The following is a 115343-nucleotide window of genomic DNA, read 5'->3' on the forward strand; positions in this document are numbered from 1 at the left end:
GGCGGGATGGCCCAGCGCGCGGCAATCGCGCGCGGGCTGTTCGGCGAGCCGGACCTGCTGCTGCTCGACGAACCGTTCAGCGCGGTCGATGCGATGACCCGGATGCGCTTGCAGACGCTGCTGCTCGATGTCGTCGAGCGGCACCGGATGGCCGCGATCGTCGTCACGCACGATCTGGACGAGGCACTGTATCTCGGCGATCGCGTGCTGATGCTGGCGCCCGACCCGGGCCGCGTCGACGACGAGATCCATGTCGAGTTCGCACGACCGCGCGATCGGCGCGACCCGTCGCTGGCCGTGCTGCGCGCACGGCTGCTGGACGCATTCCAGAATTTTCAGGATCGTGCCGACGAAACGAAGCGCCACCCGCGCGACTATCCAGCCGCCGAATCCGGAATCCGCGCCGGCTGATTCATCACCGGCGTCTCCCGGCTCAGGCCCGGCACGCGTTCAGCGCCGGGACGACGCATCGGTCATGTCATACCGGTGCGACAGGAATCACTGTCGTATCGACGCCTCGACAGGGTGCGCGCGGTATCGAGCGCCCGCTCGCGCCGCGGCGACGTAACATGCTGCAACGCGCCGGTGCACCGGTGCACTTCAACCGTGCGTATGCCGCAACTCGCCGTCGATCGTCTGCGGCAGCCTCAACAGGTTGAAGATCGGGCACACGGCCTCGACTGCTTCATGCAGTGCACGAATCGTCTCCGGCGGTTCGGGCGAGACGATATCGAGCGTGTAGCGGAGGTTGTGCGGGAACACCGGCACATGCTCGAACCCCGGTTGCTGCGCGAGCGGGTGCTGGTCGCCGGTCACCTCGACTTCGATCGAGTCGATCTTCAGGCCGCGCTCCGCGGCCTGGATCAGCGTGATGTGCGTCAGGCAGCTGCCCAGCACGCCAAGCTGCAGCTCCGGCGATGCCGGCCCAAGGTTGTAGCCCGCGAAATCAGGCGGGCTGTCGCTGATCACCTGGAAATCGCGAATGCGGATTTCCCGCACGCCGCTGCGGCCCAGTGCGCGCACGGTCGCCTTCAGCGGAGTCGCCTTGAAGTCCGGATTGCTGCGGGCGGCATCTTTTTTCGCGAGCCAGGCGTCGCGCTTCTGTTCGAGATAGTCGTTCAGTGTGGTCATGGTCGGGCCGGTACGGTCGCAATGATTGGCCGCGCATACCGCAGCCGATCGACAGGGGTCTTCATGCTATGCGCTTTCATGACGGTCACGAAACGATCATTCAAGCAAAGCAATTCACGGCGCGTGATGTCACATTTCGACGTGCGTGATCGGGAACCGTCGACGGTCTTTCACCATCGCATGAGTTATCCACAATTTCCGTGCATAACCCTGTGGAGAACCTCGGAGCAATCGGGCTGTCGCCCTGCCGACAAGCATCACTGCATTGCCGTGTTCGCGTAGCGGGCACTGCATGCCGACAACATCACACCGGGTTACGCGATCGTCCGAATCTCGTTCTTCACCGGGCTGGTGCACGGATCGCGCCGACATCGACCGTCAGGATGTCCGCACCAGAACTGTGCCGCTTCGACGGCGGCCGCACCTCGTCGGACACAAGTTCGGCCCGACGATCCGGTTCCGGTCGCAGGCATCGGCGCGTTACGCGACCACCTCGTCACGCAGACGGAACTGCGCAACCGCCGCACTGAGCCGCGCGCCTTGTTCGTCGAGCGACAGCGCCGCGGCCGCGGCCTCCTCGACCAGCGCGGCATTGCGCTGCATCGTCTGCTCCATCTGGATGACCGCGGCGTTCACCTGCTCGATGCCCGACGATTGTTCCTCGAAGGCGATGCTCGTTTCGCTCATGATCGTATTGACGCGCTCGACCGCGGCGACGAGCTCGGCCATCGCCGAGCCGGCCAGCGCGACCAGACCGCTGCCGTCTTCGACACGCTGCGAGGAATGGCCGATCAGCTCGCGGATTTCCTTCGCCGCCGATGCGCAGCGCTGCGCAAGCCCGCGCACCTCGGTTGCGACGACCGCGAAGCCGCGCCCCTGCTCGCCAGCGCGCGCGGCTTCGACGGCAGCGTTCAATGCGAGGATGTTGGTCTGGAACGCGATGCTCTCGATCACGCCGACGATCCCGGAGATCCGCGCGGAACTGTGTGAAATCGCCGACATCGTCTCGACGACGCGCTGCATCGCCTCGCCGCCGCGCGACGCGATGCCGGCCGCGCCCTCGACGTAGGTGCGGGCATCGCGCGCGTTGTCCGCGTTCTGGCGCACGGCCGCGGTCAGTTGCTCGACGCTCGCCGCTGCCTGCTGCAGCGATACGGCCTGCTGCTCGGTGCGCGCCGACAGGTCGACGTTGCCGCTCGCGATCGTGCGGACGTCGCCGACGATCGTTTCCGTACTCGCGCGCACCTGGTTCACGGTGTCGACGAGGCCGTCCTGCATCCGCTTCAGCGCATGCAGCAGATAGGCCATCTCGTTCTCGCCGGGCGCGACGACCGTTCCGGTCAGGTCGCCTTTCGAGATCTTCTCGAACTGGTCGACCGCGAGATTGATCGGCTCGATGATCGCCTTCGCGAGCACGCGCTGCGCAAGGAAGCCGACGACGAGTGCGAAAACCGCGACCGCCACCATCCCCCACACGATCCGGTGGAAATGCACCCCGGCCGCGTCGTAGCGCGCCTTTTCTCGCGCAACCTGGAACGACTCGAGTGCATCGATCGCCTCCTGGTAGGCGGTGAACAGCTCGGGCGGTGCGGTACGTTGCGTGTCGAGGAAGCCGAAACCGTCGTCGCCGTCGAGTTGCGAGAGCGCCTTCAGGAACACGCGGTCAAGCAACGCCCGACGGCGATTCTGCAGCGTGTCGAACAACGCCTGCTCGTCGGCGTTGCGCGCGTGCAGGCCCGCATAGGCATCCAGTTCGTCGTTGCTCTGCTTGAGGAGCGTGCGGAGTTTCGCGATCTCATCCTTGCCCGAGTGGCCGGCGCTGATGATCTGCGCGACGTCGCTCATCCGTTCGCGCAGCACGAGCATGCGTTCGGAGCTGGTCTTCAGGTGCAGCAGCGACGCGGTGTCGTCGCGGTACATCGCCTCGAGCGAGCCGTTGCTCATATAGAGGGCCGCGATGCACGCGCCGACCACCAGCATGAGCAGCACGGTGTAGCCGGCGATGGTCGCGACGAGACCACCACGGATAGTGAGTTGTTTTCGCATGACGTTCCCTTGCGCCGGCCGGGCGCGGCCAGCGGCGGATGTGGATTCCGGATCACGAAAGACGCGCGCCGTGTCGCAACACGTGGCGCATGGGCTGCGAACGGGTTAACGGCGGGGGGAACGGGGAGGTTTTATCTGTACGCGACGTGGATCTTGACGATTGCGACAGGTGCCGGGCACCCCGCGCCTGTTTCAGGCTCTCACTCCGCGACCACCGCCTGCCTGGTCGGGCTCAGGGCGTTCGGCGACGCAACCATCAAGGGCTCAAGCATTCTGGAGCGCGTCTCGATCGGTCATCCGCGAGCAATTTTTATTGCGTTGCGGATATGCTCGATTCGAGACCGGGCAAAACGTAACGAGTCACTACGACCCGGTTTCATCGAAACATTCAACGAATCGCTCAAGAACGATTACCTAAATCTCCAATATATCGAATAGTCGACGAGAATCAGACGGATAATTAACAGGTAATGCCGGAGCAATAGAGACGCTAGACCGTTGACGACGCTCGATAAAGCAATATCGGAAACATTCACGCGTCGCTATTCAATAAATCCGGGCACTTCAGGCCTTATTTTGTCCCCCCGATTTTTTACAGACCGGCTACACCCAACGCAACAAAGACTTTCTCACACCCGTAAACAATCAAGCTTCTTTTCACTTCATTCAACAATCAACGGCATGTGCCTCTGACGTATGCCGCAATCGCGGTTCGACGAGCCTGCCGAAGAAACAGATAACCCGGCACATCGCCCGATGTACCCGCAGCACGGTTGCATCGGAAAACGCATGCATGGCCGCGGTTTCCCCCGTATTTTGCAAATTCACTGCGAATCGCCTGCGTTCGCCCCATTCCCGGTTCAACGTTGCGACAAGCCGCAGCGACCGACCGTCCAGCCGCCGCCTGCCCTCGCTACAACGCCGATTAATTCGGAATCTGCATCAATCCCGGGAAACGCGGCGCGCGCGCCGCTGCTTCAAAAGAAAAGTCTCGGCACAATGCCGTCGCATGCAAGCGGCCAATGCTCGCGAATCCATCGCTGGCCAGCCGCATCGCCGACCGGATCGATTCGTCGATATCGCGCGCGCATCCCGTTACACACGTCCGACTCTAGAACAAGGACGTGCCCCACCCCGGTTCCAACATGGCTCAGACATCCACTCACCATCCGCCCCTGGCTGGCGGCCAACTCGTCGTCGCAACTTTCGTGGTGGCGCTCGCCACTTTCATGACCGTCCTCGATACGTCGATCGCCAACGTCGCGATTCCCAACCTGTCCGGCAACCTCGGCGTATCGGTCGACGAGGGCACATGGGTCATCACGATGTTCGCCGCCGCCAACGCGGTGTCGATTCCGTTGACCGGCTGGCTCACGCAACGCATCGGCCAGATCCGGTTGTTCGTCGGCTCGATCCTGATGTTCGTGTTCGCGTCATGGCTGTGCGGCATCGCACCGACGCTGCCCTTCCTGCTGGCCGCGCGCATTCTCCAGGGCGTGGTGGCGGGCCCGCTGATTCCATTGTCGCAATCGGTCCTGCTCAGCTCGTATCCCCGGGAAAAGTCCGGCACCGCGCTGGCGTTATGGGCGATGACCGCGACCGTCGGCCCGATCGCGGGCCCGCTGCTCGGCGGCTGGATCACCGACAGCTACAGCTGGTCGTGGATCTTCTATGTCAACATCCCGGTCGGCCTCATCGCGGCCAGCGTAATCTGGGCGATCTATCGCAACCGGGAAACGGAGACCCGCAAAATGCCGATCGACGTCGTCGGCCTGCTGCTGCTGATCGCGTGGGTCGCCACGCTGCAGATCATGCTCGACAAGGGGCGCGACCTCGACTGGTTCTCGTCGCCGGTCATCATCGGGCTGACCATCGCCGCGCTGATCAGCTTCGTGTTGTTCCTGATCTGGGAATTGACCGAGGCGAACCCGATCGTCGATTTGCGCTTGTTCACCCAACGCAACTTCCTCGGCGGCACGATTGCGATCTCCGTATCGTACGCACTCTACTTCGGCAACCTGGTGCTGCTGCCGCAGTGGATGCAGGAAGACCTCGGCTATCGCGCCTTCGATGCGGGGCTCGTCACCGCGCCGGTCGGCATTTTCACCGTGCTGCTGTCGCCGTTCATGGGCCGCGTGCTGAAAGCGGTCGACGCGCGCATCATCGCCACGCTGTCGTTCATCGGGTTTGCCGGCGTGTTCTACATGCGCGTGATGTACGTGACCGACATCGACACGTGGCATCTCGTGATCCCGACGCTGCTGCAAGGCATCCCGGCCGTGCTGTGGTTCGTTCCGCTGATCGCGATCATCCTGTCGGGACTGCCGCCGGAACGTATCCCGGCGGCGGCGGGCCTGTCGAATTTCGTGCGCATTTTTTGCGGCGCCGCGGGCACGTCGATTGCCGGCACGGTATGGAACAACAGGACGATCATGCACCACGCGCATCTGACAGAACAGGCAAATGTCGGCAATCCGATCTTCAATCGGCAGATCGACGCGATGCAGTCGTCGCTGCATCTCGATATGTCGTCCGCACATGCGCTGTTCAATTCGCTCGTCGACGGACAGGCCGCCATTCTCGGGCTTGACGATTTCTTCTATGCGTCGACGTTCATCTTTATCTGCATCATTCCGCTGATCTGGATCACCCGGCCGCTGAAGGGCGAATCGTCCGACGCCGCGTCGGGCGCGCACTGACGCTTTCCGCGTAGCGCGAACGCCGTCGGCGCCCCGGTACCGGGTGCGCCGACGGTGATCGCATGGGCGAATCTCCACCCACCTTGGGCGGAAAAAGGGGCATCCTGAATGCCAGACGCACACCGACGGGTACCTAGCCGCCGCTGGCCAACCTGGAACGGATCTCGTCAACCGAGAGGTCGCGCAGATGCGTGGCGATCTGCCAGCGATTCCCCCACGGATCTTTCACCATCGCCCGCCTGTCGCCGTACGGCATGTCGGCCGGGGCTTCGAGCGGGATCGCATGGGCCGCGAGCGCCCGCCGATAGGTCAGATCGGCATCCTCGACATAGACATACAGAAACGCGGGAACCGGATCGCGCAGGCCGTCTTCCCCGCTGATCATCACGACGGAATCGCCGATCCTGATTTCCGCCGGCAACCCAGGGCGGTACTCGCCCTGCGCGAGAAACACCGTCCGGATGAATTCGATCAGGTTTTGCGGATCCGGCACGACGATCCGGGGCGTGACGGTATGCCATCCGTCGGGCTGGAATTTGACCATGTCCGCAGCCTCCGAAGAGATTTCGGCGGATATTGTCCTCCCGGCACCCGAGGTCTGCAAAGGGTCGACTACGACCTGCGCGCAGGAATGCACGCCCGCTTCAATCAACGATGAACAGCTTGGCGCCAGCCCGGGTCGACGATCGATGCGCTTCGGCATGGTCCGCGACCTGGTAGCTCATGCCCGGTCGAAGCGTGAACTGCCGCCCGTCTTCGAGTTCCGTCAGCAATTCGCCTTCGAGGCAGTACAGGATGTGGCCTTTGACGCACCAGTGGTCGGCCAGGTAATCGGCCGAATATTCGACCTGCCTCACGCGGATATCCCCGAACTGCATCGTCCGCCAGCGCGCAACCCCACGTTCCCCGCGGTGTTCGGTCGGTTCGACGGTGTTCCAGTCGGTCGTTCCAAACGGGATGCCGGTCATTTTCATTCTTCATCTCCCTGTCGTGGCCTTGCTCGCGGGGCTTTACACGCGCCTCAGAGTATCTCGACCTCGACGAACACCACTTCGTGGTCGGTCGCGTTGACGACGTTATGCTCGACGCCCTTCAGCCCCGCATAGCTGCGCCCGGCGTGCAGTTGCGACTCCCGGTTGCCTTGCGCGGTTTCGAGGAGAAGCTGCCCGTCCGTCTGAGGCACGACGACATAATCATGCTGATGGAGATGCCAGCCGGTCTCGGCGCCGGGTGCGAATCGCCATTCGGTGACGATCACGCGCTCGTTCGCTACCTGCTGCGTCGGGACGGCCTTCGGGCGGTGTTGCATCGTATGTCTCCTAAAATATCGGGTGGCTTGACGGCACCTCGTCGGATACCGCGTTGTCTTCCAGGGCTCGACATGCTCGCCGCCCATTCTAAAGACGAAGCGCATCGTCCGACACATTCAGATGCCTTGCGTTTTCCCGCGCATCTGCTTTTTTGCCGATGCCGCACACGGGCCGATCGCAAAGACGACGCAACCTGCACGTACGCAAAAACGCGACGCGCGCCGATCGGTGTCGCTACTTCTTCGCGATCCGGTACTGGCAGATGAGGCGCCCCTCGCGCAGGCAATGATCCGTGACCGTGCGCCCCGTCGCTTCGGAAAAATAGGCGGCAATGGCGCGACACACGCATGGCGTTTCGCGCACGGCGCTCGCGACCGGGCAGCTGTAATTGCGGACCATGATCGCATTGCCGTCGGGAACCGCTTCGGTGTGCGCGCCCAGTGCGTCGACGACGGCCATCGCATTGGCCAGGTTCGCGTCGAAGTCGTCCGACGCCGGCAGGCCGTTCTCGCGTGCCAGACGCCGGCCCGTTTCAACGAGCACCTTTTCGAGCTGGCGTTCGTCGAGATGCGCCTGAAGCGTGGCGAGCAACGCCAGCAGAAACGCCGGATACGCGCTCGATGCCGCGTCCTCGCTGCCCGGCGCAGCTTCGTAGAGCACGGCCGGCTTGCCCGGTGTCCCCGTCTGCACCGGCTTGTGCCGACGCACGAGCCCTTCCGCTTCCAGCTGCTTCAACTGCATGTTGATCGCCGTGCGCGTCACATTGAGGGACTCGCAGAGCTGCACGACGGTCAGCGGTTCTCGTTGCAGCGCGCGTAGGACGTCGTTCTTGGTAGTCACGGGAAAAGGGTTCGGATCGGCGGGTGAGCGGTCGATTATAGCCTCGCGACGGAAGGGCCCGACCGGGCCATATTAACAATAACAACACATCTATTTGTCATTATTGTTAATATGCACTAGACTCGTGTTGCCGTCCCCGTCCCCAACCCACCGAAGAGTTCCGATCATGAGACGATCCGCGTCCAACCTTTCCTGGGCGATCCTGCTTGGCCTCGCGGCCGCGCAGGCTGCGTCCGCCCAAACGCCGGCGCCTTCCGTCGGCCAGAAGTCGTCCCCCACGCAATTGGTCGATGCGCTGAACGGCGTGTTTGGCCGGCATCCCGGCGCGCGCGCCGTGCATGCCAAGGGCATCGTGCTCGAAGGGTCGTTTACGCCGAGCGCCGCTGCGCCTACCGTCAGCAAGGCGCCGCACTTCCAGGCCGCCGTCCCGGTGGTCGTGCGCTTCTCCGACTTTGCCGGCATTCCCGATATCGCAGACAACCATCCGCTCGCGTCGCCACGCGGTTTCGCCATCAAGTTCAAGCTGCCGGACGGCAGCGATACCGACATCGTCGCGCATTCGTTCAACGGATTTCCGTCGCCGACGGCCGACGATTTCCGCGATCTGCTGATCGCGATCGGCACGAGTGGCCCGAATGCGGCCAAGCCGACGCCGCTGGATACCTATCTGGACAGCCACCCGGTCGCGAAGGCATTTCTCACCACACCGAAGCCGTTCCCGGCCAGCTATGCGACGCTGCCGTACTTCGGCGTCAATACGTTCCGCTTCATCGATGCGAAAGGCGCCGTGACCTACGGGCGCTATCAGATGCTGCCGGCCGACGGCGAGCACTATGTGCCGGATGCGGAGGCGGCGAAGGTGGCACCCGACTACCTGCAAGCGGAAATCCGCCAGCGCGTCGCGCAGTCGCCGATTCGATTCCGCCTGGTCCTGCAGATCGCCCAGCCCGGCGACAAGCTCGACGACCCGTCCATCGTATGGTCGAACACCCATCGCACCGTGGAACTCGGCACGATCTCGATCACGAAAGCGGTGGCCGACAATGCGGCGGCGCAGCGCCGTCTGCTGTTCCTGCCCAACGCACTGCCGGCCGGTATCGAGGCGGAAGACCCGATGATCAATGCACGTTCGGCCGCCTATCCGGTATCGTTCGCGCGCCGCCAGCAGTAAGTGCGACGATCGCTCTGGCCAATCCCTGCTCTTTCAACTAAGCAGTCCGTATGAACCATGGCATGCCACCTCTGAAAAAAGCGGCATGCCGTGCCGACGCTATCCCAACCCAGGAGAAATTCCCGTGCCAATGCTCAAATTCGACCTCATCGAGGGCCGCACCGACGAACAGGTGCGCACGCTGCTGGACGCTGCACATCGCGCGATGGTGCAGGCGTTCGATGTCCCCGCGACCGATCGCTACCAGTCCGTCACGCAGCATCGCCCCGGCGAACTCGTGCTGGAAGACACCGGCCTCGGATATCCGCGATCCCGGGACGTGGTGCTTTTGACGGCAGTGAGCCGCCAGCGCACCGAATCGCAGAAGATCGCGTTCTATCGTCTGCTCGTCGAGAACCTGCAGACGCAATGCGGCATCTCGCCGGACGACGTCATCGTGTCCATCGTCGAGAACGGTGACGCGGACTGGTCATTCGGTCGAGGGCGTGCGCAATTCATCACCGGCGAACTCACCTGATCGCCGGCGCCGCAACGCTGGTTTCAATGACCGGCCGTCCCGCTCCGGATCGAATGAAGCCGGGGCGGGACGATAATCGATCCGTGCGGCACGCGACCATCGCAGGCCGCAGTCGAGCCGTCATGACACGACTTGCCGCTACGGGCGGCCACGGTCAATCCCCGGACGATCCACGCTCGACGCGCGCGGGTCGCCCTTCACCCGCATCAAGAGACCGCGCCACCCGAAACCCGAGATCGTCGATCGCAAAGGTCGGATGACTGCGGCGGCGGTTCGTCGCGAGGCAGCTCCGTTCGACATCGGCCCAGCCCCCGCCACGAAACACGCGATACGAACCGTAGACTTCCGGGTCGTATTGATCCGCGCACCACTCCCACACATTGCCCAGCATGTCGTGCAGCCCCCAGCCGTTGGGCTGCTTCTGACCGACATCGTGCGCGCGGCCGCCGGAATTTTCCCGGTACCACGCGATGGCGTCGAGCTCGCCATACCGCGGGCCATGCGTTCCCGCGCGACACGCGTACTCCCACTCCGCTTCGGTGGGCAGCCGATAGCCGTTGCCGCCCGGAACCGGGGACGCACCCGTTCCGTCTTCGTTGATTTCGTAAACGCAATGCAGACCGTCCGCCATCGACAGCCGGTTGCAGAACCGAACGGCATCGATCCACGATACGTTCTCCACCGGGCATTGCGTGCCGACATGCGACGACGGAGATTGCCCCGTGACAGCCGCGTATTGCGCCTGGGTCACCGGATAGCGGCCGATCGCAAAGCGCTGCAGATCGACGCACCATGCGCGCCCGATCCGGTCGTCCCTCAATGCGATCGTGCCGGCGAGCACCTGCACCATCGGCAGATCGAGCGTTTCAGACGGATATTCCATGTTCTCCACTCTGCCGCACCGTTACGAAGCCGGCCTGACGGAACCGGCTTCGTCATAAGCCACGATGTTCAACCCTTCCGCCACGGCCGGCGCGACGAAGTACCTCGTGATCCGTTCGAACTCGGCGTCCGACGCCTGGAACGGATGGTCGCCTCGCGCATTGCGCGCGTGCAGCCGTGCCTTGCAAACGGCATCGCTGACGTCGAGGTAATGCAGTCGATGGTCGCAGCCGGCGGCCTGCGAAACGGCGCGCCCCCACGCGCGCGCGGCGACGGTATTGAACGGAACATCCAGCACCACCGACACACCGGCCCGCAGCACCGCGCGGGCATGATCGGCAATCACGTCGCCGACGCGCGTTGCACACCGGACATAGTCGTCGATCGACAGGATCTCGCCCGGATAGAGCCGCGCGAGCCATGCGTCTTCGCTGATCAAAACGACCGGCCCGGCGGCGCTCGCGAGCCGCGCGACGAGCGTTGATTTTCCGGACGCGATCTTGCCGCATACCATGTGGAGCAACACGGCATCGTTCAATGCCGTCGCGTGAAGTGACTTCCCTGTCTGCATTTCCAGGCTCTCCATCGAATGCCCAGAAAGCAAAAACCCGCCTTCCGGGCGGGTTGTGACGATTTCCATTCAGTCGATCGCTATCCCGCCGGCAACGTTGCGGCGCAAATAATCGAACGGATGTGCGAATGGATCATGCGCATCAGAATAACCAACTGTCCGATCGCGAGCAAGCGGGTTGGCAACGGCGCACGTCAACCTGTGCGCCTGAAACCGGTACACCAACCGGAAATGAATATCGGCACTCCCTGGTGTCTGCGCCGCCTCCATTCATTCAGATAGGGGGGAGTTCGACAGGGTCGACTACGCGCGTCCCCTCTTCCTACGACATACATCCACGCAGCCTCATGTTTAACTCATGCCCAACCGGATCGGACGCATTCCGAATCCGCGCGGCGCGCACCTTGAGCTTTCATGAAGCCAATCAATGCTTCCATGACTTCCGATGTGCTTGACGCACTGCCTGTGTACAGCGGTGACGAACCGGCTATCGGAGTGTGAACCAAGGCGCGCGTTGCTGCCGCACCCGTTGCTCTCCGAGTGAAGATTGCCGATGCCTCGCCATGGCAACAACGACTGGAACTTGAATGGTGAAAAACGCCGAACACGTGAATTTCCACAGCGCGATCGCCTGTGCGCCAGCCGCAAGTGAGCCGCTCGGGTACCCGCTCGCATGCGTCTGATCTGTTTTCCCTATGCGGGCGGCTCGGCCGCCGTCTATCGTGCGCTGCAAGCCTTGTTGCCCGGCATCGAAGTGCGCCGTCATGAACTTGCAGGCCGAGGCGGCCGCCTGTCCGAACCTGCCGTACGAGACATGTCGACGCTGGTCGACACGTTGCTGTGCGACCTGGGTGACTGCTTCGATCGTCCCTTCGCCCTGCTCGGACACAGCATGGGCGCAGCTATTGCCGTGGAACTGGCGCTGCGGCTTCCCGCCCACGCGCAACCGAACCTGCGGCACCTGTTCGTGAGCGCGCGCGCCGCACCGGGCAAGGTGCGCCCCGATCGACGCATGCAGGCGCTGGACGACCGCGCCTTCATCGATGCGCTGCGCGAGATGGGCGGCACACCGAAGGCAGTGCTGGACAACAGCGAACTGATGGCGCTGCTGATGCCGGCGCTGCGTGCGGATTTCACGATGATCGAAAACCACCGGCCCGTGCCCGGGCGCGGGCTGGCGGTGGACATCACCGCGTTCGCGGGCCGGGCGGATAAAGAGGTCCCCGTTGATGCCGTTGCAGGCTGGGGCGCCGAGACGACCGGGCGCTTCGATTTTCACGTCATCGAAGGCGATCATTTCTTTTTGAGAAGCGAAATGCGGACGATGGCCGGCATCATCGCGGCCCGCCTGCGGCGCGTGGAACACGTCGCGTTGAGCTCACTGCAGGCATGACGGGCCGATCATCGCGATCGGCGTGCCGGCCGGTGCCGTGATCGTCGAATGAAACGGCCCGCGCGCCTTATCCGCTCCCATGCCGGAGCCGCGGGCCGGTCAAGCATGCCGGGAGGCCGCGTCGCTTCCCCGCGCGCAATACTTGGAGTGCAATTGTGCAACGTAATCGAAAGCGAATCCTCGTAACAGGTGGCGCGGGTTTCCTCGGTTCGCATCTTTGCGAGCGCCTGGTCGAACTCGGTCACGACGTATTGTGCGTCGACAACTATTTCACCGGCACGAAGCAGAACGTGGCTGCGCTGCTCGGCAACCCGAGCTTCGAGGCGCTGCGCCACGACGTGACCTTTCCGTTGTACGTGGAGGTGGACGAGATCTACAACCTCGCCTGCCCGGCTTCGCCGATCCACTATCAATTCGATCCCGTGCAGACCACCAAGACCAGCGTGATGGGCGCGATCAACATGCTGGGGCTCGCCAAGCGCACGCATGCGCGCGTTCTGCAAACCTCGACGAGCGAGGTGTACGGCGACCCCGATGTGCATCCTCAACCGGAGAGTTACAGGGGCAACGTCAACCCGCTCGGGCCGCGCGCCTGCTACGACGAAGGCAAACGTTGCGCGGAGACCCTGTTCTTCGACTATCACCGCCAGCAGAACGTGCGAATCAAGGTGGTCCGCATCTTCAACACGTACGGGCCGCGCATGCATCCCAACGACGGCCGCGTGGTTTCCAACTTCATCGTGCAGGCGCTGCGCGGCGAAGACATCACGCTGTATGGCGACGGCAGCCAGACCCGGGCATTCTGCTATGTCGACGATATGGTCGACGGCTTGATCCGGATGATGGCCACGCCCGCGGAACTCACCGGCCCGATCAATCTCGGCAATCCGCACGAGATCGCGGTCAGCGAACTTGCGCAGATCATTTTGCGCCTGACCGGCTCGAAGTCGCGGCTCGTATTCCGTCCGCTGCCGAAGGATGACCCGACACAACGTTGCCCCGATATCAGCCTCGCACGCGCCCACCTCGACTGGGAACCGACGATCGGGCTCGAAGCGGGGCTCCGGCGGACCATCGATTATTTCTGCTCGACCATCCCTGCCTGACGCCGCGTCCGGAAGCCACGCTTCGATGATCGGGAGGCAATCGCATGACGTCGTGACGTCGCATTGCCGATGTCCCATTTTTACGTGACAGACGTGATACGGAGAGCATGCTCCAATCGGGTCGTACCGTTACACCATTGGCCAGGATGAAGCGATTCTCGTGCGCCAGTGTCCATCAATCCGCCTCGCAAGCCGGATCTGCGCGTATGGAAAAACTCGAGTATCTGAAGCAGGTCGAATCGAAGGCGCGAACCTACGCAACCTCTTTCCCGCGGCTGTTTACCCATGCCAAAGGCGTACGCGTACGCGACTCCGACGGGCAGGAATACATCGACTGCCTGTCAAATGCGGGTACGCTCGCGCTCGGACACAATCACCCGGAAGTCAATGAAGCCGTCATGCGGTTTCTGTCGTCCGATCAAATGCAACAGGCACTCGACCTAGCGACGCCGGCCAAGCACGCGTTCGTCGAGCAGCTGTTCTCGCTCCTGCCCGGGAAGATCGCCGAATCCGGCAAGATCCAGTTCTGCAGTCCCAGCGGGGCGGATGGCGTCGAAGCGGCGATCAAGCTGACCAGGCACTATACGGGCCGCCCGACGATCATGGCGTTCCACGGCGCCTACCACGGCATGACGGCCGGCGCGCTCGCCGCGTCGGGCAATCTCACGCCCAAGTCGGCCGGCGGCAATGGACGCGACGTTCATTTCCTGCCTTATCCGTATGCCTTTCGCTGCCCGTTCGGCACCGACGGCTCGGCGACCGATCAACTCAGCATCAACTATATCCGGACCGTCCTGTCCGATCCCGAAAGCGGGATCACGAAACCGGCGGCAATCATCGTCGAAGTCGTGCAAGGCGAAGGGGGCTGCATCCCTGCGCCCGACAACTGGTTGATCGAGTTGCGCGAGCTGACGCTACGGCATGAAATCCCGTTGATCGTCGATGAAGTGCAGACCGGACTCGGTCGAACCGGCGCCCTGTTCGCTATCGAACATTCCGGCATCCGGCCGGACGTACTGGTGCTGTCGAAGGCATTCGGCGGCGGCTATCCGTTATCGGTGGTGGTCTATGACGAACGCCTGGACACCTGGCCGCCCGGCGCGCATGCCGGCACCTTTCGAGGCAACCAGATTGCGATGGTGGCCGGCTTGTCGACCATGCGCATCGTCGAACGGGAGGATCTGTCGGCGCACGCGGACAGAGTCGGCAAACTCCTGGTTGCCGGACTCGAAGGGCTTGCCGAACGCTTCCCCTGCCTGGGCCAGATACGCGGCCGCGGCCTGATGATCGGCGCTGAAGTCGTCACGCCCGGCACCCACGGCCGAACCGGCCCGCCCCATGCGGAACTGGCCAAAGCCATCAAGCGGAACTGCCTGCGAAACGGGCTCGTCATCGAAACCGGCGGGCGCAACGGCGCGGTACTCCGGTTCCTGCCGCCGCTGATCGTTTCGGAAGCGGATATCCACGAAATTCTCAATCGCTTCGAGCATGCCGTGGAAACGGCCTGCCGTGCATAGCCGCACCGCGGCGCGACCACGCTGACCGATCCGTTCGGTTTCGCCGTGATCCACGTTCAGGAAAGGACTATTGACGATGCTGGGCATGACGGAACGCAAGCTGCTTGCCGAGGGAAGCTCTCCGTGGCTGCTGGAGCCCGTGTCGAACGGGCGCGATATCGCGCAGGCGGTGAACGACAACCGGGTGGCACTCGAATCCCGGCTTCTGGAACATGGCGCACTCCTGTTTCGTGGCTTCGACGTTTCATCCGTGAGCGGCTTCGAAGCGTTTTCTCACGCGATTTCGGCCCATCAGTCCGACTACGTCTATCGCTCCACGCCGCGCACCTCGATCGGCAATGGCATCTTCACCGCAACCGAGTATCCGCCGAGCGAGACGATCGCACTTCATTGCGAAAACGCGTATCAACGAAGCTGGCCGCTGAGAGTTGCATTCTGTTGCCTGACTCCGGCCACGACCGGCGGCGAAACGCCGATTGCCGACATGCGGGAGGTGAGCCGCAGGATCGGACCGCGCATCCTGGATCACTTCGAGGCGAAACAGGTGCGCTATGTCAGGCACTACCGGCGGCACGTCGACATTCCGTGGGAAACCGTCTTCCAGACCAGCGACCGCAGCCAGGTTGCAGCCTTCTGCGCGGACAACGGCATCGAGCTCGAATGGCTCGACGACGACACGTTACGCACCGCACAGATCAACCAGGGTGTGGCCTACCATCCGGTCACCCGCGACCGGGTGTTCTTCAATCAGGCGCATCTATTCCATATCTCGAACCTGGAAGCATCGCTCGCCAGTTCGATCGTCAGCCTGTTCGGCGAGGATCGAGTTCCGCGCAATGCCTGCTATGGCGACGGGAGCCCATTCGATCTTGCCGACATCGAGCAGATCCGCAACGCGTTCCGCGAATGCGCGATCTCGTTTCCATGGCAACGAGGCGACGTCCTGCTGGTCGACAACATGCGCTTCGCGCATGGCCGCAACCCGTTCGAAGGCGAGCGCAAGGTCGTCGTGTCACTGCTGGACCCGTACGCTCCCGGCATCGAAGGAATCGCCGATCGTTAGCGAGCGCGCGCGTGCACATCAATAGCAAGCCGTATTGATCAAGCGCGCGAAACGCCGTGTCCTTGGATTACGGGGCAGACGCCGGGTTAGAGCGATGCTCTAATTTCAAGACAATCCAGTTCATGAAGCAAGCTTGGCAGGATCGCCACAAACGGTCCTGAGATTTTCAACGTTTAGAAGACAACGAAGGTTGAGCATGCTTCCCGATACAAAATTCAGGACTGTTACAGAAATTTTGTTGTTTCGCGGCAAAGTCGAACCGGAGAAGACGGCATTCATTTTTCTCGAGAACGGTGAAGCGGAACTGACTCGACTCACGTTCGGCGACCTGGACAAGCGGGCTCGCGGCATCGCCGCCAGGCTGCAAGACATCGCGCAACCGGGCGATCGCGTCCTTCTGGTCTATCCGCCCGGGCTGGAATTCATCTGCGCATGGGTCGGGTGCCTGTACGCCGGCCTGATCGGCGTACCGGCCTATCCACCGCGCAGGCATCGTCCCGCCGATCGTCTCAAGGCCATCGTCGCCGACGCCACGCCGGTCGTCGCGCTGACCGACGCAGCCACGCTCGACGGCATCGCGCATCACGCGGACGGCTATTCCGACACGCTGGAACTGAAGATCCTGGCGACGGACCAGCGCTTCGACGCACCGGCCGAACAATGGCGCGCACCGGAAATCACGCCGCAGACGCTGGCGCTTCTGCAATACACGTCAGGCTCCACCGGTACGCCGAAAGGCGTGATGATCAGCCACGCGAACATCCTGAGCAATATGGCGGTGATCGCCGAGGCGAGCGATGCCGATGCGTCGACGGTGTTCGTCAGCTGGCTCCCGGTGTTTCACGACATGGGCTTCTTCGGGAAGGTGCTGCTGCCGATCTATCTCGGTGTGCTGTCAGTGCTGATGGCGCCCGCGGCGTTCGTGCAGAAGCCCTTCCGCTGGCTGCAGGCCATCACGAAGTATCGCGGCACGCATTGCGCCGCGCCGGATTTCGCGTATGACCTGTGCGCGCGCAAAATCTCCGACGAGTCCCGCGCGCAGCTGGATCTGAGCAGCTGGCGCGTTGCATTCAACGGCGCGGAACCGGTGCGCGCGGAGTCGGTGGCGCGTTTTTCGCACGCATTCGCCGCCTGCGGCTTCCACGCGCACACCATGCGCCCGGTCTACGGGATGGCCGAGGCGACCTTGTTCATCTCCGGTCAGCCGGCACGCTCGCTGCCGCTCGTCGCGGACTACGACGCCGACGACCTGGCACACGGCGTGGCGACGAAAAGCGACACGGGCAAGCGCCACGCGCTGGTCTCATGCGGCCGGACCTGGGCGGAGCACCACCTGCGGATCGTGAATCCGGATACCGGTGAGCGCTGCGCGCCCGGCCGGATCGGCGAAATCTGGCTGACCGGCCCGAGCGTCGGCGTCGGCTACTGGAACCGCGCCGAGGAAACGGAGCGCACCTTTCGCGCGAAGCTGGATGGCGATGACGCGCGTTACCTGCGCACGGGCGATCTCGGCTTCGTCGACGGCGAGGACCTCTTCGTCACCGGCCGTTTGAAAGACCTCATCATCGTCGCCGGCCGCAATCACTACCCGCAGGATCTCGAACAATCCGCCGAGGGAAGCCACCCCGCGCTGGCGCCCAACGCATCGGCGGCGTTCTCGATCAACGTCGATAACGTGGAGCGGGTCGTCGTCGCATGTGAAGTGCGCCGGGAAGCGCTCAACACCCTGAACGCGGAAGCCGTCGCCACGGAGATCCGGCGCAAGCTCGCCGAAGAGCATGACGTCGATCTGTATGCGGCTGTCCTGTTGAAGCCCGCCACGATCCTGCGCACGTCCAGCGGAAAAATCCAGCGGAGCCGGATCAGGCAGGCATTCCTCGATGAACAGGGGCTCGCGATCGCGGGCGAGTGGCGACGTGCGTTCTCCGCGGAGTACGCGCCCTCCACGGCCGCGGCACGCGACACGCAAGCGCTGGTGCAATGGTGCATCGAGCGTGTCTCGCGCCTGTCGGGAATCGATTCCGGCAAGATCGACCCCGATGCGCCGTTCAGCATCCATGGGCTCGATTCGAAGGACGCCATCATGCTCTCGGGCGAGTTGCAGGACTGGCTCGGGCGGCCGGTTTCCCCTACCGTCGTCTACGATTTTCCGAGCATTTCCCTGCTGGCGCGCCATTTGAGCGGCACCGGGAATGCCGTGCCGGACCAGGCGCCCGGCTCGGCCGAAGCACGCGCGGATATCGCGATCGTCGGCATGGGATGCCGCTTCCCCGGCGCCGGCAATCCCGACGCATTCTGGCAGCTTCTACTGGAGGGCCGGGACGCGGTCGGCGCGTCGACGAAGCGCGCCGCCGACCTTCCGCCCACCGGGCTGCTGGAACAGGTCGACCAGTTCGATGCGGCATTCTTCGGCATCAGCGCCCGCGAAGCCGAATCGATGGATCCGCAACAGCGCCTGCTTCTCGAGGTTGCCTGGGAGACGTTCGAGCATGCGGGAATCGCGCCCCGCAGTCTCGCCGGCGGACGCACCGCGGTCATCGTGGGCATCAGCAATTCGGACTACATCCGGCTGGCGCAGGAAGAGGTCGCGGACGTCGGCCCTTATGTCGCGACCGGAAATGCGCTCAGCGTCGCCGCCAACCGCATTTCCTACACGCTCGATTTGCGCGGCCCGAGCTGGGCGGTCGATACCGCGTGTTCGTCGTCGCTCGTCGCGGTGCATCAGGCGTGCCGCGCGCTGCAGCGCGGCGAGTCCGATGCGGCGCTGGCCGGCGGGGTCAACCTGATTCTGGCGCCGCAAGTGAGCGACTCCTTCACGCAAGCGGGCATGCTTTCGCCGGATGGCCGATGCAAGGCGTTCGATGCGGCAGCAAACGGTTATGTGCGCGGCGAAGGCGTGGGCATGGTGCTGCTCAAGCGGCTCGACGATGCACTCGAGAGCGGCGACACCGTGTTCGCCGTGATTCGCGGCTCGGCGGTGAATCAGGATGGGCGCAGCAATGGCCTGACCGCGCCCAATGGCCCGGCCCAGCAGGCCGTGATTCACGGTGCGCTGCGCGATGCCGGCGTACGCGCGCAGGACATCGGCTTCGTCGAGGCGCACGGTACGGGGACGCCGCTCGGCGACCCGATCGAGTTGAACTCGCTGGCGGCCGTCCTGAATGAATCCCGTCGGCCGGACGATCACTGCTGGATTGGTTCGGTCAAGACCAACATCGGCCATCTGGAGTCGGCGGCGGGCATCGCCAGCCTGATCAAGACCGCCCTTGCGCTACACCATCGCGCCATTCCGCCGAACCTCCATTTCCGGTCGATCAATCCGGAAATCGCGCTCGACGGCACGCCCTTCCGCATTCCGCAGCAGGCCACGCCCTGGCATTCGGAACACGGGCCGCGCCTGGCCGGCGTGAGTTCGTTCGGCTTCGGCGGCACCAACGCGCACATGATCCTGTCCGAAGCGCCACGGCCCGCAGAGATCGAAGCCGACCCGGCGGCGCCCGCGGCGCGCGTCGTGACGCTCTCCGCCCGCACGCCCGAAGCGTTGCAGGCGCTGGCTGCTTCCTATGCGGCCTATCTCGACGCGCATCCCGAGGTCCGTGTGCGGGATGTCGCGTTCACGGCAAATACCGGGCGCACCCACTTCACGCGGCGAGCGGCCATCGTCGCATCGAGTCTCGACTCGTTGCGTTCGCAACTTGATACCGTTTCGTCCGGTGAGCCTGCGGACACTCCACCTGCGGTGACATTCCACTTTTGCGCCGACGACGGCGGCAGCGCCGACGCGGTTCGGCAATTGCGCTCGGCCTGCCCCGCTTTCGATGCACTGATGCAGCGGCAATCCGAGGCGCACGAGCTCGTCCCCGCCGACGCCGGGTTCACGTCATTCCAGCGCGCGCTTGCGCAACTGTGGATGTCGTTCGGCATCACGCCGGGTGCCGTCAGCAGCACCGGCGACGGGCATCGCGCCGCTGCCTCGTGGGCGGACGTGCCGCAGGCGCAGGACGGCGGTGCGGCGGTACACCACGGCATCGTGATCGAAATCGGCACACATACGGCCGCGTGGGACACGATCCTGCACACGCTCGCCGCGCTCTACGTACGCGGCGCGTCCGTCAACTGGGATGCCGTGGAGCAGGACGCGCCGCGCCGCCGGCTCGCCCTGCCGACCTACCCGTTCGAGCGTCGCGGTTTCTGGATCAGTCCGCGTGCGCCTCGGCATCCGTTGCTCGGGCGCCTCATGGAGCAGCACGCGCATGCGCCGGCCACGTGGATCTGGCAATCGCGTCTCGATGCGCCGGCGACCACCTTTCTCGGCGGTCATCGCGTCAAGGGGTCGCCCGTCCTGCCCTATTCCGCCTTTGTGGAAATGGCACTGGCGGCAACGACGGAAATCGGCGCCGCCGGCCATACGACGTTGAAGGACCTCGCACTGCATGCGCCGTTGCCGCTGCATCCGCATGAATCGCGCACCGTGCAGACCGTGCTGAGCCGCCGGTCCTGGGGACCGTTTTCGTTTGCCGTCTATCACCGGATCGAGGACACCAGCGCCGCCGCGACATGGCAGATGTGCGCGAGTGCCGAAATTCACGAATCGGATCGGAGCCACGCATGAAATTCGGCCTGATGTTCTTCGCCAGCAGTGAAGAGGCGCTGTCCGGCAACAAGTACCAGCTCGTGATGGAGAGCGCGCGCTTCGCCGATGCGAACGGGTTCTCCAGCGTCTGGGTGCCGGAGCGCCATTTCACCGAATTCGGCTCGCTGTACCCGAATCCCGCCGTGCTGCACGCCGCGCTCGCCGCTGCCACCCAACGCGTGAAGCTGGTCGCGGGCAGCGTGGTCGCAGCGCTGCACAACCCGATCCGGATCGCGGAAGAATGGTCCATGGTGGACAACCTGTCGAACGGCCGCGTGGGCGTGTCGTTCGCCTCCGGATGGAATCCGGACGACTTCGTGTTCGCCCCGGACAAATATGCGAGCCGCCAGGATGACATGCTGACCACGATGCGCGCCGTCCAGCATCTGTGGCGCGGCGGCACGCTGGATGCGACGAACGGCGTCGGCAAGCCGGTGCGGTTGCGCGTCTATCCGACGCCGGTGCAGCCGGAACTGCCCGTCTGGGTGACCGCCGCGAGCAATCCGCAGACGTTCGTGCGCGCCGGCGAAGTCGGCGCCAACCTGCTGACCCACGTGCTCGACCAGGATCGGGACCAGCTCGCGCACAAGATCGCCCTCTACCGCGAGGCGCGCGCGAAGCATGGCTTCGATCCGGCGGCCGGCACCGTGTCCGTGATGCTGCACACGTTCGTCGGCGCCGATGCGGCGCAGGCGCGCGAACAGGCGCGTGTGCCGTTCTGCAACTACATCCGCAGCAATATCGGGCTGTTGAACGGGCTGGCGCAGAGTCGCGGCCAGTCGGTCGACGTGCGCGCGATGGGCGCACGCGAACTGGACGAGTTCGTCGAGTTTCTCTATGAACGCTTCGCGCAATCGCGCGGCCTCATCGGCACGCCGGAAACCTGCGTCGAACTGGTGCGGGATCTCGAGTCGATCGGCGTGGATGAAGTGGCCTGCCTGCTCGATTTCGGGCCGCCAGTCGAGTTGATCCTCGGCAATCTTCCGCAGTTGCGTCGACTACGCGAGATGTGCGCCCCCAGGCGAACCGCCGCGCCGACGCGATTCGATGCCGCCGAGGTACAGGCCCGCTGCACCGGAACGACGTCGGGCGCGGACTTCAACGGCGAAATCCGGCAGCACGGCGTGCAGATCGACGGCGTGTTCGACGCGATCCAGCAGATCTGGCGCACGACCGGCGAGGCGCTGGGGAAGATCAGCCTGCCGGCCGACGCGCTGGCGTCGTCGCAATACCAGGTACACCCCGCCTTTCTCGACGCGTGCAGCCGCGTGCTCGCCGCCGCCATCGATCCGGACGCGCTGGAGTCGGGCGACCTGTACCTGCCCAGCTCGATCGGCGCGGTACGGGTCCATCAGCCGCCGTCGTCGACCGATGCATGGAGTCACGCCACGCTGCGCAAGCCGATCGGACACGGCGCGCTGGAGGGCGACATCCGCGTCCACGACCTTGCGGGGCGACTGCTGATCGAGATCGATGCGCTGCGGTTGCAACATGTGCGCGCGGGGCGCGCCGTCGAGCGGCACGACTTCGCCGCGCTGCTCTATCAACGCGTCTGGAGACCGTCGAACATCGACACGGCAACCGCCGGTTCGGCGCATGGCGAGTGGCTGATTCTCGCGGACCGTGGCGGCGTGGGCGCACAGCTGTCGGCCCTGCTGGAAAGCGCGGGCGATAAATGCACGCTGCGCTTCGCCGACGCGACGCCGGAACTGCCCGCGCCCGACCGCCCGCTGAAGGGCGTCATCCACCTGTGGAGTCTCGATCTCGCGCCCGCCGACATCGCGGCGAGACGGCGTGCCAGCGCGAGCGTGCTGCACCTGGTCAGGGCGCTTGCGTCACGCGCGCCGTCGGCCCGGCAAGCGCGTCTGTGGCTGGTGACGTCAGGCGCGATGAATGTTCTGGATGGCGAATCGATCGCGGTGGCGCAGGCCCCGCTGTGGGGATTGGGCCGGGCGATCGCGGTGGAGCATGCGGCGCTGTGGGGCGGGCTCGTCGATCTCGATCCCGCACAGCCGTCGGCGGCGGACATCGCGCAAGCGGTACAGGCTGGCGGCCGTGAAGACATGATCGCGTTTCGCCGCGAACAGCGCTACGTCGCGCGCATCGCCCGCGACAATCGCGAACTCGTCAGCCACCGGCCGATCCGGTTCCACGATGACGCGACCTATCTGGTGACCGGCGGGCTCGGCGGGCTCGGCCTGCGGCTCGCGTCCTGGCTCGCCGACAACGGCGCCGGGAAAATCGTGCTGCTAGGGCGTGGCGAGCCTTCCGCCGCGGCCGGGAAAATCCTGCGCACGCTCGACGCGCGGTTCATTCGCGTCGATCTGTCGCGTCGCGAGGACGTCGAGCAGGCGCTCGGCGAAATCGCGCATTCGATGCCGCCGCTCAAAGGGATCTTTCACCTCGCCGGCGCGCTCGACGATGCGTTGCTGACGCGCCAGGACGACGACTTCTTCCATCGCGCCGGCAGCGGCAAGGCCGACGGCGCCTGGTATCTGCACGAGCTGACGGCCGACTTGCCGCTCGACCATTTCGTGCTGTTCTCGTCGATGGCCGCGCTGATCACGATGCCGGGCCAGGGCAACTACGCGGCGGCGAACAGCTTCCTCGACGCCCTCGCACAGCATCGGCGCGCGCAGGGGAAACCGGGGCTCAGCGTCAATTGGGGGCCGTGGGCGGAGATCGGCCACGCCGCCACCGACTACGGACGGCGCGCGCACGAGCAGCTGGGCGCGCTCGGCGTCGGCACGCTGCCGCCCGAACTGGCCATCGCGACGCTGGAACGGCTGATGGCGTCCGGCGTCGCCCAGTCCGGGGTCGCGCAAATCGACTGGCCGACCCTGTTCCGGGTCGATGCGCCGGCCGCCGGGTCCGCGCTGTTTTCCGAGCTGGCGCAACCGGCCGCGCAGCCTGCGCAGCAGGAGACCGCATTGCTGCGACAGCTGCACGCGTGCGCACCGCGCGAGCGGATCGCGCTGATCACCGACACGCTCGCGACGATGCTGGCCGAGACCTTGCGTCTTTCCGGCCCCGACGCCATCGCGCCCGAGCAATCGCTGCTCGATCTCGGTCTGGATTCGCTGATCGCGCTCGAACTGACGGACCGCCTCACCAAGGTGTTCGGACGACCGTTTCGCGCGACGTTGTTCTTTTCCTATCCGAACCTGCAGACGCTCGCCCAGTACGTGCTCAACGAACTGTCGCCGTCGCTCCCCGCGCCGGTCGTCGACGAAGCATCCGACGACCTCGACGAGGACGACCTTTCCGAACTGATCGCCCAGGAGATCGGCGCCCAATGAACGCCAAGGCCACGCATGCACTGAAAGCCGCGCTCGACGAACTGCGCCTGCGGCGCGCGGAAATCGCGGCGCTGCGTTCGGACCGCAACGAACCGATCGCCGTCATCGGCATGGCTTGCCGCTTCCCCGGCCGCAGCGATACGCCGGACGCGTTCTGGCAATTGCTCGATGGCGCGCGCGATGCCGTCACCGAAGTGCCGGGTGAACGCTGGGATATCGATCGCTATTACGACCCCGATCCGTCCGCGCCCGGCAAGATGGCGACCCGCCACGGTGCCTTTCTCGAACGCGTGGATCAATTCGACGCGGCGTTCTTCGGGATCGCGCCGCGCGAAGCGACTTACCTCGATCCGCAACAACGGCTCCTGCTCGAAGTGGCGTGGGAGGCGCTCGAGAACGCCCATCTCGCGCCCGAGCGCTTCCGGCAGTCGGCCACGGGCGTGTACGTCGGCATCACCTGCTTCGACCATGCGATCCAGGTGTCCAATGCGTCGATGCCGTCGAGCAGCTACGCCGGCACGGGCAGCGCGCTGAACATGGCCGCGGGCCGGCTGTCGTTCGTGCTGGGCCTCACCGGCCCGAGCATGGCGATCGATACCGCCTGCTCGTCGTCGCTGGTGTGCCTGCACCTGGCCTGCGAAAGCCTGCGCTCGCGCGAGACCGGCATGGCGCTCGCGGGCGGCGTCAACCTGATGCTGTCGCCCGAGGTCATGGTCAGTTTCTCGCAAGCGCGCATGCTGTCGCCGGACGGACGCTGCAAGACCTTCGATGCGGCGGCGGACGGCTATGTGCGCGGCGAAGGGTGCGGCATGGTGGTGCTCAAGCGCCTCGCCGACGCGCTCGCCGACGGCGACCGGGTGCTCGGCATCGTGCGCGGCACGGCGGTCGACCAGGGCGGCGCAGGCGGCGGGCTGACCGTGCCGAGCCGCGATTCGCAGGAACGGGTGATCCGCCGCGCACTGAACCAGGCCGGCCTCGCGCCCGGCGACGTCTCCTATGTCGAGGCCCACGGTACCGGGACGTCCCTCGGCGACCCGATCGAGGTCGAAGCGCTGGCCGGCGTCTACGGCGCCGGGCGCGCGGCGGGCGAGCCGCTCGTGATCGGTTCGGTCAAGACCAATATCGGGCATCTGGAGTCGGCCTCCGGCATCGCCGGCCTGATCAAGGTCCTGCTGTCGTTCGAGCACGACCGGATTCCGGCGCACCTGCATTTCACGCAACCCAATCCGCATACGCCGTGGCAGGACATCCCGATCCGCGTCGCGGCCGATCCGGTCGCGTGGCAGCGCGGGGAACGCAGGCGAATCGCCGGGGTGAGCGCGTTCGGATTCAGCGGCACCAATGCGCACGCGATCGTCGAGGAACCGCCCATCGCGCCGGCGCACACCGCGCAGCGCGCGCTGCTGCTGCTGTCGGCCCGATCCGAAGCGGCGCTGGCGGCGCTCGTGCAACGCTACGAGCACGCGATCGCCGGCGCGACGCCGCAGGAGCTGGCCGCCATCTGCCGCGCCGCCGCCACCGGGCGGAATCACTATCCGTTTCGCGCGGCCTATGTATCGGGCGTGAGGGCAGCGTCGGCGGCAGCGGCGCGCACGGGCAAGGCGTTGCGCATGGGCTTCACGTTCGGCGTGCCGGACACCAGCGTCGCGCGCGCGCTCCACGCGTCGGAACCGCTGTTCCGCGACGCGTTCGCGCGTTGCTCGGTGCCGCTGGAGGCACTCGAGACCGACGCGGGCCGCTTCGCGATCCAGTTCGCGTGGGCGGAACTGTGGAAGGGATGGGGCATCCGCCCGTCCGTCGTGTCGGGCCATGGCATCGGCGAATTTGTCGCGGCCTGCGTGGCAGGTGTCGTGAGCGTTGCCGACGCGTTGCGCCTCGTGGCCGCCCGCCCGGATGCCGAAGCGTTGCGCGCGGTGCTTCAGGACATGCCGTTCGCACGGCCGTCGGTTCGCCTGATTTCCGGCTGTCTCGGCACCGAAGTGACCGACGAGGTGACCCACCCGCAGTACTGGTTGCAGCTGGCCGGGGCGTCGGATCAAGCCGACGCGCCGCGCACGCCGGAGGGGCTCGCGGACGGCTGGCTGCCGCAGCCCTGCGCCGGCGATGCACTGGAGCACGCACTCGCGGCGCTGTACGTGCAGGGCGGGCAGTTCGACTGGAGCGCGCTGTTCCCGGCGCCTGCCCAGCCCGCCACGACCCTGCCGAACTACCCGTTCGAGCGGCAGCGCTTCAGCCTGGAGAAGATCCAGTCGCCCGTCGTCGGCATGGATGCCGGCAGCATCGACGCAGCGGTGCGCCACCTCAAGTCGTCCGGCAAGTACCCGGAAGACGTGCTGAACGCGTTTCCTGACCTGCTCAGGACTGCGTTCGCCCCCGCCGAAACCGCCGCGTCAACAGCAAACCCGCTCTATCACGTGGTGTGGGAGCCGCAAGCCGCGTTGCCGGCGGCACAGGTCCCCGCCGACGCGTCCCCGTGGCTGATCTTCGCGGACGCGAGCGGTGCCGGCGACCGGCTCGCGGCGCTGCTGCGTGAGCGCGGCGCATCCTGCTCGCTGGTCCGCCCCGGCCTCGACTATGTCGCCGACGTGGAAGCGGGCTGGCAGGTCGCGCCCGAGCGGCCGGACGATTTCGTCCGCCTGCTGAACGAGACCGCCGCCGGCCAGCGCATCGTCTTTCTATGGGCGCTGGACGAAGCCGTCGGCGAGACGCGCATGTCCGCTGCCCTGCTGCATCTCGTGCACGCGCTGGTCGGCGGCGAGCGCGAGTGGACGCCTTCGACCCGGCCCAGGGTCTCGGTGGTCACGCGCGACGCGGTGGAAGCCGGCGAAGCGCCGCACGTATCCGGGCTCGCCCAGGCTGCGCTGTCGGGCCTGGCACGCGGGGCGATGATCGAGCATCCGGAATGGTTCGGCACCGCGATCGATCTCGACCCGGCCGCGCCGGAGGACGAGACGCAGGCGCTGCTTCAGGAGATGCTCGGCGAGAGCCGCGAGGAACAGGTGGCGTTGCGGCACGGCGCGCGCCATGTCGCGCGCCTGAGCCCGCTCGCGCAAGCCGAAACCGCCGCGCTGCCGGTCGACCCGGACGCGGCCTACCTGATCACCGGCGGGTTCGGCGCGCTCGGGCTGCACACCGCCCGGTGGCTGGCGGCGCGCGGCGCACGCACGCTGATCCTGGTCGGCCGGCAAGGGGCCGCGAGCGACGAGAGCCGGCAGGCGATCGCCGAACTGCGTGAGCGGAACGTATCGCTGCGCTGCGAGCGCCTCGATATTGCCGACCCTGCGGCGGTCACCGATTTCTTCGCCGCGCTCCGGCGCGACGGCGTGCCGCTGCGGGGCATCGTGCACGCGGCCGGCATCGTCGGCTACAAGCCGATCATGCAGGTCGAGCGCGAGGAACTGGACGCGGTCCTGCAACCCAAAGTCGCCGGTGCGTGGCTGCTCCATCAGCAAAGCGAGCACTTCCCGCTCGATTTCTTCATCCTGTTTTCGTCGATCGCGTCCGCGTGGGGTTCACGTGAGCAGGCGCACTACAGTGCCGCGAACCGCTTCCTCGACGCGCTCGCGCATCATCGCCGCGGCCAGGGCCTGCCGGCCCTGAGCGTGAACTGGGGCCCCTGGGCCGAAGGCGGCATGACGTTCCCCGAGGCGGAAGCGCTGCTGCGGCGCGTCGGCATCCGGTCGCTGGCGGCGGATCGCGCGCTCGACGTGCTGAACCGCCTCCCCGCCGTGCCCCAGGTCGCGGTCGTCGATATCGACCTGGCGCTGTTCCAGGGCTCCTACGAGGCGCGCGGACCCAAGCCCTTCCTCGACCGCGTGCGGGTAGCCGGAAGCCCGCCAGGCGCGACGGCGATGCCGGCATTGAGCGAGGCATCGCCGCGCGAGCGAAAGCGCCTGCTGGCGGACAGCATCGATCGCGCCGTTGCCCAGGTGCTCGGTTACGACGCGGGGACGCTGGATCGTGACCTCGGCTTCTTCGAGATGGGCATGGATTCGCTGATGGCGCTCGACGTGCGCACGCACCTCGAAAATGCGCTGGGCATCCCGTTGTCGGTCGCGCTGTTGTTCGATCATCCGACGGTCAACACCCTCGCGGATTTCCTGGCGGAGCAGGCGTCCGGCACGGTGCCGGACGCGCACGCGGCACCGGCGCAGGCCGCGCCGCCGCAGCCGCAGCCCATCGCGCCAGCCATCGAGGCCCGCGAGGCCGGCACGCCGGAGCCGATCGCGATCGTCGGCATGAGTTGCCGGTTTCCCGGCGCCGCGCACGATCTCGACGCCTACTGGAACCTGGTGAACGACGGGGTGGATGCAATCTCCGAAGTGCCGCGCGAGCGCTGGGACATCGACGCGTACTACGATCCCGACCAGGAAGCGCCGGGGCGCATGTACTGCCGCTTCGGCGGTTTTCTCGACGACGTCGACCAGTTCGATCCGGCGTTTTTCCGCATCACGCCGCGCGAAGCAGCCGCGATGGACCCGCAGCAGCGCCTGTTGCTCGAAGTCAGTCACGAAGCGCTGGAGCATGCCGGCATTCCGGTCGACCGTCTCAAGGGCAGCCGGACCGGCGTCTTCGTCGGCATCACCACCAACGATTACGCGAACCTGCAGCTTCGTAACGGCGGCGGCAGCGGCATCGACGGCTATTTCTTCACCGGCAATCCGCTCAACACGGCGGCCGGCCGCATCTCCTATGGACTGGGCGTGCAGGGGCCGAGCATGGCGATCGATACCGCCTGCTCGTCGTCGCTCACCGCGATCCATACCGCCAGCCAGAATCTCCGCAGCGGCGAGTGCGATCTCGCCATCGCGGGCGGCGTGAACCTGATCCTGTCGCCGGACAACTCCATCGCCGTCTCGCGCACGCGGGCGCTGGCGCCGGACGGCCGCTGCAAGACCTTCGACGCGTCCGCGGACGGCTTCGTGCGCAGCGAAGGCTGCGGCGCGCTGGTGCTCAAGCGCCTGTCCGATGCGCTGGCCGCGGGCGATCGCGTGCTGGCCGTGCTGCGGGGTTCGGCCGTCAACCACGACGGCGCGTCGAGCGGCTTTACCGCGCCGAACGGACGTGCGCAGGAAGCCGTGATCCGCCAGGCGCTGGGCGGGCTGCCCGCCGCGTCCATCGATTACGTGGAAGCGCACGGCACCGGCACCCCGCTGGGCGATCCCGTCGAGTTGCAGGCACTGGCGACAGTGTTCGGCGCAGGCCGCGACGAGGGCCGGCGGCTGCGCGTCGGCTCGGTGAAAACCAACATCGGCCACACGGAATCCGCCGCCGGCATCGCGGGGGTGATCAAGGTCGTGCTGTCGCTGAACCACGACCGCCTTCCCGCCCACCTGCATTTCCGCCAGCCGAGCCCACTGGTGCAGTGGGACGCGCTGCCCATCGAGGTCTGCGCCGAGGCGAGCGCGTGGCCGCGCGGCGAGCGGCCACGGCGAGCCGGGGTCAGCGCGTTCGGCGCGAGCGGCACCAATGCCCACCTGGTGCTCGAAGAAGCGCCCGCGCCGGCGCGGCCGGTGACGCCGCCCAAGCACAAGGTGCATCCGCTGGTGCTGTCGGCCAAGACGCCTGCGGCGTTGCGCGAGCTGGTCGGTCGCTATCAGCGGCGGCTCGAAGCCGAACCCGGTCTCGACATCGCGGCCGTGGCGTTCTCGGCGGCGAACGGCCGCTCGCATTTCGCACATCGGCTGGCGCTGCCGGTGACGTCGCTCGACGACGCCATCGACAAGCTGCGCGCGTTCCACGCGAAGGAACCCGCCGGCGCGGCGCAACCCGCCCCCCGCGTGAAGATGGCCTTCCTGTTCACCGGCCAGGGCTCGCAATACGCCGGCATGGGCCGCCGTCTGTACGACGCGTACCCGGTGTTCCGCGACGCCATCGACCGCTGCCGCGCGGTGGCCGATTCGCTGCTCGACAAGCCGTTGCTCGAGGTGCTGTCGGCCCAGGGCGAGGACATCCACCAGACCGGCTACAGCCAGCCGGCCCTGTTCTCGCTGCAGTACGCGCTCACCACGCTGCTGGCGTCGTTCGGTGTGGTGCCCGACGCCGTGATGGGCCACAGCGTCGGCGAGTACGCGGCGGCTTGCGCGGCCGGCGTCTTCTCGCCGGAAGACGGCCTGCGGCTGATCGCCGAACGCGGCCGGCTGATGCAGGCGTTGCCCCGCGACGGCGAGATGGCGGCCATTTTCACCGACCTCGCCACGGTCGAGCGCGCGATCGAAGCGTGGCCGCACGAGGTCGCGGTGGCGGCCGTCAACGGTCCGGCGAGCATCGTGATCTCCGGCAAGCGCGAGCGCATCGCGATGCTGGTCGACGCGTTCGCCGCGCGGGACATCCGGTCCGTGCCGCTCAATACGTCGCACGCGTTTCACTCGCCGCTGCTCGAGCCGATGCTGGACAGCTTCCAGGCCGCGGCGAAAGCCGTGCCCGTCGCACGCCCGGCGATCCCGTTCTATTCGAATCTCACGGGCGCCGTGATGGACGACGCGCCCACCGACACGTACTGGCGCCGCCACTGCCGGGAGCCGGTGCAGTTCGCGAGCAGCGTCGAGCGCCTCGCCGAAGCCGGTTTCAACGTGCTGGTCGAAATCGGCCCCAAGCCGGTGCTCGTCAACCTGGCCCGCGCGTGCTGTGCGCCGGACGCCGGAATCCAGTTCCTTGCCCTGCAGCGGCCGCAAGTCGAGCAGCAAGCGCTGATCGAAACGCTGTCGAGCCTGTATGCCCGCGGCGTCGATGTCGACTGGGCCCCGACCGAAACACCCGCGCCCGCGCGCGTCGCATTGCCGTCCTATCCCTTCCAACGCAGCCGTACCTGGTTCCAGAAAGCGGACATGTCCATGACTCAGACAAGCGCATCACCCATCGCCGTAGCACCGACGCACAATCGCAGCGGCGAGGTTCTCGAATGGCTTCGCGGCAAGATCGGCGAATTGATCCAGGCCGACCCCGCCACCATCAACATCGAACTGCCCTTCCTGGAGATGGGCGCCGACTCGATCGTGCTGATCGAGGCCATCCGGCACATCGAGGCAGAGTACGGCGTGAAGCTGGCCATGCGCCGCTTCTTCGAAGACCTGGCGACGGTGCAGGCGCTCGCCGAGTATGTCGCGGACAACCTGCCGGCGGCCGCTGCGCCGACCGAGGCCGCGTCCGAGGCCGTGGCAGAACCGTCCACGGCGGCGGTCGCGGTCGCGCCGTCCGCGGAGCTGCTTGCGCCGCTCGCCGCCCCGGTGGAATGGGTGCCGGCCGAAGGCGGCTCCACGGTCGAGCGCGTGTTGCGGGAGCAGAATCAGCTGCTGTCCCACGTGATGAGCCAGCAGATGGACCTGCTGCGCACGTCGCTGACCGGCCAGGCCGGCGTCCGGCCGGCGACGGTCGCCGCGCAAGCCGTCGCGAGCACGGCGAGCGTTGCACCCAAGGCCGCGATCGCGGCCCCGGCCGCCGCGCCCGCAGCGAAGCCCGCGCCTGCAGCCGCTGCGGCGCCCGCGGCCGACAATCCGCCGCCCAAACCGATGATGCCGTGGGGCAGCCCGGTCCAGCAGCGGGCGCGCGGACTGTCCGCCGCGCAGCAGGAGCATCTTGAAGCGCTGATCGTGCGCTACACGACGCGCACCCGGAAATCGAAGGACTCGGTGCAGGCGTCGCGCCCGGTGCTGGCCGACAGCCGCGCCACGGTCGGCTTCCGCTTTTCGACCAAGGAGATGCTGTATCCGATCGTCGGCGATCGCGCGGCCGGTTCGCGGCTGTGGGACATCGACGGCAACGAGTACATCGATTTCACGATGGGCTTCGGCGTGCATCTGTTCGGTCACACGCCGGATTTCATCCAGCACCAGGTCACCCGCGAATGGCAGCGCCCGCTCGAACTGGGCGCGCGCTCCAGCCTCGTCGGCGACGTGGCCGCGCGCTTTGCCCGCGTGACCGGCCTCGATCGCGTGGCGTTCTCGAACACCGGCACCGAGGCCGTCATGACCGCCATGCGGCTCGCGCGCGCCGTGACCGGGCGCGACAAGATCGTGATGTTCACGCATTCGTATCACGGCCATGCCGACGGCACGCTCGCCGCGGCGAACGCGGACGGCGTGACGGAAACCATCGCCCCCGGCGTGCCGTTCGGCTCGGTCGAGAACATGATCCTGCTCGACTACGGCAGCGACGCCGCGCTCGAGGCCATTCGCGGCATGGCGTCGACCCTCGCCGCCGTGATGGTGGAGCCGGTGCAGAGCCGCAACCCTTCGCTGCAGCCCGTCGCGTTCCTCAAGGAGCTGCGTCGCATCACCGAGGAGGCCGGCGTCGCACTGATCTTCGACGAAATGATCACCGGCTTCCGCGTCCATCCGGGCGGCTCGCAAGCCATGTTCGGCATCAGGGCCGATCTCGCGACGTACGGCAAGATCATCGGCGGTGGCCTGCCGCTGGGCGTCATCGCCGGCACCAGCCGCTTCATGGACGCCATCGACGGCGGCATGTGGACCTACGGCGACCATTCGTTCCCCGCCGCGGACCGCACCGCGTTCGGCGGCACCTTCTGCCAGTATCCGCTCGCGATGGCGGCCGCGCTGGCCGTGCTCGAGAAGATCGAACAGGAAGGCCCGGCGCTGCAGGCCGCGCTCAACGAACGCACCGCGCAAATCGCCGACACGTTGAATGCGTTCTTCGCGGAGGCCGAGGCGCCGATCAAGGTCACGTGGTTCGGCTCGATGTTCCGCTTCGAATTCACCGAGAACCTCGACCTGTTCTTCTATCACATGCTCGAAAAGGGCATCTACATCTGGGAATGGCGCACCTGCTTCCTGTCCACCGCGCATACGGATGCGGATATCGACCGCTTCATCCGGGCGGTGAAGGACAGCGTCGCCGACCTGCGCCGGGGCGGTTTCATCCGGCCGCACTCGAAACACGGCACGGTGGCCGCGCTGAGCGAAGCGCAGCGCCAGCTGTGGGTGCTGTCGGAAATCGATCCCGAAGGGTCGCTCGCCTACAACGTCAACACCACCCTCGAACTGAACGGCCGGCTCGACGAAGCCGCGATGCGCGCGGCCGTCCAGAGCCTGGTCGATCGGCACGAGGCGCTGCGCACCACGGTGATGGCGGACGGGTCGGGCCAGATCGTGCAACCGTCGCTGAAACTCGAGATTCCGCTGATCGACACGGACCCGGACGCGTGGCGGGACCACGAAAGCCGCCAGCCGTTCGACCTGGTGAACGGTCCGCTCTTTCGGGCCGCGCTCGTGCGCCTGGGCAGCGAGCGTCACCTGCTGGTGATGACGGCCCATCACATCATCTGTGACGGCTCGACGTTCGGCGTCCTGCTCGAGGATCTGGCCCGCGCGTATGCCGGTGCGGCGCCGGCCGCGGCGCCGCTGCAGTTTCGCGCGTACCTGAAGCAGCTCGACGGCCAGCGCCACAGCCCGGAAACGAAGGCGAATCGCGAGTACTGGCTGGCGCAATGCGCGCGCCAGGCCGCACCGCTGAATCTTCCGGTGGACTACCCGCGGCCCGCGGTGAAGACGTTTCACGGCGAGCGCGTGTCCCTGCATCTGGACGCGGCTGCGGCCGCGACGCTGCGCACCGCGGCCCGTCAGAACGGCTGCACGCTCTACATGGTGCTGCTCGCGGGCTTCAATCTGTTCCTCCACCGCGTCGCCGGCCAGCAAGAGATCGTCACCGGCATCCCGGTGACCGGCCGCTCCGTGGCCGGCAGCGATCGCCTCGCCGGCTACTGCACGCATCTGTTGCCGCTGCGCTCCACGCTGCCCGAGCAGGCCACCGTGGCCAGCTTCCTGGCCGGCACCCGGCAGAACCTGCTCGACGCGCTCGAGCACCAGGATTACCCGTTCGCCGAGCTGGTCCGCGAAATCGGCGCACAGCGCGATCTCAACGCCGCGCCGCTGGTCTCGGCGGTCTTCAACCTCGAACCCGTGTCGGCGCTGCCCGAACTGCCGGGCCTGACGGTCGGTCTCGTTGCGCCGCTGATCCGCCATACCGCGTTCGATCTGAACGTCAACGTGCTCGACGCGGGGCAGGCACTCCTGATCGATTGCGACTACAACACCGATCTGTTCGACGCGAGCACGGTGCAGCGTTTCCTCGAAATCTACCGGACCCTGCTGACGCGTCTCGCTGACGATGCGTCGGCCGCCGTTGCCCGGCTGCCGTTGTCGAGCGACGCGGAGCGGAACCTGCTGACCGTCGAGTGGAACCAGACCGACACGGATTTCGGCGAAGCCGCCACGCAACCGCTGCACCGCCTGTTCGAACAGCAGGTCGAGCGCACGCCCGACGCCGTCGCTGCCGTCTTCGATGACCAGGCGCTCACCTACGCCGAACTCAACCTGCGCGCCAATCGTCTCGCCCACCACCTCATCGCGCTCGGCGTCGGCCCCGATGCACTCGTCGGCGTCGCCATGGAGCGCTCCCTCGACATGAGCGTCGCGCTGCTCGCGGTCCTCAAGGCCGGTGGCGCCTACGTCCCCGTCGACCCCGACTACCCCGCCGAGCGCGTGCGCTTCATGATCGACCACGCGCAGTTGCGCTGGCTCCTCACCCAGCAGCATCTGCGCACCACGCTGCCTGAGACCGACGCCCGCGTGATCGTCGTCGATACCGACGAACTCGATCTCGACCTCGACGCCGTGTCGAACCCCGCGCCCGCGCTGAACGGCGACAACCTCGCCTACATGATCTACACGTCCGGGTCGACCGGCCGCCCCAAGGGCGCGCTCAACACCCATCGCGCGATCACCAACCGCATCCTCTGGATGCAGCACGCCTACGCGCTCGACGCCGACGATGCCGTGCTGCAGAAGACCCCTTTCAGCTTCGACGTCTCGGTCTGGGAGCTCTTCTGGCCGATCGTCACCGGCGCGCGCCTCGTGTTCGCCCGACCCGGCGGACAGCGCGAGGCCGACTACCTGGTCGAGCTCATCGAGCGCGAACGGATCACCACGATCCATTTCGTGCCGTCGATGCTGCGCGCGTTCCTCGACCACCCGGACCTCGCCGCACACTGCGCGTCGCTGCGCCGCGTCGTGTGCAGCGGCGAGGCGTTGCCCCACGACCTGCAGCAGCGTTGCCTCGAGCGCCTGGACGTCAAGCTGTACAACCTTTACGGCCCTACCGAGGCCGCCGTCGACGTGACCGCGTGGGAATGCCGGCGCGACGACCCGCACCGCATCGTCCCGATCGGCCGGCCCATCGCCAACACCCGTCTCTACATCGTCGACGCGCAGATGCAGCCCACGCCGGTCGGCGTGGCCGGCGAATTGCTGATCGGCGGCACGCCGGTCGGCCGCGGCTACCACGACGAACCCGAACTGAGCGCCGAGAAGTTCATCGCCGATCCGTTCTCCGCCGACCCGCTCGCGCGCCTCTACCGCACCGGCGATCTCGCGCGCTACCGCCCCGACGGCAATATCGAGTTCCTCGGCCGCATCGATCACCAGATCAAGCTGCGCGGCCTGCGCATCGAACCCGGTGAAATCGAGGCGGCACTGACTTCGCACCCGCTGGTCGACGCCGCCGTCGTGGCGCTGCGCGGCGTGGACGAAGGCGCGAGACTGGTCGGATGGCTGTGCTCGTCGCATCCCGAAGCCGAATTGATCGAAGCGGTGCGCGGCCACCTGCGGCAGCGGCTGCCGGATTACATGGTGCCTTCCGCGTTCGTCGTCGTGACGGCATTCGAGCATCTGCCCAACGGCAAGCTCGATCGCGCCAGGCTGCCAGAACCCGGCGACGGCCTGGACCACGTTGCGCCCGTCAACGCGCTCGAAGCGCAGTTGACGGCAATCTGGCAGGAAGTGCTCGGCAAGGCACGGATCAGCACGACCGCCAATTTCTTCGAGCTGGGCGGCAATTCGCTCCTGGCGACGAAGGTCGTCGCGCGCATCCGTCGCGATCTGCATGCGAAGCTGGAAATCCGCAGCCTGTTCGCACTCCCCACCATTTCGAGCCTCGCGAAGCGCATCGCCGATACGCAGCCGATCGATTACGCGCCGGTGACGCCGCTGCCGGCGCAGGCAAGCTACGCGCTCTCTCCGGCCCAGACGCGGCTGTGGGTCCAGGATCGTCTCCATGCGGCGCAAGCCGGCGGGCCGCTGCCCACGTCCCTGCTGTTCGAGGGCGTGCTGGACGTGGACGCGCTCGTGCGGGCGTTCCGCGCGTTGAGCGAGCGTCACGAGATCTTGCGCACGCGTTTCGTGCTGGAAGGCAACCAGCCGGTCCAGCACGTGCTGCCGCCCGGCGAAGCCGCGTTCCCGGTCGAGGTCGTGGATCTGCAGGATGCCGAGGACCGGGATGCCCAGGCGATGTCGATCCAGGCGAGCGAACGGCTCGCGCCGATGGATCTCGCGACCGGCCCGCTCTTCCGCGTCAAGCTGCTCAGGCTCTCCGAAGTCCGTCACGTCTGCATCTGCACGATGCACCACATCGCGAGCGACGGCTGGTCCACGGAGGTACTGCTCGACGACCTGTCCGCGCTCTATGACGCATTCGTCCAGCGTCGCGACAATCCGCTGCCCGCGCTCCCGATCCAGTACAAGGATTACGCCGGCTGGCTGAACCACCTGCTTGCCGGGCCGGAGGGCGCGCGCATGAAGGACTACTGGCTGACCCGGCTGGGCGGCGGCCTGCGCGCGCTGGAACTGCCGGGCGACGTCGAGCAGCCGGCCGCGCCGAGCTGGAAATCCTGGCGATTCGAACTGCCCGCCGCCGAGACGACGGCGCTGGAATCGCTCGGCAAGCGCCACGGCGCGACCCTGTTCATCGCGCTGCTGTCCGCCATCAAGGCGCTGTTCTACCGCCGTTCCGGCCAGGAGGACATCGTCGTCGGCACGCCGGTCGCGGGCCGCGAGCTGCCCGAACTCGAGTCGCAGGTCGGCCCCTACCTGAACGTGCTGGCGCTGCGCGATCGTGTCGCCGGCGACGACCGGTTCGACACGCTGCTGACCCGGGTGCGGGACACCACCCTCGAAGCGTTCTCGCACCCGCTGTATCCGCTGGATCGCTTGCTCGACGAGCTGCACATCAAACGCGTTGCAGGGCGCAACCCGCTCTTCGACATCGGCCTGACGCTGCAGAACCAGCAACAGGGCCCCGTCGATCGCTACGCGGGACAAGTGCACATCGCCGAGCTGCCGGACCACGCCCCGCAGGGCGCGGACACGGAAGCCGCGACGGACTTCTGGTTCCTGGCCGAACCGCGCGCCGAGGGGCTCGCGATCCGCGTCGTCTATCACGCGGGGCGGTTCAGCGAAGCCCTGGTGCAAGGCCTCGCCGACGAACTGACGTCCGTCATCGGCGAAGTGCTTGCCAATCCGGGCGTTCGCATCCGGAACCTGACCCTGGGACAACGCGCGCTGCACGCCGACGCCCGCCAGCCCACCGTCGAACTCAGCGCATTCTAAGGAGCCTTCGTTGACCATTTCGTCCAGCACGCAGGTCTACCTGCGACAAAACATCCAGTTCGAACCGCTGATCAACAGCTGGTACGCGTGGTATCACACGCTTCCGCCGTTGACCGCCGCCCTCAACGTGGCGGAGCGGTTCCTGCCGCTGCTGAAGTCCTATGCCGCATCGCCGATGATGCATGCGGCGGCCTGCAAGGATCCCGCGATGCGCGGCGGCCCGTTTCTCGACCTGGGCGGCCAGCGCGTCGACGAGATCCGCGCGCTGATCGAGCAGACCACCCGGCGCGCGACCCGGCAACTGGAACTGGCGAAGGCTTACAAGGCGTTCTCCACGCTGCTGCTGGAACAGGCCAGGGGGATGGCGTCGGACCCGCTCTACCCCGAGATTCCGGAGGTGTTGAAGGGCTATGTCGAGATCTACTACGACCTGAACCACAACCCGTCCTTCCGGGTGTTCGAAAGCCTGCTGTACGCGAGCCCATTCTATGCACGCGATGCGCAGAGCATCGCGCTGTCGGCGATCGAGGAGAACACGCCCCGGCCGTTCATCCTCAGCACGCCCCGGCTCAGCGACGAGCGCACGCTGTTCAGCAACATGGCCTTCGACGACCGCGCGCTCGACGCGCTGTTCCGCATGCGCGACACGCCCGGCAGCTACGCGAAAATCGTCGACCTGATGCGCGTGGAGGAGAAAGACGAGCCGCTGTTCCGCTCGTTCTTCGTCGAGGAGGCGCCGGCGCCGAAACCGGATCGTTCGTTCGACGGCGACGACATCCGCATCCGCTACTACGGCCACGCGTGCGTGCTGGTCCAGAGCCGGGGCGTGAGCATCCTGATCGATCCGGTGATCAGCTACGGCTACGACACCACGCTGCCGCGCTACACGTTCGCCGACCTGCCTGACCAGATCGACTACGTGCTGATCACGCACAGCCATCACGATCACATCGTCCTCGAAACGCTGCTGCAGCTTCGCCACAAGGTCAAGACCGTGGTGGTCGGCAGGAATCTCGACGGCTTTCCGCAAGATCCGTCGATGGAACTGGCGTTGCGCAAGCTCGGCTTCGACGACGTGCTGGAAGTTCGGGATGCCCAGGAAATCAAGGTGCCCAACGGCGCCATCACCGCCATTCCGTTCCTGGGCGAACACAACGACCTGGCGATCCACAGCAAGCAGAGCTTCATGATCCGCTTCGGCTCGCGCTCGGTGCTGTGCATCGCCGATTCGTGCAACCTCGACCCGCGCCTCTACGAGCATGTCTTCCGCCTCGCCGGCAAGCCGGACACGCTGTTCGTCGGGATGGAAACCGAGGGCGCGCCGCCGTCATGGGTCTACGGCCCGCTGTTTCCCAAGTCGCTGCCGCGCGACATCGATCAGTCGCGCCGGGCGCGGGGCTGCCAGTTCGGCGAGGCCGCCGCGCTGGTGGACGATTTCCCGTTCAACGCGGCGTATGTCTATGCGATGGGTCAGGAGCCGTGGCTGAACCACCTCCTCGACAACACCTTCGACGAAAACTCGCCCAGCCATATCCAGTCCACCCAGTTCGTCGCGCACTGCAAGGCCAAGGGCATCGCGTCCGAAATCCTGTACGCGAAGAGGGAGATCGTGCTTTGTCAGAACTGAATCTCAACGCGCTCTCGACCAGCGGGCAATACCAGGAACACGTGGCGTTCTGGAGCGATGCGCTCGGTCGCATCGACGAAGACTTCCGCCTTCAGCAGTCGTGGCAGGCGTACGCGCTGCCGCTCGGCCCCGCGCCGACAATGACGTTCGCGCTCGACGGCGGCGCGGCGCCGGTGCTGGAGAAGCTCGCCGCCGGCAACGAACTGGGCGCGTTCGTCGTGCTGCTGGCCGCGCTGTTCCGCGTGCTGGCGCGCTACGACGGCGCGGCCGGCCTGTTCGTGGAATCGCCGCGCCTGAGCGTCGAACCCGCGAGCGGCCCGGCCGATCCCGTCCCGCTGCTCGACGCCGGCGAGCCCGGCCCGACGGTTCGCGCGTACCTGAACCAGCTGCGCGACAGAGTGCAGCGCAGCTATTCGTACCAGGATTTTCCGATCGCCGCCCTCGCGCACAAGCTGCATGGCGAACGGCTCGCGACCAACGTCGGCGTGCGCTTCGACGGCCTTCACGACGCCTGGGCGTCGGACGACTACGACCTGTCGATCGAGATCCGGCATCGCGAGCGCTACGAGATCGTGCTGACGGGCCGGCCGACGGTGTTCACGCTGCATTATCTCCAGCATGTCGCGCGACACCTGCGCAACGTCGTGGCCGGCTTCGGCGCACTTGACGCGCCGCTCGACACCGTCTCGCTGCTCGACGACGAAGAGCGCGCGCGCCTTCGTTCGCATGCGGCGCCCGTCGCGGTACAGGGCACCTTCCTGGAACAGTTCGCGCAACGGGTCGCGGCCGCACCCGACAGCGTCGCCGTGGTGACCGCCGACGCATCGCTGACCTATGCCGAACTCGACGACCAGGCGTCCCGGCTGGCGAGCTTCCTGCTCGCGGAATACGCGATCGAACGCGGCGACGTGGTGGGCGTGGTGGCCGACCGTTCCGAGCGCTGGATCGTCGGCATGCTCGGCGCCCTCAAGGCGGGCGCGGTGTATCTGCCGCTCGACCCGGAGTTTCCGCGGGAGCGGCTGCGCTTCATGATCGAGGATGCGAAGGTCAAGGCGCTGCTGACGCACTCGGAACACCTGCCGTTGCTCGCCGATTTCTGGGCGATCCCGATGTTCGCCCTCGACTTCCAGCTCGACACGCTGGAGCCCGCGTCGGCGGCGGCGCAGGTCGAGGTCCGGCCGGACGATGCGGCGTACATCATCTACACGTCCGGCTCCACCGGCGTGCCCAAGGGCGTCGTGCTCGAACACGCAGGGCTCCTGAACATGGCGCAGTACCATGTGGACGCATTCGGTTTCGATGCCGCCGACCGGTTCGTCCAGTTCTACTCCCCGGGCTTCGACGGCTCGGTCATGGAGATCTTCGTCACGCTGCTCGCGGGCGCGCGCCTCGTGCTCGCAAAGACCGCCGTGATCCGGGACGTACCGCGTTTCGTCGACTACATCGCGCAGCAGGGCGTCACCACCCTCAACGCGACGCCGGCCTATCTCGCCGCGCTCGACTGGCATGCGCTCGGCGCCGTGAAACGGGTCATCAGCGCGGGCGACAACGCCCGCGTGGCGGATCTGCGCGAGCTGGCCCGGACCCGCACGTGCCACAACTCGTACGGCCCGACCGAGGCAACCGTGTGCATCACGGACTACGTGGTCGACCCGGCAATCACCTACGGGGCCCGTCTGCCGGTGGGCCGCCCGATCCGCAATACGCACCTGTACCTGCTCGACGAGCACGGGGCGCTGGCCCCCGAGGGCTGCGCGGGCGAGATCTGCGTGTCCGGCATCGCACTGGCGCGCGGCTATGTCGGCCGGGACGACCTGACGGCCGCCGCGTTCGTCGACCACCCGTTCGAGGCGGGCGAGCGTCTCTATCGCACCGGCGACCTCGGCGTCTGGCTGCCGGACGGCAACCTGGAAGTCACCGGGCGGCGCGACACGCAGGTGAAGATTCGCGGCTATCGCATCGAAATGGGCGAGATCGAGGCGGCGCTCAGGCAGCACGCCGACGTCGCCGACGCGATCGTGTTCGTGCGCGAGGACGCGCCGCAGCACAAGCAGCTGGTGGCCTGCGTCGCGACGGCGGCGGCCAGCGTCGCCAGCCTGCGGGAATACCTGAAGGAACGTCTGCCCGAGTTCATGGTGCCGGCGTCGATCGTGACGCTCGAACGCCTGCCGCTGACGCCGAACGGCAAGCCCGACCGCAAGGCGCTCGCCGCGCTGGAACTGGCGCCCGTGCCGAGCGAAACCGCGTACGTCGCACCGGCCAACGACGTCGAGGCGCGCCTGGGCAAGATCTGGTCCGAGGTGCTGGGCCGCGAGCCGATCGGCGTGCACGACAATTTCTTCGAACTGGGCGGCGACTCGATCCTGATCATCCAGGTGATGTCGCTGGCCCAGCAAGTCGGGCTCAAGTTCACCGCCGACCAGTTCTTCGCGCATCCGACCATCGCCGAGCTCGCCCAGGTAACAATGGAGGCGCCGTCGCTCCGGATCGCGCAGGAGCCAGTGGTCGGCCCCGCCCCGCTGACGCCGATCCAGCACTGGTTCTTCGCGCAAGACGTAGCCGATCCGCACCACTACAACCAGTCGACGATGATCGAGGTGCCCGCGTCGCTGCGGCCGGATACGATCGAGCGCGCACTGGCGGCCGTCGCGACGCATCACGACGCGCTGCGGCTGAGTTTCGAGTGCGTCGCCGGCGCGTGGCAGCAGTCGCATGCGGCGCCGCCGCTGGCCATTCCGCTCGGCGTCACGTCGCTGGCGGACGCAGCGCCCGCCGCACGGCACGCCGCGATGCTCGCGACCGCCACCGGCATGCAGGAGAGCTTCACGCTATCGGCGGCGCCGCTGCTGCGCGCGCACCTGTTCCAGTTCGGTCCCGACGCGTCGCAGCGCCTGCTCGTGGTCGCGCATCACCTGGTGATCGACGGCGTCTCGTGGCGCATCCTGTTCGAAGACCTGTACACCGCGTGTCGCCAGCTCGACGCGGGCGAAACGGTGCAGCTCCCGGCCAGGACGACGGCCTGGCGCGACTGGTCGACGCGTCTGTCCGAACTCGGCGCGACCCGGCTCGACGGGCTGGACTACTGGCTGCAGGGGAACGCCGGCGAACCGGCGTGCTTCGACGACATGCCGCTCGGCACCCTTGCCGAAGCCGGCTCGACGGTCGTCGAGTTCGACGCGCAGCAGACGCTCGCGCTGCTGCAGGACGTGCCGCGCGCGTTCAACACCCAGATCAACGAAGTCCTGCTGACGGCCCTGCTGCTCGCGTTCGGCGACTGGACCGGCAACGCGTCGCTGGTCGTCGATCTCGAAGGCCACGGCCGCGAGGACCTCTTCGACGGCGTCGATACGTCGCGCACGATCGGCTGGTTCACCGCCCACTATCCGGTGTTCCTGGACGCCGGCGACGCCACCATCGCGGTCGACGCGCTGCGCCACGTCAAGGAGCAACTGCGCTCGGTCCCGATGCGCGGTCTCGGCTACGGCATCGCCCGCTACCTCGGCCACGACGCCGGCATCGCGGCCGCGCTGGAACGGCAGCCGCCGGCGCCGGTGCGCTTCAACTATCTCGGCCAGGTCGATCGCGTGCTGGCCGACGACACGGGCTGGAAGCCGGTGCTCGATTTCCAGAGTCCCGAGCACAGCCCGCGCGCGCGTCGCGGCCATCTGTTCGAGATCGACGGGATGGTGTTCGACGGCCGTCTGCGCCTGACCTGGCACTACAACCGCGCGGCCTGCGCACCCGGCGTCATCGAGCAGCTGACGCAGAGCTACCGCAGCCGTCTGCTGTCGATCGTCGCGGCCAGCGGCGACGGCCCGCGCGCGCTGAGCCCGTCGGACTTTCCGGCCGCGCGCATCAGCCAGGAAGCGCTGGACGCCCTTGTTTCAAGGATCAAATCGTGACATCCCCCACCATTGCCGATATCTACGAGCTCTCCCCGATGCAGGAGGGGATGCTCTTTCATGCCGTGCACGAGCCCGGCTCGAGAAGCAGCTTCAACCAGCTCAGTTGCCGGATCACCGGCAGCCTCGATCCCGCGCTGTTTCATGCCGCATGGCAGCAGCTCATCGATCGGCATCCGGTGATGCGCACGTCGTTCCATTGGGAGGAATTCGACAAGCCCATGCAGGTCGTGCACGCGCACGCCACGCTGCCGTGGGTGCAGGACGACTGGCTCGACCTGCAGGAACACGAACAGCGCACGCGGTGGCGCGCGCATCTCGAAAACGACCTGGCCGAGGGCTTCGCGCTCGATCGCGCGCCGCTCGTGCGCTGCCGCCTGGTGCGCGTCGCCGCCGACGCCTACCTGTTCAGCTGGAGCCACCATCACATCCTTGCCGACGGCTGGTGCCTGTCGCTCGTCATCGAGGAGATCTTCCAGGTGTATGGCGCGCTCGCGCGCGGCGTGCCGCCGGCGCTGCCGCCGGTGCGCCCCTATCGCGACTATATCCAGTGGCTGCAGCAGCACGAGCCGCAAGCCGCGCAGCAATACTGGACGCGCTATCTCGAAGGGTTCCGCTCGCCGACTCCGCTGCCCACGGCCGCGCGCGCGGACGCGGGCGAGCGCTTCGGCCAGGGCCTCGCGCAAGTGCAGGCCGACCTGTCGGCCGACCTGAGCGCACGCCTGCGGCAATTCGCGGCGCGCCATCACGTCACCCTCAATACCCTCGCGCAAGCGGCCTGGGCGCTCGTGCTGTCGCGTTACAGCGGGGAAACCGACGTGGTGTTCGGCGCCGTCGTGTCCGGGCGGGGCGCCAATCTGCCGGGGATCGAAACCATGCTCGGCCTGTTCATCAATACGGTGCCGGTGCGGGTGCGGGTTGACCCAAGGCAGCCGCTGGTGCCGTGGCTGAAGATGATCCAGGCGCGCGTGGCCGCCCGCGCGCCGTTCGAGCACACCCCGTTGCCCGACATTCAGCGCTGCAGCGAAGTGCCGCCGACGTCGCCGCTGTTCGAGAGCAACATCACGTTCATGAATTACCCGCTCGACGCGTCGCTGACGCATGGCGCGCACGGGCTGGCGGTCGACGAGGTGGCGCTCTACAACCGCGCCGACATTCCGCTCGAATTCGTGGTGACGGCGCGCGACGACTGGAAGATGGAACTGTCGTTCGACCCGCGGCGCTTCGATGAAGACACCATGCAGCGGATGCTGGGCCACGTGGCCGCGACACTCGACGCGTTCGCGGCCGATCCGAACCGGCTGCTCGGTCGCGTGCCGATCTTGCCCGAGGCCGAACGCCGGCAGTTGCTGGAGACCTTCAACGACACCGACGTGCCGTTCGACGCCGCGTTCACCGTGGTGCATCGCCTGGAGCAGGCCGCCGCGGACCACCCGGAGCGGCCCGCGGTCGAGTACCGGGATAGCGTCCTGAGCGCGGGCGAACTGAACGCGCGCGCCAACCGCATCGCGCACCGCCTGCTGGCCGCCGCCGAGCTGGGGCCGGACGCGCTGGTCGCGATCTGCATGCACCGGTCGGCGCATCTGATGGAGGCGATCCTTGCCGTCTGGAAATGCGGCGCCGCCTATATTCCGATCGACCCCGACTATCCGGTGGCCCGCATCCGCACCATTCTCGAGGATTCCGGCGCCGCCCTCGTGCTGACCTGCGACGGTCTCCTGCCCCCGGAGCTGGCCGGGATCGCGCCGGTCGTGTCGCTCGACGCCGTCATCGGGATCGACAACGACACCAATCCCGGCCGCCCCGTGTCGCCCGACAGCCTCGCCTACGTGATCTACACGTCTGGCTCCACCGGCAAGCCCAAAGGGGCGATGGTCGAGCACGCCGGCATGCTGAATCACATGCTCGCCGAGATCGACGAGTTTTCGATCTCGGCGTCGTCGGTGATCGCGCAAACCGCGCCGCATTGCTTCGATATTTCTGTGTGGCAATTTTTCACGGCGCCGCTCGTCGGCGGCAAGACCGTGATCGTCGACGACGAATGCATTCGCGATCCCGCGAGTTTCGTCGCGTACCTGGAAACCACCCGGATCGGCATCCTCGAACTGGTGCCGTCCTATCTGTCCGCGGTGCTCGACCGCGCGTCGGAACAGCCGGCGCTGATGCGGCACCTGCGGCACCTGCTCGTCACTGGCGAGATGGTCAGCCCCGCCCTGGTGAAACGGTGGTTCGACGTGTTCCCGGACATCGCGCTGGTGAACGCGTACGGCCCGGCCGAAGCGTCCGACGACATCGCACAGCACCGCATGACGTGCGCGCCGGCCACGCCTTACGTACCGGTCGGCAAGCCGATCCGCAACGTGCGCCTCTACGTCGTCGACCCGCAGATGAACCTGTGCCCGATCGGGATTCCCGGCGAGCTTTGCGTGTCCGGCGTCGCCGTCGGCCGCGGCTATCTGAACAACGAAGCCGCCACGCGGGAGGCTTTCATCGAGGATCCGTTCCATCCGGAGCGCGGTGTCCGCCTGTACCGCACCAGCGACATCGGCTGCTATCTGCCCGATGGAACGATCGTGCTCCACGGCCGCAAGGACCACCAACTGAAGATCCGCGGCTACCGCATCGAGCTCGGGGAGATCGACAACGCGCTGGCCGCCATTCCGGAAATCCGCCAGGCGGCCGCGCTCGACTATCGCGACGAGGCCGGCCGCGCCGCGCTGTGCGCGTATGTCGCGTTCCGCGACGGCGCGTCGCTGAGCGACGCCCGGATTGCCGCCGCGTTGTCCGCCACGCTGCCGGAGTACATGGTGCCCGGCATCTACGTGGTGCTCGACGCGCTGCCGCTGAGCGGCAACGGCAAGATCGACCGCAAGGCGCTGCCGCCGCTGGACCGCTCGCGACACTCCGCCACGGCACACGCGCCGACGCCGCCCCGCACGCCCACCGAGACGCTGCTGTGCCGCATCTGGGGCGAAGCGCTGGGCATTCCGTCACCCAGCATCCACGACAACATCTTCGCGCTGGGCGGCGATTCGATTCTCAGCATGCGCATCGTGTCGCTGGCCGCGAAGGCGGGCCTGAAGATCACGACCCGGCTCATCTTCCAGCATCCGACGGTGGCTGAACTCGCCGCCGTGGCGACGCGCGGCACGGTCGGCGCGGCGGAGTTCGTCGCGTCGTCCGGCCCGCTGCCGCTGACGCCCATCCAGAAGCGCTTCTTCGCGCAGCGCAAGGACGACCCGGACCAGTACAACCAGGCGGTCCTGCTCGACGTGCCGGCGGATGTCGATCCGGTCTTGCTGCGCCAGGCGCTGCGGCACGCGGTCAAATGGCATGACGCGCTGCGGCTGCGCTTTCGCGCGGACGCGTCCGCCTGGAGCCAGGAAGTCGTCGACGATCCGGAGGTCCCCGTCGTCGTGTCCGACATTGCGCGCGACCAGCTCGCGCAGTACGTCGCGCAGTCGCATGCGAGCCTGAATCTCGCGGACGGCCCCGTCGTGCGCGCGGACCTGTTCCGCGTCGACGAAGGCCGTTCGCTCCGCCTGCTGCTGGTCGCCCATCATCTGGTCGTCGACGGCGTGTCGTGGGGCGCGCTGCTCGAAACCGTGTACGACGCCTATACCCGCCTGCGCAACGGCAAGGCGCCCGAATTCGCGGGCGGCAGCGCGACATGGACCGCATGGACCCGGGCAATCTCGAACTGGGCCGGCTCCGGCGCCGCCGACGCCGACATCGCCCATTGGCAGGCCCTCGCACGTTCGGCCCTGCCCGGCCTGCCGCTCGATCGCGATGCGTCCGCCGATGCCAATACCGTGTCGTCCGCCGAAACGATCGTGGTCGAGCTCGGCGAAGCCGCCACGACGGCCTTGCTGGGCGCCGCGCCCCGCGCGTACGACGCGCAGATCAACGACGTGCTGCTTGCCGCGCTTGCGCGTGCCGTCAGCGACTGGAGCGGATGTGCCGACGTCCTGCTGGATCTCGAAGCGCACGGGCGCGAGGAACTGATCGACGCGCTCGACATCTCGCGCACGGTGGGCTGGTTCACGTCCGTTTTCCCGGTCGTGCTGACGGTCGATGCCGGTTCGCACGATCCGGCTCGCCTGGTTGCGTCGGTCAAGGCGCGACTGCGCGCCGTGCCGAGCGCGGGCATCAGCTACGGCCTGCTGCAAGACCGGCTCGCCGGCCCGGCTCCGCAGCCGCGGCTGCTGTTCAACTACCTGGGCCAGACCGACCAGCTGTTCACCGCCGCACGCGACTGGAAACAGGCCGCGGAGCCCAGCGGAGACGGCCGCAATGCGAACCAGCTGCGCGAGCACCTGCTCGACATCAACGCCTACGTGACCGGCAACCGCCTGCACGTTGCGTGGGAGTTCAGCCGGGCCTGCCACGACACGGACACCATCCAGCGCGTCGCGCAAGCGTACATCGCGGCGCTCGAAACCCTGGTCGCCGGCCATGCCGTCGAGTCCGCATCGTCCCGGCCCGCGACCGGCTTGCCGCAGGCGCCGGCCTCGGTGATGCCGGACGCGATCGCCGACGTCTACGCGCTGACGCCGACCCAGCAGGGCATGCTGTTCCACAGCCTGTACGAACCCGCGTCGGATGCGTACTTCAGCAGCCTGAATTTCGGTATCGACGGCGCGCTCGACATCGAACGGTTCCGCCGCGCGTGGGATACCGTGGCGCACCGGCACGACATCCTGCGCACCTCGTTTCACTGGGAAGACATCGAAAGCCCCGTGCAGGTCGTGCATCGCCGTATCGACTTGCCGTGGCACGACGAGGATCTGCGCGCGGCGTCCGCCGTGGAGGCCGAACAGCGCTGGGAAGCCTACGTGGCGCAAGACCGGGCGCGCGGCTTCGACTTTACCCGCGCGCCGCTGATGCGGCTCGCGCTGTTCCGCGTGGGCGAGCATGCATGGCGCTTCCATTGGAGCCATCACCACATCCTGCTCGACGGGTGGAGCTCCGCCCGGCTCCTGAGCGAAGTGGCCGCCGCCTATCAGGCGCCGCCGGCCGCAGGCGCTCCGGAGCGGGACGCGCCGCCCGCCTTCGCCGGTTACGTGCGCTGGCTGGCGCGCCAGGACGCCGCCGCGGCGGAACGTTTCTGGAAGACGAAGCTGGCGGATTTCCCGGCGACGACGCCGCTCGTGCTGGGCCGCCCCGAACTCGACGGCACGGCCGCGCCGGGCGCCTACGTGGAAGAGCCGCTGCTGCTCTCCGAAAGCGACACGCAACGGCTGGTCGCCTTCGCGCAAGCCAGCCGCCTCACCCTGAACACGCTCGCGCAGGGCGCGTGGGCGCAGTTGCTGAGCCGCTATAGCGGCGAATCGGACGTCGTGTTCGGCACGATCGTTTCCGGTCGTCCGGCATCGCTGCCGGCGTCGGACGAGATGGTCGGGCTGTTCATCAACACGCTGCCGGTGCGGGTCCGCATCGACGCGCGCCCGACGTCCGCGTGGCTGGCGCAATTGCAGATGGATCTCGCGCAGCAGGAGGAATATGCGCACTATCCGCTGGCCGACATCCAGAAATTCGCCGGCCTGCCGCCCGGCGTGCCGCTCTTCGAAAGCCTGCTCATCTTCCAGAACTATCCGGTCGAGGAAGCGCTGGCCGATGCACTGCCCGGCCTGCGGATCGGCGCATTCCAGGTGTCCGATCCGAACAATTACCCGCTGACGCTGGTCGTGACGCCGGGCAAGCGCCTGTCGCTGCAGGTGCTGTACGACGACGGCCGGTTCGATCGCGAAACGATCATCCGCCTGCTGCGCCATGTCGAGACCCTGCTCACCGGCCTGGCCGGCGCGGAAGATCGCCCGAACCGCAGCGTTCCGCTTCTCGCTGCCGCCGAGCGGGACGCCATCCTGCTCGACTGGAACGAACCGTTCGCGCCGGTTCCGTCCGACCGGACGCTGCCCGAACTGATCGAGGCCGTCGCCGCCGCGCACCCGGAGCGCATCGCGGTGCGCTGCGGCACGGAGGTTCGCACCTATCGGGACCTCGTCGAAGGCGCCAGCCGGATCGCCGCGCATCTTCTGCAAACGGCCCCGCTGCAGCCGGACGACCGGATCGCCGTCTGGATGCCGCGCTCGCCGCTGATGCTGGAAACGATCCTGGCGATCTGGAAGTGCGGCGGGGCATATGTTCCGGTCGATCCGGCCTATCCGGCCCAGCGAGTCGAGACCCTCCTGACGCTGGCCCGGCCGGCCGTCATCGTCGGCACGGACTGCCAGCCGCCGCCGGCGCTGGCGTCGATCCCACTGGTCGATCCCGCCCGCCTGCCCGCCCATCGCGACGCCGAAGCGCCGACGCCGCGCTGCCGGCCCGCGGACCTCGCCTACGTGATCTTCACGTCGGGTTCGACCGGCCAACCGAAGGGCGCGATGGTCGAACATCGCGGCATGCTCAATCACGTGCTCGCGATGGCGCGCAGGGTCGGGCTCGGCGCGCAGAGCGCGGTCGCGCAGACCGCTTCGCACTGCTCCGATATTTCGGTCTGGCAGTGCTTCGCGGCGCTGGCGTCGGGCGGCACGACGGTGATCTATCCCGATGCCGTGATCCTCGAGCCCGCGCGCCTGATCGACAGCCTGCACCGCGACCGCATCACGGCGATGCAATTCGTGCCGTCCTATCTGGCGACCTTTCTCGGCGAACTGGAACGGCATGCGGCACCGGCCTTCCCGCACCTCGACACGCTGCTGACGATCGGCGAAACGCTGCAGCCCGCCACCGCGCAAGCCTGGTTCCGCCTGAATCCGGCGGTCCGGCTCATCAACGCGTATGGTCCGACCGAAGCGTCGGACTCCGTCGCGCACTACAGCATGGGGAGCGCGCCGGATCTGCCGGCGATTCCGATCGGCCGGCCGATCGAGAACCTGCGCCTCTACGTCGTGGACGCCGACATGAATCCGTGCCCACCCGGCGTCAAGGGCGAGATCTGCATCGGCGGCGTCGGCGTCGGGCGCGGCTACCTGTTCGACGAAGCACGCACCCGGGCGGTGTTCCGCGACGATCCGTTCAGTCCGGAACCGGGCGCGCGCCTGTATCGCACCGGCGATATCGGCTGCTTCGGGGCGGACGGCAATCTCCACTTCTTCGGCCGCCGCGACTTCCAGGTCAAGATCCGCGGATATCGCATCGAGCTTGGGGAAATCGAAGCCGCGCTGACCGGTCTCGTGGGCATCTCCAACGCCGTCGTGGTCGCCCGCGAGACGCCGGATTCGGAAATGTCCCTGTGCGGCTACGCGTCGGGAACCGGCTGGACGCCCCAACGCGTGCGCGACGCACTGCGCGACAAGCTGCCGGCGCATATGGTGCCCGACACCGTGATGCTGCTGCCGGCGCTACCGGTCATGCCGAACGGCAAGATCAACCGCGCCGCGCTGCCGCGCCCGGATGCCGCATCGTTGCCCGACGGCGTGCCGGCCGAACCGCGGACGCCGGTCGAAGCGGCGCTGCTGCGCATCTTCGCCGAGGTGCTCGGCCGCCGGCCGAACGGCGTCGACGACGATTTCTTCGAGCATGGCGGCCAAAGCCTCAAGGCGATCCAGATGGTCAGCCGGATCCGGCGCGAACTGAAACTGGAAGTCGCGGTGGCCGACATCTTCCATGCGCCGACGCCGCGCGCGCTCGCGCGGAAGCTGGCTGCCATGCCCGCCGGCGGCGCTGCCGCCGACGACGATGCGCTCATCCCGGCGCTGGCCGTGCAATCGTCCTACGCGGTGTCTCGCGCACAGAAGCGGATCTGGCTCGCCAGCCGCAGCGCGGATCCGTCCACGTACAACATGGCAGGCGCGCTGCAGCTGGACGGCGCCGTCGACACGGCGCGTCTCGTCCGTGCGTTCGACACGCTGGTCGATCGCCACGAGAGCCTGCGCACCGTGTTCGCGATGATCGAAGGCGACTTGCGGCAACGCATCCTCAGCCGCGAAGCATCCGGCTTCCGGGTCGAGCAGCGGGATCTCGCCGACGATGCCGGGCCGCAGGCGATCGATGCGCTGATTCGCGCGGAAAGCGAGCAGCCGTTCGATCTCGCGTCGGGGCCGCTCTTTCGCGTCAAGCTGGTGCGGCTCTCGCCGGCGAAGCATCTGTTGCTGCTGAACATGCACCACGTGATATCGGATGCGTGGTCGATCCGCGTGCTGACCGACGACCTGCATGCGCTGTATGCGGGACGCGACCTGCCGCCGCTGTCGATCCAGTATCGCGACTACGCCGCGTGGCACAACGCGAGCCTCGCCGGTCCGCGCGCCGCCGCGCATCGCGCGTACTGGCTCGAGCAACTGGCGGCGCCGCTGCCCCGCCTGCAACTGGCATCGGACTTCCCGCGTCCCGAGCGGCTCGGTCATGCCGGGCAGACGCTCGAAGTCGAACTGCCGGAGCCGCAGGCGGCGGAACTCGCGACGCTGGCCCGCGCTCACCATACGTCGCTCCATGCGGTGCTCCTGGCGTCGTTCTGCGTGCTGATGCACCGCTACACGGGGCGTGAGGACATCGTCATTGGCAGCGTGTCGGCCGGGCGCGACAGCGAGCAGCTCGAAGCGCAGATCGGCGTGTACCTCAACACCGTCGTGCTGCGCGTCCCGGTGCGGAAATCCGCGACCGTCGCGGAGGTGATCGACGGTGTGGCGAAAGCCTCCACGGAAGCGCTGGAGCATGCGTCCTATCCGTTCGACGAGTTGCTGGAAGACCTGAAGATTCGCACCCCGGCGGGCCATTTTCCGATCTTCGACATCCAGGCGAACCACGTTTCGATGCCGGCGCCGCAGCCCGGTCTTCGCATCACGGACCTTTCGCAGACCGACACGACAGCCAAGTTCGACCTGTCCTTCCAGGTCGTGGAAAGCGAAGGCAGGCACCTGATCCAGTTCATCTACAACACCCACCTGTTCCGCCCGTCGACCATCGCCGCGATGCGCGATCGACTGCTCGCGATCCACGACGTCTTCCGCCGCGATCCGGCCACGCCGGTCGATCGCATCCCGCTCTCCGGCGATGCGCCCGCCGCCGGCCCACGGGTCCGGGTCGGCCTGCGCCTGAAGCGCGCGCCCGAGGTCACGGCCGACGACGCGCTCGAGGAGAAGACCTGATGCGGGCCGGCCGGGGTTCGAGCAGCGGGCGCCGTGCGCGCTGCTTCGGGTTGTTTCAGGTGAACAAAACGTCTCAAGGAGTTTTCTGTGCAAGACAATAACGTGCTGGTCACCGACCATCGCTATGCGCACACCGCGCGTTTCTGGCGCGAAAGCCTTTCCCAGGTCGCCGGCGTCTACCGGATCGCACCGCACGCCCCGGCTCAGCAGCCGGGTCGCCAGCTGTCCCGCTCGGTGCGGCTCACGCCCGCGTCGCTCGACCTGTTGCGGCATATCGGCGACGGCGAGCTTGCCGAATTCGCCGTCACCGCGGCGGGCATTGCGTTCCTGCTCTGGAAATACTTCCGGATTCCGGTCACGGTGCTCGGCACGCCGGGGCTGGCCGGGCATCCGCCGGCCCGGGCCGCCACCGTTCCGCTGATCATCGAGGTCCGTCCCGAGGAGCGCGTCGAGGACTACCTGTCGCGCGTGGCCGGGATCGTGGAAGACAGCTACGCCGAGCCTCAATTCCCGCTTGAAACGCTCGTGCGCAACGAACAGGACATGGATCTCGCGCAGCTCACGAAAGTCGCGCTGGCGGACGATCGGGTGCACCACGCACCGACCGGTCGGGACGACGACCTGCAGCTGCATCTGCGGCTCGCGCGCGGCGAAATCGAGCTTCGTTACAGCGCGGCGATCGAGCCTTTCATCATCGACGGTTTCGCCGGCAGCCTCGGCGCGGTGCTGGAGGCATTCGAACACCTCGACCAGCCCGTCGGCGACATCGAATCGGCCCCGCCGGAAGAGCGCCCGCTGCTGACCGCCTTCAACGAAACCGCGACGGCCGGCCCCAGCCACCCGACGGTCGTCGCCATGTTCGAAGCGCAGGTCGCACGTACGCCGACGGCGCCGGCCCTGGTCACCGACAGCTCGCTGATGACCTACGCCGATCTGAACGCCCGGGCCAACAGCCTGGCGCATCAATTGCGCGAACACCACGGCGTCGGGCCGGAATCGCTGGTCGGCATCATGCTCGACCGTTCCGAATGGATGATCGTCGCGATTCTCGGCATCTTGAAGGCGGGAGCGGCGTTCGTTCCGCTGGACCCGGCGTATCCGGCCGAACGGATCAATCACATCCTCGGCGACACCGGCCTGTCGCTGCTGGTGACCCAATCGAGCCAACTGGCGCAGTGGTATGAATTCTCCGGCGTGACGCTGCTGCTGGACCAGGAACTTCCCGGCTGGACGCCGCTGCCGGACAACCCGCCGTACCGTGCCGAACCGGCGCACCTGGCCTACGTGCTCTACACGTCCGGCTCGACCGGGAAACCCAAAGGCTGCCTGCTCGAACACCGGAACCTGGCCCACTACATCGCGTGGGCCGCCGGGTATTACTTTCCGGAAAGCACGACCGGCAGTTTCGGCCTGTACAGCTCGCTCTGCTTCGATTTCACGCTCACCAACATCTTCTGCCCGCTGGTGCGCGGCAAGACGCTGCGCATCTATCCGCAGTCGGAGAGCATCGACACCATCCTGGCCCGGATGTTCCAGCCCGGCAGCGGCGTCGACACCCTCAAGCTCACGCCCACCCACATTCACCTGCTGGAATACATGAACCTGGCACGCTCCGGCGTGCGCAAGGTGATCGTGGGCGGCGAGGAGCTGACGCCCCAGCACATCGCCACGCTGCGCAAGATCGATCCCGCGATCGAAATCTACAACGAGTACGGACCCACCGAGGCGACGGTCGGCTGCATCGTCGAGCGCGTCGAGGACGCGCCGTCCACGGTGCTGATCGGACGGCCCATCGCCGACACCCGGGTGTACATGCTCGACGACGCCCTGCGGCCGGTTCCGCTCGGCGTGCCCGGGGAAATCTGCCTCGCCGGCGCCGGCCTCGCGCGCGGCTATCATCAGCGGTCCGACGTCACCGCCGCGAAATTCGTCGAGCATCCGTTCCCCGGCGAAGCACGCATCTATCGCACCGGCGACATCGGCCGGTGGCTGCCCGACGGACGTATCCAGTGCTACGGACGCGTCGACCACCAGGTCAAGATCCGCGGGCACCGTGTCGAACTCGGCGAGATCGAGGCCGCGATCGCCGCGCACGAGGATGTCGTCGGCGCGGCGGTCATGCTGCGCGAATCCGCCCACGGGGTGCGCAAGCTGGCGGCCTATGTCAAGTGCGCCGCGAGCCTCGGCGTGCCGGATCTCCGGGCCTATCTGGCCGGGAAGCTGCCGGACTACATGGTCCCGTCCGACATCATCCCGATCGCCGAATTCCCGCTCAACGCCAACGGCAAGCTGGATCGCCCGGCGCTCCTGGCCCTGGAGCCTGCCGCCGCGCCCGACGCCGCCAGTCTCGACGCCACGCCGATCCAGCTCGAGCTGGTGCGCATCTGGCGCGACGTGCTCGACAATCCGGCCGTCGATCTCACCGGCCGCTTCTTCGACTACGGCGGCGATTCGCTGCAAGCCATGCAGCTGGTCTCGCGGATCTGGAGCAGCTTCTCCGTCGAGATCGGCATCGACGCGATCTTCGAACTCCAGACCATCAGCGCGGTGTCCGACCTGATCGAAGCGTCGTCGCCCCGCGCCGGTTCGACGGCCGGCACCATCCTGCCCCGCTCGCGCACGAACGACCTGCCGCTGTCCTTTCCGCAGCAGCGGCTGTGGTTCCTCGCGCAACTGGAAGGCCCGTCGGCCACCTACAACATCTCGAGCGCGCTGCGCTTCGACGGCGAACTGGACATCGCGCGCCTGCGGGTTGCCGTGTCCGAAATCAGCCGGCGTCACGAGATCCTGCGCACGACGTTTCCCGCCGTCGACGGCCTCGGGGTTCAACACATCGCGCCGCCGGCGCCGGTCGCGCTCGACGTGGTCGACGTCGCCGACGAATCCGACACACTCGCGCTGCTCGCGGCGGAAGCCGACCGCCCGTTCGATCTCGCCGCCGGGCCGCTCTATCGCGTCGTGCTGTATCGCGTCCATGAGCGCCTGCACGTGTTCGGCATCGTGATGCATCACATCGTTTCCGATGCATGGTCGTCAGGCATCCTCATCGGCGAACTGGCCGCGCTCTATGCCGGCCAGTCTCTGCCGGAACTGGCTGTCCAGTACGCAGACTACGCCGTGTGGCAGCACGAGCGCCTGGCGTCCGCCGATACGCATCGGGAACTGGCGCTCCTGAGCGCCGCGCTGGCGGACGCGCCTGACCTGATCGAACTGCCCACCGACCACCCCCGGCCCGCCATCCAGCAGTTCCGCGGCGCGGTCCTGCCGTTCCAGCTGAGCGGCGAACGCGCCGACGGCCTGCGCGCGATTGCCCGCGCGTCCGGCACCAGCACGTTCATGGTCGTGCTCGCCGCGTATGCGCTGCTCCTGTCGCGATACAGCAACCAGCAGGACCTCGTCATCGGCTCCCCGATCGCCAATCGGCGTTCCAGCATGACCGAGCCGCTGATCGGCTTCTTCGCGAACATGCTCGCGCTGCGCGTGGACCTGTCGGGCAATCCGACCTTCAGCGAACTGCTGGCGCGCGTGAAGCGCGTCGCGCTGGACGGCTACAGCCGCCAGGAGATTCCGTTCGAGCAGGTGGTGGACTCGCTCGAGCTCGAACGCAACCTGAGCCGCACGCCAGTGTTCCAGGTCGTGTTCGCGTACGAGAAAGCGCAGTCCCAGGCGGTGAGCTTCCCCGGCCTCGTGGCCACGCCGGTGTCGGTGGAGACCCACACCGCGAAATTCGACCTCACGCTTCATATTCAGGATGCCGACGACGGCCTCGCTGGCTCGCTGGAATACAACCTGGACCTGTTCGACGCCGCCACGATCGATCGCATGGCGGAACACTTCCGCACGCTCGTCGATGCCGTGATCGCCGATCCGGACCGGCCGCTCGGCGCGCTGTCGTTGTCGAGCGATGCGGAGCGGAACCTGCTGACCGTCGAGTGGAACCAGACCGACACGGATTTCGGCGAAGCCGCCGCGCAACCGCTGCATCGCCTGTTCGAACAGCAGGTCGAGCGCACGCCCGATGCCGTCGCTGCCGTCTTCGATGACCAGGCGCTCACCTACGCCGAACTCAACCTGCGCGCCAACCGCCTCGCCCACCACCTCATCGCGCTCGGCGTCGGCCCCGATGCACTCGTCGGCGTCGCCATGGAACGCTCCCTCGACATGAGCGTCGCGTTGCTCGCGGTCCTCAAGGCCGGTGGCGCCTACGTCCCCGTCGACCCCGACTACCCCGCCGAGCGCGTGCGCTTCATGATCGACCACGCGCAGTTGCGCTGGCTCCTCACCCAGCAGCATCTGCGCGCCGCGCTGCCCGACACCGGCGCCCGCCTGATCGTCGTCGATAGCGACGAAACCGATCTCGACGTCGACGCCGTGTCGAACCCCGAGCCCGCGCTGAACGGCGACAACCTCGCCTACATGATCTACACGTCCGGGTCGACCGGCCGCCCCAAGGGCGCGCTCAACACCCATCGCGCGATCACCAACCGCATCCTCTGGATGCAGCACGCCTACGCGCTCGACGCCGACGATGCCGTGCTGCAGAAGACCCCTTTCAGCTTCGACGTCTCGGTCTGGGAGCTCTTCTGGCCGATCGTCACCGGCGCGCGCCTCGTGTTCGCCCGACCCGGCGGACAGCGCGAGGCCGACTACCTGGTCGAGCTCATCGAGCGCGAACGGATCACCACGATCCATTTCGTGCCGTCGATGCTGCGCGCGTTCCTCGACCATCCGGACCTCGACGCACACTGCGCGTCGCTGCGCCGCGTCGTGTGCAGCGGCGAGGCGTTGCCCCACGACCTGCAGCAGCGTTGCCTCGAGCGCCTGGACGTCAGCCTGTACAACCTCTACGGCCCCACCGAGGCCGCTGTGGACGTGACCGCGTGGGAATGCCGGCGCGACGACCCGCACCGCATCGTCCCGATCGGCCGGCCCATCGCCAACACCCGTCTCTACATCGTCGACGCGCAGATGCAGCCCACGCCGGTCGGCGTGGCCGGAGAATTGCTGATCGGTGGCACGCCGGTCGGGCGCGGCTACCACGGCGAACCCGAACTGAGCGCCGAGAAGTTCATCGCCGATCCGTTCTCGTCCGACCCGCTCGCGCGCCTCTACCGCACCGGCGATCTCGCGCGCTACCGGCCTGACGGCAATATCGAATTCCTCGGCCGCATCGATCACCAGATCAAGCTGCGCGGCCTGCGCATCGAACCCGGTGAAATCGAGGCGGCGCTGCGCACGCATCCGGCGGTCGACGACTGCGTCGTGATCGCGAAAACCGAAGGAGCCCGAACGTTCCTGATCGCCTATGTCGCGACCGCGGCACCGGACCTCGCCGATCTGCGCGGCTACCTGAGCGGCAAGCTCGCCGACTACATGGTGCCGTCGCAGTTCGTCGCACTTGAATCCTTGCCGATGCTGCCCAACGGCAAGATCAACCGCAAGGCGCTGCCGCCCCCGGCGGAGGTGGTCGACGCGGCTCGGCCGCACGCGCCGGCCGTCACGCCCCGGGAAATCCTGCTGGCGTCGATCTGGCAAGACGTGCTGCAACTGCCTTCCGTCGGCATCCACGACAATTTCTTCGAACTCGGTGGCGACTCCATCCTGAGCATCCAGGTGATCGCGCGCGCCAATCAGGCGGGGCTGCGCGTGACGGCGAAGCAGCTGTTCCAGTATCAGACGATCGCGCAGCTGGCCGCCGCGCCCGAGGAACGGGCAGCACACGCACCGACCTTGAGCCCGCTGGGCGAGGCGCCGCTCACGCCGGTGCAACACTGGCTCTTCGATCAGGAGATCGATGCGCCGTCGCACTACAATCAAACGGTCCTGATCCAGGTGCCTGCGGATATCGACGCGTCGAAGCTCGCCGACGCGTTCCGGCAAGTCTACGAACATCACGACGCGTTGCGACTGCGTTTCTCGCACGATGCGGGCCGCTGGACCCAGCAAGTCGTCGTCGGCGGCGAGATGCCGGCGCTCTTCGCGAAGCAGGTGATCGCGGGCGACGCCGGCGAGCGCCTGGCGGCGATGCGCGCCGCCGCTGCTGACGCGGAGCGCGGCATCGACATCACGCACGGCCCGTTGCTGGCGGCGCGGCTCTTCTGCCTGGCCGACGAGCCGCTCGCCCGCCTGTTCGTGTCGGTCCATCACCTGGCGGTGGACGGCGTGTCGTGGCGCGTGCTCCTCGAGGACTTGCATGCCGCGTACCACGGCCAGCCGCTGCCCGAGAAGACGACGTCGTTCCGCGAATGGGCGTTGCATCTGCAGCACCTGGCCCGATCGCCCGCCATCGGCGACGAAGCCCGACTGTGGCAAGCCCTCCTCGCGCAGCATGTCGAGCCGATTCCGGTTGACTATCCGGCCGCGGGTGCGGCCAACGACGGGGCCAACAAGCGAGCCAACAACGCGGTCGGCGATGCATCATCCGTTTCATTCGAACTGGACGAAGCCGACACCACCGCGTTGCTGCGCCGGCTGCCACGCGCCTACGACACCCGCATCAACGACGTCCTGCTCGTCGCGCTCGCGCAAGCCTGCAGCATGGTCACGGGCAACGCCCGCACCCGGATCGATCTCGAAAGTCACGGCCGCCATGTGTCGGATGCGCCGCTCGACCTCACCCGGACGGTGGGCTGGTTCACGTCCATCTACCCCGTCGTGCTCGACGCCGACGCGATGCACGCGCCGGAGGAAGCGCTGCGTGCCGCGCGGCAGCAGCTGCGCCGGATTCCGGCCGACGGCCTCGGCTATTCGCTGCTCCGATACCTGAGTCCCGACGCCGCCGTGCGCGACAGTCTCGCCGCGTTGCCGAAGGCCGAGATCCTCTTCAACTATCACGGGCAGCTCGATACCGTGTTGCAGCAATCCGATGGCTGGCGCCCGGCGGCCGAGGACCTCGGTTCGCTGCGCGCCGAGCAGTCGCAGCGCACGCACGCATTCGAGATCGTCGCCGCCGTTGTCGACGGCAAGCTTCAGGTGGACTGGCGCTACGGCGAGCGGCTCCACCGGCGGCAGACGGTCGAGAACCTGGCCGCGCACTTCAAGGACCGGTTGCTCGACTTCGCGGCGTCGGTCCCCGACACCGCATGGGACGCCATCGAGGACAGCTACCCGCTCTCGTCGCTGCAGCAGGGCATCCTGTTCCATTCGCTGTACGACCTGGATCCTGCCGCCTATTTCCAGCAGTTCAGCTTTGTGGTCAGCGGCCCGCTCCAGGTGCCGGCGCTCCGGCAAGCGTGGGCCAATGCGCTCGCGCGCCATGCCGTGCTGCGCACCGCGTTCGCATGGGCCAATCGCGATCATCCCGTCCAGACCGTGCTGCACACGGTCGAGCTGCCGTGGACGTTCGTCGACTGGCGGCACCGCGATGCGTCCCGCCGCGCGCAGGACTTCGACGCGTTCCTCGCCGACGACCGGAAGCGCGGCTTCGATCTGCAACGGGCGCCGTTGTTCCGCTGCACGCTGATCCAGGAAACGGACACGCGCCATCGCTTCTGCTGGAGCGCGCACCACATCATCCTCGACGGCTGGAGCACCGCGACCCTGATGAAGGAGGTGTTCGACGACTACCTGTCGCTCGCCCGCACCGGCATGCCCGCGGTCGCGGCGTCGGCGCCGGGATACCGCGCGTACATCGACTGGCTCGCGCGTCATCCTCGCTCGGCCGACGAAACCTGGTGGCGCGCCGAGCTGGCCGGCTTCCACGCCGCCACGCCGATCGCGGCCAGTCCGGCCCGGCAGATCACCGGCGACGCCGCGCGGCAGGACAAACTCAGGACCCAGCAATTCCTGCTGGACGAGGCCCTGACCACGCGGCTGCAAGCGCTCACGCGTACTCATCGCGTCACCCTCAACGTGCTGATCCGCGCGGTCTGGGCGTTGGTGCTGCGGCGTCACGCCGGAACGGACGACGTCGTCTTCGGCGTCACCGTGTCCGGTCGACCGCCGATGCTCGACGGCGTCGAGTCGATCGTGGGGCTGTTCATCAACACGCTGCCGGTACGCTTGCGTATCGCGCCGGAGCGCCCCTTCATCGAATGGCTGGCGGCGGTCCATGCGGCCCAGACGGCGATGGAGCCGCATTCGTACAGCTCGCTGGTCGATATCCAGTCGTGGAGCGAACTGCCCGCCCGCGACAGCCTGTTCGACAGCCTGCTGGTCTTCGAGAACTTCCCGGTTGCCGCCGCCCCCGATCTCGGGCCGGACGACATCGAGATCCTCGACACCCGCGCGTTCGCGGAATCGAATTACCCGCTGACCCTGACCGTGCACCCGAATGAGCGCGTCGGCTTCCATATTTCGCACGATGCACACCGCGTCGCGCCGGATGTCGTACGGCAGATGCTCGGCACCCTCCGCACGTTGCTGGAACGATTCGCCGACGACCCGACCCTCCTGACCGGCCAGCTCGCCGATCCGCCGGCCGCCGATGGCCAGCCGAGCGCGCCGCGCGGTGAGGCCGAACCGGCGATCGAAGCCGCCGCCGGTGCGGCCACGGCGGTACGCGCCCTCACGCATACGGCCGACGAAAGCACGTTGCTGGAGATCTGGCAGCGGATCTTCAAAAGAGACGACATCAAGGTCAGCGACAACTATTTCGACCTCGGCGGCCACTCGATCATCGCGATCCAGTTGATGGCCAATGTCGAGAAGGCGTTCGATCGCCGGCTGCCGATTTCCTGTCTCTTCGAGAATCCGACAATCGAGAAACTGGCGGCGGCGCTGGCCGCGAAAGAGCCGTCCGCGCCCGCCGGCGGACTCGTGCCGATTCGCGACGGCGGCCCCGCCGCGCCGCTCTTCCTCCTGCCGGGCGCCGGTGGGAACGTGGTCTACTTCCACCCGCTCGCGAACCACCTGAGCGGCGCCCACGCGATTCACGGGCTGGAAGCGCTCGGCCTCGACGGCTCGTGCATGCCGCTCACGCGCGTGGAAGACATCGCGGCCCGTCATATCGAACGCATCTGGCCGCTGGTGGGCGCGGGTCCGTACTACCTGGCAGGCCACTCGTTCGGCGCGCACGTGGCGCTCGAAATGAGCCGGCAACTGGTCGCCAAGGGCGCCGACGTGAAACTGCTGGCGATCCTCGACGCGTCCGCGCCCATCGACAGCTCGGCCGCCACTTACTGGCAGGACTGGGACGACACCGAATGGCTGGTCGCGATCGCCCACGAAATCGGCACCTTCCTCGGGACCGACCTTCAGGTGACGCGAGCCGACCTCGTCCATCTCGATCCCGACGGCCAGGCCGGCCTGATCCTCGAGCGGATCGGCAGCCGCGGCAGCTGGTTCGCGGACGCCGGGTCCGACCGCCTGCGCGCCTACCTGCGCGTCTATCAGGCCAACTTCAAATCGCACTACGCGCCGCAAGCCACCCCGCTGCCCGTGCCGATCGCGTTGTTCCGCAGCACCGAGCGCGATCCCGGCGACTACGCTCCGTCGCCCGAGATCGCGCAGCTTCGCCTCGACCCGACCTGGGGATGGTCCCGCTTCTCGGCGCTCCCCGTCGCGGTGACGGACGTCCCCGGCGACCACCTGACCATGCTGCTCGATCCGCATGCCGGTGCCCTCGCCGCCCAAGTCAATTCGCTTCTGGAAAAAACGCACTCATGAAATCAACGCCGACGATCGACAACACTTTCGCCCGCAAGGTCTGCATCAACCTGGACCGGCGCCCCGACCGCTGGGAAGCGATGCAACGAAAATTCGCAGAGCAGAACATTCTCACGGTGGAACGGCTGTCCGCCGTCGATGCAAGGCTGGTGAGCGTGCCTGAATCGTTGAACCATATGCGCCCGCAGGACTACGGCTGCACGATGAGCCATCTCGCCGCGGTGAAACAGGCCAAGGCCGCCGGCGCGAGCGAAGTGCTGATCTTCGAGGACGACGCGTTCTTCGACGCCGATTTCGCCGCACGCTTCCCCGAGTTCATCGCGCAAGTGCCGGACGACTGGCACATGCTGTTCCTGGGCGCGTATCACTTCACGCCGCCCATTCCCGTCGCGCCGAACATCGTCAAGGCCGTGGAGACGCTCACCGCGCACGCGTACGTCGTCAGGGACTCGCTTTACGACGCGTTCATCGCGATCAACGAAAACCCGCCGGCGATCAACGACCGCAACAACCTCGTCCTGCAGCAGACGTTCAATTGCTACTGCTTCGAGCCGAATCTGGTCGGACAGGAGTCCGGCTACTCCGACATCATGGACGAAGTGATGCCGGAAAAGCCGCTGACCTATTCCATGCCCATTCCGGACGGCTGGTAACGCCTGCAGCCCGTGCTCGCCGCGACCCATCACTCGACAGGCCATTGAAAATCATGCAAATCACCACCGTTGACCTCGAAGCGGCGTTCGTACAGGCCGCGCTGGATGCGCTTCACCGGGACTGCAAGCTCGGCGACGCGATTTCACTGGCTTATGGGAAATGCGAATCGACTGCCGGCGTGATCGACCTGATTTTTCCGTTGATCACGAAGAAATTGCGGATCGATTACATCCTCATGTACAGCATCGAAAGCAATCCCCGCACGCTCCTGCAATTTCTTCGGCTGATCGAGTCGCGGCTGGCACGGAACGAAAACTGGACGGCCGCGTCGGTCGAGGCCGCGTTGCGGAGCGTGGCCGATTCGGCGGACAGCGTCGGCTGGGATCGTGCTCAGCGCCTGCTGAAGTGCTGCATCCTGTTTTCCGATTCGCCACTGGAAATCGTGGAAAGCATCACGTTCCTGGGCAAGCACGAAACCTCGTCGAGGTTGAGATCAGCGGCAAGAAATGTCGAACTCAGCCACCTGATCAACTGAGACCTATTGGCAACTCATGGATTCCGCTCAAAGCAAATCGCCGCCATGGCATTCCGCCGTCACCCTGATGTGGCGCAGTCATCCCTGGCTGACGCTGGGCACGGTCCTGACGGGCCTCGTCAGCGGCATCGCGTCGATCGTGGGCGTCGGGTTGATCAGCACGGCGCTGCGTGACCAGGATGATCGACAGACGCTGTTGCTGATGTTCATTGCGGTGAATGTCATCGCGGTGGTCAGCAGGAGCTGCGCTGCCGTGATGCCCTCCTATGCCTGCATGAAAGTCATGACGAGATTGCGCGTCAACCTGTGCAAAAGGATCCTGGCGACCCCGCTGGATGAAATCGACAGACGCGGCGCCCCCAATGTCCTGACCATGCTGACGCAGGACATTCCGCAACTGAGCCAGACCCTGCTCACGATACCGACGATCATTGTTCAATCAGTCATCCTGATATGCAGCATCGCCTATCTCGCCTATCTCTCGTGGATCGTGTTCGCTTCGACGATCATCCTGACCATCGTCGGCCTCGTCCTTTATCTGTTTTTCTATCGAAAGGCGGTCAATTTCACGGAGCGGGTTCGCGATGAATTTGTCCAGTTCAACGAATACACACATGGCCTCGTGTTCGGAATCAAGGAGCTCAAGCTCAACCGGGCCCGGCGACGCTGGTTTACCCGGGCCGCGATCGAATTGTCATCGAAGCGCGTGGCAGGGTTCAATTACATAGAACGCTTCTGGTTCATGAGCGGCGACAGCATCGGCCAGATCACGGTAGCGGTCCTGCTCGGATTCCTGCTGTTCGGCGTACCTTCGCTCGGCGTCGTGGATCCCTCCGTACTCACGGCGAGCATTCTGGCCGTCCTCTACATGATGGGGCCCTTGACCATGCTGATCAATATTCTGCCGGTGGTGGCCGAAGGCAAGACCGCGCTCGCCCGGCTGGCGGAATTCGGATTTCTGATCGACGACACGCAGGACTCACGCAAGGAACCGTCCCGTCCGGGCACCGTGGAATCCCCATCGGCGAAGTCATGGAAGGTCATCGAGTTGAAAGACGTGACGATGAACTACCGTGACAACGAGTCGTCGGTCGACTTCGTGCTCGGCCCCATCAACATGACGATTCATGCCGGAGAGCTTGTCTATGTGATCGGCGGAAACGGCAGCGGCAAGAGCACGCTGGGCAAGGTACTCAGCGGCCTCTATGCGCCTACCGGCGGAACGATTTCCCTCGATGGAAAAGTCATCGACGACGATGCCAGGGAACGGTACCGCAACCTGTTTTCCGCCGTCTTCACCGATTTCCATTTGTTCAATCGCATCATCGGACCGGATCGGGGCAATGAAAGCATCGAGCTTGCCCGGAAGTACCTCGAAACCCTGAAACTGGGGGACAAGATCGAGATTTCCGGCCGGACCTACTCGACAACCCGGGCGTTATCGACCGGGCAACGCAAGCGATTGGCGTTGCTTTGCGCGTACATCGAGGATCGTCCGATTTATATCCTGGACGAATGGGCGGCCGATCAGGATCCGGTCTTCAAGCGATTTTTCTATGAAGTGCTGGTTCCCGATCTGAAATCCCGCGGGAAATGCGTCGTCATCATTACCCACGACGATCAGTACTTCAAGCTGGCGGATCGGGTCATTCGCCTGGATAGCGGCCGCATCTTCTCCGATACGGCCATGTGTGCCGTCCAGGCAGAAGCTGCGGGATGAGCAGCGATCCGGATGCGGACAAGGTGCGCGCCGTCTGTCGGAGGCGGGCGGAACAATCGGCGTGCGCCGCACCGGATTCGGCGACCGGCGATTCTGCGTCTGTCCCGGCAATCCGTTACAGACGCGCTCGCAACCGGGTGTTTAAATCATGTCGGCATCCATGCGCGCAAGCGCAGCTTCAACGTCTCATCAGGAATCCTTTCATGGAGTTCAGCAGATTGTTCGCACACGTCGGCGAAGCGATCTCGAGCAGCGGGAGCCGACGCTTTCCCCGAATGATGTACAGCCTGATCGCCGCGGCGGTCCCCGTCGACGAGATCCGCATCTCCGAGCTTGCGGTCGACGCCGCGCCTGACGGCATTCCCGGAGTGCGAAGCCTCGGCGCGGTCGGCGCGGCGCTCGCGAAGGCCGGCCCGGCCGCTGCCTGTTGCGGGCCGCAGATGCCGCCGCGCCCGGGTGCGAGCCGCCTGCACATCGACGACACGCTCGCCGGCCACGGCCCGACCGACGCGCAGCTCGACCGCTTCGTCCTCACGCAGGCGGCGATCGTATCGCCGCGTTGCGCGCAATTCCACCTCGTGACCCGCAAGCGCGGCCACTGTTACGTGATCTCGTTGTATCGCACGAGTACGTTCGACGATTTCTCGCCGCAGGAGCGGACCTTCCTCAAGGAACTCTCGCACGTGCTGTTTCCGATCGTCGAGAGCCATGTCGCGGCGCTCGATTCGGCTCCGCCGCCCGCCCGTACGACCGCCGCCGCGCCGCCGGCGACGCAATCGGGCCGGGAGCGCGTGGCGCGGCGGTTCGCCGACCGTCTGCAGCAAGCCGGCGTCAAGCTGTCGACGCGCGAGATCGAGGCATGCACGGCATTGCTGGCCGGCGACACGGTGCCCGCCATCGCCATGCGCTTCGCGCTCTGCGAAAGCACCGTCGAGACCTATCTAAAGCGGGCAGCCGTCAAGCTGGGCTTCAGCGGGCGTCATGGCCTGACGCGCTGGATGCTCGACGAGACGGCCGGGACCGCGACGGAAGCAGGCCGGGACGGCACGAGAAGCGTGCGGCACGACTACGCGTCGGCGCGCATCGGAACCTGAAGGCCCGCGGCCCGAACGCGCATGCCCGGCGGCGTGCGCGCGTCAGGTGCGGCACGCCAGGCACTTCAGCGCGCGCGACGCCGACGCAGGCGACGCACGAAACAACATGGGACGGCCGCCGCCGACCTCCACCTCGAGTCACATGCCGCCAATCCGGCCGGCGACGCAGCCCGAACTGCCACACCCTGTGACATCGTCGTCATCGCCCGCAACGGCGAGCGTCGGCGCGGGCACGCGCCGCAGCCATCCCGGCACGTCGGCCGGCGGCGTTCGTCGCGCGTCGGCGGCGTAACGGCGTGTCGGCGTCACGCCGCCGACGCGCACGGTACGGAATCGTCGATCATCCATTTCGTGAGCCCGTGCCGGCCGCTGATGCCGAGCTTCACCGCGGCGCGCTTGATGTACGTCTCGACCGTGCTCTCCTTCACACCAAGCTCGTCGGCCATTTCGCGCAGCATCTTGCCCGCGAGCAGGCCGAGGCACACTTCGTTTTCACGCGCCGACAGCACGACCCCCACGCGCGCGAGCCGCGATTCGAACTCGTGGCGCAGCGCCTCGACGCCGGGCATGCCTGCCGCCGCACCGGGCGCCGTCGCGCATTCACGCTCGCCGTGCCGGCGCGTCGACGCATGCCACTCGACGAGCGGCAGCAGCGTATCGGCGAAATTCTTCAGGAACGACATCTCCTGCAACGAGAAGTCGCGATGCGATGCCGTGCGATGCAGCGAGATCACGTAGCGGCGATTCGCCTTGCCCGACACGAGATGGCACTGAAATCCGCCGCCCGGCCCGCGTGGCGGCGCGACTTCACCGCCATTGCCGCGCCGCATCAGCGGATTGATGTGAATGAGCTGCCGGTCGCAGGCCGCCAGGATCCGGTTCAACGGCGGATGCGCTGCCGGTTCCCGCTCGCCGTGCGCGGCCGGCTCGCCGCGCCCGTCGTCGCCCGGCGCGCCGAACGCGCCGAGCGATTGCACGCGGACGACTTCGCCCGCCGGCTCGTCGAGCGTCCATTCAGTCATCCGGGTGATCGCGAGCGGAATCGATTCGACCAGCAATGCATGCATGTCGGATGCGAACCGCTCACTGCCGGCGCTCGAAATCACCTTCCCGAGCTTCGCGAACATCTGACTCTCCTTGTTGTGCGTGCTTGAGGACGTGGCGCAACGCCGGCGCGGGCGAGCCGGCACGGTTTGCGCGGCGCGCGTCGGGTCGCGCTTCGTCGCGCGCCTTCTTCGGCGGGCAACGCCCCGCCGATGCGTTCGGCTCACGCGAAACGACGTCGTGGCGTTCCCTGTTCAGCACGATGCGAGCGACTGGCGAAGCCGCAAGAGGCTGAAGCGTCCATTTCAGTCGATGCGCATTGCCGGATGAAAACGCGCCGCCGGACGTGCTGAAGGCCTGAATTGGAAAACCCGGCGCCGGCCCGGAATAGGCGCGTTCCCGGCGAATTCAACGAAAACTTACGATCAAAAAAACGAAACGATTCTTTCCATTGAATTTGATCCATGCATATCCCAGCCGCGTATGATAGCGATGATTTAAGACATTTGCAGTTAACCTGACATCTATTTTTCAAATCAATTCGTTCGATAACTGGAAATCGATCGATCCGCAAGCTACCCATTCGTATAATTATGAATGCAAGGATAAACCAACCTCCGTTTACCACGATTTTTTGCAATAATCGTTCAAGCGATGCATATCACGAATTTTCATCCGATTGCCTTGTTCGAGAGAGGAATTGTCGAATTTCAGCCATTCCATCCCGCTCACCCGCCTGGCTTCACGCATTGCCTTCCGAAGGTCATTTCGATTCGCTAAACGATCGATTCGATTTACGCGAAAGCAAAGCATAATTACCGCCTCCAACCCACGACTGGCGGGCTACCGACACCCGCGCCGCAAAATATCAACAAAGGGAGAAGCCATTTCCCGTCATAAAATTTCCATATTAAACGACCCGGAATTCTCCAACCCCAGCGCTTGCCACCCGATAGATAAATTGCTACGCTTTCGACCGAAATACACGACGCATCGCCAATCAATTTTTAACTGCGGTCATGTTTATCCAGAAAATCTAAACATTGAATTAATATTCACGTGAAATCATCTTTTATTGATCGTCGCGGCTAGCGCCTCGCCACCCGCCATTCCGTCGAATCTCCCTATCCGCTTGCCGGCAGGACAGACCGACGGCCAATTGAAGAAGTCGTCCGGCGGTTTTTCAATTTCCATTTAGACATCCGTGGTGATGCGCGGCCGCGCATTGCCGGACGCACCGCCCTTTTCAATCCTGACCCACCCACGCGCAACGCTTTCCGAGCGTCACGCCTGTACCCATTGCCACACCTGTCTCAACGCGTCATTTGTCGTCTTTCCAATCTGCAAAACAATTCCGAAAAATTGGAGCACACCATGAGTCACGACTTCCGAGACGAACCTGCGCCGCGTCGCGCCTTCCTGGCCGACATGGCGAAGCTCGCGGCGGCCGGCATCGTCACCGGCTGGACACCGCTCTATCAGATTGCGGCGCACGCGCGGACGGCCGGCGAGACACCGCCCGGCTTCCCGGCCGACATCCCGCTTTACAAGCAGGCATTCCAGAACTGGAGCGGCGAGATCGCCGTGCAGGACGTATGGACCGCCGCGCCGCGCTCCGCCGACGACGTCGTCGCGACGGTCAACTGGGCGCGCGCAAACGGCTACCGGATTCGCCCGCGCGGCTACATGCACAACTGGTCGCCGCTGACGCTGGACCCGAGCGCCGGCGCCGCGAACCTCGTGCTGCTAGATACGACGAAGTCGCTGACGGCCGTCTCCGTCGACACGTCGGCGCGTCCGGCGCGCGTCACCGCCCAAACGGGCGTCTCGCTGGAGTCGTTGCTCGCGACGCTCGAGCAGTATGGCCTCGGCGTGATTGCCGCGCCTGCACCGGGCGACATCACGCTCGGCGGCGCGCTCGCGATCGATGCACACGGCACCGCCGTGCCGGCGGCCGGCGAAACCCTGCAACCGGGCAATACCTACGGCTCGCTGAGCAATCTCGTAGCCGCGCTCACCGCGGTCGTGTTCGATTCGACCCGGCAGCAATACGTGCTGCGCCGGTTCGAGCGCAGCGATCCCGAGATCGGCGCGTTCCTCGCGCACATCGGGCGGGCGTTCGTCGTCGAAGTCACGCTGACGGCAGGCCCGAACCAGCGGCTGCGCTGCCAGAGCTACGTCGATATCCAGGCATCCGAACTGTTTGCCCCGGCCGGCTCGACGGGCCGCACGATCGCGTCGTTTCTCGATCGCGCGGGCCGGGTGGAAGCCATCTGGTTCCCGTTCACGACCAAACCGTGGCTCAAGGTCTGGACGCCGACGCCGAGCAAGCCGTTCCTGTCGCGCGCCGTCACGCAGCCGTACAACTATCCGTTCTCCGATTCGATCCCGCAGTCCATCTCGGATCTCGTCAAGCGGATCGTGATCGGCGGCGAAGGCGCATTGACGCCGCTGTTCGGCCAGACGCAACTGGCCATCACGACGGCCGGTCTCGCACTCACGCTCAGCGGGGACATCTGGGGCTGGTCGCGCACCGTGCTGCAGTACATTCGACCGACGACGCTGCGCGTCACCGCGAACGGCTACGCGGTACTGGCGCGGCGCGCCGACGTGCAGCGCGTGATCAGCGAATTCGTGCAGTTCTATCAGAACCGCGTCGACACGTACAAGGCGCGCGGCGAGTATCCAATGAACGGTCCGGTCGAGATCCGTGTCACCGGTCTCGACAAGCCGGCCGACGCCGGCGCGGGCGCGGTCGTGCCTACCTTGTCCGCGCTCAAGCCGCGCCCCGACCGACCGGAATGGGATACCGCCGTGTGGTTCGACATCCTGACGTTGCCGGGCACGCCGGCCGCCGATCGCTTCTATCGCGAGATCGAGCAATGGATGCTCGCGAACTACACCGGCTCGTATGCGACGGTGCGCCCCGAATGGTCGAAGGGCTGGGCCTATACCGACACGGCCGCCTGGCAAGACGACACGATGCTCACCACCACGATTCCGAACCTGCATCGTGAAGGCCAGCCGCCGTCGAGCAGCTGGGATGCCGCGCGCGCGACCCTCGAACGCTACGACCCGTACCGGATCTTCCGGTCGCCGCTGCTCGACCGGCTGATGCCGTAGCGATCCCGGCGGAAGCGGGCTGCCACGGCTGTCACGAAACGGATCACGATGACGATGCGCGAACCGGACAGGTTCAAGGTCATTCAGGACGTGGCGGCCGGCAGGCTAGAACCGTTGCGAACGGTGGAACGGCTGGAATTGACGGCCCGACAGGCTCGCCTGCGGGTCGTCAGACTGTGGGAGCGCGGCCTCGATGCGCTCTGGCCAATGCACGGCTGTCGAAGCGATTGCCGGATTCGGCGCGTGATTCGAAAGCCCGCCCCGGCAGCCTTGTCCGGCTGCCACGGGTCGAATGTCGGAAGGCGACCGCCCGCAGCCGGTCGCCCGCAGCCGGTCGCCCCTCCCCGCGTTACGCCGCGGCCGCTTCCGCCCACGGCGGCCTGAAATCCAGCCCGAGATGCTGGCTGATCGCGGCGTCGAGCCGCTCGACCGCGTCCCGCTCGATACGCGTGATGCCCGGATGCCAGATATCGACGAGCAGGCAGACCCGCGGCTCGTCGCTGTCGTTCCAGCTCTCATGCTCGAACGTATCGTCGAAAATGATCGCGCGCCCGTCCGGCCACTCGCGAATCTCGTCGCCGACGCGCAGCCGCGAGCCGCGCGGCACGATCAGCGGAAGCTGGCAGGTCAGTTTGAGATTCGTCGTGTCCGAATGCGGCGGAATCCGCGTACCGCCCTGGATCACCGAAAAGATGAAGGCGCCGCTCGGGCTGAGGAAGTCCTGCACCTGCCGCATCAGCGCCGCGGTGCGCGGGCAGCGGCGGCAATTCTCCTCGACCTCGGGCTCGCCCTTGCGCCTGAAATAGAACGACCCCCAGTCGTTCCGTTGGATCGACTCGAAACGCCCGGCCACCTGCTCTTCGTACGGCAGCAGCATCGGTGTGGTCACCTGCGCGAGAAACTCCTCGCGCAGCACGTCGACCGACGCCTCGAGCGTCGACGTGAACGCCTCGAGCTCCGGATAATCGGACGCCTCGTACCACGGCTTGCCGTCCAGCCCCGGGAAATAGAACAGCAACGGCCGCTGATGTTTCGGCAACTCGGGCAGCGGAACCCGCCCCGTGTTGATGTCGACGAACTCGATCACGCGTTTGAGCTCCGCTATCCCGTACTGCGACACGAGCGCCTCCAGCGTTTCGTGAATCGCGTTGCGCATCTCCTGTTTCAAAGTCGCTCTCCTTGGCTATCGTGGGGTGACAAACAAAAAAAGATTGCCGCTACCGCATGACGCATCACACATGAATCGAACCGGCGCGCCCGGCCTACGCGCGCGCCGTCGCCTTCGCCTCCTCCACCGGGTCGGCGGCCCACCCGCCGATCGACGCGCCGTACCCGGCCGCCGCCGCGACCAGCACGCCGACGCCGCACCACACCGCCTGCACGCCCCACTGGCTGACCAGGTAGCCGAGCAGGATCGACGCGATCATGCTGCCGAGCTGGAACACCAGCGAAAAGAACGAGACGGCGCGCGATCGCAACGCATCGGGCGTCCGGTGATGCAGCACCGCGTTGACCACCGCGCCGGCGATGCCGAGGAACAGCGCGACCCCGCTCAGCACGACACCGAACGCGACCACGTGATTCGCCCAGCGCGTCAGCACGAGGCTCACGGCGAGCCCGGCGAACGGCAGCGTCACGGCGAGCGCCGGCCGTGCGGCGCAATGCTTCATCACGCGATACGACACCCAGCCGCCCGCACCCTTGACGACCAGCATCAACGTGAGGAACAAGCCGAACGCCCAGGTCGCGCCATGCATCGGCACGAGCGTCTTCAGCACCACCGGCCAGTAGCTCTCCAGCACCGACACGACGCCGCCGAGCAGCATGCAGAGCAGGATCAGCGGCCGCACCGCGCCGCCATGCCACGCGAACCGGACCAGTTCGCGAAGATCGTCGCGCATCCTGCCGGCCGGCGCGGCCTCGTGCGGCGCCTGCTCCGCCTCGGCGAAAAACCACGACGTCAGGCCCAGCAGCACGATGAACAAGCCGCACGCGAGCGCGAGGCCGATCCTGTACGGGTTGTCGAACAGCCGGCTGCCGATCAGGTCCGGAAGCACGCCGCCGACCAGCGACATGCTCGCCAGCCCGAGCGCGGAGGCCAGCTCCGCGCGGCCGAGAAAATAAGGAATCCGGTTCGTCTCGCCGTGCTCGCGCAGCAGGCCGACATACCACGCGTCGACGGTGCCGGAACTCATCGCGCGCGCGATGCCGAAGCTCGCCGCGGCGAGGTACAGCACCGGCTTCTGGCTGAAGCACAGCATCAGCGCGCAGCCGACGCTGTTCATCAGCAGCGATACGCGATAGGTCCGGATGCGGCCCACGCGGTCGGCCATCGCGCCGAACGGCAGCTCCAGCGCGATGGTCGACAGGCTGAACACCGCCGCATAAAGCCCGATCTCGAACAGCGTGAAATGGTTGTGCAGCAGGAACAACGTGACGACCGGCAGCACGAGGCCGAAGGTGCCCCACAACGCCGCCTGCTGCAGGCAGTACCGCAGGTGGACGGTCATCGGCCGTCCTTGCCGCCGGACTCGAGCAGCAGGTACTCGCCGTCTTCCGAGCTGCCGGCGCCGATCTCGACGAAACCGCACGCGGCATAGAACGCCAGCGCCGGCGCGTTGGCGCGCAGGCACTTGAGCCGGTAAGGTGTGGCCGGCCAGCCCGGCAGCGCGCGCAGCAGCGCCCGGCCGATGCCGCTCCGGTGGCGCGGCCGGTGCACGTGCAGGTGATGGATGAAATGGTCGGGCTCCCAGACCGACACGAAGCCGGCGAGTCGCCCGCCGTCGTCCTCGGCGACCCTCAGCCGCTCGCCTTCCGTCTGGGCCTCGAAGTCGGCCAGCTGGAACGCGCCGGCCGGCTGCCAGACGAAGGTCTCGCGGCGCGAGCGCAGGAACAGTTCGCACAGGGCCGGCGTATCGGCGGCCACGGCGTCGCGTACGATGATTTTCATGATTCGCTTACCTCGCGGCAGTCGTGGTTGCAGGGCCGGCACAGCCTGGCAGGCTCGCCATCACATCGGCGACGAAGCGTTCGGTATCCCAGCTGCGGTCCACCGTCGCGCCCAGCCGTGTGATGACCGCGCGGCATGACGGCACGATCACCACCAGCTGGTGATTGAAGCCATCCATCATCATCAGGTCCGCCGGCAGCGACGGAAACCGGCGCGCGCCGCCGACGCCTGCGTTCAGCCACAGATGCGCGCCGAGCCGGCCGTCGTGCCGCTCCGCCTGGGGCGTCGCCATGAACCGCACCCAGTCCGGATCGACGATGCGCGTACCGCGCCACACGCCTTGCTGCAGGATCAACTGGCCGAGCTTCGACCAGTCCCGCGCCGACGCCAGCATGTAGCTGCCGCCAACCAGCGTGCCCGACGCGTCGGGCTCCATCATCGCGGTGCGGATGCCGAGCGGCTCGAACAGCCGCGCCCGCGCGAACGGCACGATGTCGAGCGGCCGCGGCGAGACCGCGCGCGCGACGATCTTCGCGACCAGCACGCTGCCGCCGCTCTGGTAGTCCACCTCGCGGCCGGGCGCGACCTTCAGCGCGCGGCTCGCGACGAAGCGCGCCATGTCGGTCGACTGGTACAGCATCTTCGTCGTGTCCGAGCCGGGCAGATAGCCTTCCTGGTAATCCAGCCCGCTCGTCCATTGCAGCAGGTTCCGCAACTGGATCGCCTGGCGCGGATCGCCGGGTGACGCCCAGTCGTCCAGCAGGTGATCCTGCGCGAGCGTCAGCTTGCCGTCGCGGGCCAGTACACCTGCCAGCAACGCAGTGACGGTCTTCGTCATCGACCAGCCGAGCAACGGGGTGTCGGCCGTGACGCCCAGCGCGTACCGCTCGCCGACGAGCTTGCCGTCCTGCCGCACGACCACGGCCAGCGTGTTGCGCAGCGACCCGGGCGACGGCTCCGCCATCGCGCGATCCAGCACGGTACTCAGCGCCGGCAGCGGATCGGCCGGCGCGACATCGGCGGCGTTGTCGACGTTGCCGGCATCGGCCGCGGCGGGCGGCAGCGCGAGGCCGTGGCCCTCCGCGCGCAACGCGTCGATCGCGTCGGCCGGCGCGATCGTGCAGCCGAGGCCCGGCCGGTACAGCGCGACCGTCGAGCGCAGCCCGCCGGGCCCGGCGGCCTCGACGGTCTGTCGCGCACGGTCGATCCGGTACGTGACGAACTTGAACAACGGATTGATCGGCTTCACTTCGCGCGCGAACAGGGCGCGCGCATCGCCGTCACCGCCGGCGAGCGTGCGCACGCACAGGTAATGCGATGCATAGCCGGTCGCGGCGGGCAGCGCCCAATACAGCAGGCCCGCGGCAATCACCAGCAACAGCACGACCGTGGCGGCGAGAATCTTGAAGGCGGCAGCGACACGGGACGGATGACGATCCGGCATGGGGTGTTTTCCTGGTTCGACGATTCGACGAGACGATGCAGGCGGCCGCGCGGCCGCCCGCGTTCAGAGGATGATTTCCTTCTTCAGGTACAGCCGTTCGGACTGGATGTCGCGCGCGTGGCAGCGGGCGATCAGCTTGTCCGATTCGACGATCGGCAGCGAAGTCGGCGCGTATTCGATGCTGGAGATGAACTTGAGCCACGGCTCCGCGCCCATCGCATAGACGAACACCTGGCGCGGCGCAAAGCACTCGACCAGCGGCCACGCGCGCTCGCAATCCGAGCCGTTCAACCGGCGGTTCTGGTCGAACTGCCGCCCGAGCGGCTCGTTCAGGAGTGCGCCGTACAGCCACGACATCGGCGCGCCTTCGCATTCCATGCCGATGAACAACGTGCCGATCCGGCCGATGCGCTGCGCGATGCGCTGGTACAGCTCCGGCTGCAGGTTGTTCGAGTCGGCCGCGAACAGCATGCTCTTGCCGTCTACCTTCAGCGCGAATGCCATCTTCGCGGCGATATGCAGATCGCCGTGCTCGCCGAGGAACGGCAGCGCCACGATCTCGCCGCCCGGCACGGGCACGCTGTCCAGCTCGCCGACCTCGACCACCCGCTCGAAGCCGCACGCCTCGAGCGCGAGCCGGATCGACGGGTCCTGCAGGAACCCGCCGTGGCTGCGCGGCACCACCAGCGTGCCGATCCGGTGCCGCAGCTGCAGCAGGCTCTCGAGCACGATGTGATCCTGGTGGTTGTGGGTCAGCAGCACGTAGTCGATGCGCTCGGGCAGATCCGCGAACGTGAACGGATCGTCGCCCTGGCCGAGCGGATAACCGACGATCGGATCGGTCAGCAGCGAAAATTCCGCGGTTTCGACCAGCACCGTCGCATGGTTGAAGTAGCGCACCCGCACCGGCTGCCCCGCGCGCGCCGGCACCGACGGCGGGCGCGGCGGCGGCGCGTCCGTGAACCAGGTTTCGAGCGCCGCGCGCCGCGCGGCACCGCCCTCCGCGTGAGCGAGCAGGCGGTCGATCAGGTCCGGCGCGGCGCCCGTGTGGCGGGCCGCGAACAGCTCGTCGTACAGCGCGTCGCGGAACGGCAGGCGGATCTGCACCATGTGCTCGTCGGGAAAGCGCGGCGTGCTGAGCATGAAGCTCCGGTCGTCGCTGGTCGCGAGAAAGCCGTTCACGCTTTGCAGCGCGTCGAGATAGCCGGCGCTGTCGTACAGCAGCCGCTCGAACAGCCGGTACGACGCGTGGCCGCGCAGGTCGTAGCCCAGCTCGACGAAACCCTTCAACGGCTCGGGCACCCGCGCATACAGCGGCGACAGCGTGTCGCCGCCCCCTTCCCGCGCGAGCAGCTCGTCGAGCTCGCGCAGCGCGTCCGCCAGCGCCAGCAGCGGCGCGGCGCGCGTGCGGGTGTCGCGGATCAGCGCGTCAACCGCCGGCACGAGCTCCCGGCCGCCGTTGAGGAACGGCCCGCCGGCCATCTTCGCGGCGGAACGCCGGTGCAGCTCGGGCGCACGGATGAAGGATTCCATGATGCGCAGGTGCACCTGCTTCATCACCAGCGCGCAGGTCGCCGGCTGCAGCAGGAAAGTCCACGCATACCATTGATTGATCAGCGGTTCGAAGACGACGTTCGGTTTCAGGTAGATCTGGGTCATGTCAGGAATGATCGTGTTCGACTACGGGAACGGCGGCGTCGGCGACATGCGCGAGCGCGGCCTCCATGTGCTCGCGCCACCGGCGCAGCAACCGTTCGGCGGTGGCGCGCGTGTGCACGGCGTCGCTGTAACGGCACTCGAATGCGAGTTCGCCCTCGCCCGCGACGCAGACGAGGTTCAGCAGGTGCGAACGTTCGTCGGTCGCCGCGCGGTCCGCGCCCACCGCCTCGGGCGCGGCGGAGAACCACGCGGACGGGCGCGCGGCGGCCGCCGATACGAAATCGACGCTGACCTGCGGCTGCACGCAGCGCCGCCACGCGTCGGGATCGACGCCGGCGGGCGGCGGCACGTCCGCGCCGCCCAGAGCGGCCGGCGGCAGCGCGGCGAGCGCCGCCTCCCACCCGCGCAGCGCGGCGACGCTCGGCGCGCCGGCGTGATGCGGCAACAGCAGCGGCACGTCGCAGACGAAGCAGCCGACCGCGCGCTCGACCGCCGGCCCGTCGTCGAGCCAGTCGCGGCCGTGCCGGCCGAGATCGGCGACCACCGCGCCGCCCGCCCAATCGGTCAGCGCGCGCGCGGCCGCCGCGATGGCGACGGTGGCGGCTTTCACGCGCAGGCGCTGCGGCACGACGGCCAGCATCTGTCGCGCCGCGTCGCCCGTCAGCCGGTCGCGCACGACCTGCTGGCTGGCCTCCGAGTTGTCGCCGGGTTCCGCGTGCCGATCCCGCGGCAGCGCGACGTTGGCCGCCATCGGCGCGAAGTACGCGGCGGTTTCGCCCGCCTCCCGCGCAGCGGCAATGCGTGCGTCCAGCGCGCGAAGATAGGCCGGATACGCCAGCGTCGGCGCGGCCAGTGCCGGCGTTCGGCCGTTCGCATGCGCCGCATACGCGTTGGCCAGGTCGTCCAGCAGCACCGCCCAGCCATGGCTGTCCGCCACCAGCCCGTGCACGACGAGCAGCAGCCGGTCGCCGGCCGCACCGCACCGGTAGTGCGCGATCCGGACCAGCGGCCCGTGCGCGAGATCGAAGCCCTGTTGCAGCGTCGTGCCGTGCGCGGCGATGAAGCAGGCCGCATCGTCCGCCGTGCCGAGGTCGTGGCTGCTGAAGCAGCGCTGCACGGCGTCCGCATCCGGAGGCGCGATGCGGCCCGGCAGCGCGTCGGCGTCGAATACGCACCGCAGCCCCGGGTGCGCGTCGAGCAGCGAACGGAACGCGGCCCGCAGCGCGTCGGCGTCGAGCGGCTGCGCCGCCTGAACGAGCAACGAGCGGTTCCAGTGGTGCGCGTGCGGGCGCTGCAACACGCGCCGCTGATACGGCGTCAACGGGAACCCGGACGCATCGTCCGCCTCAGGCCGCACCGCCAGCGGTCGCAGGCAATCGGCCAGGTCCGCGAGGGTCGGGGTCGCGAAGAAATCCTGCGGATCGACCGTCCAGCCCGCCCGGTTCAGTTGCGCGACGGCGCGCAGCACCAGGATGGAGTCGCCGCCCAGCCCGAAGTAGTTGTCGTCCCGGCCGATCCGCTCCAGCCGCAGCACGTCGCGCAGCACCGCCAGCAGCGCGCGCAGCGGCGGCGTTTCGTCGCCGTCCGCGGCTTCGTCGGGCAGCACCGCCGCCGACACCCACTGGCGGTCGATCTTGTCGCCGGACGTCTTGGGCAGCGACGGCACGATCGCCAGCGCATGCGGCACCAGATGCGCCGGCGCGACGCGGCGCAGCGCGCGCAGCCGCTCGCGCGCCGCGTCGCGTGGCGTGGCCGGCGCACCTGACGCGTCGGGGTCGACGACGATGAACGCCTCCAGGCGTGGCGCCAGCGCATCGGGCCCGCTCGACAGCCGCACCGCCGCCTCGCGCACGCCGTCCTGTTCGAGCAGCAGCGCCTCCACCTCGGCCAGGTCGACGCGAACCCCGCGCACCTTGATCTGGCGATCGCTCCGGCCAAGGTAGACCAGCGCGCCGTCCGCGTCCCGACGCACGAGGTCGCCGGTGCGATACATGCGCGCGCCCGGCTGGCCGGCGAACGGATCGGGCAGGAAGGCCGCGGCCGTCTGCCCGGGCCGGCCCGGGTAGCCGCTCGCGAGCGCGCTGCCGCCGAGGTAGAGCTCGCCGCGGCACAGCGGCGGCACCGGTTGCAGGTGCGCGTCGAGCACATAGGCCGTGGTGCCCGGCAGCGGCGCGCCGATCGGCACGTCGCGTTCGTCCGGGCGCGCGTCGGCCGGCACGTCGTGCACGACGGACGTGATCACGCTTTCCGTCAGCCCGTACGCGTTCATCAGCGCCACGCGGCCGCCCGTCACGGCGCGCCATGCCTGCACCGCCGCGAGCGGCACCGTCTCGCTGCCCGTCACGACCAGGCGCAGTCGCGCCGGCAGCGCGGCCTCGCCGAGCCGGATCGCACGCACCCATTCGCGCCAGAACGACGCGGGCAGATTGAGCACGGTCGCGCGCTGCGCGTCGAGCAGGCCGCTGAACGCACCGAGCGTCGGCCATGCCGCGCGATCGAGCAACAGCAGACAGGCGCCAGCGGACAGCGTCGTGAAGATCTCCTCGATCGACACGTCGAACACGAGCGACGAGAACTGCACGACCCGGTCGTCGGCCGTCATCCGATACGCGGCGCACAGCGCCTGGATCTTGTGCGCGACCGCCCGATGACTGACGTCGACGCCCTTCGGCACGCCGGTCGAGCCGGACGTGAACAGCGTATAGGCGGCCTGCTGCGGATCGATACACGCGGGCAGCGCGCCGGCGGGCGCGTCGCCAAGCGCGGCGAACGCGATCGCCGTGCATCCGGGCCACGCCGGCGGCGCCGCCGTGGCGTCGTGCACGAGCAGCACCGGTGCCGCTTGCGACAGGATCGCGTGCTGCCGCGCGGCCGGCGCGGCGGGATCGAGCGGCAGGTAGGTCGCCCCGGCGCGCAACACGCCGAGCAGCGCCACCAGTGCGTCGAGCCCCATCGGCAAGCACAATGCGACACGGTCGCCGGTGCGGACGCCGCGCGCGTGCAGTGCGCCCGCGACCCGGTCCACCCGGGCTCGCAGCGCCCCGTAACTGAGCGTCTCGTGCGCGGTGGCAACCGCGGGCGCGGCATTGCCGGCCGTCAGCGTGCCCGACAGCAGCGACACGAGGTCGGACGCCGCCCGCGCAGGCGCGCCGGCGGTCCCGGACGCCGCCTGCCATGCCTGCCGCTGCGCGGCCGACAGCACGCCCGCGTCGCCCAGCGGCGCATCGTCCGGCAGCGTCAGCAGCAGGTCCAGCGCCGCCTGGAACTGTTCGACCACCTCGTCCGCCTCGCCCCGCTCCAGCGCGCCGTCGCGCGTCAGCAGCACGCCGCCGTAGCCCGCGCCATCGCGATGCAGGTTCATCGTCAGGTCGTACTCGGTTTCCGTTTCCGGCGTGTCCTCGAACGCGACGTCCAGCGCGCCGATCCGCACATTGCGAACCGGCGCCTCCTGCATCGAGAACACCACCTGGAACAGCGGCGTCAGCGACGTGTCGCGCGGGCCCGCGAAGCGCTCGACCAGCTTTTCGAACGGATAGTCCTGGTGCGCGTGCGCGGCCAGCACGCAGTCGCGCACCCGCTCGATCCATGCCCGATTGCTGCTGGCCGCCGGGAACGCCACGCGCAGCGCGAGCAGGTTGACGAAAAAGCCGACGAGCCCTTCGGTGCGGCTCGACGCGCGGTTGGCAACCGGCGAGCCGACCACCAGGTCGCGCTGCCCGGTGCGCCGCGACAGCATCAGCAGGAACGCGGACAGGAACACGACGTACGGCGTCGTCCGCAAGCGCCGCGCCAGCGCGTCGACCTGCCCTGCGCGCCCGGCGTCCACCGCGACGCGGCCGCTGTGCGCGAGGCGCCCAGGCGTGCGCGCGCGGCGCCGGTCGCCGCCGAGATCGAGCACCGGCGCGCCGTCCAGATGCGCCCAGAACGCCTCGTGCGCCGCGTAGTGCCCGGCGGCGAACCGCGCCGCCTGCTCCTCGCTGTAGTCCGCGTAATCCCAGGCGGGCGGCGCGGCATCCGGCGCGCGCCCCTGGCTCGCCGCGCCGTACAGCGACGCGAGATCCTGCGCGATCAGCCGGAACGACCAGCCATCGACGACGATGTGATGGAACGACATCAACAGGCACGCGCGGCGCGGCCCGAGTTCGAGCAGCCGCGCGCGAAACAGCGGCGGCCGCGCGAGATCGAACGGCTCCGCCCGCAGCGCGTCGCGATGCTGCGCGACGAACGCGCGCAGTGCGTCGTCCGTGTCGCCTGCGTAAGCATGGATCGACAGCGCGACCGCCGCGTCGGCATGCACGTGCTGCTCGCCGCCGCCGTCCGGCCCCTCGTGAAACGACGTGCGCAGCACCGGACGGCGCGCGACCAGCCCGGCGAGCGCCGCGTGCAGCGCGGCGCGATCGACGTCGCCGTGCAGATGCAGGCATTGCGGCAGGTGGAAGACCGAACCGCCCATGCCGAGCCGTTCGAGCGTCCACAGCCGGCGCTGCTGGAACGACATCGGCGCGCGGCGCGACCCGGCGGCCGGCAGGCCGTCCGGCGTCGTTGCGACACGCATGGCGGGCTGCGCCGGTTCGGCCTGCACGCGAATCGCACTGGCCAGCCCGTCGATCGTCGGCGCACTGAAGAACGCCTCGAGCGTCAGCTCCGTATTCAGCCGCTCGTGAATCCGCGTGAGCACGCGCCCGGCCAGCAGCGAATCGCCGCCCAGCTCGAAGAAATCGTCGGTCGGCGCGATCCGCTCATGGCCGAGGCACTCCGTCCAGATGCGCGTCAACGCATGCCGCACGTCGTCGGTTTCGACCGGTGCGGCGCGCGGGATGTCGACCGCAACCGGTGCGGCAACCGATGCAACGGCCGGCGCCTCCGGCTGCGCGCGCTCGATGCGGCCGCCCTGCTGTGCCGGCAGCCAGTGACGCGTCCGCTCGAACGGATAGCCCGGCAACGGCAGGCGCTTGCGGCGCTCGCCCGCGTACGCGTCGCGGCGTGTCAGTCGTGCGCCCTTCGCCCACAGCCGGCCGTAGCCGGCGAGCAGGGTCGCCATCGTGCGCGGCGTGCGCTCCGTGAAGCTTGCCAGCACCGCGTCGGCCGGTGCGCAGCGATGCCCGCGCACCAGCGCCGCCAGCACGTCGCGCGGGCCGATCTCGACCCACAGCGCGTCGCCCAGCGCCGCCAGCGTCCGCACGCCCGCCGAGAAACGCACGGTACCGAGCACGTGCGCGGCCCAGTACGCGGGATCGGTCGCGCGCTGCGCATCCAGCAGCGTGCCGTCGAGGTTGGAGATCATCGGGATGCGCGGTGCGCGCAGCGTCATCGTCGCGGCCTGCGCCTGCACGCGCGCTGCCGCGTCCGTCATCATCGTCGAATGGAACGCATGCGACGACGCGAGCTGCGCATGCGCGACACCCGCGTTGCGCAGGTGCGCCGCGAACACGTCGACCGCGTCCACCGGGCCGGACACCACGCATTGCAGCGGCCCGTTGACCGCCGCGATGGCGAGCGTCGGCGGCAGCTGCGCGGCCAGTTCGTCCTCCGAGATCGATACCGACAGCATCGCGCCGGCCGGCTGCGCCTGCATTGCCGCTGCGCGCGCCGCCACGAGGCCGACCGCCTCGTCGAGCGAGAACACGCCCGCGCAGCACGCGGCGACCAGTTCGCCGAGGCTGTGGCCGATCAGGTAGTCCGGCGTCACACCCAGCGCAGCCCATGCCTGATACAGCGCGTACTCGTACGCGAACAGCAGCGGCTGGACCAGCGCCGTGTCGGTGGTGCTCGCCTCGCCCAGCAGGTAAGGTTCGAGCGCCAGCCCGGCCGCCCCCGCGAACCGCCCGCACACCTCGTCGAGCGCGGCGCGGAACACCGGGTTCTCGCGATGCAGGTCGCGCGCCATCCCCGCGGCCTGCGCGCCCTGCCCGGTGAACAGGAAAATCACCGGACGCGCGTGCGGCGCGTCGCCGGTGGCCAGCAACCCGCCCGCGGCCAGCGCGTCGAGCGCCGTGTCGCGCGACTCGGCGATCACGAAGGCACGGCACGCGTGGTCCTGTCTGGCGGCCTGCAGCGTATGCGCGACGTCGGCCAGCGCCCATTCCGGGTGGCGGCGCCACGCGGCGGCGAGGCCGTCCGCCGCGCGCCGCAGCCCGTCCGGCGTGGCGGCCGACAGCCGCAGGCAATGCGCGGCGGCGGCCGTCGGCGCATCCGCCTCGGGCGGCGCGGCTTCCAGGATCACGTGCGCATTGGTCCCGCCGATGCCGAACGAACTGACGGCCGCGCGGCGCGGCGTGCCGCCGTCCGGCCAGTCGGCCGCTTCCGCCGTGATGCGGAACGCCGCGTCGTCGAGTTCGAGCAGCGGGTTGGGCGTGTCGAAGTGCAGCGTGCCCGGCACCTTGCCGCGTTCGAGCGCGAGCGCCGCCTTGATCACGCCCGCGAGCCCCGCCGCGCTGTCCAGGTGCCCGACGCTCGTCTTGACCGCGCCGAGCAGGCGCGGGGTACGTGCCGGATGCTGTCCGTAGGTGGCCTTCAGCGCGGCCATTTCGATCGGATCGCCGAGCAGCGTGCCGGTGCCGTGCGTCTCGACATAGCCGACCGACGCGGCGTCCACGCCCGCGTCCGCCAGCGCGGCGCGGATCACCCGTGCCTGGCCCGCGGGGCTCGGCGCGGTGTAGCCGGCCTTGTCGTGGCCGTCGTTGTTGATCGCGGAGCCCTTGACGACCGCATACACGTGATCGCCGTCGCGGCGCGCAAGATCGAGCCGCTTCAGCACCACCGCACCCGCGCCGCTGCCCTCGACGGTGCCGCTCGCGGCCGCGTCGAACGCGCGGCAATAGCCGTCCGCGGAAAAGATCCCGCCGGTGCGATGCAGATAGCCCGGCACGCCGTCGACGCCGATCGACGCCGCGCCCGCGAGCGCGAGTTCGCAGTCGCCCTGCGCGACCGCGCGCGCGGCCATGTGCAGCGCGACCAGCGACGTCGAGCACGCGGTGTTCAGCGTGACCGCGGGGCCGGTGAGGTTCAGCCGGTAGGCAATCTGCGTCGCGGGCTGGTTCAGCACGTTGATCTGGTACAAACCGAGCGCGTCGACCGCGTCGCGGTTGCCGAGCACGTGGTTCGCGAGGTACTGGCTCGCGCCCACGCCGACGTAGACGCCCACGTCGCGCGCATGCCCGGGCCCGGCGTAACCGGCGTCCTCGAGCGCGCGGTAGCTTTCCTCCATCAGCTTGCGCTGCTGCGGATCCATGATCTCGGCTTCGCGCGGCGTGTAGCCGAAGAAGGCTGCGTCGAAACAGTCCGGATCACGAATCAACCCGCGCGCGGCAACGAAGCGCGGATTGCCGAGCAGGTCGTCCGGCACGCCGAGCGCGCGCAGCCGCGCGTCGTCGAGCCGGGTAATGCCGTCCTCGCCCGCGAGCAGCATGCGCCAGAACTGCTCGACGTCGTCCGCGCCCGAAACGGCCGCGCTCATCCCGATGATCGCGACGTCGCGGCTGTCGACACGCGACGCGGCCGCGGCCGCACCGCCGGCGCCGGCGCCGACGCCGGCGTCGGCCGACGGCTCGCCGGACGCGGACAGCCAGCCGGCCAGCGTGCGAATCGTCGTGTAGCGGAACAGGTGATCGATGTCGACATCGCGGCCGAACTCGCGACGAAGCCGCGCCTGGCACTGGATCAACGCGAGCGAGTGGCCGCCGGCGTCGAAGAAGTTGGTGTCCGGATCGATCTCGGCGAGGCCGAGCACGTCGCGCCAGATCGCCGCGACCGCGGCCTCGGCATCGCCGGGCGCGCGGCGTGCGGGGCCGTCGTGGTGGGTGGTGCCCGCCGCGTCGAGCGGCCAGTCGGCCAGCTTGAGACGATCGATCTTGCCGCTGCCGGTCATCGGCATCGCGTCGAGCACGACGATCCGGTCGGGCACCATGTACGGCGGCAGCGCCTGTTGCGCATGCGCCTTCAGCGCGCCGTCCGGCAGCGCACCCGCCGCCTGCACGAACGCGCAGAGCACGGCGCCCGCGCTACCCGAACGCGCGAGCACCGCGACTTTGGCGACACCCGGATGGCGGCCCAGTACCGATTCGACTTCGCCCGTCTCGATGCGGAAGCCGCGCACCTTGACCTGCTGGTCGTCGCGGCCGACGAATTCGATATCGCCGTGCCGATCGAAGCGGGCCAGGTCGCCGGTGCGATACAGCACGCGATCCGCGTCGCAGGTCGCATGCAGGTTTGGCACGAAGCGCTCCGCGCTCAGCTCGGGCCGGTTCAGGTAGCCCGACGCCAGCGCGCGCCCGGAGAGGTAAAGCTCGCCGGTCACGCCGATCGGCAGCCGTGCGAGATCGGGCGCGAGGATATGCGTACCGACGTCGCCCACCGCGCGGCCGATCAACACGGGGCCGCTCGCGCAGCGCCACACGGTTGCGTAGATGCTGGCCTCGGTCGGGCCGTATGCGTTGAACAGCGGCGCGTGCGGCAGCACGCGCGCCGCCAGCTCGACGGTCGCGGGCAGCAGCGGCTCGCCGGCGGCGAACACCGCGCGCAGCGGGTTCGCCGCGCCGGCGTCGAGCGACTGCAGGAACAGGTGCAGCATCGACGGCACGAAATTGACCACCGTCACCCGATGCTGCTCGATCGCGCGCTGCAGGTAGCGCGGATCGTACTGGCCGTCCGGCCGCGCGATCACGATCGCGGCGCCCTTCATCAACGGCCACAGCATTTCGGTGAGCGAAACGTCGAACGATTGCGCGGTCTTCCACAGCACACGGTCGCCCGCGGCCAGCGGATAAGTGTGGGCCAGCGCGTCGAACAGCGCGAGGACGCCTTCCTGGCGGCACAGCACGCCCTTCGGCGTGCCGGTCGAGCCGGACGTGTAGAGAATGTAGGCCGGGTCGCCGGGGCTGACGCGCGGCGCGGCGGCCAACGCGGCCGGGCCCGCTTCCGCCAGCGCCGCCTGCTCGACGAAGCGCACGCCGCACGCGCGCAGGCAGGCGGGCGCGGCGGCATCGCCGACGATCGCCACCGGACGCGCGTCATCCACCATGAAGCGATGGCGCGCTTCCGGCAACGCGGGATCGAGCGGCAGATACACGGCGCCGATCCGGAACAGCGCGAGCACGGTCTGCAACGTCGCCGCCGTGCGGCCCGCGCACACCGCCACGACGTCGCCCTGCCGCACGCCCAGCGCGGTGAGCGCAGCGGCGTGCCGGTCGCACTGTTCGAGCAGCGCCGCATAGGTCGTTTCGCCCGCGTCGTCGATCAGCGCGACGGCGTCCGGCGCGGCGGCCGCGCACGCAGCGAGGCGCTCGCCGACGCTCGCGCCAACCGGCAGCCCCGGCTTCGGCGCCGCCCAGTCGTCGAGCCGCGCGAGCGTGGCAGGCAGCAGCCACGCCGCCGCGGGCGCGCCGGCAAGCAGCCGCAGCGCTTCGTGCTGGGCGTGCGCGATGTCTTCCGCGTCGGCGCGCCGCAGGCTGTCGGCCCGGTAGCCGACGATGCAGCGCAGCCGCTGGTCGCTCGCGGAGACGGAGAAATCGACCTGCACCGGAAAGCTGTTGACCGCATGGCCGTCGCGGCCCGCGAGCATCCGAACGTCCGCGTCGTCCAGCTCGCGCAGCACGTGGAAGCTCGTGAAATTGAACAACACCTCACCCAGCTCGATCCCGCCATTGTCCTGCCGGATCTGCTGCGACGGATAAAAGCGGTGCCGGAAAATGCCCGACTCGATCTCGAACACCTGCCGCACCTGCGCGACGGGCGACGCTTCGCCGTCGAGCGCCGCGCGCACCGGCACCGAATTCAGGAACAGCCCGACCGCGCGCTCCGCATGCTCGGTCTCGGGCCGCACGTGCGTCACCATCGACGTCAGCACGTCGCGCCGCCCGCTCAGCGCCTGCAGCGCGCGCAGGTGGGCAGCGAGCAGCACGCTCTTGAGCGGCACGTTTGCATCGCGCGCGAGCGCGCGCAGCGCCGCCTCCAGTTCGACGGAGACCTCGACCTCCAGATAATCCACACGTTCGTCCGCTGCGTCGCCCGGCAGCGGCGCGCGGCGCAGCGACAGCGCCTGCGCGCCGTCGAGCTGGCCGCGCCAGAATTCGCGCTGGGCCGGATCGGCGAGCGCGGCCTGTTCGAGTTCGATGAAATCCCGGTAGCCGGCCTGCACCGGCTCGTCGTTCTGCCGGTTCTGCTGGCCCGTCAGGCCCGCCGTGTAGAGCCGGATGAATTCGGCGGTCAGCGCGGCCTCGCTCCAGCCGTCGAGCATCGCGTGATGGAAGCTCCACACCAGCTTGAAGCGCTGCGCCGCCAGCTTGAACACGAAGCAGCGAAACAGCGGCGCGGCGGCGATGTCGAACGCGGCGAACCGCTCGCCGTCCATGAACGTGGCGATCCGGGCGGCCTGCGCCGTCGCGTCGAGCGAAGTCAGGTCGGCGACCGCCAGCGGAATGCGCGCCGTGTCGAACACGAGCTGCAGCGGCACGCTGAACCCCTCCATCCGCAGCGCGGTGCGCAACGCCGGATGGCGGGCAGACAGCCGGTCGAGCGCGTGCGCGAGGCAGGCTTCGTCGTACGCATACGCAACCTCGTAGCCGATCACGTCGTGGTACAGGCTCGAGCGCTCGTGGCGCAGGCTGTGATAGAGCATCCCCAGTTGCAGGCGGCTGAGCGGATACGCGTCGACGACGCCGGCCGGCAGCCGCGCGCGGTCCGCTTCGCTCGTTAGCGGCGCCCGGGCTACGACGGCCTCGGCCGGCGCGGCCGCGCCTGCGCCACGCTGCCGCTCGATGTGCTCGCCCAGCGTACGCACGCTCTGGTGGACGAACAGGTCCTGGATCTCGAATTCGAGCCCGTGGCGCTGCGCCTGCGCCTTCAGCCGGATCGCCAGCAGCGAATCGCCGCCGAGATCGAAGAAGCCGTCGTCGAGGCCGAACCCGCTGCGGCCGAGCACGTCTTCCCACAGCGTGCGCAGCACGCGCTGCGTGTCCGTCAGCGTCTCGGGCGCCGCGTCGACGGGCGCTTCGGCGGGCGCGAGTCGCGCGAGCGCGGCCCGGTCCACCTTGCCGTTCGCCGTCAGCGGAAAGTGCGGCACCGCGTAGAAGCGCGCCGGCACCAGATGATCCGGCAGCGACGCCCGCAGCTGCGCGCGCAGGCCGGCTTCGTCCGGCACGTCCGCGCCTGTGCCCGCGCTTGCGGTCCAGTACGCGACGAGTTGCTTGTCGCCCTGCGGCGTCGCGTCGACCGTCACGACGGCGGCCTGCACGCCGCGGCACGCGGCCAGCGCCGCCTCGATTTCCGCCGGCTCGATCCGGTAGCCGCGCAGCTTCACCTGCCGGTCGCGCCGGCCGAGGTAGTGCAGCGCGCCGTCATGCGCCCAGTAGCCGACGTCGCCGCTGCGGTACATGCGGGCACCGGGTTCGCCGCCATACGGATCGGGCACGAACGCGGCCGCGGTCAGGTCCGGCCGATTCGCATAGCCGTGCGCGACACCGAGCCCCGCGATGTAGATGTCGCCCGCCGCGCCAGCCGGCAGCGGATTCAGGTCGTCGTCGAGCACATACACCGACGTGCCCTGGATCGGCATGCCGATCGGCACCGTGCGCCCCGCCGCCAGCGCGCCGCGTACCGGGTAGGTGGTTGCGAAGGTCGTGGTCTCGGTCGGCCCGTAGCCGTTGACGACCTGGCCGTGTTCCAGCAGCGCGCGGGCGCGCGCCACGTGCGGCAGCGACAGCACGTCGCCGCCGCAGACGAGGTAGCGCAGCTGCCGCAGCGCGTCCGGCGCGTGATCGACCATCGCCGCGAACAGGCCGCTCGTCAGCCACAGGATCGTCACGCGCGCGTCGACCAGCAACGGCCCGAGCTGGTCCAGCGACGCGTCGCGCCCGACCGGCACGGCGAGCGACGCGCCGTTCAGGAGCGCGGTCCAGATCTCGAACGTCGACGCGTCGAATGCCGTCGGCGCGAACTGGAGGAACACATCGTCCGGCGTCACGTCGAGATAGGCCGGCCGGTACGCGAGCCGCAGGATCGCCTGTTGCGGCACGATCACGCCCTTCGGACGATCGGTGGTGCCCGACGTGTACATCAGGTACGCCGGCATCTGCGCCGGCAGCCCGCTCGCGACGAACGCACCGTCGCGCGCGGCGATCTCGTCGTCGTGATCCTCGAGGACGATCAGGTTCAGATAGCCATCGCGCAGCGCGTCGGTGCGCGCCACCACGTCCTCGCGCGTGACGATCACGCTCGCCTGGCTGTCGTCGAGCAGGAATCGCAGCCGGTCCGCCGGATAGCGGCTGTCGAGCGGCACATACGCGCAGCCCGCGTTGAGCACCGCCAGCATCGCGACGATCAGTTCCGCGCCCGGCTCGAGACACAGGCCGACAGTCGAGCCCGGCGACACGCCGAGATCGCGCAAGTGATCCGCCAGCCGGTTCGCGCGTGCGTTCAGCGCGTGGTAGTCGAGCGTCGCGTCGCCGTGGCGGATCGCCGTGCGGCCCGGATGCTGCCGTGCGAGCGCGTCGATCACCGCACCGATCGAGTCGGGCAGCGGCTGCCCGAGCGGCCGGCTCTGCCAGCCGCGCAGCGCGTCGAGCGAAGGCGCGTCGCCGCGCGCGAGCGTGCCGAACGGCGCGTCCGGCTGCGCGGTCAGCGCGTCGAGGTACTGCGCATAGGTGCGCGACAGCCGCTCGATATCGGCGGCCTCGAACAGATCGGTGCGGAACACCGTGCAGCAGCGCACGCCGTCGGACGTCAGCTCGGCGAACAGCGTCAGGTCGAACTGCGCGTAGCGGTACAGGTCGTCGCGCACCGTCATCGCCGGCATCCCGGCCGGTGCCGCCGGCTCGGCGGCACCGGGCACCGCGCCTTTCGTGTCCTGCAGCACGAAGTTGACCTGGAACAGCGGGCTGCGCGCGGCATCGCGCGCGACGCCGACCTGCTCGACCACCTGGTCGAACGACACCGCCTGATGCCGCAGCGCGTCGGCGACGGTGTCGCGCTCGCGCTCGACCAGCGCGGCGAACGTGGCGCAGCCTTGCCGCGCGGTACGCAACGCGAGCAGGTTCGCGAAGAAGCCGACGATGCGCTCGCTGCCCGGATGCACGCGGTTCGACGCGGTCGTGCCGATGCAGAAGTCGTCCTGGCCGGCGTAGTCGCCGAGCAGGCACCGCCACGCGGCCAGCATCACCGTGAACAGCGTGCCGCCCTGCCGCCGCGCCAGCGCCTCGGCCCGCGCGCGCACGGCGGCGGGAATCGTGAAGAACACCAGTTCGCCGTCGTGCGCGCGCCGCGACGGGCGCGGCAGCGCGAACGGCAATTCGAGCGTCGTCGCGCCCGTCAGCCTGCCCTGCCAGTACGCAAGACCCGGCGCATTGTCCGCGGCGCTGCGCGCCTGCTGCCACAGCGCATAGTCCGCATAGTGCGGCCCGTCGTCGACGGGCGGCTCAAGCTCGCGGCCCGCCAGCCGCGCCGCGTAGGCCGACCACCAGTCGGACAGCATCAGTTCCAGCGACCACCCGTCGACGATCAGGTGATGGGCGGTCAGCACGAGAATCTGCCGGGCGTCGCCGACCCGATGCAGCGACACGCGCAGCAGCGGCCCGTGCGCCAGGTCGAACGGCTGCGCGATTTCGGCGGTGATCGCACGGGCGATTTCCGCGTCGGTCGCGCCCGCCGCGTGACGATGCACCGGCAGCGACGAATCGAGCTCGGGGTGCACACGCTGGTACAAGCCGCCGTCGCGCTCGTCGAACGTCGTGCGCAGCGCCTCGTGCCGCGCGACCACGTCGCGCAGCGCCGCCCGCAACACCGCTTCGTCGAGCGTGCCCGCGATCTCCAGCACATGCGGCACGTGGAAATGGCCGACGCCGCCGCTGATCGCCATCTGCACCCACATCCGCAGCTGTTCCGCCGACGCGGGCAGGTCCGCCGGCCGCGCCTGGCGGGTGATCGCGTCGCGGCTGCCCGCGCCACGCTGCCTGCCGAACGCTTCGAGCAATTGGCGACGCTTGTTTTCGGTGGAATCGTTATGCGACATCAAACCAGCTCTCCCGACGATGAAAACACTGTGAGTAGTTCGTCCATGTCGTCCGGCGCGAGGCGATCGAGCAGCGCTTCGAGGCTGTCCTCCCGCTGGGCCTTCTGGCCGAGCGCCACCAGCACCTGTGCGCTGAACCGGTCGAGCTGCGGCGCGCCGAACAGCAGCGGCGGCGACAGCAGCAGCCCGTAGCGGCCATTGAGACGCCCGATCAGCTGGATCGCCTGCACGGAGCTGCCGCCGAGCATGAAGAAATGGTCGTCCGGCCCGATGTCGGCGACGTCCAGCACGGCCGACCACTCGGCGGCGACCTCGGCCTGGAACGGCGTCTTTGCGCGCACATCGGCGCCGCGCGCGCGCGTCTCGAGCGCCGCGTCGGCGAGCTGGGCCAGGCGCTTGCGGTCGATCTTGCCGGCAGGCAGCAACGCGATGCGCTCCACCACGTCGATGCGCGCCGGACGCATCGCTTCGGGCAGCCGCTCGGCCAGCTCCGCGTGCAGCGCGTCCGCCGGCCAGCTGTCCCACCCCGCGGCCGGCTCGACGAATGCGTGCAGCAGCCGCACGCGCCCGTGTACCCGCACCGGCACCACCGCGCATTGCGCGATGCCCGGCAGCGCCAGCAGGCACGCCTCGATCTCGCGCAGTTCGATCCGGTTGCCGTTGAGCTTGACCTGCTCGTCGCGCCGGCCGAGGTAATGCAGTTCGCCGTGCTCGCCGAACATCGCGATGTCCCCGGTGCGGTACATGCGCGCGCCCGCACGACCCGCGTACGGATCGGGCACGAAGCTCGCCGCGGTGAGATCCGGGCGGCCGACATACCCTTGCGCGAGCCCCGCGCCGCCGATGTACAGCTCGCCCGCGTTGCCGGGCGCGCAGGGCTCGAGGCTCGCGTCCAGCACGTACAGCGACACGTTGTCGATCGGCCGGCCGATCGGCACGCCGGCGCGCGCGTGAACTTCGCCCGGCGCGCAATGCCACACGGTCACATCGATCGCCGCCTCGGTCGGCCCGTACAGGTTGGCGAGCCGCACGCCCGGCAGCAGCCGGTGGAAGCGCTCGGCCTGTTCGGCGAGCAGCGCCTCGCCGCTGCAGACGACCAGCGCGAGATCCGGGAAGCGCTGCCCGGGCACCGCGTCCAGGAACGCGTTCAGCATCGACGGCACGAAGTGCGCGACCGCGATGCGCGCGTGGCGCAGCAGCGCCGTCAGCCCGGCCGGGTCCTTGTGCAGCTCCGGCGGCGCGATCACCAGCGCATGCCCGCTCTGCAGCGTCCACAGGAATTCCCAGACCGACACGTCGAAAAAGTACGGCGTCTTCTGCAGCACGCGCACCGGCGCGGCATCGTCGAGCAGCGAGCCGTGCCAGTCGAGCCGGTTGACCAGCGCGCGATGCGTGTTGGCGACGCCCTTCGGCGTGCCGGTGGAGCCGGACGTGTAGATCACGTACGCGATCCCGTCCGGGTGCAGGCGCTGCGCCGGCAGCGGCGCGGCGGCGAGCCAGGCCGCCCGGTCGTCCAGCGCATGCCGCGCGACCGGCCCGGCGGGCAGGCGCGCCAGCAGGTGCTGCTGTGTAAGCAGCAGCGCGAGCCCGGCATCGTCGACGATGCGCCGCAGCCGCTCCGGCGGCGCGGCGGGATCGAGCGGCACGTAGGCCGCGCCCGCACGCAGCACCGCGAGGATCGCCAGCACCATCTCCGTCGAACGCTCGCAGCACAGCCCGACGAGGGCCCCCGGCGTCACGCCGCGCGCCGCGAGAAAACCTGCCAGCCGGGCCGACAGCGCATCCAGTTCGCGATAGGTCAGCTGCTCCGCGCCGAACTGGACGGCCGGCGCATCCGGCGTCGCGGCGCACTGCGCGGCGAAGCGGGCCGGCCAGTCCGTCGCGTCGAGCGTACGCTCGGGCCCATGCCAGTAATGCGCGAGCCGCGCGCGCTGCTCGGGAGCCAGCAGGTCGACCGCGAGCGCAGGCTGCGCATCGTCGTCGAGGTACGCGCGCAGCAGCCGGCCGAAGCGCGCGGCGAACTCGCCGATCCGCGCCGCCGGCACGCGGCCCGTGTCGTATTCGAGATTCACGTACAGGCTGTCGGGGGTCAATTGATACGCGAAGTTCAGGTCGAACGGCCGCTCGGCGGCGACCGCCGGCAGCAATTCCGCTTGCACGCCGTGGAAGGCGAGCGGTGCATCCTGCACGAAGAACGCTTCCGTCACGCCGACGTTGAAGACGGGCGTATCGGCCAGCGAACGCGTGCGCCGCAGTGCCGTCACGAGGTCGGTCAGCGACAGCTGCTGATGGCGCTTGCCGTCCGCACGCTGGGCGGTGGTGCGCGCGACGATGTCGATGAACGTGTCGCCCTGCCGCAGCGAAAAGCTCATCGGCAGGTTGTTCACGAAGCATCCGCTGGCATCGCGAAAACCCGGCGAGCGCATGTTGACGGGATAGGTCACGACCAGCTCGCGCACGTCCTGCCAGCGGGCCAGCGCGATCGCGAACAGGCTCGACAGCACGAGAAACGGCGTCGAGCGGCTCGCGCGGGCACGCGCGCGCAGCCGGCGCGTGGTGTCCGCATCGAAGCGCAACCGATGAATGCGCCCCTCGCGCGGCGCGGCCGATGCCGCCGCCTCGAACTCGAGGCCGAGCGGCGCGTGCGCCAGCGCGCCGAGCCAATAGGCGAGATCTTCGTCGTACCGCGACGACGCGCGGTACGCGGCTTCGAACGCAAGCTGCTCGCCGAGACCCCGCAACGTGCGCGCAGGCGCCGGGCCCACGCCGAGCGCGTGGTTGTACAGCGCCGTCAGCCGCTGGTTGATGTACACCGCTGAAAACGCATCGGAGATGATGTGCGGAAAGCTGAGCACGAGCCGGTGCACATCGGCATCCTCGCGCAGCAGTGCGAAGCGAAACAGCGGCGCGTCGTCGAGCGCGAACACGTGCGCCGCGCGCGCGGCGATCCATGCGTCGGCCTCGGCGGCGTCCAGCGCGGGCGCCGCCCGCGCGTCGCGGTAGTCGAGCGCGACCGTCACCCGGTCGTGCACATCCCGCACCACGCCGGCGTCGCCCATCCGGAACGTGCTGCGGCATCCTTCGTCATGCTCGTGGACGAACGCGTCCAGTGCGCGCCGCAGCGCGTCGCGATCCAGCGGACCCGACAGACGATAGACGAGCGCGGTCGTGTAGGCCGACGAGTGCGGATTGAGCTGCCACTCGAGCCAGAAGCGGTACTGATAGGCTGAAAGCGAAGTGGTACGCATGGTAGCCCCTGTCTGGATGCATGAAGGACGTGAAGGACATGAACGACGACGCGGCGGGTCGATCCCGGCGCGCCGCGCGTCAACGGACCGCGTGGTCCGCGACGTCCGGTTCCGTGAAGTGTTCGGCGATGCAGTGGCGCAGCCGCGGCCCGAACACGGCGGCGATGTCGTCGGCCGAGTACGGTGCGATGGCGTCGCCGATGCCGAGCGCGCGGTCCACCTCCTGCTGAAGCCGCGTGAAGATCCGCTGCGCGGCACGCTCGTCGTGCAGGTACGTATTGAGCGCGGCCGCCGTCGCCCGCGCCGACGCGGCGTCGAGCCCGTGCGCCGCGAACGCGTCGGCCGACCATTCGTCCGCGTCGCGCTGCGCGTCGCGCATGGCGTCGATCTCGGCCAGCAGCGCCGGCCCGTGTGCGCCGAGCGTGGCCACGCACATCCGGTCCGCCGCGGCGACGAGCTGGTTCAGCCCGGCCGTCATCTGGCGCAGCACCGTCCCCGCCGGCCATTGCTGCGCGCGCGCGATCTCGGCCTCGTCGCCCTGCAGCAGCATCGCCAGATCCTCGCGGGCGATCTCGTGCGCGAGCGGGCTCGTGTGTTCGGTGGACCAATCCTCGAAGCGCGCCAGCGCGTCGCGGAACGCTTGCGTGCGCGCGTGCCCGGGCACCGCATCGAGCGCGACGATCAGCGCGCGCAACTGCTGCGCCGCACGCACCGCGAACAGGTATTTTTCGGCTTCGAGCTTCAGGAACGCCGCCGCGTAGCGGTAGAAGCCGGGCTCGGCCGCGCTCGCTTCGGCGCCCGCCGGCGGCGCCGGCTCGATCATCGCGCGGTAGGCCTGCTCGACCATCGTCTGCGGCCCCGCGCACACCGAGTTGCGGCCGACGAGCAGGCCCGCCGCCTCGGCGACCAGGTAATACGCGTCGCTGGCGAGGCACGGCGCGGCCGGATCGCCGCCCGACGCCATCCGCTTGATCAGCGAGATATGCACGATCCGGTGCATGCCGAGCGAGATCCGGTAGATGATCGACGGCACGACGGGAATGCCGTCCGGGTCGGCCGGCTGCTCGCGCCGGCGGATCAGGTACGCGGGCAGCAGCTGGCACAGCTTGCTGATGAACCACAGGTCGAGCATCGACACCGCGCCGTCGTGGCCGCGCAGGCGGCAATACCCGTCGCGCAGCGTCGAGATGGTCGGCAGCACCAGGTGCCAGTGGTTCGCGAACTGCCGCAGCGACGAGATGTTCATCGGCAGCGCGTGATGAAACCGGCTGCCCTCGTACTCGCAGCGTGCGGCCTCGATCTCGATGCCGTCGCGCGCATCGGCCGGTGCGATCTCCTCGCCGAGCGGGCGAAAGAAGCTGTCGCGATACGCGACCATCGAGCCGAGCATCGAACGCCAGTAGAACTCCGGTTTGTCGAGCGCGCGCGGCCCGTGATAGCCGGTCGCGTACAGCGCATCGATGACGGTGAAATCAAACTCGTTCTGCATCATGGCTTCCTGAAGAGACACGGCCGCCGGCACGGCGGCCCGATAGAACGAACGGCGTGGCGCCGGCGCATCAGCGCGGCATCGACATCGGCTTGCCGGCCGTGCCGGTCGCGCGGCCCCACCGGCGCGCGAGCGCCTGCCACAGGCTCGCGAGCTCGACCCGGCAGAAGGTCCGCACGGCGCGGGGCGACCACCACCAGTAGTTCACGTTGATCGAATCGCTCAGCGATTCCACGTAGTGCCACCAGCCGGGCGGCAGGTACAGCACGTCGCCCGCCTCCAGCACGAAGTCGTGGCGCGGCGCCGACTGCACGCGCGGAAACAGCACCGGGTCCGGATCGCTCATGTCCACCGGGCTGAAGATCACCGGCAGATCGCGGCGCTGCCGGTAATACACGTTGGCGGACTGCCCGGGCGCGAACAGCACCCAGCGCTTGCGGCCGTACACCTGTACGTTCAGGTTCTCATGCCGGTCGAAATGCATCGGCGACGAGATCCCTTCGGGGCCGAGCCAGAAGCCCGGCCGCAACACCAGCCTGCGCCGCAGCCAGTGCGGCATCCAGCCGGGAAAGCCGTGCTGCTCGTGCAGCGGCGCGATGTCGTCCTTCAACTCCGGCGCCGTCGAATAGATCGCCGCGTAGGTGATGTACGCGGTGCGGGCGCTGCCCTGCGCCTGCATCGCCCGGATCGTCGCGCCGAGGCGCGCGGTCTCGTAGCGGCGCGCGCCCAGGTAGAGATCCGGTTGCGTCGGCGTCGGCGACAGCTGCGACGTCTCCACCGTGATCTCGTGCTCGCCGTAGCGCTCGACGAAGAAATCCGGCGTCCAGCGCGTGCGCGCGGGCCATGCTTCGATGAATCCTTCCAGCACGGCCGGATGCTTCAGTCCGGCCAGAACGTCGCGCATGCTCCGGCTGCCGTCGTAGCGAATTCGCGGCATCGGCACAATCTTGCTGCCAGTCATCGTGGGGCTCCTGTCGACAGGAAGAAAATCAGGACACCTGCCAATCGCCGTTGTGGCGCAGCACGTCGCCGGGCAGCCAGCGAATCACGCGGGTGTCGCCGCCGAGCGCGCCGATGCGCGCGTCGATCTGGTCGAGCGTGTCGGCTTCCGCGGGCTCGCCGTTGATCCAGCCGATGTCGCCGATCTCGGTGGCGATGCCGCAGAACCCGTTCGCATACGGCGCGAACGCGCGGGCGCCGGCGCGCGCGCAGAGCTCGCCGATACCGGACGGGCCGAGCGTGATGGACGGGCCGTCGCCCGCTTCCGCGATGCGCGGCAGGCGTTGCAGTTCGGTCATCGGCAGCACCATCCAGAACGTGAACAGGCCCTGCCAGAACGGCGCCTTGCGCAGCTCGCGGCAGCAGCTCAGGACCAGGTCGGGCCGGCCGCGCCGGGCGACGGACCGGTCGATCACGTCCATCACCGAGCCCTTCGCGTCCTCGCCGCTGTCGACGAGCAGGATCACCGAGAACTGCGGCGTCGTGACCCGGTAGCAATTGCCCCAGTTGCGCACGTCGTGCGGCGGCACGGCCGCGCCGATGGTCGGCTGCTCGCCGTAGAACGGCAGGATGTCGATCTCGATGTCGCCGATCCGCACCGTCTCGCCCCAGCCGGGCGCGAGCACCGTCTGCCCGACGTCGCGCAGCGACTGCTGCATGTCGTCCTGCGCCAGCAGCGATGCGACCGGGATGTGCGGCACGATGACCGGCACCGACCCGTCGCCGCCGTGCCGCAGGATCGTCGGGACGTGCCAGTGGTCGAGATGCCCGTGCGTGACGAGCATGCCGTCGATCCGCTGACCCAGGTTGGACGGCGCGCGATCGAGATCGGGCAGGCCGACGTTGCCGCCGATCGCGAGGCTGATCGGGTCGGTCAACAGGCGGGTGGTTTCGGAGGCGATCAGCAGCGACGCGTGTTCGAGCCGCTGGATGCCCGGGCCGTCGAACGCCGGCCACGCCAGCGCCGCGTCGCCCGAGGGCCGTTCGCAGCCGAGCAGGCGGGGATCCGCGTACAGCTCGGACAGCGGCTGCCAGTGGTTGCGCTGCAGCGCGTCGCGCAGCGCGTTCGCGAGCTGCGGCACGTCGCCGGCGGCGGTGTCGAGCACGATCGGCTCGCCGTGCTGCGGCGCGAGCGCGAGCGTCCAGCGGTCGCGGCGCTGATGCAGATCGTAGAGCAGCGCACGGCTCGCGATGCAGCCGCCGGCCGCCACCGAATCCGGATCGAACAGCTCCTCCAGGAACGGATAGCGCGCAATCGCGTCGCGCAACAATGCGGCGCAGGCGGCCGGCTCGAATTTCGCTTCCATGAATTGCTGCATGAGTGCGTCCTGCCGCTCGATCAGCAGGCCCAGGTCATGCGCGCGCGAAGCCAGAATGCCTGTATTGAGGAAGACCCCCAGGCGATCATCGACAAACATGGTGTGTTTTACCCTCGGATTCTCTCGGCGAAACGCAGCATGCTCCCGCGCGCCCCGTCACCGGGCCGCGAGATGCCGCATCGTTCCTTTATCTTTTTGTGCGTCTTGCGTGGCGCGACGCGTCGACAATCAGGCCGACAGCGCGACCCGGACGCTCAATGGCCGCATGTCGGTCCAGTTGGCGTTGATCCATTCGAGACAGGTGTCCCGCGTTCCCGACGGGCCCGCCGCCCGCCAGCCTTCCGGCACATGCTTGTCGTCAGGCCAGATCGCGTATTGCTCCTCGTGATTGACGACCACCTTGAAAACGGCGTCGTTTTTCGGCATTTCGGCTTCCATGTCTCTCTCGTTTCAATAATCGATCAAGCGTGTCACACGCATAACATGATTCGATATTTCTATAAAAACAGCACGCCCGACCAAGCCGGACAACGATGCAAGCACTTTGAAATCGAAGCGAGCAGACTTTACCATAACCCATCTAAAAACAATTACATTTCTATTGCATAAAAACTGAATAAATCATAATCGGGGATCACCAATAATCACTTCCATTGTTTCATAAATATGTGAACAGATAGAAAGCGACGTGCCTTTTCGATTAAATCGATAATCGGCAGAATTGTTTGAAAAGTTTGTATGGTTCGTTTTTTAAAGCGGAGTCTCGAAGCATGGCCTTGCTACCCAGTACCCTCACCATTCCGCGCGAGCGCCCGACGGCTCGGCACCGGCTGCTGGTGTTCCATCACGCGTGCGGCGCGGCGGCCAATTACTACCGGTGGGGGGCGTCCTTCCCGGACGATATCGAGGTATGGCTGATCGAACTGCCCGGTCGCGGCAAGAGCCTGGGCACGCGCGCGATCGATACGTTATCCGAACTGATCGACTTCCTGCGGGCCCTCCGGCCGCTGCTGCCACGCGACTACTCGGTGTTCGGCCACAGCATGGGGGCGCTGATCGCGTATTGTTTCGCGCGCGACATGGCGCAACTGGGGCATCCACCCGTCTGGCTCGGCGCGTCCGGCACGGATGCGCCGTTCTACCCGCATCGCCACGTGCCGCTCGATGGCGCGCCGGTTCACCGGCGCAATGACGCGGAAATCGTCGACTATGTCGTGTCGCTCGGCGGCACGCCGCGCGAAGTGGTCGAACACGACGCGCTCCGGGCGATGCTGCTGAAGCTGGCCAAGGCGGATTTCCGCGTGGTCGAGGCGTGCTTCCCGCTGCCGTCCGCGACGGCGCTACCCTGCCCCGTTACGGTCTTCTCGGGCCGCGACGACACGTTGCTGAGCCCCGCCGGGCAACGCGACTGGTTGCGCGCGTCGCGGCACACGGTCAGCTTCCGCGAGTTCGACGGCGGGCACTTCTATCTATTGGAAAACCCGGCCGTCGTTCAGCACGCGATCGGCGAGGCGTTGGCCGATGCGGTGCGGTGCGACACCGCTGAGGCTTCGGCCAGCCAGTGCCGCTGAGCGGCGCGCGCCGTGATGCCGGCAGTCGCGCAGTCGCCAGGGCGGCCGGGCGCCACCGCGCATGCATCACGCGGCGCCGTCGCGCCCCTTCGGAAACACGCCGTGGCTCATCGCGTCGAGCTGCCGGACGATCTCCGTGCGCAACTCGGCCGATACCTCGACGCTGTCGAGCAGTTTCGAGATCCACAGCCCGTCGGCGGCGAGCCGGCAGATCATCAAGGTCGCGGCCTGCTCGAGCGGCACCGGGTCGGGCCGCGTCCATTCGCGCATCGGCACCGACCATCGCTCGCGCGTGTCCTGGTCGGTAATCATCGACGCAACCAGCACGCGCAGCACATCGGTGCTCGCGGCCGGATGCGACTCGTCCAGCACCGCATGCACGTACGCCCGTGCCGCCGCACCGGCGCCGTCGGCATCCGCCGCCACCCGCGCGACCATCTGCGCGGCGAACCGCTCGGTCGCCTGACCGAACAGCGCATCCAGCAACCCCTGCTTGTTCGCGAAGTGATACTGCAGCGCGCCCTTCGTCACGCCGGCGCGCTCGGCCACCGCATCGAGCGTCAACGCGGCCACGCCGTGATGTGTCGCGATTTCCGATGCGGCTGCCAGCAACTGCGCGCGCACCTGATCAGGCGCTTTTTTTCGACGCACGCCGGCGGTGGCGACGGCCGGCGCCGAGGATGCCTCAGGCGCCCGCGCACCGGCCGTTCCAGCCGGTTCGACGGGCGCGGACGCATCGTGCGGCGCGGGTTCGAGGTGTGTTTTCATGGTGCGGATGGTAGCACCCGGGCGTCTCGATATAAACATTCCGGCCGGATGGTATGATCCGCCGCATGACTACACCCACCCCTTCCCCCTGGTCCGCGCTCGACACCGCCATCGCCCGTGGACGCGACGCCCTCATGCGTCTCCAGCAGCCCGACGGCAGCTGGTGTTTCGAACTCGAATCCGACGCGACGATCACCGCGGAATACATCCTGATGATGCATTTCATGGACAAGATCGACGACATCCGCCAGGAGAAGATGGCGCGCTACCTGCGCGCGACCCAGCGGCTCGACACGCACGGCGGCTGGGCGCTGTACGTCGACGGCGATCCGGACGTGTCGTGCAGCGTAAAGGCGTACTTCGCGTTGAAGGCGGCCGGCGACAGCGAACACGCGCCGCACATGATCCGCGCGCGCGACGCGATCCTGAAGCTCGGCGGCGCGGCACGCTCGAACGTGTTCACGCGCATCCTGCTCGCGACGTTCGGCCAGGTGCCGTGGCGCGCCGCGCCGTTCATGCCGATCGAATTCGTGCTGTTCCCGAAGTGGGTGCCGATCTCGATGTACAAGGTCGCGTACTGGGCGCGCACGACGATGGTGCCGCTGCTCGTGCTGTGTTCGCTGAAGGCGCGCGCCCGCAATCCGCGCAACATCTCGATCCACGAGCTGTTCGTCACGCCGCCGGACGAGGAGCGTCAATACTTCCCGCCCGCGCGCGGCATGCGCAGGCTGTTCCTCGCGCTCGACCGCACGGTGCGTCATGTCGAGCCGCTGATGCCGAAGGGCCTGCGGCAGCGCGCGATCCGCCATGCCGAGGCGTGGTGCGCGGAGCGCATGAACGGCGAGGACGGGCTCGGCGGCATCTTCCCGCCGATCGTGTATGCCAATCAGATGATGCAGGTGCTCGGCTACCCGGACGATCACCCGCTGCGTCGCGACTGCGACGCTGCGCTGGACAAGCTGCTGGTCACGCGGCCCGACGGCAGCATGTATTGCCAGCCGTGCCTGTCGCCGGTGTGGGATACCGCATGGAGCACGATGGCGCTCGAGCAGGCGCGCGGCGTGGCGGTGCCGGAAGACGGCGAGCCGGACGACGCACGGCGCGCACTCGACGCACGCATCACGCGCGCATACGACTGGCTGGCCGAACGACAGGTGAACGACCTGCGCGGCGACTGGATCGAGAACGCGCCGGCCGACGTTCAACCGGGCGGATGGGCATTCCAGTACGCGAACCCGTATTACCCCGACATCGACGACACGGCAGTCGTCACAGCGATGCTCGATCGCCGCGGCCGCACGCATCGCAACGCGGACGGCACGAACCCGTATGCGCCGCGTGTCGCGCGCGCGCTCGACTGGATGCGCGGGCTGCAATCGCGCAACGGCGGCTTCGCGGCGTTCGATGCCGACTGCGACCGCCTGTACCTGAACGCGATCCCGTTCGCCGATCACGGCGCACTGCTCGATCCGCCGACCGAGGACGTGTCGGGCCGCGTGCTGCTGTGCTTCGGCGTGACCAAACGTGCGGACGAACGCGCGTCGGTCGCGCGCTGCATCGACTACGTGAAGCGCACGCAGCAGCCCGACGGCAGCTGGTGGGGCCGCTGGGGCACGAACTACATCTACGGTACGTGGAGCGTGCTGGCCGGCCTCGCGCTTGCCGGCGAGGACAAGTCGCAGCCGTATATCGCCCGCGCGATCGAATGGCTGCGCTCGCGACAGCATGCGGACGGCGGCTGGGGCGAGACGAACGACAGCTATATCGACCCGAAGCTGAGCGGCACCAATGGCGGCGAGAGCACGTCGAACTTCACCGCGTGGGCGCTGCTCGCGCAGATGGCGTTCGGCGACTGCGAATCCGATTCGGTGAAGCGCGGCATCGCGTATCTGCAGTCGGTCCAGCAGGAAGACGGCTTCTGGTGGCACCGCTCGCACAATGCGCCGGGCTTTCCGCGCATCTTCTACCTGAAGTATCACGGCTATACCGCGTACTTCCCGCTGTGGGCGCTCGCGCGCTATCGGCGGCTTGCGGGTGCGGCGGCAGCACGGGCTTCGGCCCCGCGCGGTGCTGCGGCAGTCGCCGCAACGGACACGGCCGTCGCCTGAGCGGTAACGTGACGGCGCAACGCCGTCACACGAAGCCTTCATCGACCAGCGTGCTGCCGTGCGCCGTGATCTCGTGCCGCTGGCCCGAGCCGCCGACCACGCGGCTCCAGCTTGCGGATACGAGCACGGCTGCGGCGCCGTCGGTGCGCAGCGCATAGTCGAACCCGCCGTACATGCCCGGCACCGCGAACCATACGCGTTCGGCCTGCGCGCCGAGTTCAAGCAGCGGTTCGAGTTCGGGCAGGCGCAGCGCGTCGACGCGCAGGTGGGCGATGCGGCCGCGAATCATGTCGTGGAAGTGGCGCTGGATGTCACGCAGCGTTTCGTCGGGCACGAAGCGTCGCGGCTGCGGCGTCAGCAGATCGACGAGATGTCGATGCCCGCGCTGCTCGGCAATATCGACCGGGCGTGCACCACGTGCATCGCGCAGCATGCGCCATGCGCCGAGCTGCAACAGCTCGACGACAACCTCTTTCGGCGCGCCGCTGTAAGCCGCCTGATGCAGCAGTGTATAGAGCGACGAGCCGCCCAGCCGTGTCGTGTTGACGAGCCTGGACTGTTTCGCAACGAGATCCAGCATCGTCGCCCAGTCGCCGTTGCGTGCAGCATCGGCCAACGCGTGCCGGCGCGCGACCTCCGCTTCGTCAAGTACGTCGGCGCGCGTGATTCCATCCCATGTGAGGCTCAACCGTCTCTCCTTTCGTCTCTCGCGCATGCAGCTGCCGCGTCGTCCGCTGATCATAAGCGTTCGTCAAGGCCGTGCGATCGCGCATCGCCACGCCGGGCCGTGATCCCGCGACGCCGGCAACCGCCAATCCCTCGCGCAAATATGGAATCATGCGAACGCGCCATCGGCGCGTTCATTTCACTTCGACGAAGGATGCCAGCCGTGCTCGACATTTCCGCCATCACCGATGCCCTCACCCCGAACGGCGAACCGGTGCAATACCGCGTGCCGCCCGAGAAGCTGATTGCCGGCGACCCGCTGCAGACGCTCACCCCCGGCTTCGCGAGCCCGTGCGGCCGCTTCTCGACCGGCATCTGGGAAAGCACGCCCGGCTGCTGGCACGTCGCGTACACCGAAGCCGAATACTGCGAGATCCTGGAAGGCACGTCGGTGATCACCGACGAGGAAGGCAACGCGAAAACCCTTCGCGCCGGCCATCGCTTCGTGATTCCGCCGGGCTTTCGCGGCACGTGGGAAGTCGTCGAACGCACACGGAAAATCTTCGTCGCCTACGACGAGCAGCCGCCCGAATAAGCGGTGACCGCGGCGCGGTGCACGCCACATCGCGCCCCAATTTGCCACGCACATCCACGCCGATGACATGGAATTGACACACGCGGCCGGTAATTTCCGCTCGTCTCGTCCAGTGTGTCGCCATGCTTGCCCTGCTTCTCGCCGCCTTCTACGAAACCGCCCGCCAGGGAAGCGTGACCGCGGCCGCGAAGCGCCTCGACGTGAGCCAGCCGACGATCACGTCGCGCATCCAGCAGCTCGAGCGCCATTACGGCGTCGAGCTGTTCCATCGCCGCGGCAACCGTCTCGATCTCAGCGACGCAGGCGCGTCGCTGATGCCGATGATCGGCCAGATGCTGCAGATGGAGAACGATATCGATTTCGCGCTGCGCAACGAGCGCGAACTGCATACCGGCAACCTGCGCGTCGGCACCACCGGCCCGTTCTACATCCTGCCCGCGATCGCCGCGTTCCGGCGCCAGTATCCGGCCGTGAAGATCAGTATCGAGATCGGCAACTCGCAGCAGGTGCTCGACGCGCTCGTCGATTTTCGCTGCGATGTTGCCGTGTCGTCGCAGCGCGACGACGATCCGCGTTTCGTGCGGCATACGATCGCGAACGATCCGCTCGTGCTGGTCGTGCACCGTTCGCATCGGCTCGCCGCGCGCGAGTCGGTCGCGCTCGCCACACTGGCCGGCGAGACGCTGCTGCTGCGCGAAGCCGGCTCGCGCACGCGCGCGCTGATGGAGCACGTGCTGAAGCACGCGGGCATCGGGCTGCCCGCGAACGCGATCGAGCTCGGCAGCCGCGAAGCGATCCGCGAAGCCGTGCGGCACGACATGGGCTGCACGCTGATGCCGCGCGGCGAGGTCGGCGCGCATCCGGAACTGCGCGCGGTCGCGTTCGTCGACGATCTGCCGCCGATGCACGAATACCTGTACTACCTCGACGCGCGCGCCGGCACGCGGCTGATTACCGCGTTCATGGCCAACGTCGAACGCCACGACGAAAGCACGCGGGCCCGCGCGTGACAACGCGTGTGCTCACACCGTTTCGAACAGCTCCACGATCTGCCAGTCACGTGCCGTCGCCAGCACACGCAGCCGCTCGTCCGGATTGGTTGCGACCGCATCGGTGACGCGCTCGAGCAGCGGGATGTCGTTGTGCGAATCGCTGTAGAACCAGCTGCGCTCGAAGTCGGACCACGCGAGCCCGAGTGACGCGAGCCACGCGTCGGTACGCACGATCTTCCCTTCCCGATAGCTCGGCACGCCGGCCGCCCCGTATAGCGCGAATCGGGGCGCCCGTCGACGGTTTCGAGCTCGCACGCGATCAGCGCATCGATGCCGAACGCGCGCGCGATCGGCCGCGTGATGAACGCATTCGTCGCGGTGACGACGCAGCACAGGTCACCGCGCGCGCGATGATGACGCACGAGCTCGAGCGCGGCGGGCGAGATCGCGGGCCGCACGACGTCGGCCATGAAGCACGCGTGCCAGTGCGCGAGACGTTCCCGCGAATAGCGGGCGAGCGGCGCGAGCATGTTGCACAGGTGCGCATGGATGTCGAGCGTGCCGGCCGCGTAACCGGCCGAGAACGCGGCGTCGATGCGGGCGAATTCGGCCGCGTCGATAAGGCCATGCTCGACCATGAAATGGCCCCAGGCCTGGTCGCTGTCGAACGGAATGAGGGTGAAGTCGAGATCGAAAAGCGCGAGTTGCGTCATCGAATGAAGCGTCGTGTGAACGGGAATGAATGAAAAACGCGCGGCCCCGTCGAATCGAGGCCGCGCACAAAAAGCCGCCGGCGCGGGTCGGCGCGCCGGCGGCAACCGGTGATGCGACGCCGGCCGTGCGGCCGGCGCCCGTCAGCTGGACACGCCCATCGCCGGATCGCTGATGCTGTCCTTGCCGGTCTCGACGCGGCCCGCGAAGCGGCGCACAAGGCCGTTCTCGGCCGTCAGCGTGAAGTCGTACCAGCCGCTCGACGCGGCAAGCGTCCAGTACGGCTCGACCTGCATCCCGGCCGGTACCGCGTAACTCCACGGGCCGTCGGTGCGATACGCGTTCGACGTGACCGTGACCTGGCTCGCCGCGTTGCCGACGTTCATGATCGTCAGGTACACGGCGTCGTTCGCCGGGTCGTAGCACACGCGGATCTCCGGCACGGGCCCGCTCGCCGCCTTCGCGACGTTGCCCTGGAATTCGCGCAGGAAGCCGTTCGGCCCGAGTACCCACAGATCGTAGTTGCCCGCATCGTCGGCCACCGCGCGCCACGAATCCGACAACTGCTTGCCCGCCTCGACCGTATAGCGGCGCGGCGCGCGATCGAGATGCAGCTTGTCGTACACGTGGAACACCGCACCGGCCGTGCCGGTATTGCTGAACGTGAGCCACACCAGCCCGCCCGATACATCGGCGCTCGCGCTCGTGTGCAGCTCGTACGGCAGCGCGCGCGACGGACGCGTGCCGGCCGGCTGCGTCGGCATCTGCTGCGAACCGACCGACGGCACCGGCACCGCGCCCTGCAGGCTTTGCTGCACGTGCTGCGCATCGGCCGCGGCCTTGGTCGGCGCCGGGAACGACGTCGTCGGGTTGCCGTTCGGGTTCTTGAAGTTGAAGGCCGACGTCAGGTCGCCGCACACCGCGCGACGCCACGGGCTGATGTTCGGCTCCTGCACGCCGAAGCGCTGCTCGATGAAGCGCAGCACCGACGTATGGTCGAACACCTCGGAGTTGACCCAGCCGCCCGTGCTCCACGGCGACACGACGAACATCGGCACGCGCGGTCCCGGCCCGTACGGGCGTCCGTCCGGCGCGAGCGGCGACGAATCGCCGGGCGGATTCGGCACGGTGAAGTACTCGTACTGCGTGGTCACGGTCGACTTGCCCGCGTACGTGCCGTCCGCGTTGCGCGACGGCGCGTTCGGCGGCGGCATGTGATCGAAGAAACCGTCGTTCTCGTCGTAGTTCACGATGAGCACGGTCTTGCTCCACACGTCCGGGTTCGCGGTCAGCGTGTCGAGCAGGCGCTGCAGGTAGTACGCGCCCTGCCCCGGCGTCGACGCGCCCGGGTGCTCGCAGTACGCGGTGGGCGACACGATCCAGCTCACCTGCGGCATCCGGTTCGCCGCGATGTCGTCGGCGAGCGACTGCAGGAAGCCGCCGTCGGGCATCGTGTTGCCGATCCCCTTGTACAGCGGCGACAGCGCTTCCATCGCGGGCGTATAGGGCGCGTTCGGCGAGCCCGGCACCGTCTCGTTGACCTTGCGGAACGTCGCGAAGCCCGCGAGCGGGTTGTCGGTGTAGTTGTCCGGCATGTTCTGGTAGACCTTCCAGCTCACGGCGGCCGCCTGCAGGCGCTCCGGGTAGGTCGTCCACGTCAGGCCCGTCTTCGACGAACCGAGGCCGTCCCAGCCGTCGTTGTTCACGACGGCCACGTTCGACGATGCCGTCGGGCCGTTGGTGCCGGTCCACAGGAAGATCCGGTTCGAGTTGGTGCCGCCGTGCAGCGAGCAGTGATACGCGTCGCACAGCGTGAACGCGTTCGCCAGCGCGAAGTGGAACGGCAGGTCGGACTGGCGCAGATAGCCCATCGACGCGTCGCCCTTCGACGCGGGCCACGCGGTCATCCGGCCGTTGTCCCACGCCGAGTGCGAATCGGTCCACGAGTGCGCGCCGCCGACGAGCAGCGCGTTGCCCTTCGTGCTGTCGAGGTAGAACGGCAGCACCGGGCGCTTGCCGTCGTTCTGCTGCCACACGGGCGTGCCGCCCGGCTGCGGGATCGTCAGGCGGTCGCCGAAGCCGCGCACGCCGGGCATCGTGCCGAAGTAATGGTCGAACGAGCGGTTTTCCTGCATGAAGATCACGACGTGCTGCACGTCGTTGATCGTGCCGGTCTGGTTGTTGGCCGGAATCGCGAGCGCGCGCCGGATGGCCGGCGGGAACATCGAGAAGGCCGTGCCGGCGGCGGCGGCACGGAGAAACGAACGGCGGTCGATGGAAGTCATGGTCGAGAAGGAAGGTCGTCCCGGAAAGGCGCGCGCGTCACGGCGCGCAGCGCAGCTGCGAGTTCAGCAACGGCGACGGCAGCGCCGCCGTGCCCGACGCGGGGCACGGGCCGGCGCCCGGCGCCACGACGATCGGCACGGGCGCGCTCGCGCCGCCCGCGCCTGCCGGCGCGGCGTTCGCCTTCGCGGCGCTCGCGGCCGTGCCGCCCGAATCGTCGCCGCCGCAACCGGCGACCAGCGCGCTCAGCACGCAGGCGGCGAGCGCGACGCGCACGCGGCGCAGGTTCGTCATGTTCATGTCGGCACTCCGTCAGTGAAGGATCGTCGACAGCGGCTTGCCCGAGCCCGCGACCGACTGCAGTTCGGTTTCGGTCACGACGCGGTTCCACATCGCGACGTCGGAGAAGCTCTCCACGTTCGGCTTGACCGTCGTGCACGCGTTGACCGTGTAGCCGCCGCTGTAGTGGCTCGCCGGGTAACCGCACGCGAGCATGTGGTACTGGCCCGTGCCGTCCTCGTTCACGCCGAAGGTCTTCGTGCCGAGGCCCGGCAGCGCGGCCGCCGATACCGTGAGCGGCGTGCTCTGCTTCTGTTCGCCGAGCACCGGGTCGAACGTGTAGGCCGTCATCGTCTTGCCGACCGTGTCGATCACGAATGCCGCATACACCCACTGGTTCGCGCTCACGCTCATCGTCTTCAGGTCGTTGCGGGTCGTGCCGTCGCCCGCGTTGTACTGGATGTTGCAGGTGCCCGACGGCGCGCCCGATGCCTGCGGGAACAGCCCGATCGCGAGGCCCGCGTTCTTGCCGCTCTGCCAGTTCTTGTTCGCGAACACCGGCGTGCCGAAGCCGACCACGTCGGTACACGGCGTCTTCAGCCACATGCCGATCGTGAACTGCGCCTGTGTCGCGATATCGGCGTTCTGCACGAGCTTGTAGCCGTCGTAGCCGTTCGTGTCGACGGTCTGCGTCGTCACCTGCAGCGCCTGCCCGCCGAACGGATCAGTGGTCAGCGAACCGCCGTTCGCCGCGGCCGAGAACGGGCCCATCGTGCTCGCGTTCAGCGCATCGACGGCCGGCAGCGCACCGAACGGATAGTACGACGCAAGACCGTTCTTCAGCGTCGTCGCGAGCGGCGGCGGCGGGGGCGGCGGCGGCACGTACGCGATCCGCGCGATGTTGCCGAGCGGCGCACCGCCCGCCGTCACCACGTAGTCGAAGCTGTAGGTGCCGGCCGCGGTCAGGCCGAGATTGCTGTCGGTATAGCTCGTCGTGCCGGCCGGCAGCGTCGCGATCTGCCGGCCCGCGCGGTACACCGCGATCGCGCCGCTCGCGGGCGCCGCCCACGTCAGCACGACGCTGTGCCCGTCGGCACTCGCCGCGCCGGCGAGCTGCGACACCGGTTGCGTGCCGATCAGTTCGCCGCCGTCCATTTCATACGCGGACGGCGCGGGCAACGCGCCGAGCTGTGCAAGCACGGTCGGCGCGATATCGGCGATGCTGGCGCGCGTGTGCAGGTCGGCCAGCGACGCCGGCTGCGCGGCGCTGCCCAGCCGCCCGTTGTCAGCCTGGTTCATCGCGATGAAGGTCGTCGATTCGGACAGCAGCGGCAGGCCGTCGCTGCCGCCCGCCGCGTTCAGGCCATGGCCGCCGGTGACGACGACCAGCCAGTTCTCCTTGTTGCGCTTCGCGGTTTCGGCCACGAGCGCACCGACGGCCGCGTCGAGCTGCTGCAGCGTGTTCGCGTACGCCGACGCGCCGAGGCCGTAGTTCAGCGCCGCATCCTGCGCCGAGTGGTACTGCGCGACGACGAGCGAGTAGCCCTGCTGGATCATCGTGGCGCCTTGCTGCGTGACGCAGCTGTCGACCGCCGCGCAGTTCGCGAGCGTATCGAGACTGCCCGCGTTGCGCCCGGCGGTCAGCAGCGACGCGAGCGCCGGCGACCCGACGGCCGCGCCGAGCAGGCCCGCGCTCGCGGTCTTCAGCGTGTCGAAGGTGGTGGGCGCCTGCAGCGCCTGGTTCGGTGCATCGGACAGCACCTGGTGACGGTTGCCCCACGCGCCGGTGAGCAGCGTGGCCCAGCTCGGCGTGTCGAGGTTCGGCTGCTGCGACAGCAGGCCGTTGACGCCGCCGCTGTAGGCGGGCGCGACGTGCAGCTTCGCGAGGTTCGGCAGCGTGCCGGCCGCGATACCGGCCGTCAGCGCCGCATAGGTGACGCCGTCGAGCTCGATCACGAGCGCGCGGTTCGTGACTTGCTGGCCCGGCGGGTTGCCGCCGTTGCCCTTGCCGTTATCGGTGCCGCCGGACCCGCCGGCCGCGTTCGTCGACGCGCCTGCCGCGCCGCCCGAGCCATCCATGTTGCCGCCGCACGCGCCGAGCGCGCCGACCAAGGTCAGCCCGCACAGCAGCCGCGCGAGAGTGGTCTTCCTCATGTTTCCCCCTGACTGGACTATCCGGACACGCCCGGAGATCTGCCCGGATTCTGCTCAGGGGATGCGATGCACGTATTTCGTTTTGCAGAAGCGTGCCGATACAGGTATCAGGTTTTTTGGGGAGGGCCGGCCAGGTGGCACGACTGGCCCTCCCGTGGAAACGTTACCGTCGGCCGTCGAGCGCTCCGAGGATTCCGTACGCGGCCTTCACGCGGTCCTCGTTCGGATAGCTGCGGTTCGCGAGCATCACGATCGCGATCCGCTTCGACGGGACGAACGCGACATAGGTACTGAAGCCGTTGGTCGAGCCCGTCTTGTTGATCCACGTATCCGCGCTCGGCGCGAGCGGCGGCTTGATCGCGGCGGCCGGTAACCCGTCGCGCAGCATCTTCATCGAGTTGCCTTCGAGCAGCGTCGGCAGCGCGACCGGATACGGATACTGTTCCCAGATCAGGTCCTGCGTCAGCGGCCCCGAGCGGAAATAGCCGGTGTGCGTGCGTTCGAGCGCGCGCTGCAGGCGCGGCGCGGTTTCGATCAGCCCCATGTTCGCCTGCACGAAGCGCAGCAGGTCAGCCGCCGTGGTCCGCACGCCGTAGGCCGGCTGCCACAGCATGCCGCCCGTCATCCGCATCGGCTTGCCGTCCTGCGTATAGCCCTGTGCGTAGTCGGCCTTGCGTGCTTCCGGCACGTTGATGTACGTGTGCGTCATGCCGAGCGCGGGAAAGAGCCGCTGCTCCATCAGCGCCGAGAAATCCTTGTGCATCGCCTTCGCGGTGAGCCAGCCGAGCATGCCGACCGACACGTTCGAATACGTGCGGTACGTACCCGGCGCATGCGCGGGCCGCCACGCGTCGAGATAGCGGATCAGGCCCGCGTCGTCGCGGATGCTGTCCGGCACCTGCACCGGCATGCCGCCGGACGTGTGCGTGCCGAGATCGCGCAGCGTCACGACGCCGAACGGCTTGCCCTGCAGCGCGGGCAGGTACTTGCCCACCGGGTCGGCCAGCGACAGTTCGCCGCCCTCCTGCGCGTCGGCCGCGAGTGTCGCGGTCAGCGTCTTGCTGACGGAGCCGATTTCGAACAGCGTGTCGCCGGTGACGGGCTTGCCGGTTTGCGTCGACATCACGCCGTAGTCGAACACGTAGGGCTTGCCGTCGGCGACGATGCCGATCGCCATCCCGGGAATCGCGTACTGCTTCATCAGCGGCGCGATGTGACGGGTCACGGTGTCGTGAAGGTCGTCCTGCGTGGCGGCGGCCGCACGGCCGGCCGTGGCGGTGGCGCACGCGGCGACGAACAGGGTCGCGGCGAAGCGTGTCGCGTTGAATCGCATGGTTGCGGTTCCTTTTATTTCTGATGGTTGCGTGGACAACGGATCCGGCCGCGCCATGCGTAAATCGCGGCGGCCGGTCTGCCGAAGCAGGACTATCTCCTGTCAGCCGGCCGCCAACAATCGACGATATGTTGCGCGAGCCGAAAGAAAAACTTATGGGATACGCGAAGCCTCGACTCAACCGGACGTTATTCCAGGAACGCTCGCCGGTTTGCCGGAAAAAATCGTCGGTTTTAACGGCATTCAATCCGGCGACCGAATCGCACCGCACCGAAAATCGCTGAAAAAGAGATAAGTCTTGTCAGATCCGCATACGCGGGCACGCAGCATGATTGATTCACCCGCGCGGATCGCAGTAGACTCGCGGAAGCAAAAAATAAGATCCATCCTGAGAGAAACAATGAATCGCCATTCGCTGATCGCCCGCTCCCGCGTCATTGGCTGCCGCCCGGTCGCGTGATTTTCACGCATCGACCGCCCCGCAGCGAAACCACGCAACGCCGCCGCGCCCCGCTCGCGCGCCCGTTCGCCGCTTCGCCCGCCAGCCGAAAGAACCGCCAGGGTCCCGCGCGTACCGTCCGCGCACGCCCTGCCTGACCGGAGAGGGACCCCGTGACCGAAACCGTGGCCGCGCCCGCCTATCGGCCGCGCGATGTCGTCAATGCGCCCGACATCAAGGCAGCCATCGCACGCCGCAGCACCGAGCGCGGCGATCCGGCCGAGATCCGCGCGTGGCTCGGCAACCATTTCTTCCGCTGGGTCGTCGGCGCGTTCGAACAGGCGCGGCCGCTCGATTCGCTGGCCGACTACCGCGCACTCGCCGGTGCCGACCGGCCCGCGCCCGACTGGCTCGTGCGCCGGTTCCGCCCGCAACCGGCATCCGGCGCAGCGGCCGATCCGGTACCGCTGCCGGCCGTCGAGCCGAAGCCGCTCTACTTCATCGATCCCGACCACATGCTGCTGACCGACCGAGAGCGCGTGCTGGTCGAATTCCTGCGCTCGCGCGCCGGCACGCGGCTCGCGCAGAAGCTGCAGCGCATCACGTGCGCGATGGCGCTCGACATGTGGGAGCGCGAGCACCAGCGGATGCAGGCGCGCCGCGACAAGGGCTGGGTGCCGAGCAGCGGCCTCGCGCTGCGCGAGGTGCTGCGCACGCCGAACGGGGTCGTGTTCGAATTCGCGGGCGATCACGCGGCGCTGCGCGAGGAACTCGCCTACGAGTCGTACTACATGCAGCATTGCCTCGGCCAGTTCGCCGATCGCCGCCGGCTGCGCGGCGGCTACGGCGAACAGTATGCGCAAGCCGCGCAGGAAGGACGACTGCGCCTGTTCACGCTGCGCGGCGCGGGCAACCAGCCGCACGTGACGATCAGCCTGCAGGTGACCGGTAACGGCCTGCGCATCGACCAGATCAAGGGCAAGCAGAACCGCCATCCGGTGCGCCGCTACGCCGACGACGTCCGCCAGTTCCTGCGTGCGCTCGGGCCGCGCGGCGAACGCCATCCCGATTGCGAAGGCATGGGGCTCGTGTTCGAGCCGGAGACGACCGGCGCGGCCGTCGGCGCATGGACGTTCGTCACCGACGTGCGCTCGCCCGACCATCTGCTGAGCGTGATGAGCGAGAACTTCCACCTGATCGAACATTTCCCGCAACCGCCCGCCGTGCTGCAATGGCTGCTGCTGCGCAACGCGCCCTATGCGCTCGGCCAGCTCAGGCAGATCGACCCGGCCGTCGCGGCGGCCGCGCGGCATGCGTTGCCGGCCGATGCGTTGCCGGCCGATGCGCTGCCGGCCGCGCGCGACCCGGACGCGCCGCCGGCTGATACGACAGCCTTTGCGATCGAAGGCATCCCGATCGATCCCGCGCTGTGCGCGGCGCTGGTGTTTCCCGCGACGGCGGACGGGAGCGCGTCATGCTGAAACTGCTGATCGGCACGGCCGCACTATGGCTCGTGTGGTACGTGTGGCGTTCATTCCGTGTCGCCGCGCGGATGGTGCGCGAAGTCGACGCCGACCAGGCCGCAGGCGCCGACACCGCGGTGCCGGTCCGGCAGACCGCAGCGGTCTCGCACGCGCGCACGCGCGCCGACCAGGCGCCGCCGAACCGCCGCCGCTGGTCGCTCGCACTTGCCGACATCCTGCTGATCCGCAACGGGCTGCGCTGCGATTGCGACGACCTCGTGTACGCGCTGCCCGACGCGCAGCGCGACAAGCTCGCCGCCCAGTTGCGGCGCGAACTCGACTTGCCGGCCGACCTGCCCGAGTGGCAGATCGTGCAGCGCGTGCCGTCGATCCTCGCCAGCTGGATACGCGGCGTCGGCCGCTCGCACGAGGGCTTCTATGAGCAGCTCGCGGCTGAAGGCCGCGTGCGCGACGCGCTGGCGTTCGATTGCGCGCGCACCGCGCTCCTCGTGCGCTGCATCGCGCTGCTCGGCTGGGCGTCCGAACAGCACGCGTGGATCGTGCTGCTGCTCAATGCTCAGCGCGCGCAGGACAGCTTCGACAGCTGGGAAGACTTCGGGCTCGCGTATGCGCGCGCACGCCAGCACTGGCTGCGCGGCAGCGGCCAGGACGGCCCCGCGTCGTCGCGCGCCACGCAGGAGGTGCGCGAGCACCTGCGCAATCCGTCCGGAAACTGGCTTTCGCTGCCGTGGAAGCGCTACCGCATCTTCGATCCCCAACCCGTTTCGTCATGACCGCCGACACCGACATGTCCTCCGTTCCCGCCGACCTGATTCCGCCCGCGAAGTCCCGATGGTTCATCTGCGATGTCGACACGCTGCTGCGCGCGGGCGATTTTGCCGCGCTCGACACGCAGCTCGACGCCGCGCTCGCGGCCAGCTTCACCGACCGCACGGCCGAAGCGCTGTACGTCGACGCACTGCCGGCCGACGTGCAGCCGTGCATCGAAGCCGGCGCCGAAGGCCTCGCGCGCCTGCACGCATGGCAGGCCGCGAACCCGCGCTCCGCCCATGCGTGGCTGTGCGAAGCGCATTACTGGCATCACTGGGCCTACGAATATCGTGGCGGCGGCTGGGCCGAGACGGTGACCGAAGCCGGCTGGATCTGCGCGCATGCGTGCGCGACGCTGACGATCGTCGCCGCGCTGCGCGCACTGGTGCTCGCGCCGACGATGTGGAGCGCGCCGAAGGTGATCTTCACGAGCGTGTCGTCGTTCGGCGAGCCCGAGTGGCTCACGCAGTTCGTGCGCGAGCGCCGCTGGCCCGTCACCGAACTGCACCTGAATATCGGTGCCGAAGACGAAGCCACGCGCGCGGAACTGCAGCGCATGCTCGCGCCCTCCGGATTGAATCCCGACGTGCCGGTCGCCTGCCCGGCCGAATTTCCCGACGCGCTGCCCGGCCCCGTCCAGGGCAAGAAGCTGCGCAAGGAAAAGTGGTACTGGATGGAGGCAACGCTGCACATTCACCCGCACCAGTATTTCTCGATGCGCACCTTCATCTGGTACATGCAGCCGCGCTGGGGCGGCTCGCACGACCACGTCCGCGCGTTCGTCGCGTCCGACGCGTGCGCGCACCTCGACGCGGTCGAGAAGGACCGGCTGCTGCACGAGATCTGGCGCGACGACTACGCCGGCAATACGCTGGATTCGGATGACGACGACGACGATGCACGCCGCGCGATGGCCGCGACGCTCGCACGCGCGCAAGCCGCGTTGCATCCGTATCACCGCTGGGAAACGCTGCACTGGCTCGCGTACAGCCATTTCAAGCGCAACGAGTACGAACAGGCCTACGCGCGGCTTCAGGAAGCCGAACGCAACGAGCCGATCGACGACAACCGCGCAATGGCGATGGGTTTGCGGCTGATGCTCGGCCTTGATCCGCATGGCGACTGGCTGACCGGCGCGATCGAACGCGCATCGGACGCACGCGCCTGCACGTCGGCAATGATCCTGCGCGGCTATGCGCATCGCACCGGCACGTTCGGTTTCGCACAGGACGACGCGCGCGGCGATGCATGGCTGGAAGCCGCACGCCTGAACGAGCCCGGCTCGCTCGCATGGAACCAGCTCGCCACCGCGATGGAGTATGAAAACCGGCGCCCGGCCGATGCCATCGCAATCTGCCAGCTCGGCTACGAGGCGGGCGGCGATTCATGCGATTACCTGCTCGGCTGCTTCCACAGGGAAGGTATGCATGTCGAGGCCGACCCGTACCGCGCCGCCCACTACTTCCGCGAGTCGATGGAGGCCGGCGGCAACATGGCCGCGTATCGGCTGGGATACACGTACCACCACATCGGGCAGACCAGCACGGATCGGGCCGAACGCGCGCGCATGCAGGTCGAGGCCGTCGAGGCCGCGCGCAAGGCGCACCAGATGGGGCATACGGACGGTCTCGAGTGCATGCTGATGTTCATCGGCGACATCGAAGATCATGCGTCGCGCCATCGCTATGTCGACGAACTGCGCCAACATGCCGAAGCCGGCCATCCTGCCGCGATGGCCTCGTTGTCGTTCGTCCTGGCCGACATCAACGACAAGTCGCTTTACGACTATCGCGAAAGCGTGCGCTGGATCATGGGTGCGCAGGCCATCGCGCCGGACGACGACTACGTGCGCACCATCACGCGCGTCAGCCACGAGGACGGCATGCTCGGGAAGCTGCGCTACAAGCTGCAGCGCAAGCAGATCAAGGCGCACGAGATTCCCGGCGCCGACAACGCGATGGTGTGAGCAGGGCCGACGCACGTGCCCGCTCGCCGGCGGGCCGTGCGTGCATCACCCTGGAAGCCGGTCGAGGAACGCCAGCATCGCCGCATTGAACCGCGCGGGTCG

The 115343-nt window shown here is 67.9% G+C and carries 56 protein-coding genes and 1 pseudogene (2 of these 57 only partly in view); 28 read left to right on the plus strand and 29 right to left on the minus strand.

The window, feature by feature from the left end:
• On the plus strand, positions 1-411 hold the final stretch of the coding sequence (locus tag BCO18175_RS14355) for an ABC transporter ATP-binding protein (protein ID WP_174981794.1). It extends 426 nt beyond the left edge of the window; only the last 411 of its 837 coding nucleotides appear in the window; its start codon lies beyond the left edge, outside the window; the stop codon is at positions 409-411.
• A gap of 189 nt (positions 412-600) precedes the next feature.
• Here BCO18175_RS14355 and BCO18175_RS14360 read toward each other — a convergent pair whose 3' ends face one another.
• On the minus strand, positions 601-1131 hold the full coding sequence (locus tag BCO18175_RS14360; RefSeq protein ID WP_174967178.1) for an OsmC family protein: 531 nt from the start codon (positions 1129-1131) through the stop codon (positions 601-603).
• Between the two features lie 480 nt (positions 1132-1611).
• Positions 1612-3177 carry a methyl-accepting chemotaxis protein gene (locus BCO18175_RS14365; protein WP_174981796.1) on the minus strand — a complete coding sequence of 522 codons (1566 nt, stop codon included), beginning with the start codon at positions 3175-3177 and terminating at the stop codon, positions 1612-1614.
• Between the two features lie 1145 nt (positions 3178-4322).
• Between BCO18175_RS14365 and BCO18175_RS14370 the strand changes: the two genes are divergently transcribed.
• On the plus strand, positions 4323-5876 hold the full coding sequence (locus tag BCO18175_RS14370) for a DHA2 family efflux MFS transporter permease subunit (protein ID WP_174967182.1): 1554 nt from the start codon (positions 4323-4325) through the stop codon (positions 5874-5876).
• Positions 5877-6009: 133 nt separating this feature from the next.
• Here the strand turns inward: BCO18175_RS14370 and BCO18175_RS14375 are convergent, their stop codons facing one another.
• From BCO18175_RS14375 to BCO18175_RS14390, 4 genes are all read right to left on the minus strand, one after another.
• Entirely contained in the window at positions 6010-6420 is a 411-nt protein-coding gene (locus BCO18175_RS14375; protein WP_174981800.1) for a VOC family protein, read from the minus strand.
• Between the two features lie 100 nt (positions 6421-6520).
• The gene (locus BCO18175_RS14380; RefSeq protein WP_174981802.1) at positions 6521-6850 is read right to left on the minus strand and encodes a DHCW motif cupin fold protein; all 330 of its coding nucleotides are present in this window, start codon (positions 6848-6850) and stop codon (positions 6521-6523) included.
• 47 nt (positions 6851-6897) lie between these two features.
• Complete coding sequence (locus tag BCO18175_RS14385; protein WP_174981804.1) at positions 6898-7185, minus strand: cupin domain-containing protein; 288 nt, start codon at positions 7183-7185, stop codon at positions 6898-6900.
• A 235-nt stretch (positions 7186-7420) separates the two neighbouring features.
• Positions 7421-8026: a helix-turn-helix transcriptional regulator gene (locus BCO18175_RS14390; protein ID WP_174967186.1), complete on the minus strand. Its 606-nt coding sequence runs from the start codon at positions 8024-8026 to the stop codon at positions 7421-7423.
• A gap of 166 nt (positions 8027-8192) precedes the next feature.
• On the opposite strand from BCO18175_RS14390, the gene BCO18175_RS14395 reads away from it, so the two are divergent.
• Together BCO18175_RS14395 and BCO18175_RS14400 are read left to right on the plus strand one after the other, a co-directional pair.
• Positions 8193-9197: a catalase family peroxidase gene (locus BCO18175_RS14395; RefSeq protein WP_174981806.1), complete on the plus strand. Its 1005-nt coding sequence runs from the start codon at positions 8193-8195 to the stop codon at positions 9195-9197.
• A 130-nt stretch (positions 9198-9327) separates the two neighbouring features.
• Complete coding sequence (locus BCO18175_RS14400; protein WP_254608091.1) at positions 9328-9714, plus strand: tautomerase family protein; 387 nt, start codon at positions 9328-9330, stop codon at positions 9712-9714.
• A 154-nt stretch (positions 9715-9868) separates the two neighbouring features.
• Here the strand turns inward: BCO18175_RS14400 and BCO18175_RS14405 are convergent, their stop codons facing one another.
• Together BCO18175_RS14405 and BCO18175_RS14410 are read right to left on the minus strand one after the other, a co-directional pair.
• Positions 9869-10597 (minus strand): formylglycine-generating enzyme family protein, encoded by a 729-nt coding sequence (locus BCO18175_RS14405; protein ID WP_174982246.1) that lies wholly within the window; start codon positions 10595-10597, stop codon positions 9869-9871.
• Between the two features lie 21 nt (positions 10598-10618).
• A complete protein-coding gene (locus tag BCO18175_RS14410) occupies positions 10619-11167 on the minus strand; it encodes an AAA family ATPase (protein WP_174981810.1) in 549 nt (182 codons plus the stop codon).
• 673 nt (positions 11168-11840) lie between these two features.
• Here BCO18175_RS14410 and BCO18175_RS14415 point away from each other — a divergent pair.
• The 15 genes from BCO18175_RS14415 to BCO18175_RS14485 all read left to right on the plus strand — a co-directional run bounded on the left by BCO18175_RS14415 (position 11841) and on the right by BCO18175_RS14485 (position 65805).
• Positions 11841-12560 (plus strand): thioesterase II family protein, encoded by a 720-nt coding sequence (locus tag BCO18175_RS14415; RefSeq protein WP_174967189.1) that lies wholly within the window; start codon positions 11841-11843, stop codon positions 12558-12560.
• Between the two features lie 155 nt (positions 12561-12715).
• Complete coding sequence (locus tag BCO18175_RS14420) at positions 12716-13666, plus strand: UDP-glucuronic acid decarboxylase family protein (RefSeq protein ID WP_174967190.1); 951 nt, start codon at positions 12716-12718, stop codon at positions 13664-13666.
• Positions 13667-13872: 206 nt separating this feature from the next.
• The gene (locus BCO18175_RS14425; RefSeq protein WP_174981812.1) at positions 13873-15183 is read left to right on the plus strand and encodes a diaminobutyrate--2-oxoglutarate transaminase family protein; all 1311 of its coding nucleotides are present in this window, start codon (positions 13873-13875) and stop codon (positions 15181-15183) included.
• Positions 15184-15259: 76 nt separating this feature from the next.
• Entirely contained in the window at positions 15260-16246 is a 987-nt protein-coding gene (locus BCO18175_RS14430; RefSeq protein WP_174982248.1) for a TauD/TfdA family dioxygenase, read from the plus strand.
• A 196-nt stretch (positions 16247-16442) separates the two neighbouring features.
• Complete coding sequence (locus BCO18175_RS14435) at positions 16443-20858, plus strand: beta-ketoacyl synthase N-terminal-like domain-containing protein (protein ID WP_174982249.1); 4416 nt, start codon at positions 16443-16445, stop codon at positions 20856-20858.
• Entirely contained in the window at positions 20855-24178 is a 3324-nt protein-coding gene (locus BCO18175_RS14440) for a type I polyketide synthase (RefSeq protein WP_174981814.1), read from the plus strand. The genes BCO18175_RS14435 and BCO18175_RS14440 overlap by 4 nt, the downstream gene beginning before the upstream one ends.
• Positions 24175-37578: a non-ribosomal peptide synthetase/type I polyketide synthase gene (locus BCO18175_RS14445; protein ID WP_174981816.1), complete on the plus strand. Its 13404-nt coding sequence runs from the start codon at positions 24175-24177 to the stop codon at positions 37576-37578. The genes BCO18175_RS14440 and BCO18175_RS14445 overlap by 4 nt, the downstream gene beginning before the upstream one ends.
• Positions 37579-37588: 10 nt before the next feature.
• Positions 37589-39205 carry an MBL fold metallo-hydrolase gene (locus BCO18175_RS14450; RefSeq protein ID WP_174981818.1) on the plus strand — a complete coding sequence of 539 codons (1617 nt, stop codon included), beginning with the start codon at positions 37589-37591 and terminating at the stop codon, positions 39203-39205.
• Positions 39193-43107: a non-ribosomal peptide synthetase gene (locus BCO18175_RS14455; protein ID WP_174981820.1), complete on the plus strand. Its 3915-nt coding sequence runs from the start codon at positions 39193-39195 to the stop codon at positions 43105-43107. The genes BCO18175_RS14450 and BCO18175_RS14455 overlap by 13 nt, the downstream gene beginning before the upstream one ends.
• The gene (locus BCO18175_RS14460; protein ID WP_174981822.1) at positions 43104-52196 is read left to right on the plus strand and encodes a non-ribosomal peptide synthetase; all 9093 of its coding nucleotides are present in this window, start codon (positions 43104-43106) and stop codon (positions 52194-52196) included. Before BCO18175_RS14455 ends, BCO18175_RS14460 begins: the two co-directional genes overlap by 4 nt.
• An 87-nt stretch (positions 52197-52283) precedes the next feature.
• Positions 52284-61802 carry a non-ribosomal peptide synthetase gene (locus BCO18175_RS14465; protein WP_174981824.1) on the plus strand — a complete coding sequence of 3173 codons (9519 nt, stop codon included), beginning with the start codon at positions 52284-52286 and terminating at the stop codon, positions 61800-61802.
• Positions 61799-62455 carry a glycosyltransferase family 25 protein gene (locus tag BCO18175_RS14470; RefSeq protein ID WP_174981826.1) on the plus strand — a complete coding sequence of 219 codons (657 nt, stop codon included), beginning with the start codon at positions 61799-61801 and terminating at the stop codon, positions 62453-62455. The genes BCO18175_RS14465 and BCO18175_RS14470 overlap by 4 nt, the downstream gene beginning before the upstream one ends.
• Positions 62456-62508: 53 nt before the next feature.
• Positions 62509-62991, plus strand: a complete 483-nt coding sequence (locus BCO18175_RS14475; RefSeq protein ID WP_254608072.1) for a hypothetical protein — start codon at positions 62509-62511, stop codon at positions 62989-62991.
• A gap of 16 nt (positions 62992-63007) precedes the next feature.
• Complete coding sequence (locus tag BCO18175_RS14480; protein ID WP_174981828.1) at positions 63008-64711, plus strand: cyclic peptide export ABC transporter; 1704 nt, start codon at positions 63008-63010, stop codon at positions 64709-64711.
• The gene (locus tag BCO18175_RS14485) at positions 64708-65805 is read left to right on the plus strand and encodes a helix-turn-helix transcriptional regulator (RefSeq protein ID WP_254608073.1); all 1098 of its coding nucleotides are present in this window, start codon (positions 64708-64710) and stop codon (positions 65803-65805) included. Before BCO18175_RS14480 ends, BCO18175_RS14485 begins: the two co-directional genes overlap by 4 nt.
• Positions 65806-66110: 305 nt before the next feature.
• On the opposite strand, the gene BCO18175_RS14490 is transcribed toward BCO18175_RS14485, so the two are convergent.
• The gene (locus BCO18175_RS14490; protein WP_174981830.1) at positions 66111-66932 is read right to left on the minus strand and encodes a response regulator transcription factor; all 822 of its coding nucleotides are present in this window, start codon (positions 66930-66932) and stop codon (positions 66111-66113) included.
• A 982-nt stretch (positions 66933-67914) separates the two neighbouring features.
• The gene (locus BCO18175_RS40875) at positions 67915-68043 is read right to left on the minus strand and encodes a hypothetical protein (RefSeq protein ID WP_302480653.1); all 129 of its coding nucleotides are present in this window, start codon (positions 68041-68043) and stop codon (positions 67915-67917) included.
• Between the two features lie 180 nt (positions 68044-68223).
• On the opposite strand from BCO18175_RS40875, the gene BCO18175_RS14495 reads away from it, so the two are divergent.
• Positions 68224-69972 carry a cholesterol oxidase substrate-binding domain-containing protein gene (locus BCO18175_RS14495; RefSeq protein ID WP_174981832.1) on the plus strand — a complete coding sequence of 583 codons (1749 nt, stop codon included), beginning with the start codon at positions 68224-68226 and terminating at the stop codon, positions 69970-69972.
• Between the two features lie 349 nt (positions 69973-70321).
• Here BCO18175_RS14495 and BCO18175_RS14500 read toward each other — a convergent pair whose 3' ends face one another.
• The 11 genes from BCO18175_RS14500 to BCO18175_RS14550 all read right to left on the minus strand — a co-directional run bounded on the left by BCO18175_RS14500 (position 70322) and on the right by BCO18175_RS14550 (position 97520).
• Positions 70322-71140, minus strand: coding sequence for an aspartyl/asparaginyl beta-hydroxylase domain-containing protein (locus BCO18175_RS14500; protein WP_174967207.1), 819 nt, complete (start codon positions 71138-71140; stop codon positions 70322-70324).
• 94 nt (positions 71141-71234) lie between these two features.
• Entirely contained in the window at positions 71235-72482 is a 1248-nt protein-coding gene (locus tag BCO18175_RS14505; protein ID WP_174981834.1) for an MFS transporter, read from the minus strand.
• Positions 72479-72922, minus strand: coding sequence for a GNAT family N-acetyltransferase (locus BCO18175_RS14510; protein ID WP_174967209.1), 444 nt, complete (start codon positions 72920-72922; stop codon positions 72479-72481). Before BCO18175_RS14510 ends, BCO18175_RS14505 begins: the two co-directional genes overlap by 4 nt.
• Positions 72923-72929: 7 nt before the next feature.
• Positions 72930-74366, minus strand: a complete 1437-nt coding sequence (locus BCO18175_RS14515; RefSeq protein ID WP_174981836.1) for a serine hydrolase domain-containing protein — start codon at positions 74364-74366, stop codon at positions 72930-72932.
• 63 nt (positions 74367-74429) lie between these two features.
• On the minus strand, positions 74430-76025 hold the full coding sequence (locus tag BCO18175_RS14520) for an MBL fold metallo-hydrolase (protein ID WP_254608074.1): 1596 nt from the start codon (positions 76023-76025) through the stop codon (positions 74430-74432).
• A gap of 1 nt (position 76026) precedes the next feature.
• Positions 76027-90027 carry a non-ribosomal peptide synthetase/type I polyketide synthase gene (locus tag BCO18175_RS14525; protein WP_174981838.1) on the minus strand — a complete coding sequence of 4667 codons (14001 nt, stop codon included), beginning with the start codon at positions 90025-90027 and terminating at the stop codon, positions 76027-76029.
• Positions 90027-93275, minus strand: coding sequence for a non-ribosomal peptide synthetase (locus BCO18175_RS14530; RefSeq protein ID WP_174981840.1), 3249 nt, complete (start codon positions 93273-93275; stop codon positions 90027-90029). Before BCO18175_RS14530 ends, BCO18175_RS14525 begins: the two co-directional genes overlap by 1 nt.
• 79 nt (positions 93276-93354) lie before the next feature.
• Positions 93355-94764 carry a hypothetical protein gene (locus BCO18175_RS14535; protein WP_174981842.1) on the minus strand — a complete coding sequence of 470 codons (1410 nt, stop codon included), beginning with the start codon at positions 94762-94764 and terminating at the stop codon, positions 93355-93357.
• 70 nt (positions 94765-94834) lie between these two features.
• On the minus strand, positions 94835-95725 hold the full coding sequence (locus BCO18175_RS14540) for a cupin-like domain-containing protein (RefSeq protein WP_174981844.1): 891 nt from the start codon (positions 95723-95725) through the stop codon (positions 94835-94837).
• A gap of 28 nt (positions 95726-95753) precedes the next feature.
• Positions 95754-97181 carry an MBL fold metallo-hydrolase gene (locus BCO18175_RS14545; protein WP_174981846.1) on the minus strand — a complete coding sequence of 476 codons (1428 nt, stop codon included), beginning with the start codon at positions 97179-97181 and terminating at the stop codon, positions 95754-95756.
• Between the two features lie 129 nt (positions 97182-97310).
• Positions 97311-97520, minus strand: a complete 210-nt coding sequence (locus BCO18175_RS14550; protein WP_174981847.1) for an MbtH family protein — start codon at positions 97518-97520, stop codon at positions 97311-97313.
• A gap of 332 nt (positions 97521-97852) precedes the next feature.
• On the opposite strand from BCO18175_RS14550, the gene BCO18175_RS14555 reads away from it, so the two are divergent.
• Positions 97853-98653 carry a thioesterase II family protein gene (locus BCO18175_RS14555; RefSeq protein WP_174981849.1) on the plus strand — a complete coding sequence of 267 codons (801 nt, stop codon included), beginning with the start codon at positions 97853-97855 and terminating at the stop codon, positions 98651-98653.
• Between the two features lie 66 nt (positions 98654-98719).
• Here the strand turns inward: BCO18175_RS14555 and BCO18175_RS14560 are convergent, their stop codons facing one another.
• Positions 98720-99421 carry a TetR/AcrR family transcriptional regulator gene (locus BCO18175_RS14560; protein ID WP_174981850.1) on the minus strand — a complete coding sequence of 234 codons (702 nt, stop codon included), beginning with the start codon at positions 99419-99421 and terminating at the stop codon, positions 98720-98722.
• A gap of 53 nt (positions 99422-99474) precedes the next feature.
• On the opposite strand from BCO18175_RS14560, the gene shc reads away from it, so the two are divergent.
• Positions 99475-101529: a squalene--hopene cyclase gene (gene shc, locus BCO18175_RS14565; protein ID WP_174981852.1), complete on the plus strand. Its 2055-nt coding sequence runs from the start codon at positions 99475-99477 to the stop codon at positions 101527-101529.
• 25 nt (positions 101530-101554) lie between these two features.
• Here shc and BCO18175_RS14570 read toward each other — a convergent pair whose 3' ends face one another.
• Entirely contained in the window at positions 101555-102217 is a 663-nt protein-coding gene (locus tag BCO18175_RS14570) for an ankyrin repeat domain-containing protein (protein WP_174981854.1), read from the minus strand.
• A gap of 201 nt (positions 102218-102418) precedes the next feature.
• Here BCO18175_RS14570 and BCO18175_RS14575 point away from each other — a divergent pair, with 201 nt between their 5' ends.
• Positions 102419-102790, plus strand: coding sequence for a cupin domain-containing protein (locus BCO18175_RS14575; protein WP_438820497.1), 372 nt, complete (start codon positions 102419-102421; stop codon positions 102788-102790).
• Between the two features lie 122 nt (positions 102791-102912).
• Positions 102913-103800 (plus strand): LysR substrate-binding domain-containing protein, encoded by an 888-nt coding sequence (locus BCO18175_RS14580; RefSeq protein WP_174981857.1) that lies wholly within the window; start codon positions 102913-102915, stop codon positions 103798-103800.
• 12 nt (positions 103801-103812) lie between these two features.
• Here BCO18175_RS14580 and BCO18175_RS14585 read toward each other — a convergent pair.
• The 5 genes and pseudogenes from BCO18175_RS14585 to ampC all read right to left on the minus strand — a co-directional run bounded on the left by BCO18175_RS14585 (position 103813) and on the right by ampC (position 110542).
• Positions 103813-104495 (minus strand): annotated as a pseudogene (locus BCO18175_RS14585) (HAD family hydrolase).
• Positions 104496-104636: 141 nt separating this feature from the next.
• Positions 104637-106778: a phosphocholine-specific phospholipase C gene (locus BCO18175_RS14590; RefSeq protein WP_174981859.1), complete on the minus strand. Its 2142-nt coding sequence runs from the start codon at positions 106776-106778 to the stop codon at positions 104637-104639.
• 37 nt (positions 106779-106815) lie between these two features.
• A complete protein-coding gene (locus tag BCO18175_RS14595; RefSeq protein WP_174981862.1) occupies positions 106816-107076 on the minus strand; it encodes a hypothetical protein in 261 nt (86 codons plus the stop codon).
• A gap of 12 nt (positions 107077-107088) precedes the next feature.
• Positions 107089-109209, minus strand: a complete 2121-nt coding sequence (locus BCO18175_RS14600; RefSeq protein ID WP_174981864.1) for a hypothetical protein — start codon at positions 109207-109209, stop codon at positions 107089-107091.
• 163 nt (positions 109210-109372) lie between these two features.
• Positions 109373-110542: a class C beta-lactamase gene (gene ampC, locus BCO18175_RS14605; protein WP_174981866.1), complete on the minus strand. Its 1170-nt coding sequence runs from the start codon at positions 110540-110542 to the stop codon at positions 109373-109375.
• Here ampC and BCO18175_RS14610 point away from each other — a divergent pair.
• The 4 genes from BCO18175_RS14610 (at position 110541) to BCO18175_RS14625 (ending at position 115241) form a co-directional block, all read left to right on the plus strand.
• Positions 110541-110837, plus strand: a complete 297-nt coding sequence (locus tag BCO18175_RS14610; protein WP_174981868.1) for a hypothetical protein — start codon at positions 110541-110543, stop codon at positions 110835-110837. The two genes, ampC and BCO18175_RS14610, sit on opposite strands and share 2 nt — an antisense overlap.
• Before the next feature lie 317 nt (positions 110838-111154).
• Positions 111155-112462, plus strand: coding sequence for a hypothetical protein (locus tag BCO18175_RS14615; RefSeq protein WP_174981870.1), 1308 nt, complete (start codon positions 111155-111157; stop codon positions 112460-112462).
• On the plus strand, positions 112456-113238 hold the full coding sequence (locus tag BCO18175_RS14620) for a DUF1266 domain-containing protein (RefSeq protein ID WP_174981872.1): 783 nt from the start codon (positions 112456-112458) through the stop codon (positions 113236-113238). The genes BCO18175_RS14615 and BCO18175_RS14620 overlap by 7 nt, the downstream gene beginning before the upstream one ends.
• Before the next feature lie 14 nt (positions 113239-113252).
• Positions 113253-115241 carry a DUF4034 domain-containing protein gene (locus BCO18175_RS14625; protein WP_254608075.1) on the plus strand — a complete coding sequence of 663 codons (1989 nt, stop codon included), beginning with the start codon at positions 113253-113255 and terminating at the stop codon, positions 115239-115241.
• A gap of 45 nt (positions 115242-115286) precedes the next feature.
• Here the strand turns inward: BCO18175_RS14625 and BCO18175_RS14630 are convergent, their stop codons facing one another.
• Positions 115287-115343: the 3' portion of an alpha/beta fold hydrolase gene (locus BCO18175_RS14630; protein WP_174972326.1), read on the minus strand. It continues 756 nt past the right edge of the window; the window shows 57 of its 813 coding nt (coding positions 757-813); its start codon lies beyond the right edge, outside the window — the gene reads right to left on this strand; the stop codon is at positions 115287-115289.

It is taken from the genome of Burkholderia lata (assembly GCF_902499335.1).
Taxonomy (GTDB): Bacteria; Pseudomonadota; Gammaproteobacteria; order Burkholderiales; family Burkholderiaceae; genus Burkholderia; species Burkholderia lata_B.

Coding starts and splice junctions, on each gene's coding strand:
- BCO18175_RS14360 (WP_174967178.1), bottom strand. CDS start 1,131: ATGACCACACTGAACGACTATCTCGAACAGAAGCGCGACGCCTGGCTC.
- BCO18175_RS14365 (WP_174981796.1), bottom strand. CDS start 3,177: ATGCGAAAACAACTCACTATCCGTGGTGGTCTCGTCGCGACCATCGCC.
- BCO18175_RS14370 (WP_174967182.1), top strand. CDS start 4,323: ATGGCTCAGACATCCACTCACCATCCGCCCCTGGCTGGCGGCCAACTC.
- BCO18175_RS14375 (WP_174981800.1), bottom strand. CDS start 6,420: ATGGTCAAATTCCAGCCCGACGGATGGCATACCGTCACGCCCCGGATC.
- BCO18175_RS14380 (WP_174981802.1), bottom strand. CDS start 6,850: ATGAAAATGACCGGCATCCCGTTTGGAACGACCGACTGGAACACCGTC.
- BCO18175_RS14385 (WP_174981804.1), bottom strand. CDS start 7,185: ATGCAACACCGCCCGAAGGCCGTCCCGACGCAGCAGGTAGCGAACGAG.
- BCO18175_RS14395 (WP_174981806.1), top strand. CDS start 8,193: ATGAGACGATCCGCGTCCAACCTTTCCTGGGCGATCCTGCTTGGCCTC.
- BCO18175_RS14400 (WP_254608091.1), top strand. CDS start 9,328: ATGCTCAAATTCGACCTCATCGAGGGCCGCACCGACGAACAGGTGCGC.
- BCO18175_RS14405 (WP_174982246.1), bottom strand. CDS start 10,597: ATGGAATATCCGTCTGAAACGCTCGATCTGCCGATGGTGCAGGTGCTC.
- BCO18175_RS14410 (WP_174981810.1), bottom strand. CDS start 11,167: ATGCAGACAGGGAAGTCACTTCACGCGACGGCATTGAACGATGCCGTG.
- BCO18175_RS14415 (WP_174967189.1), top strand. CDS start 11,841: ATGCGTCTGATCTGTTTTCCCTATGCGGGCGGCTCGGCCGCCGTCTAT.
- BCO18175_RS14425 (WP_174981812.1), top strand. CDS start 13,873: ATGGAAAAACTCGAGTATCTGAAGCAGGTCGAATCGAAGGCGCGAACC.
- BCO18175_RS14430 (WP_174982248.1), top strand. CDS start 15,260: ATGCTGGGCATGACGGAACGCAAGCTGCTTGCCGAGGGAAGCTCTCCG.
- BCO18175_RS14435 (WP_174982249.1), top strand. CDS start 16,443: ATGCTTCCCGATACAAAATTCAGGACTGTTACAGAAATTTTGTTGTTT.
- BCO18175_RS14440 (WP_174981814.1), top strand. CDS start 20,855: ATGAAATTCGGCCTGATGTTCTTCGCCAGCAGTGAAGAGGCGCTGTCC.
- BCO18175_RS14445 (WP_174981816.1), top strand. CDS start 24,175: ATGAACGCCAAGGCCACGCATGCACTGAAAGCCGCGCTCGACGAACTG.
- BCO18175_RS14470 (WP_174981826.1), top strand. CDS start 61,799: ATGAAATCAACGCCGACGATCGACAACACTTTCGCCCGCAAGGTCTGC.
- BCO18175_RS14475 (WP_254608072.1), top strand. CDS start 62,509: ATGCAAATCACCACCGTTGACCTCGAAGCGGCGTTCGTACAGGCCGCG.
- BCO18175_RS14480 (WP_174981828.1), top strand. CDS start 63,008: ATGGATTCCGCTCAAAGCAAATCGCCGCCATGGCATTCCGCCGTCACC.
- BCO18175_RS14485 (WP_254608073.1), top strand. CDS start 64,708: ATGAGCAGCGATCCGGATGCGGACAAGGTGCGCGCCGTCTGTCGGAGG.
- BCO18175_RS14490 (WP_174981830.1), bottom strand. CDS start 66,932: ATGTTCGCGAAGCTCGGGAAGGTGATTTCGAGCGCCGGCAGTGAGCGG.
- BCO18175_RS40875 (WP_302480653.1), bottom strand. CDS start 68,043: ATGGAAATTGAAAAACCGCCGGACGACTTCTTCAATTGGCCGTCGGTC.
- BCO18175_RS14495 (WP_174981832.1), top strand. CDS start 68,224: ATGAGTCACGACTTCCGAGACGAACCTGCGCCGCGTCGCGCCTTCCTG.
- BCO18175_RS14505 (WP_174981834.1), bottom strand. CDS start 72,482: ATGACCGTCCACCTGCGGTACTGCCTGCAGCAGGCGGCGTTGTGGGGC.
- BCO18175_RS14510 (WP_174967209.1), bottom strand. CDS start 72,922: ATGAAAATCATCGTACGCGACGCCGTGGCCGCCGATACGCCGGCCCTG.
- BCO18175_RS14515 (WP_174981836.1), bottom strand. CDS start 74,366: ATGCCGGATCGTCATCCGTCCCGTGTCGCTGCCGCCTTCAAGATTCTC.
- BCO18175_RS14520 (WP_254608074.1), bottom strand. CDS start 76,025: ATGACCCAGATCTACCTGAAACCGAACGTCGTCTTCGAACCGCTGATC.
- BCO18175_RS14525 (WP_174981838.1), bottom strand. CDS start 90,027: ATGTCGCATAACGATTCCACCGAAAACAAGCGTCGCCAATTGCTCGAA.
- BCO18175_RS14530 (WP_174981840.1), bottom strand. CDS start 93,275: ATGCGTACCACTTCGCTTTCAGCCTATCAGTACCGCTTCTGGCTCGAG.
- BCO18175_RS14535 (WP_174981842.1), bottom strand. CDS start 94,764: ATGCAGAACGAGTTTGATTTCACCGTCATCGATGCGCTGTACGCGACC.
- BCO18175_RS14540 (WP_174981844.1), bottom strand. CDS start 95,725: ATGACTGGCAGCAAGATTGTGCCGATGCCGCGAATTCGCTACGACGGC.
- BCO18175_RS14545 (WP_174981846.1), bottom strand. CDS start 97,181: ATGTTTGTCGATGATCGCCTGGGGGTCTTCCTCAATACAGGCATTCTG.
- BCO18175_RS14550 (WP_174981847.1), bottom strand. CDS start 97,520: ATGGAAGCCGAAATGCCGAAAAACGACGCCGTTTTCAAGGTGGTCGTC.
- BCO18175_RS14555 (WP_174981849.1), top strand. CDS start 97,853: ATGGCCTTGCTACCCAGTACCCTCACCATTCCGCGCGAGCGCCCGACG.
- BCO18175_RS14560 (WP_174981850.1), bottom strand. CDS start 99,421: ATGAAAACACACCTCGAACCCGCGCCGCACGATGCGTCCGCGCCCGTC.
- shc (WP_174981852.1), top strand. CDS start 99,475: ATGATCCGCCGCATGACTACACCCACCCCTTCCCCCTGGTCCGCGCTC.
- BCO18175_RS14580 (WP_174981857.1), top strand. CDS start 102,913: ATGCTTGCCCTGCTTCTCGCCGCCTTCTACGAAACCGCCCGCCAGGGA.
- BCO18175_RS14590 (WP_174981859.1), bottom strand. CDS start 106,778: ATGACTTCCATCGACCGCCGTTCGTTTCTCCGTGCCGCCGCCGCCGGC.
- BCO18175_RS14595 (WP_174981862.1), bottom strand. CDS start 107,076: ATGAACATGACGAACCTGCGCCGCGTGCGCGTCGCGCTCGCCGCCTGC.
- BCO18175_RS14600 (WP_174981864.1), bottom strand. CDS start 109,209: ATGAGGAAGACCACTCTCGCGCGGCTGCTGTGCGGGCTGACCTTGGTC.
- BCO18175_RS14610 (WP_174981868.1), top strand. CDS start 110,541: ATGGTTGCGGTTCCTTTTATTTCTGATGGTTGCGTGGACAACGGATCC.
- ampC (WP_174981866.1), bottom strand. CDS start 110,542: ATGCGATTCAACGCGACACGCTTCGCCGCGACCCTGTTCGTCGCCGCG.
- BCO18175_RS14620 (WP_174981872.1), top strand. CDS start 112,456: ATGCTGAAACTGCTGATCGGCACGGCCGCACTATGGCTCGTGTGGTAC.
- BCO18175_RS14625 (WP_254608075.1), top strand. CDS start 113,253: ATGTCCTCCGTTCCCGCCGACCTGATTCCGCCCGCGAAGTCCCGATGG.